This window comes from Paractinoplanes pyxinae (assembly GCF_026626335.1).
Lineage (GTDB): Bacteria > Actinomycetota > Actinomycetes > Mycobacteriales > Micromonosporaceae > Actinoplanes > Actinoplanes pyxinae.
Genome location: NZ_JAPNTZ010000004.1, coordinates 401,588 through 515,705 on the forward strand (window position 1 = coordinate 401,588; position 114,118 = coordinate 515,705).

The following is a 114,118-nucleotide window of genomic DNA, read 5'->3' on the forward strand; positions in this document are numbered from 1 at the left end:
GAGGCGGCGGGTAGCCAGAACCGCTCAAGCGTGTGCCGACCGGGAGGTTCTTGTGCAAGCCATGGTTTATCGCGGCCCGTACCGGGTGCGCGTCGAGGAGAAGGACCGGCCCTCGATCGAACACCCCAACGACGCGATCGTACGAGTGACCCGCGCGGCCATCTGCGGCTCCGACCTGCACCTCTACCACGGGATGATGCCGGACACCCGGGTCGGCTCGACCTTCGGCCACGAGTTCGTCGGCGTGGTCGACGAGGTGGGTTCGTCGGTTCAGAATTTGAAGGTCGGCGACCGGGTCATGGTGCCGTTCAACATCTTCTGCGGCACGTGTTTCTTCTGTGCCCGCGGCCTGTACTCGAACTGCCACAACGTCAACCCGAACGCCACGGCGGTCGGCGGCATCTACGGCTACTCGCACACCACCGGCGGGTACGACGGCGGTCAGGCCGAGTACGTCCGGGTGCCGTTCGCCGACGTGGGCCCCACCCTCCTCCCCGACTGGATGGACGAGGAGGACGCGGTGCTGCTCACCGACGCCGTGGCTACCGGCTACTTCGGCGCTCAGCTGGGCGACATCAAGGAGGGCGACGTGGTCGTCGTCTTCGGGGCCGGCCCGGTCGGCCAGTACGCCGCCGCGTCGTCCTGGCTGATGGGCGCGGGCCGGGTGATCGTGATCGACCACCTCGACTACCGCCTCGAGAAGGCCCGCACCTTCGCCCACGCCGAGACGATCAACTTCACCGAGCACGACGACATCGTCGTGCACATGAAGAAGCTGACCGACCACCTGGGCGCCGACGTGGCCATCGACGCGGTCGGGGCCGAGGCCGACGGCAACCTGCTGCAGCACGTCACCGCGGCCAAGCTGAAGCTGCAGGGCGGCTCGCCGATCGCGCTCAACTGGGCGATCGACTCGGTGCGCAAGGGCGGCACGGTGTCGGTGATGGGCGCGTACGGCCCGATGTTCAGCGCCGTCAAGTTCGGCGACGCCATGAACAAGGGCCTGACGCTGCGCATGAACCAGACCCCGGTCAAGCGCCAGTGGCCGCGGCTGTTCGAGCACGTGCGCAACGGCTACCTCAAGCCGAACGAGATCGTGACCCACCGGATCCCGCTCGAGCACATCGCCGAGGGCTACCACATGTTCTCGGCCAAGCTCGACGGCTGCATCAAGCCGCTCATCGTCCCGTCCGCCTGAGTTCGCCGGCCTGAAGGAGAAACCATGGCCTATACGCCCGACAAGCCCAAGCTGGCCGAGACCAGCGAGCAGTTGCGCGCCCGCATCCCCGGGTGGGGCGCCGACCTGGACCCCAAGGACCGCCCGTCGGTGCCGCGGGAGGTGTTCGACCCGTCGTTCAGCGGCGCGCACTGGGAGTTCCCGGAGCGTCAGCCCGAGAACACGCCGCGGGAGCGGTCGATCGAGCATGCCTTCCTGACCCCCGTGTTCGGCACGTCCTGCCCGCCCAAGGGCCTCTCCGGTGTGATCCGCCGTTACTCGTACGCCAAATACAGCGAGGGCCGGGCGGCGCACTGGCTGTTGCTGCTCGCCGCCGACCGGGTCGACACGGTCGAGGGCACGCTGCGCTCGTTCGTGTCGCGCCGCCCGGACAACCCGGTCACCGAGACCGGCATCCTGGCCGAAGGGCCCAGGCACGGCCGGCGCGCCGACCGGGGGCATCACCTGCTCGACCCGATCATCGTGGCCGCGCCGTGGGTGCTGGGGGCCGCTCTCGGGGTCGCCGTGGTCCGCCGGGTGGCCGGCCGGTCTCGCGGCTGACGGTCGGAAGAGACTGTGCGCCGGTGCCTCGAGGGGCGGGCATCGGCGCACGCTTTCCGCCAGGGTGGTAGCACCCCCAAAAAGACGGGGGTCAGCCCCGTGTCGCCGGTGACCTGCCAATTCGTACGTTTGGGTCCTCATTCCGATGTGGAACTGGAGGACCCGTGAAAGCGAATTCTGTGCTGCGGGCGGGCGCTGTCGTCACCGCCGCCGTGCTGGCCGTCTCGGCGGTCGGCGCCGTCCCGGCGGCCGCGGCCGCATCGCCCCGCTCCGACCTGCAGACCGCCCTGGACGACCTGCGTGACCTGGGCATGGTCGGTGCGCAGGGCGAGATCTCGGCCGGCCGCCGCGACGTCGTGGCGCGCAGCGGAGTGGCCGACCGGCGTACCGGCCGGCCGATGCCGTTCGACGGCCGCTTCCGGATCGGCAGCAACACGAAGACGTTCGTCTCGGTCGTGGTGCTGCAGCTCGTTGGTGAAGGCAAGCTGTCGCTCGACGACAAGGTCGAGCACCTGCTGCCCGGCGTGGTGTCCGGCAACGGCAACGACGGGCGCCGGATCACCGTACGCCAGCTGCTGCAGCACACCACCGGCCTGCACAACTACACCGAGGACCTGGCCGCACTCGGCTCGGCCGAGGCGTACCAGGCGCACCGGTTCGACCACTACGAGCCGGAAGACCTGGTCGCCCTCGCGATGAAGCACGAACCCGACTTCGCCCCCGGGACGAAGTGGGCGTACTCGAACACCAACTACATCCTGGCCGGCATGATCATCGAGCGCGTCACCGGGCACTCGTGGGCGACCGAGGTGCGCGCCCGCATCGTGCGCCCGCTCGGCCTGCACGACACGTCGTACCCCGGCGACGAACCAACCCTTCCCCGCCCGTACGCGCGGACGTACCAGCAGTTCGGGCCGGGCGCGCCGCTGATCGACGTCACCGAGTGGAACCCGAGCGCGGCGGACGCGGCCGGCGGCATGGTGAGCACCACCGCCGACCTCACCCGGTTCTGGCGCGCCCTGCAGCGCGGCGAGCTGCTGCGACCGGCGCAGGCCGCCCAGATGCACAAGACGGTCCTCGCCGAGGGCATGCAGGACATCGCGCCCGGCATCCGCTACGGGCTCGGCATCTTCCACGTGCCGAACGAGTGCGGCGGATTCTGGGGACACCCCGGCGACGTGATCGGCACCAGCACGTTCAACGGCGTGACAGGCGCCGGTGACCGGGCCGTCGTGCTCTACCGCACCACCGGGCTGGCGTCCTCATCGACGGCCGTGGACGACCGCATCGTGCGGTTCGTGACCGACGCCTTGTGCCTCAGGAGGTAAAGACCGCCATCAGCTCGTCGGTGGACGAAGTGGCCGTCGGACCCGCCTTGCTGAGGGCGATGGTGGCGGCGTGCAGATACGCGCGGTCCCCGCTGGCGACGTATTGCGCGCGCAGGAGCGCGGCGATCTCGTTCGCGGTGGCGAGGCGGGCTTCGGCGTCGGCGGTCTTGAACATGGGCACACTTTCTTGATCCAGGAACGAACATGATGCGCCGCCGGATACCGGCGGCGCATCAACCGAACCGGTGATGCTTTTTCACTCGAAGAACTTAAGCCCGAAGCCCGTGTTCGACGTGGCGCCGGGAACGTTCGCCCGGGTGTAGGTGCTGTTGCCCCACCAAACGAAAGTGCCGGTGTACCAGTAGCGGTTCGCCCAGGCGTACGGCGTTCCCTTGGGTACGGCGTGGTACATCATCGGGAAGCGGGGCCCAGCCGGCGGGCTCGTCGCGATGTCGCCGTTGAGCAGCACAAATGTGTGGTGGCCGGGCCCGTTGGCATAGAGCGTGGGATCCCAGCCGGCCATCATGGTGGCCCGGTTCGAGCCGAACTGGCAGCCGTTCGACTTGTACCAGTCCCACACGTACGTGGGATCGCCGCCCGCCCGCAGTCGCAGATCAGCCAGGCAGTACTGGTCGCTCCAGCTGCCGTTCGCGGAGTAGACGATGTGGAGCTGCCCGTTGGGGTCGCGGATCGGCTCCGGCCCCTCGTTGATGAACGGGTTGCCGACCACCCGCTCCCAGCTCTCCCGCGGCTGCGAGATGACGTAGCGGGCGCCGGTGGTCGTGGTGGGGCTGCTCATCCGGGCGATGTAGAGGTTCTGCTCGACGTTGGTGGTGCCGGCCCAGCCCGACCAGACGAACCAGCGCTGCCCGTTGAAGACGAACATGGCGCCGTCGATGGCCCACCGGTCGTCCGGCAGGGCCATCCGCGTCTCGGCGGTGTAGCCGCTGTCGGCCGAACCCGAGCTGATCACGTACATCCGGTGCGCAGCCCCGCGGCCGGCCGAGAAGTAGATGTAGAACCGCCCGGCGTCGGTGGCGATCTCGGGCGCCCACACCTCGCCGAGGTTGCGGGTGTCGCTCCATACCTGACGCGAGGGCGCCGAGGCCAGCCCGTCGGTCGACGAGGCCTGCCGCACGGCGATGCCGCCGCCGGTCGACTGCACAGAGATGTAGGTGCCGCCGACGCGCAGCACGCTGGGGTCGGCCGCCCGCAGAGAGGTCTGCCCGGCGGCGGCGGGCGAGGCGAGCCCAAGGACTCCGGCTATCAGCAGCGCGGAGCCGAGGGCGAGGGATCGGAACTTCTTCATGGGGACTCCCGGGGGATGGGGTTCCCCCGAGAATCCGACCCGATTTACAGCGTTGTCAATGCGCTTAGGGGCAGGAACCGCCGCAAACGGGCACCCCGGTGATCAGCACCCGTACGCGGTGACCACATCGGCGTTGCTCGATGTCGACCGATTGCCGGCCGCGTCCACCGCCCGCGCCGTGACCGTCTGCGGCCCCGGCCGGCGGAAATGCAGGGTGCCCCAGACGGCCGCGTTGGCCCCGTTGTCACGCAGAGACCCGAGGCGCACGCCATCCGCGAACACCTCATAGACCAGCGACAACTGCGGCGTGACGTTGTCGGTGGTCCGCTGGATGCCGATAGTGAGCGGCAGGCAGCCGCCGAGCCACTTGAGCCCAGACGCATAAACGATGACAGGCGCCACCGGAGGCGTCCGATCAACCGCCGCAGCCCCCGCCGACGCAGGCGCCACCAACGCGGCGACGACGACGGCGGCCAACACGGAAGCCGCGCGGAAGAGCCGTCGGCCAGCCAAGCCGGTGGCCGCCCGAGCGAGAGGGCCGGCCGCGGCGGCCCGGTCATCGGGCACGGTGGCCTCGACGAGGCGGCGGCCGGTCGAGGCGTTGGTGGGCCAGTCGCCCGAAACGGCGGCACCAACAGCTGCGCAAGCGCCGGCGCGGCCTCTTGGAACAACGGCGGGGATGTCGGTCACGACAGTGGCGGCGTGGTCGGCCCGGACGATGTTGCGGCCGGGTGGGTTGGTGGCGGCGCGCTCGGCTAGATCGGCGGCGCGGCCGGGTGGGCCGGTTGCGGCGTGGTCGACCGGAATGGCGGCGTGACGGGGTGAGATAAGGGTGGCGCGGTCGGCCGGAACGGCTGCGTGACCGGTTGAGACGGTGATGGCGCGGTTGCTGCTCTTCGCCGAGCCGACGCCGCCGACACCGTGGGCTGGAATTGCGGCGACGCGATCGTGGTGGTGGTCGGTCGGGGCGGCGGCGGCCTGGATGGCCGGAGCCGTGGCGACGTGGTTGTGGTGGTGGTTGGCCGGGGCGGTGACTGCGTCGGCCGGGACGGTGGTGATGCGGGCGGGATGGCGGGTGGGTGGGGTCGCGGCGGTGGGCGAGTGGGTGTGGGCGGTCATCGGGAGGGCTCGGCGGTGGCTAGGCGGGCCAGGGCCAGCGCTCCGATGAGGAGGCCGAAGTCGCGTAGGGCTACGTCGTAGTAGCCGCTCAGGGTGAGCAGGTTGAGGATGATGCCGGCCAGCCAGGCGGCGACGACCAGGGCGCCCCAGCGTGGGCGCAGGGCGACCAGCAGGCCGGCCAGGATCTCGACGACGCCGACGGCATACATCGCTTGTTGGGCGGGGCCGGGGACGATTCGGTCGATCCAGGGGGCCAGGTAGCCGGGCCAGTCGGTGAGCAGGTTGAAGAACTTGTCGAGCCCGAACGCGATGGGCGCGATCGTGAACACAGTGCGGAGCAGCAGGAACGCCTGGTGGGCGGGGTCGCCTCGGACGAGCGTGGCTGCCTTCGACGTTGAGGTGGTCATCGCGGTGCCTCCTTCTAAAGTACGTCTTCACGCTTTTTAGAGACGGTAGGCGTCGTCGATTTCTAAAGTCAATGCTTGCGTCCTTTAGAGTCGAGGGATGGCATACCAGAGCCGGGCCGACCGCATCGCCTCCGTGGCCGCCCTGGACGATCCGACCAGCCGCGCCGTGTTCGACTACGTCGCGGGCCGGCCCGACGCCGTCACCCGGGACGCGGCCGCCGAAGCCCTGGGCGTGAGCCGGCGCATCGCCGCCGCCCACTTGGACAAGCTCGCCGCCCAGGGGCTGCTGACCATCGAGTTCCGCCGCCTGCACGACCGCCGGGGTCCCGGAGCCGGCCGCCCGGCCAAGCTGTACGCCCGCACGCCCGACGAGCTGCTGGTTTCCGTGCCCGATCGCCGCTACGAACTGGCCGCCACCCTGCTGGCCGCCGCCGTCACCGAGGCCATGACGACCGGCGCCGAGATCGGCGACGTCGCTCCCCGGATCGCCTACGAGACGGGCCACCAACTCGCCCGGCGGGAGCTGATCGACCATCGACCGTCCGATCGGGACGCCGCCGGCCATGGCTCTGCTGGGAGAGAAGCGGCGGAACCTGAGGGGCCGGAGGCGTCAGGGCCGGTGGGCGATGACGCCTCGGCGGTGACGCTCGAACTGCTGACCAGGGCCGGCTATGAGCCGCGCAGGACGGAAGTGGGGCTGGTTCTATCCAACTGCCCGTTCCACCGGCTCGCGCGCAGCTACACGGAACTCGTGTGCGGACTCAACCTGCACCTGCTGCACGGCCTGACCGATGCCGCCGAGGCCCCCTACCGCGCAGTGCTCGACCCCGCGCCCGAACGCTGCTGCGTGCGTCTCGAAAACGCCGAACGGGGCGGTGACGGGCGTCAGGTCAGTTCGCGCGGCTTCTCGGTTGAGGGCTCGTCGCGCAGGTAGAGGTACCAGTACGAGGTGGCTACGAAAACGAAGGCGCCGACGAGGTTGCCCAGGAAGGCGAACGCCCAGTTGCGCAGTGTGTCGTCCCAGCCCAGGCCGGGGACGCCGGCGAAGATGGCGGCCGGCAGGAAGAACATGTTGGCCACGACGTGGTCGAAGCCCATGGCCACGAAGGCCATGATCGGGAAGAAGATGACCAGGACCTTGCCCGAGAGGGTGTCGGCGGCCAGGGACATCCAGACGGCCAGGCAGACCAGCCAGTTGCAGCCGACCGCGCGCAGGAAGATCTGCCAGTTGTTCTCGTGCGTGGCCTTGGCCTGGGCTATCGCGGCCAGGCGGTCGTAGGTCATGGCGCCCGAGGTGCCGGCGTCGCTGCCGACGTGGCCGATCACTCCGGTCTGCACGGCCAGGAAGTAGGCGACGAAGAGCGCGCCGAGCACATTGCCGATCAGTACGAGTGTCAGGTTGCGGGCCACGTCGGCCTTGGTGAGCCGGCGTTGCAGGGCGCTGATCGGCACCAGCAGCATGTTGCCGGTCAGCAGGTGCGAGCCGGCCACCAGCACGAGCACCAGGCCCAGGGTGAATGCCGTGCCGGTGAACAGGGTGGGCAGGCTGCCCCAGGTGCGCGGATCGAGGCCGGACGACACCGCGATGGCGACGAGCCCGCCGAATGCGATGTACGCGCCGGCCAGGAACGAGCCGATGAGTACCTTGTCCCAGCGCAGCTCGGCCTTCTTGACGCCGGTGGCGACGGCGGCGTGCGCGATCTCGGACGGTTCCTTGGCAGGCATGAACCGCGCATACCCCGGCCCTCGACGATCAGGCCGACGAAAAAGCGCGAATCCGGCCGGCGAAGAAAAGGCAGAAGAGCGGCGAATCCGGCCAGCGAGGAAGGGCGGGAAGCGGCGGACCGGGCCCACCAAGGAGGGCGACAAGCGGCGGACCAGGCCCGCGAGGAAAGGCGGGAAAGCGGCGGATCAGGCCAGCCAGCCGGGGCGGATCAGGCCGGCCTCGTACGCGTAGACGACCAGCTGGGCGCGGTCGCGGGCGCCCAGCTTGATCATCGTGCGGCTGACGTGGGTCTTGGCGGTGGCCGGGCTGATCACCAGGCGGGCCGCGATCTCGTCGTTGGACAGGCCCTCGGCCACCAGCACCAGGACCTCACGCTCGCGGTCGGTCAGCTGGTCGAGGGTGGCCGGCGGGGTGGCTGCCGAGCGGGCGTGGGCGCCGCCGGCGAACTCGCCGATCACACGCCGGGTGACGCCGGGGGAGAGCAGGCCGTCGCCCGCCGCGACCGCGCGCACGCCGCGGATCAGTTCGACCGGCTCGGTGTCTTTGACCAGGAAGCCGGACGCGCCCAGCCGCAGCGCCTCGAACACGTACTCGTCGAGTTCGAAGGTCGTCAGGATGACCACCCGGGTGCCGGACAGTGACGGGTCGGCCGCGATGCGCCGGGTCGCCTCCAGGCCGTCGACGCCGGGCATGCGGATGTCCATCAGGACGACGTCCGGCTTGGTCTTCTGCGCCTGCGCGACCGCCTCGAGCCCGTCGCCCGCCTCGCCCACCACCTCGATGTCGGGTTCGGCGTTGAGCAGCGCCCGGAACCCGGCCCGCACGAGAAGCTGGTCGTCCGCCAGCACCACCGAGATCATTCCGCCACTCCTTCGCCGGCCGCCCGGCCGCCGTTGAGAACCGCGCCGCCGCCGGTCGAGACCCCGCCGCCGCCGGTCGAGACCGCTCCGCCGGCGGCCGGGGCGGCGCCGTCGCCGGTCGCGGGAAGCAGCACTGACACGAGAAAGCCGTCGGTCACCGGCCCCGCCTCGAGCGTGCCGCCCAAGCTTTGCGCGCGAGCTCGCATGCCGGCTATGCCGGTGCCGGGTGGGCCGCCCTCGGCCGGAGCGGGCGCGTTGACCGTGTCGTTGCGGACCGCCAGGTGCAGCGCCGTCGGCAGGTAGTCGACCGAGACCGCGGCCGTCGCGCCCTGACCGGCGTGGCGGCGGACGTTGGTCAGGGCCTCTTGGACGATGCGGTAGGCGGCCCGGTCGACCTCGGCCGGCAGCGGGCGCACCTCGCCGCTCACCTTGGTCTCGACCGGCAGGCCGGCGTTGGCGGTCAGCTCGTCGAGCCGGCTCAGGCCGAGCGCGGGCTGGCGGGGGGCCGCCTCGTCTTCCGTGCGCAGCGCGCCCAGCACCGAGCGCACCTCGCGCAGCGCCTCGGAGCTGGCCGTCTTGATCGCCGACAGCGCCTCGCGGGCCTGTTCGGGCCGGCTGTCCATCAGGTGCAGGCCCACGCCGGCCTGCACGTTGATCAGCGACAGGTGGTGGCCGATCACGTCGTGCAGCTCGCGGGCTATGCGCAGCCTCTCCTCCGAGGCCTGCCGGCGCTGCTGTTCCTGCTCGGCCCGCTCGCGTTCGGCGCGTACCTTGACCATCTGGGCCATCTGCTCGCCCTTGATCTTCGCGATGCCGCCGAGCAGGATCGCCGCGACCAGCGCGATGCCGAGCAGCAGCCCCTCGCGCAGCCCGGGGCGCACCTCGGGCCGCAGCCTGATGGGATCGGCGAAGACCCAGAAGACCGCGAGATAGGCCGCGTACGCCACCCCGGCGCAGATGAAGGCGACGGTGCGCCGTCCGCACGCGCCGAGCTGGAACAGCGCGACGATCGGCGCGACAGTCCAGAACCAGTGCGGTTCGGCCACCGTGGCGAAGCCGAACGAAGCGGCGGCCGCGATCGCGAACACGGCCACCGGATAGCGCCGCCGCAGGAGCAGGGCGACGGGCCCGACCAGCAGCAACAGGTAGAGCAGGGGACGCATGGCGACCAGGACGTGCCCGTCGCCGGCCTGCTGCTTGGCTCCCAGCGCCTGGAACAACCCGGCCCCGATGGCAGCGCCGGCGCCCGGCCCACGGAACTGAGCCGGGACGGGTGGCCGGCCGTGGAAGCGGCCCGTCCGGTTCTCGCGCGCCCATGGCGGCGTCGGCGGCCCGTGCATGTGCCAGTTGCCTCTGCTCACGCCTGCGCCCCCCTCTCTGGTCGCATCAGCCGGTCCCTCAGCGCGTCTGTGCACTGCCGAAGTTACGGCACCGGCGGAGGCGTGGGCATCGGAGCACGGATGGGTTTCCGGTACTCCCCGCGTCGTACTCCGGGTCGACCGAGTGAGACGTGGGTCGTACGAGAAAGGACCGTGACCCACCCCGAGGCCGCCCGGAAGATGCTTCGCCGGGCCGACGCGACGCGCCGGCGAAAGGCCGACTCTGGGAAGCACGACGCCGACCGAGGAGATCCCGATGCAACCCAACACCGCGAGCTGGACCAATGACAAGCGCCTCCGCACCTCGGACAAGGAGCGCGAGCAGGTGGCCGAGATCCTGCGGGCCGCCATGGCCGAGGGCCGGCTCGACCTCACCGAGGGCGAGGAGCGCCTGGCCAAGGCGTACGCCGCCAAGTTCCGCGACGAGCTCGGCCCGCTCACCGCCGACCTGCCCAACGGCGGCCTGACCGCCCTCGCCAACACCCCCGAGGCCAAGATCGCGACACGCCGCAGCCTGCGCCGGCACGCCTGGATCATCGCCTCGATCGCCATGATCCTGACCGGGCTGTGGATCATCTCGGGGGCGCAGTTCTTCTGGCCCGCCATCCCGCTGACCTTCCTGCTCATCGGCCTGTTCAAGCACGCCCGGTACCGCCGCTGGCAGATGGAGTACAGCCTCGGGCACGGCGTGGCCCCGTGGAACGGCCCGGGCTGGGGCGGCCCGCAGCGATTCCACAGTGGACATCGAGGTTGTTGATCAACCGGAGCTGACCTGAAACCCTCCTCGAACAGACGTACGGGGAGGGTTTCACACCGATGATGGGTCCGTCGCACGCTCTTTCGGGGGCAACCGCCTGGCTGGCCGGCACCTGGGCGCTGGACCACTTCGCCGGGTACGAGCAGTCGCCGCTCGCCGTGGCCGTCGGCACGCTGGTCTGCGCGGGCGGCGCGCTGCTGCCCGACCTGGACCTGTCGGGCAAGGTCACCCGCAATCAGGGCGGCGCCACCGTGGCCCGGACGTTCGGGGTGTTCTCGCTCTTCGTGGCCGAGGTGATCGAGAAGGTGTCGCTCGGCATCTACACGGCGACCCGGCTCAGCCGCGACCCGCGACGGACCAACGGCCACCGTACGTTCACCCACACCCTGCCCTTCGCGGCGCTCATCGGCTGGGGCACCACCTGGCTGGGCGGCCACTACGGCAAGTGGGCCATGCTCGGCATCGTCTTCTTCATGGCCGGTCTGGCGCTGCGCGGGCTGTTCGACAAGTGGGCCGAGCGGGCCGGCTGGGTCATCGTGACCGTCTGCTCGGCCGTGATCGCCTGGTTCACCGCGGCCAACCTGCCCGGCGACCGGGGCTACCCGATGCTGGGGTTCGCGGTGGCCGTGGGGTGCGTGGTGCACCTGTTCGGCGACATGATCACCTCGGCCGGCGTGCCCATCCTGTGGCCGGTGCCGACCGGTCGCCGGCTGTGGCGGATGGTCGGCGTGCCCAACGGCATGGCCATCCGGGTCGGCGGCAAGGTCGAGACGATCGTGCTGCGCACGGCCTTCGTGGTGATCTCCCTGCTCGCGATCGCCGGCATCTTCGCGCCCGGCCTGTTGCAGAAATTCGAGCTGGACACCTTTTCCTGAGCACTCCGCATGCCTCAAGTGCGGCCCGGCCGGACCGATTACAGGCATCGTGCTGACTTCAACGGTTACGTCGCGGCGGGATGCCGGGCGCCTTCGTGCGCTGCGGGCCACCGGCCTGCTCGAGGCCGACCGGGTCGGCGCGCTCGACCGCCTGACCAAGCTCGCCGCCCGCACCCTGGCCGCGCCGACCGCGCTCGTCTCCCTGGTCGACGAGGACCGGCAGCGCTTCGCCAGCGCGTACGGCCTCTCCGGCGAGCTCGAGGAGACCCGCCAGACCCCGCTGTCGCACTCGTACTGCAAGCACGTCGTCGAGGACCAGGCCCCGCTGGTCGTGGCCGACGCGCGGCTCGACGCCCGCCTGCACGACAGCCCGGCGATCGGCGACTACGACGCCATCGCCTACGCCGGCATTCCGCTGCGCTCGCCCGACGGCCATGTGCTGGGTTCGTTCTGCGTGGTCGACTCGGTGCCCCGCGAGTGGAGCCACGACGACATCGCCATGCTGCGCGACCTGGCCGAGGCGGCCGAGTCCGAGGTGGCGCTGCGCCTGGCCCGGGCCGAGCAGGCCATCGCGGCGGCCCGGCTGGACGCCGTCCTCAACGCAACCCACGACGCTTACATCTCGACCGACCTCGACGGCGATGTGCTGAGCTGGAACGCCGCCGCCGAGCGCATGTTCGGCTACCGCGCCGACGAGGCCGTGGGCCGCAACGTGTCCGACCTGATCATCCCGGAGCGCTTCCGCGCCGACCACGTGGCCGGCCTGCGCCGCGTCCGGCTCGGCGGCGACTCCCAGCTGAACGGCCAGCACCTGCGCATCGCCGCCCTCACCAGCACCGGCCGCGAGTTCCCGGCCGAGATGACGCTGCAGGTGGTGACCGAGCCCGGCGGCACGGTCTGCCACGCCTTCGTGCACGACATCACCGGCCGCCTGGTCGCCACCGCGGAGATGGAGCAGCAGCGCAAGAAGCTCGACGAGGAGCACGCCTTCCTCGAGGCCGTGCTGGACAGCGTCGACGTCGGCATCGCGGCCTGCGACAGCGAGGGCCGGCTGACCCTGCTCAACCGGGCCGCCCGCGAGGTGACCGGCCACGACCTGGCGCCCGACACCCCGATCGAGGAGTGGCTGAGCAACTACCAGGTCTTCCAGCCGGACGGCCGGGCCCTGGTCACCAGCATGCCGCTGACCCGCGCCTTCGCCGGCGAGATCGTCGAGGGTCAGCAGATGCTGGCCAAGACCGAGGACGCGTGGCGCCGGTTCGTCACCAACGGCCGGCCGATCGACACCGCCGACCACCGCCGGCTGGGCGCCGTCATCGCCTTCCACGACATCACCGAGGCCCACCGGGCCGAGGAGCTGCGCCGCGCCCGGCACGCCGTGGCCCAGGTGCTCTCCGACGCCACCAACGCCAAGGACGCCGGTATCGAGGCGGTGGCCGCCCTGACGAAGTCGCTGGGCTGGCTGTGCGGCGAGTACTGGCAGGTCACCGAGGATCGCAAGACCATCGTGCGGCACAGCTCGCACACCACCGGCGACCGTGACCTGTCCGCCTTCACCGGCTCCTCCGGCGACGAGGCGCTGACCTTCGTGCTCGGCGAGGGCCTGCCCGGCCTGGTCTGGGCCCGCAACCGCGAGGTGTGGTGGGACACCAGCGCCATGCCGACCGACATGGTCGACGAGGGCCGCGCGACGCTGCACGAAGTCGGCATCCGCCGGGCCGTCGGCGTACCGGTGCGCTCCGGCCGCCGTACGTTGGGCGTTCTCGCCTTCTACACCGACCAGGACCTGCCCTTCGACACCGACACCGTGCAGATGCTGGACGCGGTGGCCGCGCACCTGGGCCGCTTCGTCGAGCGCCGCTGGGCCGAGGACATGTCGCTCGCCCTGGCCGACGCCCGCCGCAACTTCGACCGCATCGTCGCGCAGGTCAACGACTACGTCTGGACCGTCGAGGCGGTGGCCGGCGACGAGGCCCGGCTCGTCTACAGCAGCCCCAACGGCCGCGAGGTGTTCGGCCGCGAGGTGACCGTCGAGGCGCCGGCCATGCTGGAGGAGCGCGCCCACCCCGGCGACATCGCGATCATCGAGGAGTTCAAGCGCAAGCTCACCGCGGGCGAGCACGCGGAGATGGAGTGCCGGGTCGTCGGGTTCGACGGGGTGGTTCGCTGGATCTGGACGCGGGCCGCCGCGCGTACGGAGGGAAACCGGTTCTTCGTCGACGGCCTCTCGACCGACGTCACCGACCGGCACGCGCTCTCCGAGCAGCGCGAGCGCCTGCTCGAGCAGGAGCGCGAGCAGGTCGAGAAGCTGCGGCAGCTCGACCGGATGAAGGACGAGCTGTCGGCCGTGGTCATCCATGAGCTCCGCAACCCGGTCGGGGTCATCAAGGCGTACACGGAAGTGCTTCTCGACAGCCCGGCCCTGGACGGCGCCGAGCGCAAGCACGCCACCGTCGTCGACCGCACCACCCGGCACCTGCAGGGGCTGGTCGACGACCTGCTCGACCTGGCCCGGCTGGACGCCGGCCACATCAGCATCGACCCGTGCCCGATGGCCGCCGACGGCCTGCTGCGCGACGTGGTGGACGGCCAGCGGCCCAGCGCGGCGGCCAAGGAGCTGACGATCCACGCCTCGATCAAGCCGGACCTGGACGTGCACGCCGACGCCCAGCGCCTGCGCCAGGCCCTGGACAACCTGGTGTCGAACGCGGTCAAGTACACCCCCGCGGGCGGCTCGGTATCGGTGACCGCCGAGCGTGTGGCCGACGCCGTGGTCATCACGGTCAGCGACACCGGCATCGGCATCCCCGCCGAGCAGTACCCGCACCTGTTCAGCCGCTTCTTCCGGGCCAGCAACGCCCAGAAGGCCGGCATCAAGGGCACGGGCCTGGGCCTGGCCGTCACCAAGGCGATCGCCGACGCCCACGGCGGCACGCTGACGGCGAAGCCCGCGGCCGGCGGCGGCACGGAGTTCTCGCTGACCCTGCCGGCCCCCGATCTCCACTCCCTGTAGCCATCAGCTGACCTGCTGTTCTCGTGCACAATCAAGGGCATGGCGGAGCGCTTACGGCTGGCGCAGGCCGACTCGGGCGAGCAGCCGTGGCGGGCCTGGGGTCCCTACCTGGCCGAGCGGGCGTGGGGCACGGTCCGTGAGGACTACAGCGAGCACGGAACCGCCTGGGACTACTTCCCGCACGACCATGCGCGCTCCCGGGCGTACCGCTGGAACGACGACGGCATGGCGGGGGTCTGCGACGAACGGCAGACGTTCTGCTTCGGGCTGGCTCTGTGGAACGGGCAGGACCCGATTCTCAAGGAGCGCATGTTCGGCCTGGGCGGCGACGGCGGCAACCACGGCGAGGACGCGAAAGAGTACTGGTGGTACACCGATTCCACGCCCACCCACTCGTGGATGAGCTGGCGTTATCACTATCCTCAGGCCCCTTTCCCGTACGACGAACTGGTGCGCGTCAACGGCCAGCGCTCACGGTCCGAGGCCGAGTACGAGCTGGTCGACACCGGGGTCTTCGACGACGACCGGTTCTGGGCGGTGACCGTCGACTACGCCAAGGCCTCGCCGCACGACATGTGCATCGCCGTCACCGTCTCGAACCGCGGGCCGGACGAGGCGACCCTGCACGTGCTCCCGACCCTCTGGTTCCGCAACACCTGGTCGTGGGGCCTGCCCAACCGTCCCGTGCCCTCGCTCACGGGCAGCCCCGGGCGTCTCGCCGGCACTCACCGCACGCTGGGCCACCTGCTGCTCGAAGGGGAGGGCGAGGCCACCCCGCTGCTGTGCGACAACGAGACCAACGCGCAGCGGCTGTGGGGCCAGCCCGGCAAGAGCCTGTACCCCAAGGACGGCATCAACGACCACCTCGTCACGGGCGCCCCCACGGTCAACCCGGCCAACGAGGGCACCAAGGGCTCGCTGCACTACAAGCTCACGCTCGGCCCGGGGGAGAGCCGCACGATCCGGCTGCGCCTGGCCCAGGGCGACGAGCCGATCGACCGCCTCGACCTGCGCGACGACTGGGCGTACGTGATGCGCGGGCGCCGGGCCGAGGCCGACGACTACTTCGCCGAGCTCATCCCGGCCGCCGCCTCGCCCGAGGAGGCGGCCGTGGCCCGGCAGGGCATCGCCGGGCTCATGTGGGGCAAGCAGTTCTACCACTTCGACGTGAAGCAGTGGCTCACCGGCGATCCGGGTTCGGCCCCGCCGCCGCCGGGCCGGCGCTACGGGCGCAACAACGCCTGGTGGCACATGAACAGCTTCGACGTCATCTCGATGCCCGACCCCTGGGAGTACCCCTGGTACGCCGCGTGGGATCTGGCGTTCCACTGTGTCTCGATCGCGCGCGTCGACCCGGGTTTCGCGAAGGCTCAGCTCGTGTTGCTCCTCCGGGAGTGGTACATGCATCCCAACGGCCAGATTCCCGCGTACGAGTGGGCCTTCGGGGACGTGAATCCGCCGGTGCACGCCTGGGCGGCGCTGCGCGTGTTCGAGATCGACGGCGGGCGCGACTTCGACTTCCTGGCCCGGGTCATGCACAAGCTGCTGCTCAACTTCACGTGGTGGGTCAACCGCAAGGACGTCGGCGGCAACAACGTCTTCGAGGGCGGCTTCCTCGGGCTCGACAACGTGGGCCCGTTCGACCGCTCGGCCGCGCTGCCGGTGGCCGGGGTGCTGGAACAGTCCGACGGCACGGGCTGGATGGCGATGTACGCGCTGAACCTGCTCGACATGGCGATCCGGCTGGCCCTGCACGACCGCACCTACGAGGACATGGCCACCAAGTTCTTCGAGCACTTCGCGTACATCGCGGAGGCCGCCTACAGGCAGGGCCTGTGGGACGAGGAGGACTGCTTCTTCTACGACCAGTTGCGGCTGCCCGACGGCCACAAGCTGCCGCTGAAGGTGCGCTCGGTGGTCGGCCTGCTGCCGCTGGCCGCCACCACCCGGCTGACCAAGCCCACCCTCGACCGGCTGCCCGAGCTGAACGCGCGGCTGCGCTGGCTGCAGGCGTCGCAGGGCGAGTACGCGGACATCATCAGCGCCCGCCGGCTGTCCGGGCAGGGGGTGCAGCAGCGCCTGCTGTCCATGGTGGGCCAGGACCAGCTGCTGCGGATCCTGGCCCGGATGCTCGACCCGGAGGAGTTCCTGTCGGCGTACGGGATCAGGACCTTGTCGAGAAGTCACCTCGAGAAGCCGTTCACCGTCTCGCTGGGCGGCTCCGACTTCACCGTCGGCTACGAGCCTGCCGAAAGCACCAGCGGCCTGTTCGGCGGCAACTCGAACTGGCGCGGCCCGGTCTGGATGCCGGTGAACTACCTGCTCATCGAGGCCCTGCGCGAGTACGCCGACTTCTTCGGCGACGACATGAAGGCGGAGTACCCGACCGGCTCGCAACAGAAGATGCCGCTGGCCGCCGTGGCCGACGACATCTCGCGCCGGCTGATCTCGCTGTTCCTGCCGGACGAGAACGGCCACCGCCCGATCTACGGCGCCAACCCCGTGCTGCAGGACCACCCCGACTGGAAAGACCTGATCGCCTTCCCCGAGTACTTCCACGGCGACAACGGGGCCGGCCTGGGCGCCTGGCACCAGACCGGCTGGACCGCCCTGGTCGTCGACCTCATCCTGACCCTGCGCCGATAACAGTTTCTGCGGAAGTGTGCCCGTAGGGCTCGACGTTCTTAGTGGCTGGTTAAGTGGCTTCTTCCGAGGGCGGCCACGCCGTTAGCGTCGGCGGCATGTCAGCACGCAAGCGTCTCGCCGTTGTCGTCTCCAGTGTGGTTGTCGCCGGGCTGGGGGTTCTCGGCATCAGTAACGCCTTCGCGGCCACGGCCGGGCCGATCAACGGGCCCGGCGGCCGCTGCGTCGATGTGGCCGGGGCCAACTCGGCCAACGGCACGGCCGTGCAGCTGTACGCCTGCAACGGCACGGGTGCGCAGAGCTGGACGATCGACGGGGCGAGCGTCAAGGCGCTGGGAAAGTGCCTCGACGTGGCGGCGGCCTCGCGGGCCGACGGGGCGCGGGTGCAGATCTACGACTGCAACGGGACCGGCGCGCAGCAGTGGACGTCGTCGGGCGGGCGTCTGGTCAACACCGGCTCGGGCAAGTGCCTCGACGCCGACGGCACCCGGCTGCAGCTCTGGACGTGCACCGGCCACGCGAACCAGACCTTCGGGGTGACTGACACGCCGCCGGCCACCGTGCCCCCGGCTCCGGCCGCGGCCAAGAAGGGCGTGAGCACCTGGCAGTTCCCGGGGCTGACGGGCGCGGTCAAGGATGTCGGGGCCAACTGGTACTACAACTGGGGCACCAACAACGACAGCATGCCGGCCGACGCCGAATTCGTCCCGATGATCTGGGACGAGAACGTGGTCACCGCGGCCAACCTGGCCAAGGTGAAGGCCGAGGGCAGCACGCTGCTCGGCTTCAACGAGCCCGACCTGGCCGGCCAGGCCGAGATGACCGTCGAGCAGGCCCTCGACCTGTGGCCCCAGCTGCAGGCGACCGGCATGCGGCTCGGCAGCCCGGCCGTGGCCTTCGGCGGCAACACCCCGGGCGGCTGGCTCGACCGGTTCATGACCGGCGCCAGGCAGCGCGGCCTGCGGGTCGACTTCATCACCCTGCACTGGTACGGCTCGGACTTCAGCTCGGCCGCGGCCGGGCAGTTCATGGGCTACGTCAAGGCGGTGCACGACCGCTACGGCCTGCCGATCTGGGTCACCGAGTACGGCCTGATGAACTTCACCGGCACCCCCAAGTTCCCGAACACGGCCCAGATCACCGCCTTCATCACCGAGTCGACCCGGCAGCTGCAGGCCGCCCCGTACGTCGAGCGGTACGCCTGGTTCTCCCTGCCCGCCGTGGGCGACTCGGTCGACTACGGCCTCTACCGCGACGCCACCACGCCCACCGCGGCCGGCCAGGCCTACCGGGCCGCGGGTCGCTGACCGGACCGTCGCGCTCAAGGCGGGCCGCGGGCGGCCGATGTTGAAGGATGTGCCGCCTGCCCTGCTCACGTACGTCGTCGTGGCTCTTGTGGCAGTAGCGGCGTTCCCGCTGGCGCCGGACGGGGTGCGGCCGCTGCTGTACTTCCTGATCGGGTCGTCCTCGCTGCTGCCGGCCGCCTTCGCGCTGCGCCGGCGGGAGGGGCCGGTGCGGCTGATCTTCGCGGGGCTGGCCGTGATCAACGCCGGCGGGCTGTGGGCGGCGGCGCAGCTGGCCTTCACCGGGAACCGGAACCAGGCGTCGCTGGCCTTCATCGTCGCCGGGCACCTGTTGCTGCTGGTCGCGGCGCTCTGGATCGTGCTCCGGCGCGGCCGCGGCGACGTGGGCGGCATCCTCGACGCGGTGGTGATGGCCGTCGGCTTGGCCTCGCTGCTCTGGGCCGTGCTGCTGCCGCCCCGGCCGGACACGGTTTCCGCGGGCACCCGGGCCGGGATGCTCGTGCTGGTGTTGTGCCTGGCCGGGATGCTGGGCGCGCTGTTCCGGGTCGAACGGGCCGCGCGGGAATCGCTGCTGGCCCTGCGCGCCTTTCTCGTCGTGCTGCCGCTCGCGCTGGTCGGCATCGTCAGCCTGACCTTCGCGGCGACTGACGACCCGCTGCTGCGGCCGGGCTGGATCGACGCGTTGTTCCTGGCCGGCTACGTGGTGGCCGGGGCCGGGGTGGCCGACCCCTCGATGGTGCGGTTGCTGCGACCCGGTCCGGCGCCGGTCGACCGGCTCGGCCCGCGGCGGCTGGCCTTCCTGGGTGGCGCGCTGGCGCTCAACCCGGTGGTGGCCGGGGTGCAGCAGCTGGCCGGGCGGCCGGTCGACGCGGTGCTGCTCGCGCTGGGCACGGCCGTGGTGGTGCCGCTGGTGATGGTGCGGATCGGGCGGCTGGCGGCGCAACGGTCCCGGGCCGAGGCGGCGCTGGCCCACGAGGCCACCCACGATCCGCTGACCGGGCTGGCCAATCGCAAGCGGTTCCTGGCCGTGCTCGACGCGGAACTGGCCGCCGGTTCGGCGCCGCTCATCTTCTTCTGCGACCTCAACGGCTTCAAGGCGGTCAACGACAAGCTCGGCCATCTGGCCGGGGACGAGCTGCTGCGACTGGTGGCCGATCGGCTTTCGGCCTGCGTGCGTACGAGCGACACGCTCGCCCGGTACGGCGGGGACGAGTTCGTCGTGTTGTGTCCCGCGACCGACGGCGAAGGCCTGGTGCCGCGGATCGAGGCGGCGTTCGAGACGCCGTTCGTGGTGGCCGGCGAGACCGCCGACGTCGGGCTCAGCATCGGGGCGGTGCGGGCCGAGCCGGGCGCGGACGCCGTCACGGTGCTGCGCCGGGCCGACGCCGCCATGTACGCGGCCAAGGCAGCCGATCGCGGGCAGCGGGTCAGGACGTACGCGGCCTGAGGATTAGCTTTCCGCCGTCGCGGGTACACAAAGGACACCAGCGAACGACCATCCGACGGGGAAAGGAAACTTCCGATGACTCAGGTGACGACCCGGCGCAGTGGCAGTGTTACCGGTGCCCGCGTGTGCACGATTCTCGCGTTCGTCTTCGCCGCCGTGGCCATCCTCTTCGCGCCGATCATCTTCGGCCCGGCCGCCATCGTGCTCGGTCTGGTCGGCGGTTACCTGGGTGACCGGCCGCTCGGCTGGTACGCGGCCGCGGCCGGTGTTCTCGGCGGCGCGCTCGGCTTCGTCCTCGGCGCCATCGTGCTGAACGCCGCCAGCTGACCGCTGACGCGAGACGCCGCTAGCTGATCGCGGCCCTCATCAACTCCCCGCGCCGGTCCCCACCACCGGCGCGGGGAGTTTCGCTGCATACCGGGCATTCCCGGGTGATGCCGCAGCGGCCGCAGAACTCGTTGGTCTTCTTGAAGCACACGAAGCCGGCCAGGAAACCGGCCACCAGGGCCGATCCGACGGCGATGACGAGGATCATGGGACACTCCTCCCGCGCTTTTCTGTCACACGGGCTTCGGAGCCGATCGGTTCATAGAGTGGGGACATGGACTTCGGTGTCGGATACTTTCCCACCCATGACGGCGTGAAGCCCGGCGAGATCGCGCGGCGGGCCGAGGAGCGCGGGCACAGCGCGCTGTACTTCGCCGAGCACACACACATCCCGGCGAGCCGGGAGACGCCCTGGCCGGGCGGCCCGCAGCTGCCGCAGAAGTATTGGCACACGTACGACCTGTTCGTGGCCCTGACCGCGGCGGCCGAGGCGACCAGCCGGCTGCGCATCGGCAGCGGGGTGTGCCTGGTGCCCGAGCGCGACCCGATCACCACGGCCAAAGAGGTGGCCAGCGTCGACCACCTCAGCGGCGGGCGGTTCGAGTTCGGGGTGGGCCTGGGCTGGAACCGGGAAGAGATGCGCAACCACGGCACCGACCCGCGCAAGCGGGTGCCGATCATGACCGAGCGCATCAAGGCCATGCGCGAGATCTGGCTGAACGACGAGGCCAGCTTCCACGGCGAGCACGTGAACTTCGACCGGATCTGGTCGTGGCCCAAGCCGGCCCAGCGCCCCCACCCGCCCATCCTGATCGGTGGCGGCGGGCCCACGGTGCTCGACCGGGTGCTCGACCACGGCGACGGCTGGTTCCCGCAGTGGCGCGACGAGAACGTGTTCGAGCGGATCGCCGAGCTGCGCGCCCGGGCCGACCGCTACGTGCAGGTGCAGATGCTGAGCGTGCCGCCCGACCCCAAGGCCCTCGAGCAGTGCGAGCAGGCGGGCGTCGACCGGGTCTCGGTGTGGCTGCCCTCCGGCCCGTGGAGCGTCGTCGAGCCGGCCCTCGAGAAGTGGGAAGCGGCCATCGGTGAGCTGACCGGCCGGTGACCCCGGCCCAGCGCCTGGCAAGCGTGCCGGTGGCCCGGCTGGCGACGGTCGGGCCGGACGGCGCGCCGCACGTCGTGCCGATGGTCTTCGCCCTGGTGGGCGAGGACGAGATCGTGAGCGCAGTGGATCACAAACCCAAGCGGACGCGGGCGTTGCGCCGGTTGGCCAACATCGAGCACGAGCCGCGGGTCAGCGTGCTGGCCGACCACTACGAGCCGGACTGGTCGCAGCTGTGGTGGGTGCGCGCCGACGGCGTGGCGCGCCTCCTTCCGGCGTACGCGGAAGGCCTGCAGGCCTTGGCCGGGCGCTACCCGCAATATCGCGAGAAGCCCCCGGCCGGCCCGTTCGTCGTGATCACCGTCGAGCGCTGGGCGACCTGGACGGCCTAGAGGGCGGCCAAGGTTTCGTAAAGGTCGTCCAGGCCCTGTGAGCCCTGGGCGAGCGCCGCCATGTGCCAGGCCTTCAGGTCGAAGGCGGAGCCGCGGGCCGCCTGGGCCGCCGCCCGTCCCCGCAGCCAGGCCCGTTCGCCCAGCTTGTAGCCGATCGCCTGGCCGGGCACGCCCAGGTAACGCACCACTTCGCCGTCGAGGAAGGCGTCGTCGAGCCCGCTGTACCGGCCCAGGAACTCGCGGGTGGCCTCCGGCGTGACCGGCCGGCCCGGCTGGTACGGCGAATCGGCCGGGAAGTCGAGGCCGAGGTGCATGCCGATGTCGACGATGACCCGCTGCAGCCGCAGCATCTGGGCGGCCAGGTAGCCCAGCCGGGTGGCGGGCGTGCTGTGATAGCCGAGCTCGTCCATCAGCCGCTCGGCGTACAGCGCCCAGCCCTCGACATTGGACGAGATCATCCCCAGCGTGGCCTGGTACTTCGACAGGTCGTCGGCGACGTAGAGCCACTGGGCCAGCTGCAGGTGGTGTCCGGGCACGCCCTCGTGGTACCAGGCCGAGGTGATGAACCAGAGCGGGTAGCGGTCGTCCTCGGTGGCGGGCAGCCAGGTGCGGCCGGGCCGGGTGAAGTCGAGCGAGGGCGGCGTGTAGTAGGGCGCCGGGGCGCTGCCGGTCGGGGCGATCATCGCCTCGACCCGCCGGATCGGCTCGGGCAGGTCGAAGTGCGAGCCCTGCAGGTCGTTGATCGTCCGGTCCATCATCCGCTGCAGGTGTTCCCGGGCCTGCTCGGCGCCCTCGACGGCCGGGCCCTTGGTCTTGAGGTAGTCGGTCGCCTCGACCGGCGTGGCCCCGCTGATGAGCCGGTCGGCCTCCGCCCGCATCTCGGCCTCCACCTTGTGGAACTCGTCCCAGGCCCAGGCGTACGCCTCGTCGAGATCGAAGTCGGCGCCGTTCCACAGCCGGGCCCACGTCCGATACCGGTCACGGCCCACCGCGTCGGGAGTGCCCGCCGCGGCCGGGGCGTACGTCTCCCGCAGCCAGTCGCGGAAGTCGGCGAGGGCGGCGGTGGCCGACGCGGCCGCCGCTTCCAGCCGCGGGCGCACCGATTCCGGCCCGCGCGCGGCCAGGCCGGCGAACCAGCTGCTCCCGGCGTCCGGGCCCAGCCACGTCTCCAGCTGGTCGAGCACCGTGGTGACCTGGCGCGGGCCGGAGAGCAGCCCGCGTTCCAGGCCCAGGGTCAGGGTGGCCCGGTAGCCGTCCAGCCCCTCGCCGAAGCGCCCCAGACGCCCGGCGATGACCGCCCAGTTCTCGTCGGTCGCGGCCGGCATCTGCAGCAGGACGTCCCGCAGGGAGTGCACCGGGGAGGCCAGGCTGCGCACCGCCCGTAGATCCTCGCCGGCGTCGTGCAGCGCCAGGCCGACGGTCAGCCTCTCCCGCAGCAGGCGGGCACAGCGCGCCTCGGCCGGGACCGGGTCGGGCTCGGCCGCCTCGACGGCGTCGAGCCGGGCCAGCGTGCGGCGGGACAGGTCGGCCGCGGCCTCGAGCCCGGTCGGTGACATGTCGGGCAGGTCGTCGCGATCGAGGTGCAGACCCAGCTGAACGGCGGTGATCGGGTTGAGGTCGGCCACCTCGCCGACGTACGTGTCGGCCAGGCGCCGGGGCGTCAGATTCTCGGCGGAGGTTTCAGGCATACCCCATGAGACGCAGGGCGGGCCACGGCGTGCAACTTGTCGGGGTTGGCGATGTTGTAGATGCCCAGGATGCGGCCCTGATCGTCGAAGTCGAAGGACAGCGTGCTGATCACCCGGCCGGCGCCGGTGAAGACCAGGCCGGGGCTTCCGTTGAGGTCGACCAGATCGGCCCGCATGTCGGCCGGGGCGACCCCCTCGTACGGGACCCGGCTGACACCGGCCATCCAGGCCGCCACCCGCTCGGCCCCGACGACAGGGCGCCGGGCGTGGCGGACCTTGCCGCCGCCGTCGGTCCAGAGTGTGACGTCGGGAGCGAGCAGTTCCAGCAGCCCGTTGATGTCGCCGCCCGACGCCGCGGCCAGGAACCGTTCGGTGGCGTCGCGCTGGTGGCGACGGTCGGCCGGGAAGCGGGGACGCCGGGACCGGACGTGCTCGCGGGCCCGGTGGGCGGCCTGGCGCACGGCCGGCTCGGCCCGGTCGACGGCGGCCGCGATCTCGGCGTACGGGAAATCGAAGATCTCTTTCAGGACGAACACGGCCCGTTCGAGCGGGCTGAGCGTCTCGAGGACGACCAGCATGGCCAGCGAGACGTCGTCGGTGAGGTCATCGCCCGCGGTGACGACCGGCTCGGGCAGCCACGGGCCGATGTAGGTCTCGCGCCGGCGCCGGGCCGATCGCAGCTGATCCATCGCCTGGTGGGTGACCATGCGGGCCAGGTACGCCTTGGGGTCGGCCACCTCGCCGCGGTCGGCTGCCGACCAGCGCAGCCACGTCTCCTGAACCGCGTCCTCGGCGTCGCCGGCCGAGCCCAGGATGCGGTAGGCGATGGCGAACAGCAGCCGGCGGTGCTCGTCGAAGACCGTCATCGCGTGTACCGGCCACCGTGCGGCCACCACGAGGCCAGGGCCGGCATCGTGAGCATGCGGGCGTAGGTCGGCCACGGGGAGGCGGTCACGGTTTCCTTGTACCAGACGGCGGCGCGGCCGGTCAGGTACGCGCGGCGGGGGCTGTCGTCGGGCCGGGTGAACTGGACGACGGCGTCCCCCCGGCCCAGGCTGACCGGGCGGTGGTAGTAGCCGAACCGGAACGGCTGAGGCTGCTTGCCGTCGAGCTCGCGGGCGAGGTTCGCGGCGGCGTGCACCCCGGTCGGCATGCCGCTCTGGCACGTGCCGTGCAGCACGCCGAAGCCCTGGCGCACGGCGGCCGCGTCGCCGACCGCATATACGTGCGGATGCGACACCGACCGCAGGCAGCGGTCGGTGACGATGCGGCCGTGCTCGTCATTGGTCAGAGCCGGGGCCAGCGGGGAGATCCGGGTGCCGGCCGTCCACACGACCACGTCGGCCGGCACGATCTCGCCGCTCAGGTCGACGCCGTCCGGCAGCACTTTGGTGATCTCGCCGATCCGCACTTCGACGCCCAGCCGGTCCAGGGCGGCGGTCACGTACGCCTGAGCCTTCGCGGTCATCCCGGTGCCGGGCCGGTCGCGGCTCAGGAGTCGCACGGTGAAGCCGCGCTCGGCGATCTCGGCCGCGGTCTCGACGCCGGTCAGGCCGCCTCCGCACACGACAACTGTGCTGTTCGGCGTGAGGCGGGCGGCCAGGGCTTCGGCGCCCCGGAAGTCGTCGAACGTGTAGGCGTGCTCGGCCGCGCCCGGCACCGAGGCGGTGTCGACCACGCTGCCCAGGGCGTAGACCAGCTTGTCGAACCGCAGGTCGCGCTCGTCGTCCAGGCGTACGGTGCGGGCGTCGGCGTCGACCGCGGTCACCCATCCGTACTCGAGCCGGACGCCGGTGCCGGCCAGCAGATCGGGCAGACGCAGGTCGGCGGTGGGGCGTCCGGCGGCGGTCGAGTGCAGGCGCAGCCGCTCGGTGAACCGTTCCCCGGCGTTGACCAGGGTCACGCGTACGTCGTCACGGCCCCGGACGCGGCCGGCCAGATTGGTCGCGGCGGCCAGACCCGCGTAGCCCGCTCCGAGAATGAGGATGTCAGTCATGCCCGCGGGACGGACCTCGCACGGCCGCCTGTGACCCGCGGTGACTCAGGTCACTAGTCGGTGAGGTCCCGCCGGATGAACCAGCCCGCCACGGCCAGTGAGACCACGGCGTACCCGGCGAAGAACAGCAGCCCCTTCGGGTTGCCACCGGCCGCGCTCATGAAGGTCGTGAACGGCAGCGGCTGCTTGAACCGGAAGGCCAGGCCCTCGGCGAAGACGAACCAGGTTCCGTACGCGATGAAAAGCGCAACCGGCCTCCGGATGACCGTGGCGCTGGCCACCCCGAACACGGCCAGCAGCGGCGTTGCCGCCATCGTGCCCGCGAACTGCTCGTACTCACCGGAGACGATCGTGGTCACCCCGCTCACCACCGCCACCACGAGCCCCAGCACGATCGCGCACAGGCACTGCGCGGCCAGCGCCTGCCACCGCCGCGGCTGACCCAGGAAGAGCAGGACGGCCGTGCGGTGCGTGTAGTGCTGGGAGGTGACCACGACGGCGATGCCGAACACCCCGAGCGCCACGAACAGCGACCAGAAGTCGACGCTGAACAGTGCGAACGACATGCCCAGGACGACCGCGAGCCCCATCGACAGCCAGCTCGACGGGATGGTCAGCGTGCGGTGCAGCTCGCTGCGCAGGACGGCGATCATTCGGCCGCCCCCGCCAGCTCCAGAAACGTTCGCTCGAGGCTGGGTTGCTCGGCGGTCAGCTCGTGGATCGCGATGCCCGCGTGCAGGGCGATCTCGCCGGCGTCCTCGGCGGCCAGCCCCTCGACGAACAGCACGTGCCCGTCCGTGCTGACCCGGGCCCCGGCCTGCTCGAAGACCTGCCACAGCGCGTGCGGATCCCGGCCGCGCACCCGCAGGCGGCCGGCCTCATCGCCCGCGACGGCGGCCAGCGGGGCCACGAGGCGCACCTGGCCGCCCGCGATGATCACCACGTCGTCGATGAGCAGTTCCAGCTCGGAGAGCAGGTGGCTCGAGATGAGCACCGTGCCCCCGGCGTCGGCATGAGCCCGCAGCAGCCCGCGCAGCCAGGCCATGCCGGACGGGTCGAGCCCGTTGGCCGGCTCGTCGAGGACCAGGATCGACGGCTCGCCGAGCAGCGCGGTGGCCACCGCCAGGCGCTGCCGCATGCCCAGCGAGTAGTCGCCGGTGCGCTGGCCCGCGGCGTCGGCCAGTCCGACGTACTCGAGAAGCTCTTCGCCCCTCTGCCGGCCGACGCCGCACAACAGCGACTGGGTGCGCAGGTGACCGCGCCCGGTCTGGCCGGGGTGCATGAGGCCCTGCTCGAGCACCGCCCCGACCTGCCGCAAGGGGTGCTTGAGCTCGCGGTAGGGCTTCCCGTTGATCAGCGCCTGACCGGCGGTGGGGCGGCTGAGCCCGAGCAGCATGCGCAGCGTGGTGGTCTTGCCCGAGCCGTTCAGCCCGAGGAAGCCGGTGACCCGGCCCGGGGCGGCGGTGAACGTCACGTCGCGCGCGGCGTCGGTGCGGCCGTACCGTTTCGTCAATCCCTTGGCTTCGATCATTGCCGGGAAGTATGGCGGCTCGCGTCAAGATGCTCAGCCCCCTTTGAGTACGTGTGCTCACCCGCTCGCCCGGGCCGGGGCACAAGGATCAGGGGCATGACGTATCCCTGCCCGGCCTGCGGAGCTGCCGCCTCGCCGGAGAGCGGCTGCCCGTCCTGCGGGCGCGGCCCCGACCCCGACGCGATCGAGGTGGTCACGGCCGACGCCGAGATCGCCGAGCTGAACAAGCAGCTGTTCACGGCCCGGCAGCAGGTGGGGCAGCTGGAGGCGCGGCTGGCCCAGGTCTGGAACCGCCGGCAGGCCGCCGCGGCCCGGGTGCGGGGTGCGCTGGGCGCTCCCGCGCCATCGCGGGACAAGGTCACGCAGAACGTCCTCTTCCTGCTGGGCGGGCTGCTGCTGGGCGTGGCCGCGATCGTCTTCGCCGCGGTGGCCTGGGCCCAGTTCGGGCTGGGCGGGCGCGCGGTGGTGCTGCTGACCTTCACGGGCGTGGCGCTCGGCGTGCCCTTCTTCGCGCTTCGGCGCGGGCTGCGGGCCACGGCCGAGACCTTCGCCGCGGTGGGCCTTCTGCTGACGCTTCTTGACGGGTACGCGGCCTGGCACGTGAATTTGTTCGGGGTAGCCGGGACGAACGGCTGGGGGTACGCGAGCGCGGTGTTCGCCGTGACCGCCGCCCTGGCCACCGGGTACGAGCACGTCACCGGGCTGACCGGGCCCCGCTATGCCGCGCTGGCCATCGCCCATCCGGTGATTCCGCTGCTGGTTGCTGCGGCTGAGCCTGGCCCGACCGGGTGGGCTCTGACCTTCGCGGCGGTGGCCGCCCTCGATGTAGTCGTGCTCGTGCGGCTGCGGGGTGGTCTGCGGCTGGCCGGAAGCGTGGCCGGGGGCCTGGCCGCGCTGGTGGCCGGTGGGTTCGCGGTGATCGGGCTGTTCTCTACCGAAGACCCGGGCGATGCCACCGCGGCTGGTGGCGCACTCTTGGTCACGGCCGGGGTCGTCTGGGCTGGCCTCCGGTTGTTCCCGGCCCGTCCGGCCGGTTTCCGGCAGTTCCTGGCCCCTCCGACCGGACTTGCGGGCCGGGAGATCGCGGACGGGCTGATGGTCGTGGCCGTCGGGGTTGCCGCGAGCCGGGTCGCCCACTTGATCGTGCACGGCGACGCCTTGCTGACGGTGGCCGTTGTCGCCTTTGTTCTGGCGGCGGTCGGCCACTTCTACGGCCGCTTCGGCGCTCTGGCGTTCGCCGCCGCGCCCGGCCTGGTCGCCTTTGCGCTGGCCGTCGGGGAGGGCGTGCGGGCGGTCGAGACCGATCGGACCGGCGCCTCGGGCTGGGAGCTGCCGGCCGCGGTCGTGCTGCTCGGTGCGGCCCTGGTGCTGCTCGCGCCGGCCGGGTGGCGCCGGGTGGGCGCGCTCGCCGCGGCGGCCGTGCTGGCCCTGACCGTGCCGGCCGGCTTCGGCCTGCCGTGGTGGACCGCCCTGATCATCGACGTCGCCCTGCTCGCCGCTGGTCTCGTACTCGGGAAGGGTCGTTCGAGCTGGGTCGTCTACAGCCCGGCCCTGGCCGTCGGACTGCTGCCGCATCTCTTCGTGATCCTCACTGAGGACGACCAATACCTGCGCCGCCTGCTGCTGGGCGGGGTCTGTGTGGCCATCGTGACCGCCGGGGTCTTCGCGAAGCTGCGGGCGCCGGTGATTCTCGGTGGCGGGGTGCTCGCCGTGCTGGCGCTGCACGAGCTGGCCGAGGTGTGGGACCTGGTGCCGCGCTGGATCCCGCTCGCGGTGGCCGGCCTGGTGCTGGTGGTGCTGGCGACGACGTTGGAGCGCCGTCGCCGCGACCTGGACCGGGTGCGGGCCGCGTTGCATCGAATGAGCTGACCCAGGACTTCTTCAGGGAACGCATCCGGGTGCCGATACGAGGGGCCACAACCTCCCCTGGAACGGATCGGAGCACGGATGTCGGCCACACGCATGCAGGCGTGCTTCGGCGCGTGGATCGCCGCCCTGACCGTCGTCTTCTACGCCCTGCCGCAGTACAGCATGTACTCGTGGGCGACGATCGGTCTGTCGGCCGCGGCCGCCGTGCTGGTCGGTGTGCGAGTGCACCGCCCGGCCCGGCGCCTGCCCTGGTACCTGCTGTCGGCGGTGCTGGTCAGCTTCACGCTCGGCGACACGGCGTACAACGTGCTCACCGACTTCCTGCACATCGCGAACCCGTTCCCCTCCCTGGCCGACGGCTTCTACCTGCTGGTCTACCCGATGCTGGCCGGGGCCCTGCTGATCTTCATCCGGTCCCGCTCCGGGGCCGGCAACCGGGCGGCGCTGCTCGACGCTCTGGTGCCCACCGCCGGTCTCGGCCTGCTCTCGTGGGTGTTCCTCATTTCCCCGTACGTGCGGGACACCGACCTCGGATTCGTCGAGAAGGCCGTCTCGTCCGGTTACCCGCTGGGCGACGTGCTGGCCCTCGCCATGCTGGCCCGCCTGCTCACGGCAGGCGGCCGCAAGCCGGTCGCGCTGCACGTGCTGGTGGCCGGCGTCGGCAGCCTGCTGATCACCGACGTCATCTACGGCCTGCGCCAGCTCGACGGCACCTGGCAGGTGGGCGGCCCGGTCGACGCCGGCTGGGTGCTCTTCTACACCGCCACCGCCCTGTCGGCCCTGCACCCGTCGATGCGCCAGCTGACGATGAGCGAGCAGATCCCGCAGAGCATCGCCGGCGGGCGCCGCCTGGCCCTGATGTCGGTGGCCGCGCTGATCGCCCCGGCCGTTCTGCTGATCGAGGACCTGAACCAGGGCGTCACCGACGCGCCGATGATCGCGACCGCCTCCGGTGTGATGTTCCTGCTGGTCATGGCCCGCGTGGCCGGGCTCATGCAGCTGCAGCGCGAGACCGCGGCCCGCGAGCGGACGCTGCGCATCACCGGCGCCGACCTGGTCGCCGCGAGCAGCGTCGACCAGGCGGGCGCCGCCCTGACCCAGGCTGTCACGTCGCTCGTCCCGACCGGCGAGGAGCACCGCTGGCACATGCGGGGCGCCGACGCCGAGCCGGGCGCGGTCACCGGGATCATGTCCGTCTCCCGGGTGCGGATCGCCGACCTGCCGGCCGACGTCGCGGCCGAGCTGGCCGGGTTCGAGTGGGCGCTGTCGGCCGAGGCGGTCTCGGCCGGGCGCACCGCGAACGGCCCGCTGCGCCACAACCAGGTGTTCCTGGCCGCCGGCGAGCAGGTGCTGACCGCGATCGAGCCTTCCTTCGAAGCGCTCATGGCCCAGACCACCATGGCCGTCGAGCGCATCACGCTGAACGACGAGGTGAACCGGCGCAGCAGCGAGGACTACTTCCGCGCGCTGATCCAGAGCGCCTCCGACGTGATCCTGATCGTCGGCGACGACGAGACCATCCGGTACGCCAGCCCGTCGGCGCTGCCCGTCTTCGGCCGCACCGATCTGATCGGCATGCCGCTGTCCCGCCTGATCGCCGGCACCGACCACGCCGAGCTGCGCTCCCTGCTCGACCAGGTGCGCGACGGCCGCGGCCCGCGCGACGGCGTCGACCTGACCGCCGTCTCGGGCGACGACCTGCTGCTGCAGGTCGAGTGCACCTGCCGCGACCTGCGCGACGACCCGGCCGTGAACGGGCTGGTGGTCACCATCCGCGACGTCACCGAGCGCCGCCGCCTCGAGACCGACCTGGCCCACCAGGCCTACCACGACGCCCTGACCGGGCTGACCAACCGGGCCTTCTTCCAGAGCCGGCTCGAGAGCGCGGCGCACCATGCGCCCGACCGCCGGCAGGAGGTGGGTGTCCTCTTCGTCGACCTCGACGACTTCAAGGAGGTCAACGACAGCCTCGGCCACGCCGCGGGCGACCAGTTGCTGACCACCGTCGGCCGCCGCATCATCGACGTGGCCGGCCCGCTGGCCACCGTGGCCCGCACCGGCGGGGACGAGTTCGCGGTGCTGATCGAGCACGTGAACGAGCCGGCCGACGCCGAGCGGGTGGCGATGCGGATCGTGGCCGCCCTGGCCGACCCGATCCAGGTCCTCGACGCCACCGGCGCCGCCCACCTGATCCGGGGTGCGGCCAGCGTGGGCGTGGCCACCAGCAGCGAGGCGGCCGGCATCAGCGAGCTGCTGCGCCGGGCCGACGTGGCGATGTACGGCGCCAAGACCGGGGGCAAGAACACCTGGCAGCGCTACCGGGACGAGATGCACGACGCGATGCTGCGCCGGCTCGAGATGCGCTCGGCGCTCAACGAGGCGGTGGCCGGCGGCCAGATGCGGCTGCGGTTCCAGCCGATCATCGACCTGCCGACCGGGCAGGTGGCCGGGCTCGAGGCCCTGGTGCGCTGGCAGCACCCCGTCCGCGGGCTGCTCGGGCCGAACGAGTTCATCGAGCTCTCCGAGGAGACCGGCTCGGTCGTCGAGATCGGCGGCTGGGTGCTGCGCGAGGCGCTGCGCACCTTCGCCCACTGGCGCACGACCGAGGCCGGCAGCTTCATGCGGTACGTCAGCGTCAACGTCTCGGCCCGCCAGTTCCGGACGCCCGGCTTCGTCGACGAGGTCCGCGAGGTGCTGGCCGACACCGGCGCCGACCCGCGCTGGCTGCTCCTCGAGGTCACCGAGAGCCTGGTGCTGCACGACGCCGACCAGGTGTGGCGCGACCTGGGCGAGCTGCGCGCGATGGGCGTGCGCATCGCCATCGACGACTTCGGCACCGGCTACTCGTCGCTCAGCTACCTGAGCAACATGCCGGTGGACGTTCTCAAGATCGACAAATCGTTCATCGACGACATCCTGCACAACCCGCAGCAGATGGCGCTGGTGGAAACCATCGTCAGCCTCGCCCGCACCCTCGAGCTGGCCGTCGTGGCCGAAGGCATCGAGCTCGACGGGCACCGCACCGCACTGGCCGACATGGGCTGCTCGTACGGCCAGGGCTACCTGTTCTCCAAGCCCGTCACCTCCGACGAATTCCTGGAGTACCTGCACACGCAGGGCTCCGCAGTCTCCCCCCTCTGAAAGGATCCCCACCCCCATGAACGACGCTCCCCTCGCCGGTTCCGGACTCGAGTTCGTCAAGCGCGACGGACGCTGGGCCGACCTGGAGCGGTTGCGCAGCGGCAACCCGATGTACGACGCCACGATCGAGGAGATCAAGGGCCGGCGCATCCGGGTCGGCGACCACTGGCTGGCCGACTTCGCCTCGTGCAACTACCTCGGCTTCGACCTCGAGCCCGAGATCATGGACGCCATCGCGCCCGAGGTCTCGCGCTGGGGCACCCACCCGAGCTGGTCCCGCCTGCTCGGCAACCCGGCCCTCTACCCGCAGATCGAGGAGAAGCTGACGGCGCTGCTGGACGCGCCCGACACCCTCGTGATGCCGACGATCACCCACATCCACATGTCGGTGCTGCCGATCCTGGCCGGCAAGGGCATGATCTTCCTGGACTCGCAGGCGCACAAGACGATCTACGACGGTTCCATGTACGCCCGTGGCCTCGGCGCCACCGTGCAGCGCTTCCGCGCCAACGACCACGAGCACCTGCGCGAGCTGCTGGCGGCGGCCCCGGCCGGCGTCTCGAAGATCGTGGCCATGGACGGCGTGAACAGCATGACCGGCAACGCGCCCGACCTGAAGGCGTTCGCCGCGGTCGCCCGCGAGTACGGCGCGCTGCTGTACGTGGACGAGGCGCACGGCTTCGGCGTGATCGGCGAGCGCGGCGCCAACGAGAAGTCCCCGTACGGCCTCAAGGGCAACGCCATCGTCAAGTACAGCGGCGAGACCTACGACAACATCGTGCTCGTCGGCGGCTTCTCGAAGTCGTACTCGTCGCTGATGGCCTTCCTGGCCCTGCCGACCTGGCTCAAGAACCACCTCAAGGTCTCGGCCCCGCCGTACCTGTACTCCGGCCCGGCCCCGACCGCGTCGCTGGCCACGGTCAACGCCGGCCTCGACCTCAACGAGAAGCGCGGCGACGACATCCGCGCCGACCTGTACCGCAAGTCGATGAAGGTGCTCGACCACGTGCGCGCCCTGGGCGTGTACACCCCGAACACCGGCAACACCCCGGTCATCGAGCTGCCGCTGGCTCCCGGCGAGGACATCGACGCCGTCGGCAAGCTGCTGTGGGACCGCGGCATCTACGTCACGCTGGCCGCGTACCCGCTGGTCCCGAAGGACCAGGTCGGCTTCCGGGCCCAGGTGACGGCCGCGAACTCCGACGAGGAGATCGACGAGCTGAACGCCGTGATCAGCGAGCTGGCCGCGGCCGGCAAGCTGCGCCCCGCGGCGCAATGACGCTCGCCGGTCCGCTGGCGCCGCTGCGGCACCGCCAGTTCCGGCTCCTGTGGACCGGGATGAGCGCCTCGCTGGTGGGCGACGGGGTCCTCCTCGTCGCCCTGGCGTGGCAGGTCTACGACCTGTACGGGGCGCCCGCCGCCATGTCGGCGGTGGGCGTCGCCCTCTCCCTGCCCCAGGTGGCCACCCTGCTGTTCGGCGGGGTGGTGAGCGACCGGTTCGACCCGCGCAAGGTCATGCTGGCCTCGGACCTGGTGCGGCTGGGCACCATGAGCACGCTGGCCGTGCTGGCCCTGACCGGGTCGCTGACCTCGCTGTGGCCGATCCTGATAATCGCGGCGGTGCACGGGGCGGCGGCCGGGTTCTTCGGCCCGGCCTTCGACGCGACGGTGCCCCGGGTGGTGCCGGCGGACGACCTGATCGCGGCCAACTCGCTCGACCAGTTCGTCCGGCCGGCCGGCATGCAGATCTTCGGCCCGATGCTGGCCGGCGCGGTCATCGCGGCCGGCGGGGCGGGCTGGGCGTTTGCGGTCAACGCGGCCACGTTCGCCTTGTCCGTGGCCTGCCTGCTGGCGATGAGCCGGATGCCGCTGGCCGCTCCCGCGGACGAGGAAGAGCCGGCGGAGTCGATCTGGCAGGAGATGCGGGCCGGGCTTTCGTACGTGCGGAAGCACGTGTGGCTGTGGGGCACGTTCCTGTCGGCCACGTTCACGTACCTGCTGTTCGTGGGACCGACCGAGGTGCTGCTGCCCTACGTGGTGAAGCACGAGCTGGGGCTGAGCGCGTCGGCGCTGGCCCTGATCCTCACCTCGGGCGGGCTGGGCGCCATCGCCGCGGCGCTGACCGTCGGCTGGCTCGGCATCCCGCGGCGGTTCATGACTTACACGTACGGCGTCTGGGCTGTCGCCACGCTTGCGGTGGCCGGCTACGGCGCGGCGACGCACACCTGGCAGCTGGCCGTGGCGTGCGTGCTGGTCAACGGCCTGGAGGCGGCCGGGACGGTGGCCTGGGCGACCACGAAGCAGCGGTTCGTCCCCGAGGGCATGCTGGGCCGGGTGTCGAGCGTGGACTGGTTCGTCTCGACGGCGCTCCTGCCGCTCTCGTACGCGCTGGCCGCGCCGGTCGCGGGCTGGATCGGCGTGCGCGAGACGCTGATCGGGGCCGGCCTGCTGGGCGCGGTGGTCACGTTCGGCTTCCTGTTCCTGCCCGGCATGCGGCGGGTCGAGAAGCTCGAGTACATCGAGCGTCCCGGTGTTCCTGTCGCGGCTTCGACCCCGGCTCCGGCCGCCGAGAAAGCCGAGGTTCCGGCATGAGCTTGACTCCCGCGCAGGCGGTGCGCGATCTCAGCGAGGCGTTCGCGGCCCGCGACCTGAACGCGGCGCTGGCCTGCTTCGCGCCCGGCGACGATGTCGGCTACGCCGGCTCCGAGAAGGCCGAGACGGCGGTGGGCCGGGCCGAACTGACGGCTCTGCTCGGCGAAGTCTTCTTGCGGACCGAGGCGTACGCGTGGGAAGCGCACGACGTCACGGTGCACACCTTCGGCGACCGGGCGTACGTCTTCGCCGAGGCCGAAGGCGCCGCGCGCCCCGACGACGGCGCCGACGAGAACTTCCCCTACCGGGTGTCGGGCCTGGTGGAGCAGGTGGAGGGACGGTGGCTCTGGCGTCACTGCCAGGGCAGCGAACCCTCCTCCTGAGTCCCGCCCCGGAAGGGTGGGGGATGGGGAAACGGCCGGCCGGTGGGGCTCTCACCGGCCGGCCGTCGCCGTATTGCAACACTCGCGCTTTGGTGCGTGGGGCGCTGACACCCGGGAGCCGGCCGTCATCGTTGGGCAGTAGTGCGGATCACCCTTGCCTTCAAGCGCTTGAGGGCGCGAACACTCGGGTGTCATGACCAACGATTCCGCCACCACCGTTCTTGTCACCGGCGCCACCGGGCACGTGGGCAGCCACTCGGTCGAGCGCCTGCTCGCCGAGGGCTACCGGGTCCGCGTCGTCGTCCGGCACGACGCCCAGGAGCAGGACGTCCGCGCCTTCGCCGGCCCGAGCGACCGCCTGGAGTTCGTGACGGCCGAACTCACCGCCGACGACAACTGGGACAAGGCGGTCGCCGGCGTCCGCTACGTCTGGCATCACGCATCGCCGTTCCCGTCCACTCCGCCGCAGAACGACGACGAGGTGATCGTCCCGGCCCGCGACGGCGCCCTCCGCGTGCTCGCCGCCGCCGGCGCCGCGAACGTGCGACGCGTCGTCCTGACCTCCTCGTACGCCGCCGTCGGCTACTCGCCCAAGCCGGGCGATCACTACGACGAGTCCGACTGGACGAATCCGGACGACGACCTGCCCGCCTACATCCGCTCGAAGGTCATCGCCGAGCGGGCGGCCTGGCAGTACGCGCGGGAGCACGCGGGCGCCGAGCTGACCGTCATCAACCCCACCGGCATCTTCGGGCCGCTGCTCACCGACCGTCTGTCGGCCTCGACCGGACTGGTCAAGGCCCTCCTCGAAGGGGTGGCGCTGCCGCCGCAGGTCTTCGGCGTGGTCGACGTCCGCGACGTGGCCGACCTGCACCTGCGGGCGATGCTGAGCCCGGCCGCCGCCGGTGAGCGGTTCATCGGCGTGGCCGGACCCCCGATCAGCTTCGCCGAGATGGGGCAGATCCTGGCCCGGCATCTTCGGGACCTCGCCGGCCGGGTGCCTGCGGCCGAGCCGACCGGCGACCGGGGATCCAGGCCGGTGATCAGCAACGCCAAGGCCCGTGAGGTGCTCGGCTGGCGGCCGCGCGAGGTGGCCACGACGATCGCCGACACCGCCGACAGCCTGCTGCGGCTGGGCCTGGTCAGAAGCGTTTGAGGACCTCTTCGACCCGCTCGACGATGGCCGCGTCGTCCTCGCCCCGGCCCCGGGCCGCCCACAGCTCCGCCTTGAGCGTGAGGTATTCGTGGCGCACGCGGAGCCGTTCGATCTCGGCGGCGAGCTGGCCGGCCTGGGCGGCGAACAGCCCGTTCAGCTCGCCGGCCTTCTCGGTGCCGTGCGCGAGAAGACGTACGTAATCGCGAAGTCCGTCGACGCTCACCCCGGACGACCGCAGGCAGGCGAGCGCCTCGACCCGCTCGGCGGTGGCCGCGTCGTAGCGGCGGTGGCCCGTCTCGGGATCGCGGCCGACCGTGCCCAGCAGGCCGGTCTTCTCGTAGTAGCGCAGGGTCGGCTCGCTGAACCCGCTGCGGCGGGACATCTCGAGGATGGTCAGAGGTCTGGTCACCCCACCATCTTCTCGATCAGGTCGGCCGCGCGAGTGACGCCGCCCTCGGCGCGTACGTCGTGCTTCAAGCGCTCGCTGCGGGCGGCCACCTCAGGGTCGGCGGTCAGGGCCAGCAGGTGCTCGCGCAGCTCGCCGGCGGTGACCGTGGCCGACTCGACCACCCGGGCCACGCCCAGGGCGGCCAGCTGCTCGGCGTTGGCGAACTGGTCGGCCGCCTGCGGGGCCGCGATCATCGGGGTGCCGCAGTACAGGCCCTCGCTGCTGCCGCCCATGCCGGCGTGGGTGAGGAAGGCGTCGGCCTGCTCGAGGACGGAGAGCTGCGGCACCCACGGGTGCAGCTCGACCGACTCCGGGACGTCGCCGAGCTCGGCCGGGTCGACCGCGCGTCCGATCTGCAGCACGGTGTGCCAGCCCGGCAGCGACCCGAAGGCGGCCACGCAGCGGCGATAGAACTCGGGGTGGTTGGTGAAGGCCGAGCCGAGCGACACCAGCAGCACCTTCCCGGCGCCGGCGGGCCGCGTCCAAGTGCCCTGCGACGACCGGTCGCCGAGGACCGGCCCGACGAAGTCGTAGACGGCCGGATTCACGCGATCGGCGTTCGGCTGCAGGGCGCGCGGAATCAGCACCAGCGCGTGGTCGGGGCGGCCCTGGAAGGCCATGCTGTCCGTGGTGGACGAGCCCTCGGCGGTCAGCCATTCAGTGAAGCGGTCGTAGTAGGCGGCGCCGCGGGGGTCGGCGCGCATCGCCTCGACCATCGGCGCCATCTCGTCCTCGTAGCCGTCCCAGGCCACGTAGGTGGGGGAGAGCTGCACCGACGGGATGCCCCACTGCTCGGCCAGCAGCCGGGCCGGGGCGCCCGCGATGTCGTACAGGAAAAGATCGGGCCTGTCCTCGGCGTACGCCGCCCGCAGCTGGGGCAGCATCGCGATCGCGTCGTCGAGGAACATCGTGAGCTGGGCGATCGGGTCGAGGTCGTCGTGCGTCTCGGCCGGGGGCAGGGTCGACGCGTACGGCTTGAGCTCGGCGCCGAGGCTGGTGACGGCCTCGGCGAAGGAAGGGTCGTTGGCGTAGGTCACGCGATGACCCCGTCGAACCAGCTCGCGTACGACCTCCGCGCTCGGGTTGACGTGACCGTGGAACGGAATGCTGACCATGGCGATGTGCGGCACGGAAAGCTCCTCGCTGTCGTCGATGGCGAGACGATACGTCTCGTCTCGCGACGCCGTCAAGACGAGACGTCTCGTCTCGCCAAGCGGTCCGGGCGCCGGTAGGGTGAGCGCGTGCCCGATGTGAACCGTCGTAGTGAGCAGTCGCGCCGCGCGATCATGTGGGCGACGATGTCGATGGTGGGCGACACCGGGTACGCCCGGATGACGGTCGAGGCGATCGCCTCCCGGGCCGGGGTTGGCAAGCAGACGATCTACCGGTGGTGGCCGCGGGGCAAGGCCGCCCTGGTGCTCGACGCGCTGGCCGAGAACGTCGCGACCGGCCCGGCCGCGCTGCCCGACTCGGGCGACCTCGAGGCCGACCTGCGGACGGTCGTGCGGGCCACCGTGGCCGAGTTCGCCGACCCGAAGCTGTCCGCGACCACCCGGGCGCTGACCGTCGAGACGCTGGCCGACGACGACCTCGCGGCTCAGGTGCGCGACCGGCTGCTGCGGCCGCAGCTCGACGCCGTGCGCGACCGCCTGGAAGCCGCTCGCGACGCCGGCCACGTCCGGGCCGGGGCCGACCTCGACCACGCCGTGGAGTCGATCTTCGGCCCGATCTTCCATCGCTGGCTGCTGCGCACCGGGCCGCTCACCGACGAGTACGCCGAAGGACTGCTGCAACACGTGATGGCCGCGCTCCGGTGAGGAACGCGGCCATCCGAGCGGGGGTCAGGCAGTCGTGAGGGTCGGGGCCTGCACCTCGGTCACCAGGCCGGTGGCCAGGCTGTACTGGGCGGGCACGGCCGTGACGGCGCCGCGGCGCAGGGCGGCGTCGACCATGGAGGAGCGTTCGCGCAGCAGCTCGAGGGTGTGCAACGAGTGCTGGGCGCCGATCTCGGCCGCGGTGGTGGCGCCGGCGCGGCGGGCGCGGGCCACGTTCGGGGCGATGCGCTCGGCAATGTCGCGGATGTAGCCGGGCGGCACCAGGCCCTCGTCGACCACCCGGGTGGCCGCCGCGACGGCGCCGCAGCCCTCGTGGCCGAGGACGACGATCAGCGAGACGCCCAGCACCTCGACGGCGTACTCGACCGAGCCGAGCGCAGCCGCGTCGACGACGTGACCCGCCGTGCGCACGACGAACAGGTCGCCCAGGCCCTGATCGAACAGGATCTCGGCCGGCACCCGGGAGTCGGAGCAGCCCAGCACCAGTGCGAACGGGTTCTGCGACTCGTTGAGCTGGGCCCGGCGGGCGGCGCCACGGTCGGCGGCGGCCGTGCTGCGGTCCTGGGTGAAGCGCAGGTTGCCCTCGAGCAGGCGGTTCCAGGGGGATGCGTTGCTTGCCATGTGGGGGGACTCCGGTCAGTTGAGGATGGCGCCGGTGACGGCGACCTGTTCGGTGAGGACGCCGCCGATCAACCGCTGGGTCTGGTTGATCTCTTCGACGGCGGTGTGGATCTCGGCCAGCGACGCGGTGACGGCGTCCACGCGGGACTGGATGGCGCTGACCTTGGTGCCGACCTCGGCGGTGGCCCGCTCGGTCTCGTCGGACAAGGCCTTGACCTCGCCGGCCACGACGGCGAAGCCCTTGCCGGCCTCGCCCGCCCGGGCCGACTCGATGGTGGCGTTGAGGGCGAGCAGCTTGGTCTGGGCGGCGATGGACTGGATGGTCTGCGCCACCTGGCTGATCTCGGCGCTGGCCCGGCCGAGGGCGGCGACCTGCTGGTTGGCCTCGACGGTGAGCCGTTCGCCCTGCTCGGCCACGGTGGCGGCCGAGGTGACGTTGCGCTCGACCTCGGCGATCGAGTCGAGCAGCGTACGGCCGGCGGTGTGCAGGTGCTCGGTCGAGACGAACCGCTCGAGCGCCTGCCCGACCAGGTAGGCCGTGTTGCGCAGGGCGGCCTCGCGGCCCGGGTACATGATCAGCGTCCGGGTCGCGAAGAAGTCCATGGTGCCGATGAACTGGCCGCCGACCTTGATCGGCAGGCACACGCCGGACTTGACCCCGGCCGCCTGTGCGGCCGGACGGCGTACGCAATCGGTCAGTTCGCCCAGATCTTCGACGAAGACCAGATCGTCGCGGGCCCAGGCCCGGCCCGACAGCCCGACGCCTTTGGCGAAGGAGGCCGACATCGTGACCCGGCGGAACTCGGCCCCGGCGTCGCCCGACTCGAGCGAGAAGCGCAGCTCGGAGCCGGTCTCGTCGAGCAGCCAGAACGAGCCGTACTGCCAGTCGAAGTCCTGGCGGATGGTCTCCAGCGCCGACCGCAGGGCCTGGTCGCGGCTGGTGGCCTGGGTCAGCTCGCGGATCACGGTGGAGACGGCGTGCACGTCCTGGGCCGCCTTCTCCTGGCGGACCGCCTCGTGCAGGCGGGCCAGCGCGCCCGAGACCAGCTGGCCGACCGCCCGCAGCACGGCGAGCCGGCCCTCGGACGGGTGCAGCTCCTCGGTGGCGAAGAAGTCCATCGTGCCGACGACCTTGTCGTCCTCGACGAGCGGGAAGCAGACGCCGCTGCGGACACCGGCGCGGGCCGCGACCGGCGCCCGCACGCAGTCGGTGACGTCGGCTATGTTGCCGACGAAGACCAGGTCGCGGCTGCGCCAGGTGCGCCCGGACAGGCCCACGCCCGGGGCGAACGAGGCCTCCAGGGTGACCCGCCGGAACTCCTCGTTGACCGTGCCGCTCTCCTGGGCGAAGCGGAGCACCTTGCCGGCCGGGTCGAGCTGCCAGTACGAGCCGTAGGCCCAGCCGAACAGACTTCGCACCTGGTCAAGCGCGCTGCCGATGGCCTGCTCGGGCGACGTGGCGCTCTCCATCGACCGCATGATCGCGGTGATGGCGGCCACGTCGGCCTTGGACTCGGACAGCTCGGCGCTGATCCGCTCGGACTCGGCGCGTCTACCGCTACGGAACAACGCTGCTCCCCTCGGACGACCGGCACGGTGCCGTCGTTCAGGGATCCTTCGGTTGCCGGCGGGCCCGCTTGAAAGATCGCGAGCGTGCGGTTGAGTGCAAATCGGTAGCAGCTCGGGCAGGGTGAGGTCATGCGACTTTCGATCTGGCCCGGCGCCGGGCAGAGCTTTGCCGACGTGCTCGAGGTGTCCCGGCACGCCGAGCGGACGGGATGGGACGGCGTCTGGTTCGCCGACCACTTCATGCCGAACTCGGCGCCGGGGGAGGACGACACGTGGCCCGTGCTCGAGTGCGGCTCGGTGGTGGCGGCGCTGGCGGCGGCGGTGCCGCGGGTGCGGATCGGCACGCTCGTCTACGGCATGACCTATCGGCACCCGGCCGTGCTGGCCAACATGGCGGCCACCGTCGACCAGATCAGCGGCGGGCGGTTCGTGCTCGGTGTCGGGGCCGGCTGGCAGGTCAACGAGCATGAGCAATACGGGATCGAGCTGCCCCCGATCAAGCCGCGCATCGACCGGTTCGTCGAGGGGCTGCAAGTGCTGCGCGGGCTGCTGAACGAGCCGCGCACCACCGTGGACGGAACGTACTACCAGGTCACCGACGCGGTCTGCGAGCCCAAGCCGGTGCGGCAGCCGATGCCACTGCTGATCGGGGCCAAGGGCGAGAAGCGGATGCTGCGGGTGGTGGCCGAGCACGCCGACGAATGGAACTGCTGGGGGCGGCCCGACCTGGTGGCGCACAAGTCAGCCGTACTGGACGAGCACTGCGCAGCCGTAGGGCGGGACCCGGCGGCGATCGCGCGCACGGCACAGGCGCTCGTGGTGGTGGACGGTCCGCTGCCCGAGGGCACCACGCCGGTCATCGGCGGATCACCGGAAAAGCTCGCCGAGGACGTCACCGCGTACGCGGAAATCGGTCTCGACGAGCTGATCGTCCCGGACGGCCTGCTCGGCACGGGCGCCGAGCGTCTGAAGGCGATGGATGTGATCCGCGGGCTCGTCGCTCAGTGACCGGCGACGACCGCCTCGGCCACGCGACGTAGCTGCTCGTGGTCGGGCTGGAAGCCGGCGGCGATGTCCGCGTGCAGACCCGCCTTGGCGCCCTCGAACAGCTGCCGGGTGACCTCTTCGACGCTTTCCCCGGCGTACGCGTGCCGGACCTTTTCCGTCGCGGCCTGAAGCGCCGAGGTCAACTGCTCCTCGAGCGGGCCCCGCAGCTTCTCCTCGACCGGATTGAGAGTGCGCGGATCCAATGTGACCTGCGGCTCGGCGGTCATCGTCTCCCCCTGTGGTGATCGGCGTGACGCGGATACCCAGCCGCGTCACGCCGCTAAACGACCGCGCGGCCGCGGATCACAAGAATGCATTTCTGGTTTGTTACTTCACCGTGTGGGGCAGGACAACCACTGGCCGTCAAGTGATCAAGATCACTGACGTGTTACCGGCCGGATGGAGGGTCAATGGCGATCACGGACCAGCATCCGCAACGGCGCACCCGGCGTGCTCGGGCACTCGCGGCGGGGGCCGCGCTAGCCCTGACGGCGCCGATGGCAGCCTGCGGATCCGACGACGGGGGAGTGCCCGTCCTCAACTTCTACAACTCACCCGTCGAGAACATGCAGAGCGTCGTCGACCGGTGCAACCAGGAGGCGGCGGGTAAGTACAAGATCTCGTACCAGGTGCTGCCGCGGCAGGCCGACGACCAGCGGGTGCAGATGGTCCGCCGGCTCGCCGCCAAGGACGACAGCATGGACATCCTCGGCATGGACGTGACCTGGACCCAGGAGTTCGCCAGCGCGAACTGGATCCGGGAGATCACCGGGGACCTCAAGAACGAGGTGGAGAGCGAGACGCTCGAACCGGCGGTCGCCTCCGCGCAGTACAACGACAAGCTGTACGCGGCGCCCAACAACACCAACGTGCAGCTGCTCTGGTACCGCAAGGACCTGGTGCCGACGCCGCCGAAGACCTGGGACGAAATGATCAAGATGTCCCAGCAGCTCAAGGCCGAGGGCAAGACCTACCAGGTGATGACCATGGGGGCCCAGTACGAGGGCCTGGTCGTGCTCTACAACAGCCTGGTCGCGAGCGCGGACGGGCACGTGGTCGACGAGAGCGGCCAGAAGGCCGTGATGGACGAGGGTGCGCTGAAGGGCCTGGAGACCCTGAAGACCTTCGCCACTGCGGGCGTGACCAGCCCGTCCTTCTCGAACGCGGTCGAGGACGACGTCCGCCGCGCGTTCCAGGCCGGCGGCGGCGCGTTCCAGCTCAACTGGCCGTTCGTGTGGGCCTCGATGGTGCAGGAGGCGCCCGACCTGGCCAAGAACGTCGGCTGGGCCCGCTACCCGGCGATCGACGCCAACACGCCCAGCAAGACGACCATCGGCGGCTCCGAGCAGGCCGTCAGCGCGTACAGCAAGCACCCCGACCTGGCCTTCGAGGCGATCCGGTGCCTGCGCGGCCCGGAGAGCCAGCTGTTCCTGGCCACCAAGTCGGGGCAGGCGCCCTCGATCGAGTCGGTCTACAACGACCCGTCGATGACCGAGGCCTACCCGATGAAGGACGTGCTGCTCGAGGAGCTGAAGACCTCGGCGCCACGGCCGCGGACCCCGGCGTACCAGAACCTCTCGACCGTGGTGTCGGCCGAGCTGTCCCCACCGGCGTCGATCGAACCGCAGCAGACGGCTGACTCGCTCCGCGACTCGATCCAGGCCGCCATCGACTCGAAGGGAGTGCTGCCGTGACCGTCGTTTCCCGGCAGAAGGCCGCTTCCCCGGAGGCCGCGGTCCCGTCGCGTCGCGCCGGGCTGAGCGAGGGCAAGAAGCAGGAACGCCGGCTCGGCTGGCTGCTCTGCGCGCCCGCCGCGCTCGTCATGGTGGCGGTGACGGCGTACCCGATCCTCTACTCGATCTGGCTGTCGCTGCAGCGCTACGACCTCAAGTTCCCCGAGAACCGCGAGTTCATCGGGCTGGCCAACTACGCCACGGTGCTGACCAACAACTACTGGTGGACGGCGTTCGGCGTCACCATGCTGATCACTGTCATCTCGGTCGCCGTGGAGCTTGTGCTCGGCATGGGGCTGGCGCTGATCATGCACCGGACCATCATCGGGCGCGGGCTGGTGCGGACCAGCGCCCTCATCCCGTACGGCATCGTGACCGTGGTCGCCGCCTTCAGCTGGCGGTACGCGTGGACGCCGGGCACGGGCTATCTGGCCAACCTGTTCTCACCGGAGGGCGCGCCCCTCACCGAACGGGCCAGCGCGCTCGCGATCATCATCTTCGCCGAGATCTGGAAGACCACGCCGTTCATGGCCCTGCTGCTGATGGCGGGCCTCGCCCTCGTGCCGGACGACCTGCTCAAGGCGGCCTCGATGGACGGCGCCTCGTGGTGGCAGCGGTTCACCAAGGTGATGCTGCCGGTGATGAAGCCGGCCATCCTCGTCGCGCTGCTGTTCCGCACGCTCGACGCCTTCCGGATCTTCGACAACATCTACGTGCTCTCGGCCGGCGCCAACGAGACGTCCTCGGTCTCGATGATCGCCTACAACAACCTGATGAAGGGCCTCAACCTCGGCATCGGCTCGACCATGTCGGTGCTCATCTTCCTCACCGTGGCGATCATCGCATTCATCTTCGTGAAGCTGTTCGGCACGGCGGCCCCCGGTAGCGACGACGTCGATGGGAGGCGCTGATGGCCGTCGAGACCACCTCCGCCAAGGTCAAATGGGGTCTGCTGGACGCGCTCGTCGTCGTGTTCGCGCTGATCCCCGTGCTGTGGATCGTCTCGCTGTCGTTCAAGACGGCGGCGACGCTCACCGACGGCAACTTCATCCCGCGCGAATGGACCTGGGACAACTACAAACTGATCTTCCAGACCGACCAGTTCGTACGGGCCCTGGTCAACTCGATCGGCATCGCGCTCATCTCGACCGTGATCGCCGTCGTCCTGGGCACCATGGCCGCGTACGCGATCAGCCGGCTCGACTTCCCGGGCAAGAAGGCGCTCGTCGGCGTCTCCCTGCTGATCGCCATGTTCCCGCAGGTGTCGCTGGTGTCGCCGCTGTTCAACATCGAGCGCAACCTGGGGATCTTCGACACCTGGCTCGGGCTGATCCTGCCGTACATCACGTTCGCGCTGCCGCTGGCGATCTACACCTTGTCGGCCTTCTTCAAGCAGATTCCGTGGGACCTGGAGAAGGCCGCCAAGATGGACGGCGCCACCCAGGGCGAGGCCTTCCGCAAGGTGATCGCGCCGCTGGCCGCGCCCGGCGTGTTCACCACGGCGATCCTGGTCTTCATCTTCTGCTGGAACGACTTCCTGTTCGCCATCTCGCTGACCTCGACCGAGCAGTCCCGCACGGTCCCGGTGGCGTTGTCGTTCTTCACCGGTGCCTCGCAGTTCGAGGACCCCACCGGCGCGATCTCCGCGGCCGCCGTGGTGATCACGATCCCGATCATCCTGTTCGTGCTGTTCTTCCAGCGGCGCATCGTCGCCGGTCTCACCTCCGGCGCCGTGAAGGGTTAGGTAGCGATGGCTGACATTGTTCTGGACAAGGTGACCAAGAAGTACCCGGACGGGACCACCGCGGTGCACGAGATCGACCTGGAGATCGCCGACGGCGAGTTCATCATCCTGGTCGGGCCGTCCGGCTGCGGGAAGTCGACGACGCTCAACATGATCGCCGGGCTCGAGGACATCTCGTCGGGCGAGCTGCGGATCGCCGGGGAGCGGGTCAACGACAAAGCCCCCAAGGACAGGGACATCGCGATGGTGTTCCAGTCGTACGCGCTCTACCCGAACATGACGGTGGGCGAGAACATGGCCTTCCCGCTGAAGCTGGCCAAGATGCCCAAGGCCGAGATCGACAAGAAGGTGGCCGAGGCGGCGAAGGTGCTGGAGCTGACCGAGTACCTGAACCGCAAGCCGGCCAACCTGTCCGGCGGGCAGCGGCAGCGGGTGGCGATGGGCCGGGCGATCGTCCGCTCGCCGAAGGCGTTCCTGATGGACGAGCCGCTCTCCAACCTGGACGCCAAACTGCGGGTCCAGATGCGTACGCAGGTGTCGCGCCTGCAGAAGCAGCTGAACACGACGACGGTCTACGTGACACACGACCAGACCGAGGCGATGACGCTGGGCGACCGGGTCGTGGTGATGCGGGGCGGCTACATCCAGCAGGTGGGCGACCCGCAGACCCTGTACGACAACCCGCACAACCTGTTCGTGGCCGGGTTCATCGGCTCGCCGTCGATGAACTTCCTGCCGGCCACGGTCGAGGAGTCGAAGCTGCGGACGCCGCTGGGCGACCTGCCGCTGGGCGACCGGGTGCGGCGGGCGCTCAGCGGGGCGGACGCTCCCCGGCAGGTCATCCTGGGCATCCGGCCCGAGCACTTCGAGGACGCCCGGCTGATCGAGGAGCACCAGCGGGCCAAGGGCTTCGAGTTCACGGCCCCGGTCGACCTGGTCGAGTCGATGGGCTCGGACAAGTACGTCTACCTGACGGTCGAGGGCGAGCACGCCGTGGCCGCCGACCTCGAAGACCTGGCCGCCGACGCCGGCGGAGCCGACCTGCCACCCCAGGACAACCTGGTCACGCGCCTGTCAGCCGAGTCCCGCGTCCGCGACGGCGCCGACGCCCGGGTCTGGATGAACCTCGACAAAATCCACCTCTTCGACCCCCGCGACGGCCACAACCTCACCCTCCACGAGGGCCAGGCCGCGGGAGTCAACGCCGCCTGACCCGCTCCCACCCAGGGCGCCCGGCCTCCCCGCCGGGCGCCCTGTTCTTGCCCGGCCATCCTCGCCGCGCGCTCTGTTCTCCCCGGCCTCCTCGCTGGGCGCACTGCTGTCGCCCGGCCTTGCTTGCCGGGTGTTCTGTTCTTGCTCGGCCTCCTAGCCGGGGCGCGCCCTGTTCGTGGCCGTTCACACCAGGCCGGCGTCGTGCACCAACACGGCGGCCTGCGAGCGGTTGTTCATGCCGAGCTTGCCCAGCACCCGCGACACGTGCCCCTTCACCGTCGAGACGCCCATGCCCAGCGCGTCCCCGATCTCGGCGTTGGACCAGCCGTGCCCCAGCCCGATCGCGACCTCCCGCTCGCGGTCCGTCAGCTTGCCGAGCTGCTCGTGGGCCTGAGCCCGCCGCGACCCGGCCCCCGTGGCGGCGACGAAGCTCACGACGGCCCCGATCACCCGGGGCGAGAGGATGCTCTGCCCGTCCGCCACCTTCCGGACGGCCGCGATCAGCTCCTCAGGCGGCGTGTCCTTGAGCAGAAAGCCGGTGGCCCCGTTCCGGATCGCCTGCAGCACGTACTCGTCCGCATGGAACGTCGTCAGGATCAGCACCTGAGGAGCCCGGGGCCGGGCCCGGATCCGCCGCGTGGCCTCCACCCCGTCCATCCGCGGCATCCGCACGTCCATCAACATCACATCCGGCCAGTGCGCGTCAGCAGCCGCGATCGCCTCGGCCCCGTCCGCCGCCTCACCCACCACCTCGATGCCGACCGACCCGCCGAGCATGAACCGCAGCCCCGTGCGCACCATCGGATCGTCATCCACGATCACCACCCGAACCGGCCGCCCCGCCTCCGATCCCGTAGCCTCGGCCCGCGCAGCCACTCGATCTTCCGGCGCTAGATCTGCCGTCGCGCCGCCCGTTGCAGCGCTGGTCGGATCGTCCGGTGCTACTCCTGCCATGGCAGCCACGCCTCGAGGCGGAAGCGGTCGCCCGCGGCGCCGTACTCCACTCGGCCGCCGACCAGCGCCACCCGCTCACCCACGCCGACCAGGCCGCTGCCGGAGCCGGGCAGGGTCTCGCCGGCCGCGTCGCCGGGCCGGGCGCCCAGCGCGTTGTCGACCAGGATCCGCAGGTCGCGGTCGCCCCCGCCGTCGAGCATCACCCGCACGTCGGCCCCCGGGGCGTGCTTGCGCGCGTTGGTCAGCGCCTCTTGCACCACCCGGTAGGCCGTGCGGCCCAGCTCTTGCGAAGGCGAGGCCCGCGGCACCACCCAGGCGAAGTCGATGTTCATGCCGGCCGTGCGCGCCCCGTCCAGCAGCTCGGGCAGATCGGAGAAGAGCGGTTGCGGCGGCTCGATGAGGAAACGCTCCAAGTGCTCCTGGATGCCCTCGACCTCCGGCTCGTAGTCCTCATCATCGCCCGCTCCAACAGCCCCACCCGAGGGACGTGCGACACCGTTCGTGGCGGCGTTGCCGCCCGCGATGGCGTGGCCGCTCGCGGTGGCGTTGCCGTTCGCGGTGGCGTTGCCGTTCGCAGTGGCGTGGCCGTTCGTGGAAGCGTTGCCGTTCGCGGTGGCGTTGCCGTTTGCGGTGGCGTGGGCGTTTGTGGCGCTGGCGGCGCGGCCGCTTGTGTGCGGCGGGCCGGGGGTGTCGGCGTCGGGCTGGCGGAGGATGCCGATGACCGAGCGCAGCTCTTCGAGGGCTTCATGGGCGCTGATGCGGATCGTGCGGGCGGCGGTGGCGATCTCATCGGGTGTGGCGTCGGCGCGGACCTCGAGGGCGCCGGCGTGCAGGCTCACCATCGACATGCGGTGGGCGAGCACGTCGTGCATTTCGCGGGCGATGCGGGCGCGTTCGGTGAGCCGGGCCTGTTCCATGCGGAGCTGTTGCTGCGCGCGTTCGTTCGCCGCCTCGCCGCGCAGCGAGGATGTGAGGTGCCGATAGGCCTGCAGAAACAGGCCCCAGCCGACGGCCGCAAGCGCCGTCACCGACCGCAGCAGCAGGTCGACCCAGAGGTCGAACGGCGGATCGTGCTGCAGCGCGTAGTAGACGACGCCGGTGCCGATGTGGACGGCGGCCAGGCCCATCACGAGAAGGGCCCGCCGGCGGACGGCGACCGTGAACAGAGCCATCAGGATCGGGCCCGTCGCCATCACCGAGATCGCGCCGAGGGGTAGCAGCGCTGCGCAGACACCGAGCGGCCACCGCCGGCGCAGGAGCATGGCCGGCGTGGCGGCCAGGCCGATCGCCACGTCAACCGGCCAGGGCACCGCCGCGTGGGGCGAGGTCGCATCGCCCAGCGGCACCATGATCGCGCCGTAGGCCAGCGCGATCAGCACCGCGATGGCGTCGGCCGTACGGTCGCGCAGCACCGCGTGCCGGCTGCCCGGCGGACCGGGAACCAGCAACGCGAATCCGAGCGACGACATGAACGAAGCCTACGAGCCACCGAGTCGCTTGAGGACCTACCAAAGTACTGGGTCGACCCCCGACCGATGGCGGCTGTGCTTTCCGGCCCGGGCGTCGATTCTCATCGCCATGACTTTGCTTCCCGCTCTTCTCTGGGGTCTGGCCGCCGCTTCCTGGGGTGCCGTCGCGGGGTGGCTCACCCCGCGCGGCCCGCTCACCATCACTCAGGCGCTCGTCTCGGTCGCGGTCAGCGCGGCCCTCGGCTGGGCCGCCGGCCGCTCCGGCCGCTCCCGTCTGGTCTGGCTGGTCGTTCCGCTCTTCTTCGTCGTGGCGCTCGAGATCGCGCGCACCGGCACGGCCGGCCCCTCCACCGGCCCGCCCCACGCCAGCCCGTTCGGCGTGATCGCGCTGGTCACCGGCCGGGGCCTGCAGGCGGTGCTCACCCTGCTGCCGCTTCTGATCGGTCTCGCGGTGGGCCGGGGCGTCAACCGCCGCCTGAGCCGGGTGCTCGTTGCCTTGCCCGCGGCCGGGTTGCTGCTCCTCACCGCCGCCATCGCCGTTCCGGCCCGCACCGCACCGATCGCGGGCGGGGTCGCCGAGCTGGCGCGGGTGGGCCGCCTCGGCGTCATGATCCGCGCCGAGCGGGCCGATCGGCCGGTGCTGCTCTTCGTTCCGGGCGCCCCCGGCGGCTCCGAGCTGGGTAACGTCCGCACCCACCTGGCCGCCGTCGAGCAGCGCTTCGTCATGGCCACGCTCGACCGGCGCGGCGGCGGGTCGTCCTATCCGGCGCTCGATCCGGCCTCGCGCGTCACGGTCGACCGGATGGTCGAGGACATCCTCGACGTGGCCGACTATCTGCGCGAGCGCTTCCGGCAAGACAAGATCTATTTGCTCGGCCACTCCGGCGGCTCGATCCTGTCGGTGCTGGCGCTGCGGCGGCATCCGGAGAAGTTCGCCGCCTACATCGGTTCGGGCCAGGGCGTCGACCTGCCCGAGAGCGACCGCATCTTCTACGACGACATCCTGACTTGGGCGCGGTCTACCGGTCGTGACGAGGTCGTCCGGCAGCTGACCGAGCAGGGCCCGCCGCCCTATCCCGACGTCTGGGGCTACGAGCCGATCATGACGTACGAGATTGAGGCGTACGGCCAGCAGCCGTTGAGCTTCGGGTTGGGCGTCCGGGAGTACACGTTGCTCCAGAAGGTCCACGTGCTGAACGCGATCCTCGACACCTGGAGCGTCCTCTACCCCCGCATGCAGGGAATCGACCTCCGCCGTGACGCGCCGAGCCTGCCGGTGCCAGCTTGGTTCCTCATGGGGGGCAACGAAATGCGCGGTCTTCGGGTCGTCTTCGACGATTGGTACGCGCAACTGCGGGCACCCAGCAAGAAGCTGGTCGTCGTGCCCGGCGCCGGCCATGCCGCGCTCTTCGAACAGCCGGATCGACTCGTCGAGGTGCTGGACGATGCGCTGGCCGGCTGACCGCCCGCGAGGCGGGCGGGGCCGGTGGCCCAAGCGGAGGCTCTCGATCCCCTTGAACCACCGGCAACCCTCTTCGCTACCCGTTCGTGGCCGGGCTAACCACGTCGGCCATCAATTTCGGCAGAAGGCCGGCGAGCACGGCCACACCGTCCCGGCTGAGCACCGATTCCGGGTGGAACTGCACGCCGGCGAAGCCGGGTCCGCGCAGCGCGTGCACGGCGGAGTCGGCCGGATCGCGGGCGATCTCGACCCGGCCGTAGGCGGTGTCGAGCCCGCCGCCGGCCGCGAGATCGGCCGGTGCGATCGCGGTGAAGCTCGAATAGAAGCCAACCCGCCGCCGCTCGCCGAAGAGGTCGACCTCTCGCGCCAGGCCCTGGTACGGCGAGTCCCGCCGGTGCAGGGCCAGGCCGAGCAGCCCGCTCAGAATCTGATGGCCCAGGCACACGGCGAGCAGGGGCCGGCGGGCCGCGAGGCGAGCGGCGATCAGCCCGCGCATCGCCACCATCTTGGGGTCCTCCGCGTCCTCGGGATCGCCGGGCCCCGGCCCGGCGACTACGAGGTCGGCTCCGGTCAGGTCGACGTCGGCCGCCCGCAGCCGGGCGAGGGCCGCCTCGACCGGATCGGCGACCGGTCCGGCCACGGCGCCGGGTTCCGTCCGCGCCGCGGCCGGGAGCAGGACAGTCCACGGGACGACGGTGACGGTGAGGCCGAGCGCCCGCAGCTGGTGAGCGAGCATCGCGGTGAAGGTGTCCTCGGCGTCGACGATCACGGCGCTGCGGCCGGCCAGCTGGGGAACGGTCAGCGCGCCCGGTGCCCGCGAGTCGAGCCAGAAGCGGGCCAGCCCGTCGTTGCGCGCGGCCAGGGCCGCCTGCACCTCGGGCGATTCGGCCTCGGTGCGTGCAGGCGCGGGCTTCGAAGGCACCGCCCCGAGCGCCGTGAGGATGCCGGCCGCCTTGGTGTGCGTCTCCGCGACCTCGCCCGCCGCGGTCGAGTGGCGTACCAGCGTCGCGCCCACCGGCACGCGCAGCTCACCCTCGGGCGAGATCTCGGCCGTCCGGATCAGGATCGGGGCGTCCAGCGTCTGCCGGCCCTCGTCGTCGTGGTCCAGCAGGGCCAGCACGCCCGCGTAGTAGCCGCGGCCGCGGCGCTCGTGCCGGGCGATCACCCGGCAGGCGTTCTCGATCGGGCTGCCGGTCACGGTGGGGGCGAACATGGTCTCGCGCAGCACGTCGCGCACGTCGAGCGAGCCGCGCCCGGCCAGCAGATACTCGGTGTGCGTGAGGTGGGTCATCTGCTTCAGGTACGGCCCGGCGACCTGGCCGCCGTGCTCGGCCACCGTCGCCATCATCTTGAGCTCCTCGTCGAGCACCATGTAGAGCTCCTCGACCTCCTTCGGGTCGCGCAGGAAGTCGAGCAGGCGGCCCGAGCCGTTGCGGAAGGTGCCGCTGATCGGGTTCATCATGGTGATCCCGTCGGCCACGCTGACGTGCCGTTCCGGCGTGGCGCCGACCAGCGTGCGGGCGCCCGTGTGCACGAGGAACGTCCAGTAGGTGCCCTGTTCCGCCGCGAGCAGCCGGCCGAAGGCGGCCCGGGCGGCGGCGATCGGATTGCCGTCGACCTGGGCGGTGAAGACGCGGTGGATGACAAAGTTGGCCCCCTCGCCGTGGCCGATCTCGTCGCGCAGCACGTCCTCGACGATCGCGCCGTACTCGTCGTCGGAGAGGTCGAAGCCGCCGCCGGCGAGGGTGAGGGGCCCGGGTGGGAAAACGTCGAGCGGTTCCTGGCGCGACGAGCGGACGACCAGACATTCGAGCGGAGCTCGGTCGTCGACGCAGTCGAAGCCGCGCTCGGTGATCTGCCGGTACGGGATCACGGCCAGCGTGGGGCGGCCCCGGTGCAGCGGGATGTCGTCGAGCGAGGCGACGGTCACGACATCGCCGGTGAGTACTTCGACGTGGTCGGCGCCGTCGCGGTGGAGCAGGGCGAAAGGCTGCATGGTGGGTCCTCTTCCAGGTCTCGGCGGCGCCGACCGAGGCCTGACCATGCAAAACGGCCGCCTCGGGGAGGCGGCCGCGTGGGTTGTCTACGCGCGGGGGGAGTGGCCGCCGGTCAGGCGGGCCACCAGTTCCTTCGCGCGTGCAGCATGGCGCCGAGCGTACGGCTCGCCCGCCACCCCGCACCACCCCTGTCCCACATTTCCCCCGACCGGGCCGGTCAGCGGGCCGACCCCGGCCAGGAGGCGGGGTGAGTGTCCGCCGGCTGGGCCGTTCAGCAGCCGGCGGCGGCCGGGGAGACGGGTGAGTGTCCGTCGGCTGGGTCGTTCAGTGGCCGCCGCGCGACCCACGAACGGGCCGGCGCGCGCGGCGGCGGGCCGGCCGAGGGTCGCGTCAGGCGAAGGCGGAGCGGACCGCGGTCTTGGCCCAGCGCATGCGGCCCAGGGCGCAGTCGGGGTGTTCGCCGAACTCCTGGGCCACCAGTTCCGCGCAGCGGGCCTCGCCGAGGCGGTCGACCATGGCGGTCACGGCCTCGCGGATCACCTCGGGGGTGGGCCTCTGGGAACTCTGCAAGGTCGAGACGAAGAGAGCTTCGGAGCGAAGGGAGTCGAGGACGGTGTTCATCGGATTCCTCCTGCCGGGCGGCGCAAGTGGGGCCTGCACTCCAGGACACCCGAGCGTGGATGCAGGTCTGCTGCGTGGCGGGTGCGCGTCGGTTGCCACGCGTGCGCGCGCCCCGGCATTCGCGGAGCGGCCTCACAACCCGGACTAACCGGATATTGTCCCGATAAGTAGCGACTGCGCAGACAACCGAGGGAGAGTGCCGTGACGGTGGTCCTGGTCGCCGATGACGACGCCGACATCCGCGACCTCGTGGCGTTCAAACTGGAGCAGGCGGGCTTCGAGGTGATCGCCGTCGAGGACGGCCAGACCGCGGTCGAGCAGGCCCGCAGCCGGCAGCCCACGCTGGCCGTGCTCGACGTCTCGATGCCGGGGCTGTCCGGCATCGACGTGTGCCGGATGCTGCGGGCCGAACCGGCCACCGCCGGCATCCTGATCATCATGCTGACCGCCCGGGTGCAGGAACAGGACGTCGAGGGCGGGTTCAGCGCCGGCGCCGACGACTACGTGACCAAACCGTTCAGCCCCCGGGAGCTGGTCTCGCGCATCCAGGCCCTGCTGAGCCGGGCTCGGGCGTGAGGGCCGGGCGGCCGGGCGCGCGCCGCGACGATGCGACGTGAGGGATCCGTCGGGAGGCTGCTGAGCAGGGCCTTCGCGGTGGTCGTGGCGCTCATCGTCGGCTCCGGCGCGGCCGAGCTGGCCGCCGTGGTGATCGAGCACCGGGTCGTCCGGCAGCTCACCGACGAGGTGCAACCGTTGCAGCTGGCGAACGCCGGACTGCGTGCGGTGCTCACCGACGCCCAGCGCGGGTTGCGCGGCTACCTGCTGACCGGCGACGAGCGGATGCTCGACACGTACTACCTGGCGCGCAGCGACTACTCGGTCGCGCAGGACGACCTGCGCCGGCTGAGCCGCGGCCAGCACGCCGACTCGGCCGCGACGCAGATCGCCCGGGCCGACGGCTGGTGGGTCAACGCGGAGGAACAGCGGCGCGCCGCGCCCCGCAGCGAGGCCGCGATCGACTTCGCCGAGCGGGGCGGCGCCCTGTTCCAGGCGTTCGTCACCGTCAACGACGAGCTGCGGCTGGCGCTCGAGGCCCGCTCGGCCGACCTCCGCGGCCAGGTCGACGCGCTCCAAGTCGTCGCGATGGCGCTCGTCGCGGTGCTGACCGTAGCGGCCGCGGCGGCTGCCGCGGTGACGGCCGTGCGCACCACCCGGCGCCTCACCCGGCCCCTCGGCGCGGTCGTCGAAACCCTGGGCCGCGTACGCGAGGGCGAGCTCAACGCCCGGGCCGACGTCACCAGCGGGCCGGCCGAGATCCGCGCGCTCGCCGAGGCGGTCAACGCGGCCGCCGAGCAGAGCGAGCAGATCCGCCGCCACGAGGAAGAGGTCACCAACCGGCTGCAGGCGCTCGACACCGTCAAGACGGACTTCATGTCGACCGTGTCGCACGAGTTGCGTACGCCGCTGACCAGCATCTCCGGCTATCTGGAGCTTTTGCGCGACGGCGATCCGGGCGACCTGAAGGAACCGCAGCGGCGCATGCTCGACGTCATCTCGCGCAACACCCGGCGCCTGCGCGACCTGGTCGAGGACATCCTGACGCTCTCGAAGATCGAGTCGGGCGGCTACGGCAGCGACCGCATCCCGCTCGACTTCGCCAAGGTCATCGACCGTGCGCTGATCACCGCCGGGCCGGTGGCCGCCAAAAGCGGGATAGCGCTGCACCTGGACGTTCGAGGACCCCTTCCCGTACGGGGGGACAGCGCGCAACTCGACCGGGTGCTCGACAACCTGCTGACCAACGCCGTGAAATTCACCCCCGCCGACGGGACGGTGACCGTGCACGCCGAGCGCCGCGGCGACCAGGCCGTGCTGGTGGTGGCCGACACGGGCATGGGCATCCCGGTCGAGGAGCAGCAGGCGCTGTTCGGCCGCTTCTTCCGGGCCACCAACGCGATCAAGCAGGCGATCCCCGGCACGGGGCTGGGCCTGTCCATCGTCCGCACCATCATCGAGAACCACAGCGGCACCATCGAGATCGACTCGGCCGAGGGCGCCGGCACCACCATCACCATCGAGCTCCCGGCCGACCTGACCGCCCGCGAGACCCCACCCGTGGACGACGACGAGCCCGACCCCGAGGACCAGGACTGGGAGGACGAGACCGCCGACCCCGCCCACCCCTGGCACGCGGAACGCAACGCCCACTCCGACGCCACCAACGCCGACGAGACCGAGCAGGCGCACCCCGCCGACCACACAAAGGGCCCCGGCCGCCCGGAGTAAAGGAGTGCACTGCCTACTCGCTCGCGTGGAGGGGCAAGCGGCGAAGCGGCGGCTCCGGGTGGAGCAAAACGGATATATTGCTCACGTTGTCGGTGGTGGAGGAGGTGGGCGGTGTTCGCGGTTTTCGGGGTCGCCATCCTCGTTCTGCTGGGGGTTCTGGTGGGCACCGCGGCCGGCATCATCGTGGTGCGGGTGGGGCGTCGGGTTCGCGGGAAGCGGCGGGCCGCGCTGGCGGCCGGGCCGCGGCGGGCGTTGCTGGCCTTCGTGGCCGAGAACGGTGAGGAAGGCAGCGAGGACCTGATCGCCATTCCGGACGACGCCTGGCGGGCCGCTCTGCCGGCGGCTCTCGGGCTGCTCGGGAAGTTGCGCGGGGACGCGCACTCCGCGCTCGTCTCCGTCTTCCTGCATCGGGGGGCGGCTCGGGCCGCGCTGGCCGACCTGCATGCTCGCAGTGCTGTGCGGCGGGCTCGGGCGGCTCAGCTGCTCGGAGACCTCGAGCTGCGCGAGGCGGTGCCGCAGATCTGTGAGCTGCTCACCGACCGCGACCACGAGGTGCGGGTCGTGGCCGTGCGGGCCCTGGGGCGGATCGGGGACGCCAAGGCGGCCTGGCGGATGATCGCCAGCCTCGACCTGCGCGACCCGGTGCCGTCCCTGCTCGCCACCCAGGCGCTCGTGCAGATGGGCCGGGGGGCCGAGGTCACGCTGTCCGCGGCGCTCGATCATCCGCAGGCTCGCGTCCGCGCGGTCTGCCTCGACGCGCTCGGCCTGCTCGGGGCGACGGGCGCGGTCAGCCGGATGGCGCGGGTGCTCGCCGATGACGACATTCTTGACGTACGCGTCGCAGCCGCCACTAACCTCGGCCGGCTCGGTGCGCGGGGCGCCCTGCAGCCGTTGATCGACTCGCTCGACCCGCCGCATCCCGACGCGCTGCGCGCCGCGGCCGCCCGCGCGCTCGGCGATCTGGGCGCGCCGGCCGCGGTGCCGCCGCTCGCCGCGCACCTCGACGACGGCGAGTTCCAGATCGCCCACGAGGCCGCCCACAGCCTGCGCCGCCTCGGCCCGCCCGGCATAGCCGCCCTCAAGGAGCGCGACAACGACCACTGCCGCGAGGCCCTGGCCCTCCTCCAGCCGGACCTGGTCGGCGCCCAATGACGCGAGGCGGGTCGGGACGAAGGGGGCGGGGCGGTGCGTGAAGTCGTGCTGGGGGTGTTGCGGGGCGCGGACTATGCCGTGTTCGGGTACTTCGTGGCGCTCAACAGCAGTTACCTGATCATGATCGTGCTGGCCTCGGTGGAGTTCGCCAAGCATTTGCGGCGGGCTGCCTTTGCGGGGGCCGACGACATGTTCCGCAGCCCGGTCACCCTGCCCGTCACTGTCATCGTTCCGGCATACAACGAAGGGGCCGGCATCGTCGCGGCCGTGCAGGCCATGACGGCTCTGCGCTACCCGCGGTTCGAGATCGTGGTGGTGGACGACGGGTCCTCGGACGACACGTTCGAGAAGTTGCGGGAGCACTTCGACCTGGTCGAGGTGCCGCGGGTGGTGCCGGCCGAGGTTCCCTATCAATCGCACGTGCTTTCCGTTCATGTGCCGCGGGGTGAGAAGGGGGCGCTCACCGTCGTTCGCAAGACCAACGGGGGCAAGGCCGACGCCCTGAACGTGGGCATCAACCTGGCCCGGCATCCGCTGGTCTGCATGGTCGACGCCGACTCCGTGCTCGACCCGGACGCCCTTCTCTCCGTGGCCAAGCCGTTCGGTGACGACCCGCTGCGGGTGGCCGCGTGCGGCGGTGTCGTGCGGATCGCCAACGGCTGCAAGGTGGTCGCGGGGCGTGTGGTCGACGTGCGGATGCCGCGCAGCTGGCTCGTACGGGTCCAGGTGGTCGAATATCTGCGGGCGTTCCTGATGAGCCGCACCGGCTGGTCCCGGCTGGGTGGCGTGGTCGTGATCAGCGGCGCGTTCGGCGTGTTCCGGCGTGACCTGCTGGTGCAGATCGGCGGCATGGCCCACGACACGATCGGCGAGGACGCCGAACTGGTCGTGCGCCTGCACCACTACCTGCGTGACCGGGGCGACGACTACCGCGTGATCTTCGTGGCCGAGCCGGTCAGCTGGAGCGAGGCCCCCTCGACGTGGAAGGTGCTCGGCTCGCAGCGCCGCCGCTGGCACCGGGGCATCGCCGAGATCCTGACCAAGCACCGCCACATGGTCTTCAACCCGCGCTACGGCCGGATCGGGCTGGTCGCGCTGCCGTACTACCTGATCTTCGAATTGCTCGCGCCGTTCGTGGAGCTGGCCGCCCTCATCCTGCTGCCGCTCGGCTTGTGGGCCGACGCGATCGATCTAGCCTTCGCCTGGCGCTTCGCCTTGGTCGCGTACGGCTATGGGCTTTTGGTCAGCCTGGTGGCCCTGTTCATCGAGGAAGTTTCGTTCCACCGGTACCCGCGGTGGAGCGACATGATGCGGGGCGTGGTGGCGGCGGTGATCGAGAACTTCGGGTACCGGCAGGTGCTCGCCGCGTGGCAGGTGTGGGGCGCGGTCGCGGCCTGGCACGGCCGGCCGGCGGTGTGGGGCACGATGCACCGCACCGGTTTCGACACGCACGAGCCGACCGAGGTGGAGACGGTCGGCATCAAAGGTGGTTGATGTGATCACTGACCGTGTCGGGGTCGCGGCCCTGCGTACGAGGGTTTGAGTCTTCGCGATCGAGACGGCACTATGCTTCGGTGCGGCGATCCCGAAACCTCATCATTGCTGTGGCGGCGGCCGTGATCCTGGGCGGTGGCGGACTCATCGTTCTCGGCGCGACCGACGACGACAAAGGTGTCCTGCCGGCGGCGCTCAGCGGCGGCAACGCGAAACCGGCCGGCCCGAGCGCCGAAGAACTGGCCCGCATCGAGCGCGCGAAGCGGGCCAAGGCCCTCGACGCGGCGCTCAAGCAGGTCGCGGCCGAGACCCCCGACTTCTCGGTGGCGGTGCTCGACAAGAAGACCGGTCAGTCGTACGCGTACCAGGGAACCGAGAAGTTCGACACCGCCAGCATCGTCAAGGCGCAGATCCTCGCGTGTGAGCTGCTGACCGCGCAGGACAAGGACCGCGAGCCCACCGAGGGCGAGATGGCCCTGGCCACCCCGATGATCCAGGCCAGCGACAACGACGCCACCACCGAGCTGTTCCAGCACCTCGGCGGCAAGAACGCGATCACGAAGTGCAACAAGCGCCTCGGCCTGAGCCAGACGACGGTGAACCGGGCCTGGGGCCTCACCAAGACCACCGCCACCGACCAGGTGCGGCTGCTCAACAAGCTGGTCGACAGCAAGGGCCCGCTCGACGAGGGCTCCCGCCAGACCGCCTTCTCGTTGATGAACACCGTCAACGAGGACCAGGACTGGGGAGTGCCGGCGGTGGCCAAGCCGGGCGAGAACGCCACGGTGAAGAACGGCTGGGACACGCGATCGGCCGACGGCGGGCTGTGGGCGATCAACACGATCGGCCGGGTGACCTCGCCCGACGGCAAGGTCAACGTCTCGCTGGCCGTGCTGTCGCACAACAACCAGACGATGGACGACGGTGTGGCCCTGGTCGAGAAGATCGCCAAACTGACCCGGCAGCACCTCAAATACTGACCTTAAGCACATGAAGGATCGTTAAGGAATACTCGCCGGTAAGTTCAGCCGCCGGGCGGGGGATTTCATCGATCGGCATGGATTAGTTCACCGGGTGACCGGAATCTACGGGCATGACCCGACGCATCCTCGTCGTTCTGCTCCTCGCCGTCGCCGTCCTCTTCCCGGCCAGTTCCGCGTACGCCGCGGACTCCAAGGCCACCGTCCTCGCCCGGTGGACGCAGCCGACCGCTGCCAGCACCGCCGCCTGGAACGACGCCCGCGCCAACCGTTCCCCGTGGGCGTCGTACAACTTCGACTGGTCGACCGACTACTGCTCGTCGAGCCCGGACAACCCGCTCGGCTTCAATTTCGACCTGTCGTGCTGGCACCACGACTTCGGCTACCGCAACTACAAGGCGATCGGGACCTTCTCGGCCAACAAGGCCCGGATCGACAACACGTTCTACGCCGATCTGCAGCGGGTCTGTGCCACCTACGGAACCGTCTCGCGGGCCGCCTGCAACAGCCTGGCCTGGGTGTACTACCAGGCCGTGAAGAACTTCGGGTCGCTGGCCGCGGTGAAGCAGTCGGACATCGACCGGGCCGCCGCCCTCATGAAGAACTAGCCCGGTATTCACTTGCCCGTCACCGGCCGTTGGAACGTGAAGGCGGCCGGTGACGGCATTCTGCAACGATGCTCGGATTCCTGGCCGGTGGCCTCGCGGTGGTCTGGGGTGTGCTGGTGGCCGCGCTCGACCAGGCGCCGCCGAGCCCCCGCATGCAGAAGGTCTGCACCGCCTTGCTGGTCGCCCTCGGCGCGGTGATCGTGGTCGGCGGCGTCACGACCGTGGCTACCGCCTGACCTCATTATTTCGTACGGAGGGTGCGCGCGGGCAGTGCGTCGGTGCTGACCGCGTCGATCTTCCGGGCCGCCCGCCTGCTCGCCGCCGGCTGAATTGGCGCCGCTTGCGCCCGCCGGGCAGCATGGCGGAGTGCCGGAGTCATCAACGTTCGCCCATGCCCGCCAGCAGGCCCAGCAGCTCGTCGAAGCCGGCGATCCGGCCGGGGCGCAGAAACTGCTCGAAGGCGTTGTCGCGAACGGCCGGGTGGCGCTGGCCGAGGGCGATCCCGAGCTGCTGGAAACGATGCGGCAGCTGGCCGGGCGGCACGCCGCAGCCGGCGACCCGCAGTCCGCGCGCCGGGTGCTCGAAGAGGCCGCCGGCCGCCTGACCGGTAGCGACCCGCTGGCCGTGATGCTCGCCTACGACCTGGCGGTGGTGGCCGAGGAACTGGCCAACCGCCACGTGGCCCGCACCAACTTCGCCAAGGTGGCCGAGTTCGGCCCGGCCGCCTTGGGCGAGGATCACTGGACGGTGGAACGAGCCCGCACCTACCTGGCCTCGGTCACAACGGAGGCGCCGCAGCCGCCGACCTCCGATGCGCCGCCGGTCTCGCCCGCACCCCAGGTGTCCGGCCCGCCGGCGTCTGCAGCCTCGGCATCGCCGGCGCCTCTGAACTTTGGATCACCGGTGTACGAACCGGGACCGCGCGTTGCGCCCACCCCGCCTTCGCGGCGGCGTGGGGTCTGGCTGCCGGCTGTGCTCGGTGCGGTGGCCGGGGGCGTGGTCGTGGCGGTCGTGGTAGCCGTCGTGCTGACGCGCCCCGACGACCCCGTTCAGCCCGCTACCGCCGTACAGGAAATAGTGCCGACCACCTCGGCCGCGGCGATCGCCCCGCCCGTCTCGCGGGCGCCCAGCCCCTCGTCCGCGTCGCCGCCGTCGCTGCCTGCGGCCACGACCGCCGCAACCACCACGGCCGCGGCCGAACCCACGGCGGCCAAGCCCACGAAGGCCAAGCCGACCACCAAAGCCCCGGTCGTTCGCACGCGGATCGTTGCTCCGGCCAACAACAGCCGCGTGCCTTATCCGTTCGATGCCCGCTTCTCAGTCGCCGCGGCCGATGTGAGCGCGAAGGACACTGTCGTGGCGCTGCTGATCTGCGTGGCCGGGCGGTGCTATTTGGACGGCAAGCTCGACATCATCGAGGACTCCGCCGCGCCGTACACCGTCTTCCTCGGCTCCACCCGCCCCGAGGGCACGAACGTCGCCTGGAAACTCCGCCTCGACCGTCTGCCCGCCCAGACGTACACCACACTTGTCGCCGCCCGGGACAAGGCGATCGCCGACGGGTCCTGGGGCGACAAGGGCACCCCGATGAGCGCCCTCAACGCCACCCCGCTGAGCACCCTGACCGTAACCAAAGCCCCGTGATCGGAGGCCTGCCCATGGCGATTGTGCGTCCCTATCAACCGTCCGATCGCGACACTGTCCTGGGGCTGGCTCATCGCCTGACCATCGGTGTCGCACCGTGGCGCGACAAGGAAGCGGTCGAGGAGGCGGTGACCGGCTGGATCCGTGATGCGATCGGCGGCGACGGCGGCGGGGTGCTGGTCGCCGTGGTGGACGACCGTGTCGTCGGGCTCGTGACGGTGGGGGAGCGGCGCCACTTCGCCGGTGAGGTGGATGCCTATGTGGGGGAGCTGGTGGTGGACGGCGGCTCCGAGGGGCGGGGGATCGGGACGCTGCTGATGGCGGCGGCCGAGCAGTGGGGCCGCGAGCGCGGCCTGCGCCATCTCACCCTGGAGACCGGCGCGGCGAACCGGCACGCCCGGGAGTTCTACGCCGCCCGCGGCTATCAGGAGGAGGACGTACGGCTCACGAAGGCTCTGTAGGCCGGCGGCGGACGACGGCCAGGACCACGTCGTCCTCGGCGTTCGGGGCCAGTGCGGCGGTCAGGTGGTCGCACATGTCCTCGGCCGACCGGTCGGACAGGCCGGTCAGGGTGTCCAGCAGGACGGCCAGTCCCTCGTCGATCGGGCGGTCGCGGCGTTCGAGCAGGCCGTCGGTGTAGAAGACGACAGTGGTGCCGGGGTCGAGGTGGGTCTCGTGGCTGGTGCGGGTGGCCTCGATGCGTGTTCCCAGCAGCGGTTCGGGCCGGGCCCGCAGGAAGGCAGCCCGGCCGTCGGGGGTGAGCAGGGCCGGTGGCGGGTGGCCGGCGTTGGACCAGCGCATGGTGTGAGTGCCGAGGTCGATGCGGGCCAGCACCACCGTGGCCAGCACGTCGACCGATAGCCCGGTCATGGCGTCGTTCAGCGCGGTGAGCGCCTGGTCGGGCGGCACCGGGAGGGCGTACGAGATGCCGCGCAGCAGATTGCGGATCTGGCTCATCGCCGCGGCGGCGTCGCGGTCGTGGCCGGTGACGTCGCCGACCGCCACGGCCAGGCTGCCGTCGGGCAGGGTGAAGGCGTCGTACCAGTCGCCGCCGACCCACGCGCCCTCGGCCGCCGGGTGGTAGCGCACCGCCACCTCGAGGTGGTCGGGCTGGGCGGGGTGGCTGAGCAGGCTGCGCTGCAGCGCCTCGGCCAGCTGGCGTTCGGTGGCGGCGGCCCGGCGTACGGCGACGCGGTTGAGACCCAGCACCAGAGCGGCCCCGACGAGGCGCAGAAAGCCGCGGTAGTCCTCGTCGTCGGGCAGGTGCGGGCTGAGCCCGGTGACCAGTTCGAGCCCTTCGGGCAGGGGCAGGCGCACCCGGCCGTCGTCCACAGTGGCCCGGCCGAGCCGCAATTCGACTCCCGGCAGGTCGTCGGGGACGCTGCTGAGCACCGGCAGCGCCTGATCCACCAGCTCGTCCACCGTCTCGACGTCGGCCACCCGGTCGGTGAGCCGGCGTAACAGGTCGAGCCGGCGCCGGCCGACGACCAGGCCGGTGGTCTCGGACGCGATGTCGATGACACCCTCGATCGTGCCGTCCGGGCCGCGCACCGCCGAGTACGAGAAGGTGAAGTACGTTTCCTCGCTGTAGCCGTGCCGCTCCATCAGCAGCTTCATGTCCTCGGTCCAGGTGGCGTTGCCGCCGGCCCGCACCGTCTCGAGCATCGGCCCGATCTCGTCCCAGATCTCGGCGAAGACCTCACGGGCGGGCGCGCCGAGCGCCGCCGGGTGCTTGTCGCCGATCATGGGCACGTACGCCGGGTTGTAGAGCAGCACGAACTCGGGCCCCCAGAACAGGGTGACCGCGCTGCGCGTGTGCAGCAGCAGGTCGACCGCGCCCAGCAGCGCCGGGCTCCACCCGTCGACCGGGCCCAGCGGGCCGGCCGCCCAGTCGACGCCGAGGTAGGCCGTCCGCAGCGGACCGGCGGCGTCGAACGCGGTGATCACCTCCCGACCCTACCCGTGGGCAGGCGGCGTGATCAGGCGTACGGACATCGACTTGTTATAGTAGAATGCAAACATGTTGTTCCGGGTGGACGTGGCGGCGGCCGAGCCGCTGGCCGATCAGATCGCCGCGCAGGTGCGCGGGGGCATCCTGCGGGGCGATCTGGCGCCGGGCGATCGGCTGCCGGCCGCGCGGGAGCTGGCCGACGTGCTCGACGTCAACCTGCACACGGTGCTGCGGGCCTACGCCAAGGTGCGCGACGAAGAGCTGATCGAGCTGCGGCGCGGCCGGGGCGCGGTGGTCCGCGGGGACGCCGACGCCGCCCGGCTGCGGCTGGTCGAGCTGGCCCGCCAGTTCGTCGGCGAGGCGCGGCGGCAGGGCCTGGGCGATGCGGAAATGCTCGCGATGGTGAAGGAGGCACAGCCATGAATCGACCGAGGACTCTGGCGGCGATCGTCCTGATCTGGGCGCCCCTGCTGGTGACCGTGGTGACCTGGATGATGTGGTCCGACCGGTTGCCGGCGCGGATGGCCACGCACTGGAGCGGCACCGGCCCCGCCGACGGCTACAGCTCCGCGCGGGTGTTCTGGGGCGCCATGCTTGCCCTCGGGATCGTGGCCGGGCTGGCCGCCATCGGGTCCGCGCTGCGCCGCGGGGGCGCGGTCGGGCTGCGCTATCTGCTCGGCGTGACCGGGGCGCTGGCCGGTGGAGTGGCCGGCATCTGGGTGGCCACCGCCACCGCCACGCTGGCCGACCCGGCCGACGCCCGGCTGGGCTGGCGTCTGCTGTGGTTCGTGGCCGGCGTGGCCTGGGGCGCCGTGGTCGTGCTGGTGGCCGGCCCGGCCCCGGCCACGACGCCGCCGCCGGTTCCGGCCGTCACCCCGCTCGACCTGGGCCCGACCGAGCGGGCCGCCTACAGCACCACGCTGCGGGCCCCGCTGATCATCGCCGTCACGTTCGTGGCCGCCGTGGCGATCGCGGTCGTGGCCGCGGCCGGGCCGACCGCTTTGTGGCCGGTGGTCGCCGTGCCCGTGGTCGCACTTCTGCTCTTCGGCCAGGTGCGGGTCACGGCCGACCGGCGCGGCCTGCGGCTGGTGGCGGGCCTGCTCGGCATCCCGTTCAAGACGATCCCGCTGCACCACATCGCCGCCGTCGAGGTGGCCGAGATCGACCCGCTGGAGTGGGGCGGCTGGGGCTACCGGGTGACCCCGGGCCGCTCCGCCCTGGTGCTGCGCCGCGGCCCGGGCCTGGTGCTCCACCAGACCGACGGCCGGCGCTTCGCCGTCACCCTGAACGACCCGCAGACCCCGGCCGGGCTGCTCACGGCACTTCTGTCCCGGGCCGGGTAGCTTGAGGCGGTGCTGATCGAACCGTTCACGATCGCCGTCGACGAGGCGGTGCTGGCCGATCTGCGGGAGCGGATCGCGCGGACGCGGTGGCCCGACTCGGTCGGGGCCGGATGGGCGTACGGGACGGACCCGGCCTATCTGCGCGAGCTGGTCACCGCCTGGGGCACGGCGTTCGACTGGCGGGCCCGGGAATCGGAGCTCAACCGCCTCGCGCAGTTCCGGGCCGACGTCGACGGTCTCGGCGTCCACTTCGTGCACGAGCGCGGCCGCGGGACCCGGCCGATCCCGCTGATCCTCACGCACGGGTGGCCGAGCAGCTTCCTCGAACACCTCGACGTGTTGCCGCTGCTGACCGATCCGGCGGCGCACGGCGGGAACGCGGAGGACGCGTTCGACGTGGTGGTCGCGTCGCTGCCCGGCTACGGCTTCTCCGACCGGCCGCGCGAGCCCGGCATGACCAAGGCCGCCATCGCCGACGTGTGGGCCCGGCTGATGGACGGCCTGGGCTACGGCAAGTTCGGCGCGCACGGCTCGGACATCGGGGCCGGGGTGACCGTCGCGCTCGGCCGGCAGCACCCGGAGCGGCTGCTCGGCCTGCACCTCAGCGCCTACACGTTCCCGCTGCCGTCCGACCTGCGGACGCCGGCCGAGCGGGCCTTCGCCGAGGCGCAGCAGCACTGGCACCACACCGAGGGCGCCTACCACGCGCAGCAGGCCACGAAGCCGCAGACGCTCGCGCCCGGCCTGAACGACTCGCCGGCCGGCCTGGCCGCCTGGATCGTCGAGAAGTTCCGCGCCTGGAGCGACTGCGGCGGCGACGTCGAGTCCCGCTTCCCGCGCGACCAGCTGCTGACCAACCTGACCGTCTACTGGGCCACCCAGACGATCAACTCCGCGAACCGCGTCTACTACGAGGAGAGGCTGAACCCGTCGACTTCGTTCGACCCGGTGCCGGTGCCGGCCGGGTTCGCCGTCTTCCCCAACGAGTTCGTCCCCGAAGGCCGGCCCCCGCGCGAGCTGGCGGAAAGAACTTTCGACGTACGGCGGTGGACCGAGCATGCGAGCGGTGGTCACTTCGCCGCCCTGGAAGAGCCCGCGGTGCTGGCCGAAGAGATACGAGCCTTCTTCCGCCCGCTCCGAGCATCTTGACCGGGTGGCCAGTCCCCGAGCCCGCCCGCGGTCGGTGCGAGCGCTGGCCACGGCTCGTCCCGCGCACGAACCCGGGGCCGCACCGGCCTATCACACCCTCAGCTACGGCTTCCTGCTCGGCGAGGTGATCCAGCGGGCCACCGGCCGGCCGCTGCGGGACGTGCTGCGCCGCGAACTGCTGGAACCGCTCGGCCTCGGCCGCACGCACCTCGGCACCCCGCCTGATCAGTGGCGGCGCCGGGTTCCGCTGCGAGGTGTGCCGGGCCCGCGTCAGTTCCTGTTCAACCGGCGTGGCCTGCGCGAGGCCGTCATCCCGGCCGCCTCGGTGTCGGCCCCGGCCCGCGATCTGGGCCGGTTCTATCAGGCCCTGCTCGACGGCGCCGCCCTCGACGACCTGGCCCCCGCCGTCGCCCCCTCCAGCGAGGGCGAGATCGATCGCATCTTCGGCCGCACCGTCCGCTGGGCGGCGGGCTTCCACCTGGGCGGCGTCGACGACCCGGCCCGCGTCTCCCCGTTCGGCCGGCTGAGCAGCCGCCGCACGTTCGGCCACAACGGCTCGAACGTCTGCCTGGGCTGGGCCGACCCGGACCGGAATCTGGTCGTGGCCTACGTGACCAACCGCCTGTCCCGCGGCACCGGCGCGTCCCCGCACCTGGCCGCGCTCAGCGACGCCCTGATCACCGCGGCCGACGCCGTCCGCCCCTGATCCGCTTCCTTGGTCAGTGGCGGTGGCGCAGCATCGGGACGAGCATGGCCGGGAACATCAGGATGTGGCCGGCCGTCATGAGGGCGTCGCCGCTGATCAGATTCATCCAGTACGGGATGAGGAGCAGCACGAAGGGGGCGGACATCCAGGCGCACATCTCGCCGATGTGCAGCCAGGAGTGTTTGCGGATGCGCATCCAGGCCGCCATGCCGATCGACATGTTCGTGGCCATCACCAGGGCCGCGGCGTCGGGGTGGTCGTGCAGGCCGGGCAGGGCCATCGACCACAGTGGGGCGAGGGCGAACATTCCCACGAACATGGCGACGACCATCTCGAGGTAATGGCCGGCGAAGCGGAGAGTTCTCATGCCCTGAATCGTCGCGGCGGGCCGGTCATGGTCGCAGGTGCCGGAAGTCACGGCCGGGGTCACGACTGCAGCAGGCCCAGCTCCCGGGCGCGCAGGGCGGCCTGGGTGCGGTCGCGCACGCCGAGCTTGCCCAGGATCGTGGTGACGTGGTTCTTGACCGTGCCCTCGGCCAGGAACATCGCGGCGGCGATCTCGCGGTTGCTGCGCCCGCCGGCGAGCAGCCTCAGCACTTCCCGCTCCCGCTCCGAGAGCGGTACGGCCGGCGCCTCCGCCGCGGGCAGCTGGGCCACGCGCGCCACCACCTTGGCCGCCACCGACGGCTGCAGCACGGACTCGCCGCGGGCGGCCGCGCGCACCGCCTCGACCAGGCGCTCCGACGACACGTCCTTGAGCAGGTAGCCGACGGCGCCCGCGCGCAGCGCCGCGAACACGTCGGCGTCGTCGTCGAAGGTGGTCAGCGCGATGACCCGGGTGGCCGGGTGCTCGTCGCGGATGCGGCGGGTGGCGGCCACGCCGTCGAGCACGGGCATCCGCAGGTCCATCAGCACCACGTCCGGGGTGTGCTCGGCGACCCGGCGCACGGCCTGCTCGCCGTCGCCCGCCTCGCCGACCACCTCCAGGTCGGTGCTGGCCGAGAGGAGCACACCCAAGGCCTCCCGGAACAGGGCCTGGTCGTCGACGAGCAGCACGCGTACGGGGGTCATCCCGGCACCTCCATGCGCAGGGTCGCCCCGGCGCCGGGCGCCGAGTCGAGCGTCAGCCGGCCACCCAGCTGGGCGGCGCGTTCCCGCAGGCCGAGCAGGCCGAACCCGCCTGGGCCGTCCGCTGTGGTCACTCCGGCGCCGTTGTCGCGCACTTCCAGCCGTACGCGGGAAGGGTCGGAGAAGTCGAGGACGAGCTCGGCCCTGGTGGCGCGCGCGTGCTTGCGGACGTTGGTCAGGCCCTCCTGAGCGGCGCGGACCAGCGACTCCTCGGCCTCGGCGGGCAGTGGACGGCGGTCGCCCCGGACGTCCAGCGCGGCCGGCAACCCGGCCGATTCGGTCAGCGCCCGCAACGCCTCGGGGAGCGGGACCGGTGGACGCTCGGCCCGCAGCGCGCCCACCGAACGCCGTACCTCGCGAAGGGCCTCCTCGGCCTGCTCCTGAGCCTTGCCCAGCATGTCGTCGGCCCGTGCCGGTTCGGCCGCCAGCACGGCCCGGGCCGCCTTGATCTGCATCTGCACGACGGTCAGGGCGTGCCCGAGCCCGTCGTGGATGTCGCGCGCGACCCGGTTGCGCTCCTCCAGGGTGGCCAGCGCCTCCACCTTGAGCTGGGCCTGCGCCAATGCCGTACGCGCGTCGCGCTCCCGCATCAGCAGCTTGGTGACGACGGCCGCGAACGCGCCGACCGCGAACAGCCCGATCCCTTCGCGCAGACCCTCGGCCAGCGCCATGCCGGTGTGGAAGAACGGCAGCAGCACCACGACGACGGCGACCGCGGCCACCGGCAGCAGCAGGGTGGCCTGGATGACCAGCACGACAAGCATGAGCGTGGCGCCGACCGAGGCGGCCGACAGCACGAAGACCGCGAACCCCAGCCCGAACAGCGTGGCTACATACGCGTACCGGAAACCCCGGCGCTCGACCCACGCGAACCCGAGCGTGGCGGCCACCGCGAACAGAAAGCCCGGCAGCAGCGCGACGCCGTCACGGTGACCGCCGCCGACGTCGACGAGCAACGTCAGAAACGCCGCGACGGTCAGCGCGGCCATGGCCGGTTTCACGCCCCCCACTGTCGCGGGCGGACGCCCCCGGGTCAAAGCGGTTGCCCGCTACAGCGGCATCGGGTCGACGTCGCAGTTGGCGCGCTCCCCGGCCAGGGCGGCCGCGATTGCCGGGTGCTCCCGCCCCAGCACGCGCCGGTAGGCGTCCACCACGGCGTTGAATCGCTGGTTGCCCTCCTCCGCGCGGCCGACCCCGATCAGGTCGAAGGCGTAGTTGAGGGAGCAGGCCAACGTGGACGGGTGCTCCGGGCCAAGCATCCGCTCGGACCGGGTCATGGTGTCTGCGTCGAGATCGAGCGCGGCCGCGTGGTCGCCCGCCGCGGCCAGGTCGCTGGCCAGGTTGGTGGCGCACGTCAGCGTCAGCACGTGATCCGGGCCCAGACTTTCGCGCAACCCGGCGTAGGCCGCTGAGTCGTGATCGCGGGCCGCGTCGGCCTCACCCAGCAGCCGGAGCACGATCCCCAGGTTGGTGCGGGCGTACAACGTGTACGGGTGGTCGGGCCGCAGCTTGTCGCGGTACTCGTGCCAGGTCTGCTCGGCCAGTTCCTTCGCGTCGTCCAGTTGATCGTTCTCACGCAGGTCGACCGCGTAGTCCAGAGCGCAGGCAATGGCTTCCGGGCTCAGCTCACCGGACATCGTGCGAAGCACGTCCATCGTCTCCTTGGCCAGCTTGCGCGCTGCGGTCTGGTCACCGGCCCGGCGGCGGGCGACGGCGAGGTTGCGCGCGGCCAAAAGGGTGATCGGATGGCTCGGACCGAGCGCGCGGTGGGTGCGTTCGTACAGGAGCTCTTGTTGCTTGTGCGCTTCTATGTACTCGCCGTACTCACGCAGATCGAGTGTCAGGCCGTTCTGGGTGAGCAGACTGAGCGGGTGATCGGGACCGAGCACGGCGACCCGCCGCCGGACGGTGTCCATGTCCTGCTGCAGTGCCGTCCGGAAGTCGCCGGCCGCACGCAGGCTGGCCCCGAGCGAGTGCGCCGTGGTGAGAGTGTGTGGGTAGTCAGGCCCGAAGACCCGGTTCGAGATCTCGTAGGCCTCAGATCCCAGGCGTACCGCGCCGGCGAAGTCTCCGGCGGCCCGCCTGTCGTCCGCAACCAGGATCATCGCGTCCAGGGTTTCCTCGTCGTCGTGGCCGACCGACGCCCGCAGCTTCTCCAGGCAGTCGGCGTTGATTGCGGCGGCCGCTGCGAAGTTGCCTAGCTGCCGCTCGACGAAGGCCAGCCACCGGGCGGCCTTGAGGATCTGCGGATCCTCCGGCGCCAGCATGGTCCGCCAGCGGTCGACCACCTTGAGGGCGTACTCACGGCATCCGCGCTGATCACCTAGGAAGAACAGGAAACCGACGATGTCGATGGCGAGCTGGCGGGCCCACTCGTCCTCGCAGTCGATGATGTTCGATGCGAACACGTGCGGCAGGAGGGCGTGGAACCGGGGCCACTGCGCGGCGCCGCCCGCGTTGCCGGGATTGCCGCCGGCCAGCAGCAGGTGAGCGGCGTGCCGCATCTCTTCCTGGTCGTCGGCCGAAAGCTGGTCGATCACCACGTTCCGCACCAACCGGTGCAGCTGGATGGTCTGTTCGCGATAGTCGGTGCGGGCCAGGCCGTACCGCTCGATCTGACGGAACGCGAGATTCAGCCTGCTCGGGTTCTGCAGGGTCGCGTCCATCTCGGGCGAGATGTTGAAGTTGCGCGGGGTGAGGAAGAGCTCGAGCGAGATCGGCTCCGGAGCCATGAACGAACAGGCCTGCAGCAGTTGCAGGGCGACCGGATTCTCCTGGTCGAGCCGCTCGAGCGCGACTGTCCAGGCCGCTGCCACGGCGACCTCGTAGTCCTCGCGGTGGGCCAGCTCGCCGAGTTCCCGGCGCTTGCGGGTAAGCAGGTTCATGTACTGGGCGACCGGCATCTCTGTGGTGGCCAGCCAGGACGCCGCCTGACCGATCGCCAGCGGCAGGTCGTCGAGGACCTCGGCCAGACGGCCCGCATCCTCGACGCTCATCTCCGGGTTCCGCTTGAGCAGGAGAGCGATGCTCTCCGCGCGTTCGAAAACGCCGATCTTGATGGGGGTGGGCGACGTCGGTCCAGTCCTCGTTGCGGGACGTGATGAGGACCTTGCCCGTGCCGTCGTGCGGAAGATAGGGCCGGACGGTGTCGATCGTCTCGGCGTTGTCGAAGATCAGCAACCAGTTCGGATAGGGCGATCCGGCCTTGAGCGCTGCCTTGACCGCGCGCACTGCGGCGCCGCTGTCCGCTCCCAGATCCAGACCGAGCTTGCCACCGAGATCGGACAGAGCCCGCAAGATCTGGCTGGGCTGCTCGGACGGCACGAACCACACCACGGAGAAGTCGGATCGGTGGCGGTACGCGTATTCGGTAGCGATCTGTGACTTGCCGACGCCGCCCATTCCGTGGAGCGCCTGAGGCAGCACGGCGGCGACGCTGCCGCGGCGAAGCTGCAGGTCCAGCGCATCCAGCATGCTTTCCCGGCCCGTGAAATCTCCATTGCGGGGCGGCACGTTCCCCCAGATGACCGCGTCCGTCTCGGGCCGGAGCAGTGAGTTGATCGAGGTGGCGATGGCGGTCGGCCCCGGCCGCGCGGCCGGGGACTCCCAGAGACCCGATTCGCGCGGGCCAGGTGTGGACGGCACGACACTCACCTCCGGTGCCTGTGCGGCAGGATACTGATCGATCACCCGCTTGAGGCGGTTCGCGCGGGCGGCGTACGGACCGGAGAGAGCCCGTAGCACCGCGAGCTCGACCTGGGCGTACGGCAGGGTCTCGGCGTTGACCTCAGTCTCCGGCCGTTCGCCGGGTTCCGCCAGTACGTGCAGCAGCCGGCTCGCGGCTGGTTGCCGGTCACCGTAGAACCCGGCCACGATCTCGACCACGTGCACGGTCTCGTCCCGGCCGGCGAAGGCCAGAAGAGCCTCCCGCACGCCGGGCCGGAAGGCCAGCTCGTTGCCGGCCCCCGACTGCACCAGCAGCGGGCTGGTGACCACCTCGGCCAGGTGCACCGGATGCGAGGCCGGCAGCAGCACGCCCTGCACCACCCGCAACGCCTCGAGGTCGAGGGGCGCGGAGGCGATGAAGGTGGCCAAGCGGAACGCTTGCGACGAGGACTCGGTGCGGAACCGGCTGACCAGTTCCTCAGGGTCGGCGCTCGGCGGCGGCTCGGTCGGGGTCGCGTGGTGAGCCGGCCCAGGGGAGCGTTCCGGGTCGGCCACATACGCGACGGCGTCGAACCAGCGCTCGGGCGCGCCGGCGATGAGCGTGGCCCACCAGTCGAGCCAGCGAGGGCTGAGTTCGAGCAGGGGCACAGCGATCGCCGACTGGTGCAACGGCTGGTCGAAGAGATTCATCCACTCGAGCGGCTCGCGGATGCTCAGCTCGGCATTCGTGGCCATGGCGCGGGTCGCGGACAGCCGGAGCAGACGCGGCGCCAGATTGGTGCGGTGCCAGCGCTCCTGGGGATACGGATTGACTATGGCCACCGGGGCGGCCCGGCCCCACGATTGGAGCAGCACTCCGGCTTCACGCTGGGCCCAGAACCCGTTCAACCCGTCGGTCAGCACGATGATGAGCTGCCCTTCGGGAAGGGCGAACTGCTCCGGGTCTCGGAAACCGGTGAGGTGGTGGGCGTTCACGTCGGTGAAAACGGTCGCGGCCAGTTCCTGGAACGCGTCGACCGTGGGCCGCCACACCCGCATCGACGGGCTGTCGTCCACCACCAGCGCGAGGCTGGGCGCGTGCGCGACGAATCGCCGCAGGCCGGCCGCCAGGTCGTCGCTGTTCGGCAGCGCCCTCACCGGGTGACCGTCGAAACTATGTAAGTCCGTCACGGCCTTCCTCCGCCCCCGTCGTCGACCAGTCTGGTCGGGTCGTCCCAGAGCAGAGCCACCGAGCGGCCGTAGTGATGTGGCTCGGCCACCTCGCGTCGTGCGGCCTCGACTCGCGCCACCTTCAGGTGTGCCGGCAGAGAGCTGGGATTCTCGGTGAGATCTTCCAGATTGCCTTTGGTGTCGGCCGGCGCTTGGCGCGGACGCTGATCCCACAGGATTATCGGCACGCCGGCCTTGAGCGCAGCGCGCAGTTCCCGGGCGCCCAGTTCGTCGTCCGGCGGCGCGCTCAACACGACGACTACGCGTCGATCGTTACCGCTCAATTCGTGTGACCACGACTCCACACTGGCTTGCGGAAAGCTGTAACGCGTTCCCCATTGGACCTGGCCAGTGAACGGCTGCTGTTCGAGACGTTCCCAGCGGTTGATCCAGTCTCGCCGGACGCTGTGCGCCCGCATGCGTTCGCCGCTGCGAACGGCCACCTCGTAGAGGACGCAGATCGGCTCAGGATCATCCATGCGCAATGTCCGATACCATTGGACCGGCAAGTTGATCATGCTGGTCGGGAGCACGAACTCGATGCCCGCTTGCCCCTTCGTCCGCAGCTCGGCCCACGTGCGCTCGGCACCGTCGATGTGCCGGCTGACCGCCTCCTCGATCTGCTGCTCGGTGATGTCATCCACGGTCAGCCGGCGGGGACGCCACGGTCCGGCGTGCTCCTGGATGAAGGAGGTGACGCGAAATCGCCTCCGGTTGATGCCGTCCACGGCCAGCTCGATGACCAGTGCGGGTCCGGCGCCGGGAGCGACCGGCCGTGCGCCGGACCCGGATCGCAGGCGTGCGCGCAGAGCCTCGTCCACACCCGCGTCCCGGGTGTAGTCGGCGATCCAGGCGTCGAGCCGATCGGCTAGGCCTGTGTCGGTGGGCCGAATGACTTCGGCGAGGTAGGCGAGGAACACGATCGCCGGGCTCAACCCGGACGCTCCGGCGTTGCGGCTGGCCAGGCTGTGAAATGCTTCGGCCGGAACGTGCGGGGGCTCGTTCGGCACCTGTTGTGGGCCAGGATTAGCGTGGGACTGGAGAGTTTCCTGCCAGACGGGCTCGATGTCGAGGTCGGCCGGAACTTTGCGCAGGATCGCGTCGAGGGCTTGCTGACCCGTGTCGTCGACGAGCGGCAACGGGGACGCCTTCTGCGGGGCCGGGCTGACCCTCACCGGCTTCGCTACCCCAAGAAGCGCGCGGACGTAAGCGGCCGCTACGTAGGACGCGTACGGATGCCAACTGTCGTTCTTGCCTGTGCGCTCGCAATAGTCCGCGACACTGCGGACCATGAACCAGCTCTTGCCGATGAGGCTCGTCCCGGCCGCGACGCCGACGCCCTCCATCTCGACCGCGTACATGCTGGGGAACTCGCTCGCCAGTTCGTCGCGAAGATCTTCGTCGGCCATCAGGGTGTCGGACGAGCCGATGACTCCGTAGTGGACGCGGGGCATGTTCGCAGGAGTGTCGCTCTCGGGTCGGGGCGGATGCGCGGTCGGATAGCCGCGCGCGTAAAGGATGTCGGTCTCTTCGGAAGGGCGAGGGAACTCGGCGGCCCGGGGCGACCGGACGGGATCAAGCCAGTGTTCCCACCGCCGGTCGCCGCGACCGGCGGCCATCCGCAGCTCGTTCATCGCCTGCACGAGCTGGAGCGAGATCGAACCGGCGCCCTGCGGGCCGCGCAGACTGGTCGTGCCGTCCTCGCGCCGTACGCTGCCGTAGTTGACGATGCCCTCGTGCGCCACCACGATGTCGCCCAGCCGCACGTGCTTGTGGGGCTGGCGTGGGCGAGGAATGCCGCCGGCGATGCCGGTCATGATCACCGTTCGGATGTTCGGGAACGTACGGAGCATGTGGGCGCAGCAGGTCGCGGCCAGTTGAGTGCCGTCGCGTGGCGGGATCAAAAGGACGACCGAATGGAACTGGCCGGCCGTGCCACTGGGAATCCGACCCAGACGGTAGTCGTTGGGGTCGTCGTCGTCCTTGTATGTCCGGACATCGTCCACGACTTCGATCAGCGCACCGAGCTCGACCGGCAGGGCGGCCATGATGCCGAACGTGACCTCATGGGGCTGGATCGTCGTCGAGCCGACGTCTTCCGTGTTCGACACGCCCCGCTCCGTCCCGCCACAAGTGATCGAAGGCGACTGACATCACGAGTGCGGAAATCCGCCTCGGAAAATCAGTATCACCGACACCACTGACGGCGTACAGATACGTGGTCACACGTGAATCGGGTTCACGCTCCTAGTGATCTTCATGGATGGCCTGCGCCTCAAGCGGAGACCGCGCCGCCACCCAGGCGGCCACCGCGACCGGGGAATGCGCCGCGTCACTCGCGCGGTGGACGGCCATCACCAGTTCGGGTCGCCGCAGCAGAGCGGATGCCGCGGCCGGCTGCTGCGACCCGCGGGCGAGTGCCAGGCCCAGGCCGGTCCACGCGTCGACCGACTCCGGATCCAACGCGATTTCTTCGCTGAAGGCGGCGGCCGCCTTGTCGTGCTCGCCGGCGAAGAGCGTGATGTCGGCGGCGGTCAGCGCGGCACCCCAGTCCTCGTCACGCGCCTCCGCCAGGCGTTGCGGGGCGAGCAGTTGCCGGCGGGCCAGGCCGAGCCGGGCGGCCGACCAATGCTTCATACCGAGGTCGGGTAGCACTTCGGACTCGCCGGCGGCGACCGGATCGGCGTTGCCGGTCAGCAGCGACTCGGTCAGGGCGGCGACGTCCTCCGCGCGCGGACGGCAATGCCTGATCCGCCAGCCGGCCCGGTGAGCGTCGGCGACGAGGCGGGCCATGGCGCGCGCCCGCGGGTCGACGTCGTCGGGCCACTGCCGCATCGTGGCGCCGAGGCCTTCGGCGAAGTCGCGCCCGCGTTCGGTGAGGTTGCCGTCCCGCAGGGCGATGCCCAGCGCCTCGGTGGTTTGCAGGTGCGCGTAGGCGTACTCGAAGTCGGTGGCGACATCGGCCGCCCTCGACGGCCGGACACGCCAGAAGTCCGCGATCGCCATGAAGGCGTAGATGCCCTGCAACAGTCCGCCGGCCGGGCGTGGGTCGTCCCGCCACGGCGCGTACAGGCAGGGCCGGCCTGAACCCTCGGTGAGGGTGTGCAGATGCATCAGCCCGCCGAGCTTGATGTGCGTGAACTCGTGGGCCAGCGAGACGGCCAGCTCGACCGCGTCCGGGGGCGGCGAGCACATGATGGCGCCGAAGGCGTCACCGGTCGACGCGCTGCGGGTGCCCCAGCCGTCGCCCACCGGCAACGGCACCAGAGACGTGACCCCGGCCGCGATCGCCTCGGCCATGGGGCGGTGATCGCTGACCAGAATGGCCCAGGCGTCGCGCAGCAGGTTGGCCCACCACTGGAACTCGGGCGGGGAGAGGCGCCGCGGGGGCACCGGGTCGGCCAGGTCGCGCATCGGGTCGAGGTCGTCGAGCCAGACCGTGAGGCGCACGTCCTGACCGACCGTCAGGCGGCGCAGCGGCCACCAGCCGTTCCCGTCGCCCGCGCTGGGCGGGACGTCGATGAGCTGGTCGCCGTGGCGCAGCCGGATGCGGCCGTCCTCGGTCTCGGCCTCGGCCCCGGACCAGCGCGGGCAGCCGTCGAAGAAGGCCAAGCCGAACTGGGGGATCAGGGCGCGGCCGTCGGTCAGCGGGACTGTTGCGCGGTAGGCCTGACCGGTCGCGGCCGAGGCGGCGATGGCCACCGCGTGCAGCTGGGCGAAGTCGTGGCCGGCGGGCGCGGTGCTCGTCGTGCCGCCGTGGTGGCGTCGCAACGCGTACGAGAGCCAGGCGCCCACCTGCGGGTGCATGAGGACGGAGGCCACCGCATACGGGTCGTGCTTCTCGGCCCGCTCCAGGGCCACCCATGCCTCGTCGATCGGGGCGACACCGCGGGACGCGTCGAGCAGGGCGCGCAGCATGACCAGGCGGCGGCTGTGCTCGGCCTGGCGCAGCTTACCGATCACCTCAGGCGAGCCGCCGCCGGACGCGAGGGCCTGGAAGTCCGCCGCGGGCAGAGTGATGTGGTGCGGGGATTCTTCGATCTGCGCGGGGGACACAGTGATCGGACGCTCCTCGGGCTTCGTCGGTCGAGGTCGGTGCGGACGGGTCAGTCGGCCCGGCCGGGCGGCCCCGCGCCGCCCAGGTTCGCCCGCGGGCGCGCCACCTGGCGCAACACCACTTGCACGGCCTCGGCCAGCTCCTGGCTGCGGTCGGCCCGCACATCACCGAGGCTGTATCCCTCCAGGGAGATCATCTCGGTGTGCGAATCGGCAGCGCTGGTGCGCTTGATCATGAGGCGGCCTCGATCGTCCGGGACTAGTCGTGTGCAACCTATTGCACGGAAGCGTCTCTACCTACGGTCTGTAGAAGAATCCAGCCTTAGTGCAACGCGATCATTCCGCCCATGGGGCGTTTTCTCGCATATCGGGTGCGTTCGGTGGGAACCACGCGTATAATGCCGTGAAACGCGCGCCCTGAGAAGTACCGCCACGCCCAGACTTTGCAGACTTCCGGTTCGTGGCCGGCTCCTCCGTCCGTTCCGCGGCCGAGCGGGTTCCCACGGGGTGACGCGCCGGTGCGATCCGGCTCCTTCCGGTTGGTTCGATCGTCCGTTCGTCTCTCGCTTCGCCCGGGTGGGCGGTTTACCCTGTGGCGCGGGCAGCACCGCGATCTTCTCAACCGCGGCGGTGACGAGCCGATGGGATCGATGTGGAGAGGACCCGGGGCATGGCGGCGGCGACGGTACCGCCGTTCCGCCTGACGCGCGCGATCGTCGTCGCCGCGGTCGTCCTCGTGGTGTCCTGCCTCTGGTTCGCCGGTGGGTTGCTGCGGCAGACCCCGACGCTGCTGGGCTGGCTTCCGTTGCTGGTCAGTGTGCCGCTGGCCGCGGCCACCTCGTGGCGCGCCTCGCACGACGGGCGTAGCTACTGGCGGTACGCCTCGGCGGGAATTGTGCTCATCGGCCTCGGCGCGGCTTCCAACGCGTACGACTATCTGACCGGCGCCCAGCAAGGGCAGCACATCAGTGGGGTCACCGCCACCGTGTACGTGAGCGGGCTGGCCGTGTTCCTGCTGGGGCTGCTGCGCATCCCGGGGGCGCGGCGCTCGCGCATCGAGTGGATCCGGTTCGGGCTCGACATCGCCACCGTGCTGGCCACCGTCCTCACCTTCGCCTGGCATCTGGCCTATCCGCGCTGGGAGAAGTGGATGGGCGGGGGCCTGGCCGACTCCGCCTCGGTGTCGATCGTCCTGGCCGCCGGTGTCATCTGCGTCTTCGCCTTCGTCAAGGTGGCCTTCACCGGCACCGGGCCGATCGACCGGCGGGCGCTGCACCTGCTGGCGGCGACGGGCGCGATCGGGGCGGGCGGCGGGTCGCTGGCGCCGCTGCTGGCCGACAAGCCGTACCTGAACACCGCGCACGTGCTGTTGCCGGCCTGCTGCCTCTTCCTCTGCCTGGCCGCCGACCGGCAGATCCGGGCGACCCGGGTCGGCCATCCGCTGCCGCGACCGCCCATGCGGCGGCTCAGCCACATGCCGTACGCGGCCGTGCTGGCCACCGGCGGGCTGCTGCTCACGAGCGCGGTCGAGCACTCGGCCGACCAGCTGGCCATCGCCATCGGCTCGGTCACCGTCACGCTGCTGGTCGCCACTCGGCAGCTGGTGGCCCTGCGCGACAACGCCCGGCTGCTCGACGACCTCGACGCCCGGCAGCGCGAGCTGGTGCACCAGGCCGGCCACGACGCGCTCACCGGGCTGGCCAACCGCACCGTGCTGACCCGCGAGATCACCGCCGCCCTGGACGACGACCCGGGCGACGTCACCGTGGCCCTGATCGACCTGGACGACTTCAAGGCCATCAACGACGACCTGGGCCATGCGGTGGGCGACGAGCTGCTGACCGCGGTGGCCGCGACCGTCGAGAACGAGCTGCCGGCCGGCGGCGTGGCGGCCCGGCTCGGCGGCGACGAGTACGCGCTGCTGCTGCGCGGGGACGCGGCCCGCACGCTGGCCGCGATCGCCTGCCGCCTGCGCCGCCCGCTGCACGCCGGCGGGCACGAGCTGGTCGTCGAGGCGAGCATCGGCCTGGCCCCGGCCCGCGACGGCGACACCGCCGACGAGCTGCTGCGCCGGGCCGACGTGGCCATGTACGAGGCCAAGGGGCAGGGCAAGGGCCGCCAGGTCACGTACGCCACGGCGATGGACCAGCGCACCGCCGAGCAGTCCCGCCTGGCCGCCGACCTGCGGATCGCCCTCGACACCGACCAGCTGACCCTGCTCTACCAGCCGATCGTCACGATGCCGGGCGGCGAGCTGTACGGCGTCGAGGCCCTGCTGCGCTGGCAGCACCCCGAGCGCGGCCCGATCGGCCCCGACGTGTTCATCCCGGCCGCCGAGCGCACCGGCCTGATCGTGCCGCTGGGCGCCTGGGTGCTCGAGGAGGCGTGCCGCCAGGCGGTGCGCTGGCGGGCCGAGCTGGGCCCGGCCGCCCCGGCCACGGTCACCGTGAACGTGTCGGCCCGCCAGCTGCGCGAGGCCGGCTTCGCGGACGAGGTGGCGGCCGTCCTGTGCCGCACGGGCCTGCCCCCCGAGGTGCTGACGGTCGAGGTCACCGAGACGGCCGTGTTCGACGGCGGCACCGCGCTGACCGAGGTCCGGGCGATCGCGGCGCTGGGCGTGAAGATCGCCCTGGACGACTTCGGCACCGGCCACTCGTCGCTGGGCCTGCTGCGCACCTGCCCGGCCGACGTGCTCAAGGTCGACAAGTCGTTCGTCGATGACGTGACCGGCGGCGGCCCGCAGGCCGTGGTGGTGGCCGCGCTGATCGGCATCTGCGAAGGCCTGGGCCTGCGCGCGGTGGCCGAGGGCGTCGAGACGGCCGAGCAGGCGGCCGAGTTGCAGCGCCTCGGCTACCGCTACGCCCAGGGCTTCCACTACGGCCGCCCCATGCCGGCGTCGGCGGTGGCCGGTTACCGCCCGGCCACCGCGCAACGCCGGATCGCCGCCTAGATCTGGCTCAACGGCCGGACCTGCAGTTCGTTGACGACGACGTGGGCCGGGCGGCTCACGACGTGCAGGATCGAGGCGGCCACGTCCTCGCTGTCGAGGTTGCGCTGGCCCGCCATGACCCCCTCGACGCCGTCGCGGATGGCCGGGTCGCCGATGCTCGCCGGAAGCTCGGTGGCGGTGTAGCCGGGCTCGACGACGCTCACGCGGATGCCCCGGTCGCTGATCTCCTTGCGAAAGGCGTCGGAGAACGCGCATACGCCGAACTTGGTCGCGTTGTAGGCGGCCGCACCGGCAAAGGTCTCCCGGCCGCCGACCGACGAGATGGTGACGACGTCGCCTCCGCCCGCCTCGGCCAGATGCGGGAGCGCGGCGTGGGTGACGAGCATCAGGCCGAGCAGGTTGGTGTCCAGCGCATGGCGCCAGGTGGTCACGTCGGCGCCCAGCACGGGCCCCAGCGGCATGATGCCGGCCGCGTTCACAACCAGGTCGAGGCCGCCGAACTCCTTCGCGGCGGCGGCGACGGCGGTCCGGATCGAGGCCTCGTCGGTGACGTCGAGGGCCAGGTTCAGGTCGCCGTCGAGCCGGCCGGTGCGGCGGGCGCCGGCGGCCACCCGGGCTCCCGCGTCGCGCAGGGCCCGCACGGTGGCGGCGCCGATTCCGGAGGAGGCGCCCGTGACCAGGGCGCGTCGGTTCTTCAGATCCATGCCCTCCAGCCTGGGCGCGGCGGCGGCGTTTCCCCAGGCCCGCTCATTCCTGGGGGTCGCGGGGCCAGTTTTCCGGCCGCCGCCCGGCCTACCGTGGGGAGGTGGGTGGAGATCTGGCCGAGTTCCTACGGGCACGCCGGGCGCTGGTCGGGCCGGCGGCCGTGGGGCTGGTCGCCGGTGGTCGGCGGCACGTGCGCGGGCTGCGGCGCGAGGAACTGGCCCTGGTGGCCGGCATCAGCGTCGATTACTACGTACGCCTCGAGCAGGGCCGCGACCGTCATCCGTCGCCCGAGGTGGTGACGGCCCTGGCCCGGGCCCTGCGGCTGGACGCCGATGCCGCCGCGCACCTGCATCGGCTGGCCTCGGTGTCCGTGCCCGCGACCGCGCGCACGGGTCAGGTTCGCCCGTCGGTGGCCCGGCTCGTCGACACGTCGCCGTGGCCGGTGGTGCTGCTCGACCACACCCTGACCGTGCTGCGGGCCAATGAGCTCGCGCCGCTGGTTCACCCGGGCTGGCGAGAGGGCCGCAACCTGGTCCGCGACGCCTTCCTCGATCCCGTGGTGACCGGGCGGCACGTGGAGGCCGCCGACGTGCGCGCCGAGTGCGTGGCCGCGCTGCGGTCGGCGGCCGGCGTCTTCCCGGACGACGAGGCACTGCAGCGCCTGGTGGGTGAGCTGTCGGTGCGCAGCGCCGAGTTCCGTGAGCTCTGGGCGCGGGCCGGCGTCACCTATTGCCGTACGGGCCGGAAGCTCTTCGACCACCCGGATGTGGGCCGCCTGTGCCTCGACTACGAGACGCTCGACGTCGGGGAGGCCGGCGGTCAGCGGCTGCTGATCCACTCGGCCGAACCGGGCACCCCCGACGGCGACAAGCTCGCCCTGATCAGGCCAGGCCACCCATTCCCGGGTCGCTGATGCTCTCGTGGCCGTCCTCCAGGTGGCCGGCGTAGCGGCGTTCCAGGCCCTCGGCGGTCACGGTCACGTCGTACCAGCCGTGGGTCTTGGTGGTGTGCCGCCTCTCGGTGTGCTTGTCGCCGGGGCGGACGGCCACGGTGGTGACCCGGCGGGTGTAGCGGTCGGCCACCTTGACCAGGGCACGGGCCGGGCCGGCGTTGCTGATCTCGAGCACGTCGTCGTGGGCGCGCACCTCGACCGTGGGCTTGCCGGCCCTGCCCTGGTAGTGGCGGTAGAAGCCGTTGGGGCCGCGAACTTCCAGGTCGTACGCCGCGGTGGTGGGCCACATGCCGGTGAGCCGCTTGCGGGGCTCGACCGTGTACGTGCGGGGCTCGTGGGCCGGGTCGGCCGAGTGCACCTGGAAGACCGCGGCGGCCCGGCCGGTGTTGCGGAACTCGATCGTGAAGCCGGTGGCCGAGGCCTTGCCGTCGGCATGCAGCTCGTACGGCAGGGCGCGGGCCGGGCGGACGCCGCGCTCTTGCTCGGGCAGGCTCGGGTCGGCCGGGGGCACCGGCACGTCGTCGGGCCGGCGGGTCAGCTCGGCCGGCTTGAACGAGTCCGTGCCGGGCAGGTCGGCTCGGCGGCGGTTCGGGTGCTTGAAATCGAACACGCTGGTCAGGTCGCCTGCCACCGCCCGGCGCCACGGCGTGATGTTCGGCTCGCGGGTGCCGAAGCGCCGCTCCAGGAACCGGATCAGCGAGGTGTGGTCGAACAGTTCCGAGTTGACCCAGCCGCCCCGCGTCCACGGCGACACCACGATGGTGGGGACGCGGATGCCGAAGCCGTACGGGCCGGTGGGGTGGTTCGCGCTGCCCGGGAAGATCTCGTTGGTGGTGGCGACGGTCGAGCGGCCCGGGTCGGGGGTCGGCGGCACCAGGTGGTCGAAGAAGCCACCCTCCTCGTCGTACGTGATGACGAGGGCCATCTTGCTCCAGACCTCAGGGTTCGCGGCGAGGATGTCGATGACCCGCGAGACGTACCACTCGCCGTAGTGCGGGCCCCAGTTCGGGTGCTCGGTGTAGGCCTCGGGCGCCACGATCCAGCTGACCGCCGGCAGCCGGCCGTTCTCGACGTCCGTACGGAAATCGGTCAGCAGTTTTTCCGGATCGCGGCCCAGCTGCGAGATCTCGGTGCCCACCTTGGCCCGGTCGAACAGCGGGTTGCCGGGCTGCGCGTTCTGGTACTGGTGGAAGTAGAGCAGCGAGTTGTCGCCGTAGTTGCCGATGAACGGGTCGCTGGTCCAGCCCCACGAGCCGGCCGCGGTCAGGCCGATGCCGGTGTCCTGATAGATCTTCCACGGCACCCCGGCCCGCTCGAGCCTTTCCGGGTACGTCGTCCAGTCGTAGCCGGCCTCGGCGTTGTCCACGACCGGGCCGCCGCCCTGGCCGTCGTTGCCGACCCAGCCCGTCCACATGTGATAGCGGTTGGGGTCGGTCGAGCCCAGCAGCGAGCAGAAGTAGTTGTCGCACACGGTGAACGCGTCGGCCAGGGCGAAGTGGTACGGCAGGTCGGCCCGGGTGTGGTGGGTCATCGTCTGCACGCCCTTGTTGGGCACCCAGCGGTCGTACCGGCCGCCGTTGAACGCGTCGTGCGTGTCGTTCCAGCCGTGCGGCGGATCGGGCAGGAAGGTGTCGCCCATGTCCGGCACCTCGGGCCGGAACGGCAGCAGCTCGCCGTCGCCGTGAGGCTGATGCCAGACGCTCTTGCCGGAATTGAGGCGTACGGGATGGGGGTCGGCGAAGCCGCGGACCCCGCGCATCGTCCCGAAGTAGTGGTCGAACGACCGGTTCTCCTGCATCAGGAAGATGACGTGCTCGACGTCCTCGATGCTGCCCTTGCGGTTGTTGGCCGGGATGGCCAGAGCCTTGTCGAGGCTGCCGGGCACGGCCGAGGCCACCGCCGGCATGCCGAGCATCTGCAGGAAAGTCCGGCGATCCAGTTCGGCCATCGGAGATCAACCCCTCGCGTTCGCAAGTCGGAGACGCGCGAACGCTAACGGCGCCAGGTGGCCCGGACATATACAGAAGTCGATTATCTATCGACGGGCGGCTGACGACGCCGACTTGCGCCGCCGGGAGCAGAACTTCGGTCTGGCGAATAAAAAGATCTCGATGGCTTGACTAAAGCTTCCGTTCTCCGAGGATGGGGCGATGGGACGTATCCGCCGAGTTGTCCTGGCGTGCGCCGCCGCCGTCGCCGTCGCGTTTGCTTTGCCCGCGCCGGCCTCCGCGCACGGCACGCTGGCCATGTCGAACCCGGTCAGCGGGTCGACGGTGAGCGCGCCGCCGGCGAGTGTGGAGCTGTTCTTCACCGAGAAGGTGCCGGACTACGCGTACTTCACGATCACCGCGCCGGGCGGCGAACGGGTCGACAACGGGTGGGAGCACGCCAGTCCGCGCCCGCTGGACAAGCCGGTCACCGAGTACTTCATGGAGGGTGGCAAGTTCGAGCCGCGGCAGTACACGACCGGGTTCCCGGCCCGGGTGCGGATCGCTCACCTGCCGGCGACGGGGGAGTACAAGGTCGACTACCAGTCGCGGGCGTCGGACGGGGACAACGTCCACGGGACGGTGACCTTCAAGTACACCGGGCCGGCCACGCCCGCCCCGGCCGGCTGGACGCCGCCGACCAACCAGGCCGACCCGGCCCTCACCGGAGGCGCCCCGGCCGCTCCCAGCGCGGCGGCTGCGGCCCCGCTCGCAAGCGCGCCGCCGGCCGACGGCGGCACCAATTGGCTCGGCTGGCTGGGCGGCGTGGCAGCCGTACTAGCGGCGGTGGCCGGGTTCGTCCTCTGGCGGCGACGTACGCCCCAGGACCCGGCGCCTAAAGCCGGCGCGACGAAGGCGGATGCGGCGACGGCGCGCGGACCGGTTCCGGTGGTGCCGATCGCGGTCGGCGCGGTAGTCGTCGCGCTCATCGGCGGCTACGCGCTGGGCCGGGCAACCGCCGAGCCGCAGCAGACCGCGGCCGCCGCGCCGAGGCCGGTGGCGCCCGCAGCGCAGTCCATGACCGGGCATCAGCACGGAGGCGGCGACGGCGGAACCGCTACGGTCGAGGCGATGGGCACGACGGTCAGCTCCGGCGGGTACACCCTGCAGCCCGTACGCCGTTCGCAGCCGGCCGGCCAGACCCTCGACTACGCCTTCCGTATCGTCGGCGCCGACCGCCGGCCGGCCACCCGCTTCGCCGTCGTGCACGACAAGCCCCTGCACCTGGTGGTGGCCGGCCGTGACCTCGGCGGCTTCCAGCACCTGCACCCCACCATGTCGCCCGACGGCCTGTGGTCGGTGCCGCTGGCCCTGCCCGAGCCGGGCGCCTACCGCGTCTTCGCCGACTTCACCGTGGCCACCGCCGGCGGCGCCACCACCCCGCTCGTGCTCGGCGTCGACCACACCGTGCCCGGCGCCGCCACCGGGACCGCCCTGCCGGCCGCCGCCGCCCAGGCCACGGCCGGACCGCACGCGGTCACGATGGAGGGCTTGCCCAAGGCGGGAGCCACCGTCCCCGTCTCGTTCCGGGTGGCCCGCGCCGGCGCCCCCGGCCCGGCGACGCTCGAACGCTACTTGGGCTCCTACGGCCACCTGGTCGTTCTGCGGGAGGGCGACCTCGGCTACGTCCACGTGCACCCCGACCCGGAGCTGGCCGACGGCGCGATCCGCTTCAACGTCTCGGTGCCCGGGGCCGGCCGCTACCGCGCTTTCCTCGAGTTCCAGGTCGAGGGCAAGGTCAACCGGGCCGAGTTCACACTGGATCTGACCTGACGGCGGCGGCCAGTCGCGGGTCGGCCAGCAGCGTGACGTGGTTGGCCGGCACCCGCTCGCTGGTCAGGCGGGGCGCCACCTCGGCCGCCCGGGCCAGGGCGTTCGCGCTCAGGAAGGCCGCCGCCCCGTCGTGCGCCCCATGGGTTGCGGCCAGGACGTGCAGTGGCGCCTTCATATCCCGTACGGCGGGAAGGGTTGACCGGCCCGTCAGGCTGTCCACCGCGTCGGTGACGAGGCGGCGCCGATCGAGCCGGGCCCGCCCGTTGCCGTCGAGCAGATAGACCGCCCAGTCCCGCACCATGGGCCGCAGATCAGGCTGCCGCACCACGGCCTTGCCCTCGATGGCCTGCACGAACGCGTCCGGGCTGCGCCACCGCCACCCGAGCAGCCACCCCTGCACGGTGAAGATCGCCCGCACCACCGGCCGCCGCATCAGCAACGAGGGATCGGGCGCCACGCCCCCGTCGGCCAGCACAATCTTGCGCACGCGGTCGCCCAGCGACGCCGCCACCAGGGGCGCCAGGAAGGCTCCCATCGAGTGCCCGACCAGGATGACGTCGTCCAGCCGCAACTCGTCGGCCAGCGCCACCACCGCCTCGGCGTGCCCGGCCAGCCCCGGCCCGGCCGCGACCCGCACCGACCCGCCGCGACCGGGCAGATCGGGCGCCACCACACGAAACTCCGGCAGCGCCTCGGCCAGCCCCGCCCACACCTGCGAGGTGCTGGTCAGCCCGTGCAACGCCAGCACCACCGGCGCCGCGTTAGGCCCCCACTCGGCGCAGCTGAGCCCCGCCACCACCCGCCGCGCCGCCTGCTCCGTCATGCAGTGATCATCCCATCACGTTCGGTGAATTCTTCGTGCGATACCCCTTCGTCCGACGGGAGAAACGGTCCGCCGGTGCGGCCGGACGAACCGCACGGACGGCCATGGCGATCACGCCGGCGCCCGGCCCATCGTCAGGCGGAACCGTCGAGAGAGGATTGACATGGCCGACGACACCACCAAGGCGCCCCGGAGAGCCTGACCGTCCGGCCCGAGGTAGTACGGTCCACGGCCGCCGCGACGCTGTTCGGCTCCGGCCTGATCGCCGCGGTGGGCGCCGCCCCCAAGGTCGTGGGTGCGGTGGCCGACGTGGTCGGCATGTTCCGCACCGAGTACGCGATGGCCGGGCGCTCGATGTCGCCGCAGGGCACGCCGGTCGTCGCCGAGATGTCGCGCCTGCTGCGATCCCGCGACGTGCCGAGCGTGGTCGACGGGTTCGGGCTCACCCGGGGGTCGAAGTTGCTGGCCGGCATTCAGGATCTTCGTGAGGCCCGGATGCGGGTCGAGGAGAAGCTGAGCACGCACCGGGCAGCAGTCCGGCCCACGAAGGCTGATGCCGTTGCGGACGCCGATCGGCCCGAGGAGGAGGTCGACATCGCGAGGGCGGCGCTGGTCGGCTACGCGGACAAGGTTCTGACCGCGGTGGACGCTTTTCTGCTGGCGATCAGCACGGCGCCCAAGGACGGAGGCGACCCGCCTTTGCTCGGGGCGCTTCTCCGCGAAGCGCTGTATGCCGCCCAGCCGGACGTGTCCCACGTTCTGTTCGTGTCGCTCGACTCGATCGGGGTCGACATTGTGGATGCGGCCAAGCGGTTCGGACGGGATCGGTGGTACAGCTACTTCGGCGGACTGCAGGTCTCCTATCTCCTCCTGGACGCCAGTTCCGGGACGACGGTCAGCGCCGGGACGGTTCGGCGGCTCGGTCACGCCCGGTTCGACCTGGAGACGGGGGACCTGTCGGAGCACTGGACCAAGCCGGTCGGTGGGCCGGGCCGGGCGGAGTACGAGGTCAAGGACGGCTCCTGAGGGTCACGTGACGCGGTCGACGGCGGCGGTGGCCAGGTCGGTTAGGGCGGATCGGACGAAGGTGGGGAGCGGGGCGGTGTCCAACGCGGCCAGGCCGGCGTCGGCTCGTACGCGGATCATCTGTTCGATCTGGTCCAGGGCACCCGTCTCGACGATGATGGCGCGCAGCTCCGCGGCGCCCTCTGCGTCCAGGTCGGGGTTGCCGAAGAGGACGGCCAGCCGCGCCGCCTGTTCGCGGGTGGCGGCGTCGCGGGCCAGCGCCATCATCACCGTCGGCTTGCCCTCGCGCAGGTCGTCCAGGGTGGACTTGCCGGTGACGGTGGGGTCGCCGAAGACGCCCAGCACGTCGTCGCGCAGCTGGAAGGCGTCGCCCAGGGGGTCGCCGAAGTCGGTGAACGACTGGTACAACGCCCGCGGCGCGCCGGCCAGCCAGGCTCCGATCTGCAGGGGGCGGGTCACCGTGTAGCGGGCCGCCTTCATCCGGATCACCGTCAGTGCGCTGGCCACCGAGCCGTCGCCCACCCCGGACACCAGATCGAGGTACTGGCCGGCGATCACCTCGGTGCGCATGAGGGCGAACGCCGCGTAGCCCTGGTGGATCTGCCTCGGCGGCAGCCCGCACTCGTGGAACATCTGCTCGGCCCAGGCCGCGCACAGGTCGCCGCAGAGCAGCGCCGTGTTGCGGCCGAAGGCCAGCGAGTCGCCCCGCCACGAGTGCCGGTCGTGCACGGTGGCGAAGAAGCGGTGCATCGAGGGCTGGCCGCGGCGCCGGTCGCTGCCGTCGATGATGTCGTCGTGGATGAGCGCGAACGCGTGGAACAGTTCCAGCGCGGCCGCCGCGTTGATGACCTCGTCGCAGTCCTCGCCCCCGCCGCCGCGCCAGCCCCAGTAGCAGAACGTCGGCCGCAGCCGCTTGCCGCCGGCCAGCACGAACCGGCGCAGGCTGTCCAGGGCGCCGCGGGGCGCGCCGTCGGGCCAGGCCGGGTCCTGCCGGTCGATGAACGCGGCCAGCGCGGTGTCGAAGCGCTGCCGCAGCTCAGGGGCGGCCGGTGGGCGGGTCGCCTCGAGCGTCATGACAGCCCCGCCAGGCCGAGCAGCAGGCCCTTCACCTCGGTGGCCTCGACCCTTTCCCGTACGGCGGAAGGGTCGGAACACAACAGCACCGGGGCGTCAGCCGCGTCGTCCGGCAGCCGCCCGTGCGACCCGCGGATGGCCCGCGCCCCGGCGTCGAGCCCGACCGGATTCATGATGTAGCGCAGCCCCAGCTTCTTGCGGGCCACCGCGGTGACCGCCCGGCGCTTGGCCGCTCCCGGGCCGGCCGGGTCGAACAGCAGCTCGGCCGGGTCGTACCCCGGTTTGCGATGAATCTCGACGGCCCGCGCGAAGTCGGGCGCCTTCGCGTCGTCCAGCCAGTAGTAGTAGGTGAACCAGGCGTCCGGGTCGGCCACCAGCACGAGCTCCCCGGCCCGGTCGTGGTTGAGCCCGTACTCGGTCTTGCCCGTCTCGTCGAGCACTTCGGCCACGCCCGGCAGGCCCGCGCACAATTTCGTCACGGCCGCCAGGTCGCTGGGGTCGCGGACGTAGACGTGGGCCACCTGGTGGTCGGCCACGGCGAAGGCGCGCGACGTCCACGGGTCGAGGTATTCCATGCCGTCCTGCGTGTAGACCTCGAGCAGGCCTTCCGCGCGCAGCACCCGGTTGATGTCGACCGGCTGGCTGACGTCGGTTATCCCGTACTCGGAAAGAGCCACCACAGTCGTGTCGGGCAACGACAGCAGGGGCGCCAGCACTTCGTCGAGCGCCGCCGCGGCCGCCGCCGCCTGAGACGAGGACGGGCCGAAGCGCTGCAGGTCGTAATCGAGGTGCGGGATGTAGACGAGAGTGAGGTCGGGATCGCGGGTCTTGCGAAGGTGCAGCGCCGCGTTGACGATCCACTGCGACGACGGCATGCCCGCGGCCGGCCCCCAGTACGTGAACAGCGGGAACGGCGGCAACTCGTCGTGCAGCTCGGGCGGGTACGTGTAGCAGTCCGGCTCCTTGCGTCCGTCCGCGTAATAGATCGGCCGCGGCGTGATGGTCCAGTCGACCTGCGCGCCCATCGCGTACCACCAGCAGACGTTGGCCACCGTGTAGCCCGGTGACAGCTTGCGCGCCGCGTCCCAGATCTTCTCGCCGCCGACCAGCGCGTTGTGCTGCCGCCAGAGGAACACCTCGCCCAGCTCGCGGAAGTACCAGCCGTTGCCGACGACCCCGTGCCCGGACGGCAGCTCACCGGTCAGGAAGGTCGACTGCACCGAGCAGGTCACGGCCGGCAGCACCGTGCCCAGCGGCGCCTGAAAACCCTTGGCGCCCAGCGCTTTCAGGCGGGGCATGTGCTCGAGCAGGCGCGGGGTCAGCCCCACGACGTCCAGCACGATCAGCTTCGTCATCGCGCGCTCACCTCGGTGGTCAGAAGTTCCTGGGCGAAGGCCAGCTCGGCCGCGATCCCGTCGGCCAGCCCGGCAGCGTCGGCCGGCCGCTGCGATTCCGGAAGGACGCCCCAGGTGTACGTCTCGACGTCGTAGTGCTCGCAGTCGGTGCGCGCGAGGAGTTCCCGTACCGCCTGCCGCAGCACCGGAACGGTCGAGCTCAGCGGCGGCGAGGGCAAAGCGTGCAGCGGTACGTGGTAGTGGATCCGCCACGGCCCGGGCAGCTGCTGCTGGAGCGCCTCGTCCAGGTTGTCGGTCGCCCCGCCGATCGAGGAGCGCGTCTGATGCAGGAAACGCGGTTCCACGTACGCCTGCAGCACGTCGCCCTCGGCTGCCGGGTCGTCAGCCTGCAGGGCCGCCGACACCTGCACCTTCACCACCGGGACGCCGGCCGCCGCCAGCCGGTCGAGCGCCTGTGCCGGCTGCTCCCACGCGACGGCCAGGTGGGCCAGGTCGAGGCAGACTCCCAGCCAGCGTGTGTCCACGCTGCCCAGCAGGGCCGCCGCCTGCGTGGTGTTCTCGATGACGCAGCCCGGCTCGGGCTCGAACCCGACCTTGATGGTCCGCCCGGTCTCGCCGGCCGACTTCTCGAGCACTGCCGCGAGCTCGTCCAGGTTCCGCCGGGCGGCCGACTCGTGCGAGGAGTCCCAGGGTGTGCGCCAGGCCAGCGGCAAGGTCGAGATCGACCCGTACGTCGCCGACTCGGGCATCAGGTCGGCGAGCACCCGCACCAGGTCGAGCGTGTAGTCCAGCCGGTCCCGCGAGGTCCAGTCCGGGTGGTAGACCGCGTGCTTGACCACCGGCGCCTGGAACGCCTCGTACGGGAAGCCGTTGAGGGTCACCACCTCCAGCCCGCGCGCGTCGAGCTCGGCCCGCAGCCGCCTCCGCAACGCCGGATCGTCGGCCAGCGCGGCCGCGGCTGGTGCGGCCAGCCACAACCCGAGCCCCAGAACATCGGAGCCCAGCCGCTGCCGGATCGGTTCCGCGTACGTGTCAAGCTGCTCGATCACGCCGGCCAGGTCCTCGGCCGGGTGCACGTTGGTGCAGTAGCTCAGATGCATCAGCTGCCTCCCCGCAGGATCGAGTTGCCGGCGAACGTGGCCTCCGCCTCGGCCGGATCCGACAGGTCGAGCCGCCCCGACTGCCCGTAGAACTCGACCGGGTTGCGCCACAGCACCCGGTCGACATCGTCCTTGTCGAAGCCGCCGGCCAGCATGGCCTCGGCCGTGCGCACGGTCAGCAGCGGATCCGACTTGCCCCAGTCGGCGGCCGAGTTGACCAGGACGCGGTCCAGGCCGTACTCGCGAAGGATCGCCACCATCCGATCCGGCGACATCTTCGTGTCGGGATAGATGGAGAACCCGGCCCACAGCCCGGCCTCCAGCGCGGCGGCCACGGTCACCTCGTTCAGGTGGTCGAGCAGCACCCTTTCCGGGGCGATGCCGGACTCCTTGACGACGTCGATGCTGCGCTGGGTGCCGCGGGCCTTGTCGCGGTGCGGCGTGTGCACCAGAGCGGGCAGCTCGTGGTCGAGGGCCAGGGCCAGCTGGGCCGCGAACACCTCGTCCTCGGCCGGCGTCATCGAGTCGTACCCGATCTCGCCCACCGCCACCACGCCGTCCTTGGCGAGATAGCGCGGCAGCAGGTCGAGCACCGGCCGGCAGCGCGGATCGTTGGCCTCCTTGGGGTTGAGCGCGATGGTGGCGTGGTGCTTGATGCCGAACTGCGAGGCCCGGAACGGCTCCCACCCGATGATCGAGTCGAAGTAGTCGGTGAACGAGCCCGGATTGGTGCGCGGCTGACCGAGCCAGAAGGCGGGCTCCACCACCGCCTGCACGCCGGCCTCGGCCATCCGCTGGTAGTCGTCGGTGGTGCGCGACGTCATGTGGATGTGCGGATCGAAGATGCGCATCAGTCCTCCTGGAGCCGGTCGAGCAGGGCGGTCGCGTCGGCCGGCATGTCACGGCCCGCGGCTTGACGTTCGTGGGCGAAGGCGCGCAGCATCGCGCCCAGGTCGGAGTCGGCGCGCTCGTGCAGCCGGTGCACGTTGTTGAGCGGTACGCCCATGAAGACACACTTCAAAACGGCTTGCCGCCAGGCTTCCGGCCCGAGCCGGTCCGCGTACGGGCCGCCGAGCGCCGCCGCCACCAGCCGGGTGTCGTTGGTGCGCAGCGCGTCCTCCAGCAACGGCACGCCCTCGTCGCCGATCGTCAGGAGCGGCAACGCTTTGAGCACCGCCAGCTTCTCGGCCGTATCGCCGTACCGGTAAATCTCTTGAACCTCGGCCGGAGGGACTGCGGCCAGCATCAACGCGCGGGCCGCCTCGTCGGTCGTCCAGCCCTCGGTCAGCGGCGCCCGCCCGTAACGCCGGCCCGCTGCCGGGAACAGGGCCGGGACGTCGGCCGGCTTGAAATCGGTCGGTAAGAAGGTGCGTAGCTCGTCCAATGTGGTCACGGTCGGTCTCCTGCCTCTTTGGCGGCATTGCGCAGGAAGTCCAGCGATTGCGCGGCGATCGTGGGCGCCGCGTGCGGGTGGCGCGGCAACTCGACGGAGACGAGGCCGCTGTAATTGGCTTCGAGCGCGGCGAGTACGGGCGGGAAGTCGATCTCGCCGGTGCCGAACTCAAGATGCTCGTGCACCCCGCGCCGCATGTCGTCGATCTGCACGTTGACCAGGTGATCGGCCACCGCCGTCACACAGTCGGCCACGGGCAACTCCTCCAGGCACCGGCAGTGTCCGATGTCGAGAGTGATGCCGAAGTTGGTCGGCCGCCCCAGGTCTTCGTGCAGCCGCCGCCAGTCCGCGATGTCGTTGACGAGCATGCCCGGCTCCGGCTCAAACCCCAGCGTGACGTTGCTGCGGGCGGCGAACTCGACGATCTGCGCGGTGCCATCGACCAGCCGATGCCATCTATCCGCCGGCCCGATGCCGGCCCAGAACGAGACAGCCTCGGCACCCAGATCAGCCCCGACTTGGACGGCGCGCTTGAGATATTCGAGGCGCTTCTCCCGGTTGTCGTCCATCAACGTGGGGGAGTGCTTGCGCCACGGGTCGAGCAGGAAGCGGGCGCCCGTCTCGATGACCACGGCCAGGTTCCGGCGCTGCAGCTCTTTCGCGACTTCACCGGTACGCCGGGCCAGATCATCCTCGAACGGGTCGAGGTGGTTGGTGTCGAGCGTGAGAGCGACCCCGTCATAGCCGAGGTCGGCAATGACGGCGAACGCCTCCGACAGCCGATGATTGGTGAAGCCGTTCGTCCCGTAACCAAATCTCATGTCGGCGACACCTTCCTGGCCAGGATCCGAGCGATCGGGGCGGCGAGAGCAACCCCTATGCCGTACGCGGGGGAGCCGGCACTGGCCGTCAGGGCACCCTGAAGTGACGGCAGCTCGGTGATGCCCGCGCCGACCGCCGCGCGGATGCGGCCGGCCGTGGGATCGGCGGCCGCTCGGAGCTGAGCTCGCCCGTAGCCGGCCAGATACCAGGCAGCTAGCACACCGGTCGCAACGACTCGAGCGTTGTCCACAAAGCCGCGTTGTCCACAGGTCGCCGTCCCGATGCCCCAAATCCGGCCGCTCCCCTGCGAAAATGACCGAGGGGGAGCCCCCTTGGGAGGGCGGGCTTTGTGGGGGAAACGGGGATGATCGACTTCGGTCTGACCAGCGAGGACCTGATCCGATCCAGCTCGACCGGCCCGCGACGTCGCCGCAACCACTGCCGCCAGCCCCGCCGTTCCGGCCAGCGTGCTCAACGGCAGCGCCGGCGTAGCCCCCGACACCTCATGCCGCGACAATGCCGTCACCGTGTACGTGTGAGCCGCCACGGTCAGCGCCGGCCCCACAGCCCGCCGCATCCGGCCGCCGCTTGCCCCCAGCAGCACGTCCAGCCCCCGGCACAGCGCCATCATCGGCGGCCCCGCGGCCGTGTTCTTGGCCCACAGGTCGTACACCCAGACGGCCCCGGCCAGCGGCACAGCCACCGCCGCCGCCCGTTTCCCCCCGGCCAGTGCCGCCACGCCCACACCAGCCGCGGTCAACCCGGCCGCAGCGGCCAGGGCCTGCCCCGGCCGCACCCGTCCCGACGGGATCGGCCGGCCCGGTCGCTCCACGGCGTCGAGCTCCCGGTCGGCCCAGTCGTTGGCGGCCATCCCGCCCCAGTACAGGCACACCGACGCCGCCGCTAAGCCTGGCGTTGATGGTCGCAGCCCGCCCGACGCGGCCGCCCCGGCCACCGTGTCGCCGGGGACGGACAGGGCGGCCGGCGCCCGTACCAGCTCGGCCAGGTCACGCAGGCGCATGGAGCCCCCGCACGAAGCCGGCCAGCCGAGCCCACTGCTCGGCCAGCGCGTGCGGCACCTCGCCGATCGGGTCCTTGAAGAAGAACGCCAGGTCGGTCAGCGGGCCGCTGCGCCCGGCGGCGTGGGCAGCCGCGGTGATCCGGGCCAGGTCGAGCACGAGCGGCGCGGCCAGGGCGGAGTCGCAGCCGTGCCACGAGAACTCCATGCGCATCTGGGTGCCGAGGAAGCCGCTGAATGTGATCAGGTCCCAGGCCGTCTTGAAGTCGCCGATGTCGTCGACGTATTCGATGTGGCTGGTTCCTTGGGGCTGGTAGCCGAGGGTTTCGGCCAGCACCCGCTGCTTGCTGGTGGCCTTGGCGGCGTTGGCGGCCGGGTCGGCCAGGTTGGCGCCGTCGCCGCCGCCCAGCAGATTCGTGCCGCTCCAGGTCCGTACGCGCAAATGCCTCATGGCGAACATGGGCGCCAAAACCGATTTGACCAGTGTCTCGCCTGTTTTTCCGTCATGTCCGGCGTAGGGCAGGCCTTCCCGGTCGGCCAGCTCGCGCAGAGCCGGCAGCCGGGCGCCGGTCGACGGCGTGAAGTCCACGAAGGCGCAGCCGGCCGTGAAGGCGGCGTACGCGTAGAGCGAGCTCGGCGGAAGTGGCGAGCCGGCAGCCATCGCCTCCTCCAGCGCGGCCAGGCTGGAGAAAGACGGCTGAAACACAACAATCGGTTCGGTCGACGAAACGTTGACGACCACCACGTGAGAAAGCCCCCGCCGCCGCCGGAAGTCGTCGATGTCCTGGGCGACCAACCGCGCCACCTCGGCCTGCGTCGAAGCCTGCGGCACGGGCCGCAGCTCGCGCTGCAGCCCGTCCAGCTGGTCGGCCACGGCCGCCGCCGGGCGCGCCGGAAGCACCCCCGCGGCGACCAGGTTCTCGACCTTCTTCTCCAGGGTGATGTCGCTGATGTCGTGCCCGCCGAAGACCAGCTCGGCCAGGCCCGGGAGGGCCGGGCCGGCCAGTTCCGGCAGCTCGGTGACGCAGCCGAGCGGCTCGGCGAGCCCGGCGCGTAGTGCGGTGGCCCCGACCATGCTGGTCACCGCCACAGATCCTCGTGCTCCGATCAACCACACGCCGGTCGTCATCCGAACTCCTTTTCGTTGGTGCTAGTTGCCGTAGACCTCAAAAGTGAAGAGGGAGTAACCCCATTGCGTGGCTCGGGTGGTGCCGAGCACCCGCACGTACCGGGCCTGTGCGTTGAGCCCGGTGAGGTCGTCCTCGCCGCCGTTGCCCCCGGTCACCGACCGTGCGGTGGTCCAGGTGCTGCCGTTGGTCGAGGTCTGGATCTGGTAGGCCGACCCGTACGCGGCCTCCCAGAGAAGCCGTACGCGGGAGATGTTGTAGGTCTGGCCCAGGTCGACCTGGACCCACTGCGGGTCGCTGAACGCGCTCGACCAGCGGGTGCTCGTCGACGCGTCCACCGCGTTGGAGGCCGGGTACGAGGCGTTCTCGACGCTGGAGGCCGTGGCCGCCTTGCCCTGGGCGAGGTTGGTCACCGGCGGCTGGCCGGTCAGTTCCTTGACGCGGATGTTGCGGAACGCGGCCTGGTCGCCGGCCCCGTGGTTCTGGATGCCGATATAACCATCGAGGTTGCGGGCCGGGTCGGTGTTGGTGAAGTCGTTGATCAGACGCCCGTTCAGGTAGACCCGGATGCGCTGGCCCTCGACGAGCAGTTCGTACGAGTTCCACTCGCCGGCCGGGTTCAGCGCGGCGTCGCGGGCGGCGATGTCGGCCGACTTGAACGTGTAGATGGCGCCGGTGGTGCGGTCGGCCGCGTCGGTGGCGTCGATCTGCACCTCGTAGCCCTGGTTGACGGCCACCCACGGGTCGTTGTTCGGGTTGGGGAAGCCGACGAAGATGCCCGAGTTGCTGTCGCCGGTGAGCCGCCAGTCGGCCTTGAGCGAGTACGACGTGAACTGCTTGGCCGAGTACCAGTAGAGACCCATGCCGCCGGTCGAGCTCAGCGTGGCGTCGGTGTTGGTGAAGCTGCCCGGCCCGGCCTGCGTCCAGCCGGTGGTGCTGCCGTTGTAGATCGCGGTGTAGCCGGTCTCGGGGCGGCAGTCGGCCTTGGCCCGGTTGGCCGCGTAGCGAATGCCGCCCAGCAGGTGGCTGCGGAAATTCGCTTCGGCGTACGAAGCCTGGGTGTGGCCGAAGCCGGTGTACCACGATCGTCCGCTGTCGATCGTCTTGCACCACGAGATCGGATGGTCGGCGCCCATGTTGCCGCCCGAGTACGTCGACTCGTCCAGCGTCGCCAGCACGGCGGCGCTGCTGCGGGGGTTGGTCCGGTAGTTGTAGAGCTCGTCGTTGCGGGTCCAGTTCTGCGGCAGGTGCGCGCTGCTCGGGTGGGCCCGGTTCTGGACGCGCGCGGTGACCGTCTGGATGGCGGGGTGCGAGTCGAAGTAGGCGCCGACGAGGTTGCCGTAGAAGGGCCAGTCGTATTCGGTGTCGGCCGCGGCGTGCACCCCGGCGTACCCGCCGCCTCCCCGCACGTACGACTCGAAAGCCGTTTGCTGCGTCGCGTTGAGCACGTCGCCGGTGGTGTTGAGGAAGACGACCGTCTCGTACTGGGCGAGGTTGGCCGTGGTGAACGCGTTGGCGTCCTCGGTGGCGGTGACCGTGAAGTTGTTGGCCGCTCCGAGGTCGCGGATGGTCTGGATGCCGACCGGGATCGCGTCGTGGCGGAAGCCGGCCGTCTTGCTGAAGACGAGTACGTCGTACGGGGCGTCGGCTGCTGACGCGGGTGAAGCCGTGAACGTGCAGGCGGCGAGGGCGACCAGGGCCGCCGTGCCGGCTATCAGCTTGCGCATGAAACCTCCTGTGCTGGGGGAGAGTGGGCGCCCGCTTGGGGGAACGGGCGCCCACCCCTGAGGGGAAGGATCAGCTGCCGTACACCTCGAAGTTGAAGAGCGAGTAGCCCCACGCCGTGGCCCGGGTGGTGCCGTTGATGCGCACGTATCTGGCCTGCGCGCTCAGGCCCGTGTTGTCGTCCTCGGCGCCGTTGCCGCCGGTGACCGACCGGGCCGTGGTCCACGTGGTGCCGTTGGTGGAGGTCTGGATCTGGTAGGCCGACGCATAAGCGGCCTCCCACTGCAGGCGTACGCGGGAAACGGTTCTGGTCGTCCCCAGGTCGACCTGGATCCATTGCGGATCACTGAACGCGCTCGACCAGCGGGTGGTCGCGCTCGCGTCGACCGCCGCCGATGCCGGATAGGTGGCGCTCTCGCTGCTCGACGCCGTGGCCGGCTTGTTCAGCGAGAGCAGGCTCTGCGTGGCGCCGGTGGTGAACGAGAAGCTGTCCACGTCGAACAACGCGCCCGTTCCGGTGCCGGCGAAGGTCAGGTAGAGCGACGTCGTGCCGGCCGGCGCCCCGCTGATCGTCCCGGTGACGTTGACGAATGTGTCCCACGAGCCGGTCGGAGCCACCGTGGCCGAGCCGATCACGGTTCCGGTGGCCGATCCCGTACGCACCTGGACCGTGCCGCCGCTGCCGGCCGACGACACCCGGGCCGTGAACGACGTGGCGTTGTTCAGCTTGTACGGATCGAACTGGATCCAGTCGCCGTTGTTGATGTCGCCGACCGTCTGCCCGCCCTCAGCCGTCGTCTTGCTGAACTTGTTGACCCCGGACGAGGTCTTGTAGTGCTCGGCCTGGCGCTTACGTGGGGCGAGGATGTTCTGCGCGTTGCCGACCAGCCCGCCCTTGTCGGTGTAGGAGGCGTCGAAGATCGGGAAGATGTTCGCCGCGTCGTCGTGCTCGCCGTCGGTCGGGATGGTGATCGTGCCCGAGCAGCCGGTCTGCGACGTGATCTGGTGCCCGTGCTGGTCGTGGCCGAGCACGTACGCCATGGTCACCTTGGAGCAGTCGATCGTCCCGTCCTCGGGGTCGGTGACGGTCACGCTCCACGGGATGCTGTCGCCGAACGAGGCGAGCTGCCCCGCGGCCGGCGCGTTGATGGTGACCTTGGGCGCGGTGTTGCCGACCGTGACGGTCACGCTGGCCGTTCCGGTCGCGCCCTGCGGGTCGCGGACGGTCAAGGTCGCCGTGTACGTGCCATTGCTGCTGTACGTCTTGGCCGGGTTGGCCGCCGTCGACGTGGTGCCGTCGCCGAACGCCCACGAGTAGGTGAGCGCCCCGCCCTCGGGATCGCTGCTGCCGGCCGACGAGAACGTCACCGACAGCGGGGCCGAGCCCGACGTCGGGTTCGCACTGGCCTGGGCCGTCGGCGCCCGGTTGCCACCGGCCACGTAGTCGTAGCGGTACAGCGCCGAGTTGGCGTCCCCGTTGAAGTAGCCGGTGCCGTAGTCGAGGACGTAGAGCGCGCCGTCGGGGCCGAACGCCAGGTCCATGACCTGCTTGCCGTTCCACGGGAACGTGTCGATCGCGCCGTACGTGCCGTTGGCGTTGACCACGGTCGGCTTGATCCAGCCGCGGCCGAACTCGCCGGCGAAGAACTGCCCGTCGAACACCTGCGGGAACTTGGTCGTCGAGGGGTTGCTCGCGCTGTAGCGGTAGACCGGGCCGCCCATCGGCGACTCGGAGCCGCCGCCGAACTCCGGCGGGGAGCCGGCGTCGCCCGCGTACCGAATCCAGGCCGGCTGGGCCGGGGGCAGCGTGGTCAGGCCGGTGTTGCGGAACGAGTTGTTGGTCGGCCCGCCGGTGCAGTTGTACTTGGGGCCGGTCGCATTAGTGGCGAAGTTCCATTCGTTGTACGTCTCGGTGCTCGTGTTCGTGCCGGTGCAGTAGGGCCAGCCGAAGTTGCCGGGCGCGGTGACCCGGTTGAACTCGACCTGCCCGGACGGGCCGCGCGTGGCCGAGGTCGTGCCCGCGTCCGGCCCGTAGTCGCCCACGTAGACCACGCCGGTGGCCTTGTCGACGCTGATCCGGTACGGGTTGCGGAAGCCCATCGCGTAGATCTCGGGCCGCGTGTTGGCCGTGCCCGGCGCGAACAGGTTGCCGGCCGGGATCGAGTACGTCCCGTTGGCGTTCACCTTGATCCGCAGGAGCTTGCCCCGCAGGTCGTTGGTGTTGGCCGCGCTGCGCTGGGCGTCGTAGACCGGGTTGCGGTCGGTGCGCTCGTCGATCGGGGAGTACCCGGCCGAGTCGAACGGGTTCGAGTCGTCGCCGGTGGACAGGAACAGGTTGCCGGCCGCGTCGAAGTCCATGTCGCCGCCGACGTGGCAGCACTGGCCGCGGTCGGTGGCCACATCCAGAACGTTGACCTGGCTGCCCAGGTTGACCGAGAAGTCGGCGTTGAGGGTGAACCGCGACAGCCGGTTGACCCCGGCCCAGGTGGCCCAGGTGGCCGCCGTGCCGGTGGCCGGGGCGTCACCGGCCGGGGTGTTCAGCGGGGGAGCGTAGAACAGGAAGATCTGCCGGTTGGTGGCGAAGCCGGGGTCGACCGCCACGCCCTGCAGGCCCTCCTCGTCGTGGGTGTAGACGGGGATGTTGGCGATGACCGTGGTGTTGCCGGCCGCGTCGGTGCGCCGCAGGGTGCCGTTGCGGGCGGTGTGCAGCACCGACCGGTCGGGCAGCACGGCCAGGCTCATCGGCTCGCCGGTCTCGGCGACGCCCTTGGCCAGCGTGACCTGCTGGAAGTCGGCCGGGTTGATCACCGCGGCGGCCGGGGTGGCGGGAGCGAGCGCCACCGTGAGGACGGAGGAGAGCAGAAGAGCAGCGGTACCCATCGCTGTTCTTCGATGGATTTGGGTCTTTTGGTTCACGTGGTCCCTTCCTGACTCTGATGCCAGGCAAGGCGCGTGCCGCCGCGCCGCAGCCGGGGATTGCTGTGGCTCACGGGCGTGCTTCGACCACGTGCCGGTGGGGGCCGTCACGCGCCGGAAACAATCCCGTAGTGGGCTTCACGTTATGAAGTAAGGAACTGTCCTGTCCAGACTTTTGGATCGACGAACAAAACTTTTGCGGCATCAGCCGAAAGCAGCGTCACGCGAGCGGTAGACGCACCGTGAAGGTCGTGCCCAGGTGGGGACGACTGGCCACCTCGATGCGGCCGCCGTGGTCGGTGACTATGCGTTGCGCGATGGTCAGGCCCAGGCCGCTGCCGCCGGTGGCGCGCTGCCGGGCCGGGTCGGCCCGCCAGAATCGCTCGAAGACGTGCGGCAGGTCGTTGGCGGCGATGCCCACGCCGGTGTCCTCGACGGACAGCACCGCGGAGCCCTCCTCGGTCCGGGTACGTACGACCACCCGGCCGCCCCGGTCGGTGTACCGGATCGCGTTGGTCAGCAGGTTGCCCAGCACCTGACGCATCCGGTCCTGATCGGCCGAGATCCAGATCGGAGTGTCCGCCTCGACCTCGAGCGTCACCCCGGCCGCGGCCGCCACCGCCAGCTGCGCGGTCACCCCGGCCGCGGCCAGCTCGGCCAGGTCGGTCGGGGTGCGGGTGTAGCCCAGGTCGCCCGCCTCGGCCAGGGCCAGCACCTGCAGGTCGTCCAGGATGCGGCGCTGCAGCAGGGTCTCCTCGTGCAGCGAGGCGAACAGCTCCCGGCTCGGCTCGATCACGCCGTCGGCCAGGCCCTCGAGATAGCCGCGCAGGTTCGACAACGGCGTACGCATCTCGTGCGCGACATCGGCCACGAGCCGGCGCTGTCTCTCCTCGCTCTCCTGCACCGCCTTGGCCATGGCGTTGAACGACCGGGACAGCTGGGCCAGCTCGCCGTGGCCCTCGTCGCGCACCCGCACGTCGTGCTGGCCGGCCGCGAGCAGGATGGAGGCCCCGGTGAGCCGCCGCACCGGGCGGCTGACCTGCCGGGCGATCAGGAAGGTGCCGGCCAGCGCCACGATCAGCAGCCCGGCCGCGCCGGCCAGCGCCGGGCGCCCGAAGTCGGCCACCTCGACCGTGCTGCGCCCGCCCAGGTACAGCAGCAGCGGCACGGCCGAGCTGGTGACCACCGTGTCGTTGAAGGCGCCGCGCAGGCAGGCCGTGGTGGTCAGGTCGGCGTCCATGCCCTCGCCGGGCTTCAGCCGCTCGCACCGCACCAGGTAGTCCCAATAGCCCTGGAACCAGTACGTGTCGCCGAGCACCCGGTCGGTCGCCTTGCGCAGACACTCGGGCGACTTGGTGAGCTGAGCCTGGGTCACGTAGGGCGCCGTCTCGCGGGCCAGCGCCGGATCGGCGCCGGTGGCGTCGCCCAGGCAGCGCACCAGCACCAGGCCGGCCCGGTACTGCGCGGCCTGTTTCAGGGTGATCTCGGCCGGGCCGTTGCGCACCGGGTCGGTGGGCCCGAACAGATCCCGGGGGATGTAGTTGATCTTTGCCAGGGAGGCCGCCGGCCGCACGGGCGCGGTCGCCGCCACCGGTGCGAACCGGGGCGCCGGGAGCGGGTCGATGTCGTACGCGACGGGTTGCACCGGCCCCGACGGGCGGTTGGCCTGGATGTCCGAGTCGACCAGCACCTCGCCCTCGGCCGTCTGCAGCTGGATGTGCAGGCCGGTGCGCTCGGACAGGTTGCCGACGACCTGGTCGACCCCCGGCCACCGGCCGTGCCGCAGCCCGTACTGCCGGATCTCCGAGATGATCTCGGACCGGTGCCGGCTCTGCAGCTCCAGCGCCTGGGACACCTCGCGCGAGCTCAGCTTGAGCGTGAGCCAGGCCGTGGCGCCGATCGCGGTCGACGCCACCAGCAGCACCAGCACGAAGATCCGCAGGCGGAAACTCACTTCTCGGCCATCCGGTAACCCCGGCCGTAGACCGTCTGCACGTAGCGGGGCTCGGCCGGATTGTCCTCGATCTTGCGGCGCAGGTTGACCACGTGCGCGTCGACCGTACGGGCCGAGACGTCGTGCTCGAAGCCGAACGTCTTGTCGATGATCTGGCCCCGGGTGAAGACCCGGCCCGGCTCGCGGGCCAGCAGCTCGAGGATGCCGAACTCCTTCGCCGTCAGCGTCACCGCCTCGCCGCGCACCCGCACCTCGAACCGGCCCGCGTCGACCTCGAGGTCGCCCACCCGCAGGATCGACGACGGGCCGTCGGCCGCGCCCGTGCGGCGCAGCAGCGCCCGCACCCGGGCCGTCAGTTCGCGCGGGCTCACCGGCTTGGGCATGTAGTCGTCGGCGCCGATGTCCAGCCCGAGCAGCATGTCGTTCTCCGACGAGCGGGCGGTGACCATCAGGATGGCCACCGGCGACTCGGCCCGCAGGATCCGGCACACGTCCAGCCCGTCGACCAGCGGCATCATCACGTCCAGCACAACCAGGTCGGGCTTGCGGGCGCGGGCCACGTCGAGCGCCGACCGGCCGTCACCCACAGTGATCACCTGGTGCCCCTCCTTCTCGAGGTAGAGGCGGATGAGCTGGGCGTGCTTCGGGTCGTCGTCGGCCACCAGGATGCGTGCGGTCACGAAGGCGATTGTGACCTCGCCGCGCCACCCCCATCAAAGAATGTGAGATTCCGATGAAGAACTGAACCGATAGCGATGGGCCCACAAGTTCTTCACAGATTCCGGCCTAACTTCCCGGTCAACCGACAGGGGAGGACCGACCATGTGTGGGCTGAACGTCTTCGTGAGCAGCCGCCCGGCCGCGGGAACACCGGACCAGGCGACCGCCGACGCGTTCTCCGCCGCGCTCGAGACCATGCACCACCGCGGCCCGGACGACACCCGCGTGGAGTTCACCGACGGCGCGGCGTTCGGCTTCAAGCGGCTCGCGATCATCGATCGTGAGGAGGCCGCCCAGCCGGTGCACTACCGCGACCGGTGGACCGTCGTCTTCAACGGTGAGATCTACAACTACCGCGAGCTGCGGGCCGAGCTGATCAGCGAGCACGGCGCCACCTTCGCTACCGAGGGTGACAGCGAGGTGCTGGCCGCGGCCTTTTACTTCTGGGGCCCCGCGGCGTTGCCCCGGCTCCGCGGCATGTTCGCCTTCGTCGCGTACGACCAGTGGACCGGGACGCTGCATGCGGCGCGCGACCCCTTCGGCATCAAGCCGCTCTACCTGCTCGAGACGGTCGACGGGCTGTTCCTGGCCAGCGAGCGCAAGGCCCTGCTCGCCTTCGCGGCCGGCTCCGGCCCCTCGATCGACACCGACGCGCTCGCGCACTACTTCACCTTCCAGTACGTGCCCGACCCGCTCACCCTGCACAAGCACATCCGCCGCCTGCCGCCCGGCCACCGCCTGACCTGGACCCCCGGCGGCGGCGTGCGCACCGAGCGCTACTTCCGCCCCCAGCTGCGCCCCCTGCACAAGACCCCCGAGGACGCCCAGGCCGCCATCCGCGACGCGCTGCGCGACAGCGTGCACAAGCACCTGCACGCCGACGTGCCGGTCGGGGCGTTCCTGTCCAGCGGCGTCGACTCGTCGGCCGTCGTCGCGCTGGCCCGCGAGGTCAAGCCCGACCTGCACGTGTTCACGGCCGGGTTCGCGGCCGACGGCTACTCCGAGATCGAGATCGCGCAGGACACGGCGGCCCAATTGGGCGTACGCATCACCCCCACCGTGGTCACCGAGGACGACGTAATCCGCGAGCTCCCGCGGATCGTCCACCTGCTCGACGACCCGGTGGCCGACCCGTCGCTGGTGCCGCTGTACTTCCTGGCCCAGACGGCGTCGCGCTACGTCACGGTGACGCTGTCGGGTGAGGGTTCCGACGAGCTGTTCGGCGGCTACACCATCTACCGCGAGCCGGCCTCCCTGTCGTCCATCGAGCGCCTGCCCAACGGCATGAAGCGCGGCCTGCGCGGCCTGGCCCACGCCATCCCCGAGGGGGTGCGCGGCCGCAGCTTCCTCGAACGCGGCACCACCCCGATCGAGGAGCGCTACTACGGCAACGCCCGCATCTTCTCGCCGGAAGAGAAGGCGCAGCTGCTGCGCTTCACGGCCGACCCGCACACTGCCGTCACCAGCCACCTGTACGCGGAAACGGCCGACGTCGACGACGTGGCCTCCATGCAGTACGTCGACCTGCACACCTGGCTGCCCGGCGACATCCTGTGCAAGGCCGACCGCATGTCGATGGCGCACTCGCTCGAACTGCGCGTGCCCTTCCTCGACCCGGTCGTCTACGCCGCCGCGGCCGGCCTGCCGACCGAGCAGAAACTGCCCCCGCACAGCACCACCACCAAGCACGCGCTGCGCGAGGCCATGCGCGGCATCGTCCCCGAATCGGTGCGCGAGCGCCGCAAGCTCGGCTTCCCGACCCCGACCCGCCTGTGGCTGAAGGGCAGCATCGGCGACTGGATCGGCGGCCTCATCGCCGGCTCCGGCCCCCGCCACCTGATCGACGTCGACTACGCGCTGCGCCTGCTCACCGAGCACCGGGCCGGCCACGCCGACAACTCGCGCAAGGTGTGGACGGTCGCCATGTTCTGCCTGTGGTGGGCCATCTTCGTCGACCGCACGATCCGCCCGGCCCCGCTCACCATGAACCTGACCCCGCCCGCTTACGCGAACGACCGAATCACGACAGTCCTGACTGGCCGGTAACAACCGGGACTACCATCGGTCGCGCCGAACTCGACCGAGGGGGTACCCCGAGCCATGGCGATCTCCGCCGACTCACCGCTGGCCCGTCCGGAGCAGATCCAGGGCAACATCCTGCGTCCCTTCGGCGGTGAACGCCAGGCGTTCCTGGCCTTGTCGTTCGCGAACAACCAGGAGGGCGCGCGCCGCTGGCTGGCCGGGGTCGCCGCCCGCGTCGCCGGCACGACCGACGTGCCGGCCCGCGTGCCCCGGGGCGAGACGCGCCTCGCCCCCGGCCGCACCCTGCTGAATGTCGGCCTCACCGCGTCCGGCCTGGTCGTGCTGCATCCCGAGACGGCCGGCCGGCTGGCCGCCTTCGAGGCGTTCTGGGCCGGCCCGCTCGGCCCGCGGCTCGACGACGCCAACCGGCTCACCACCACGCCGGCCCTGGTCGGCGACACCGGCCGCAACGACCCGCAGCACTGGGTGGTCGGCGGCCCCGGCCCGTCGGTCGACGCGCTGCTGACCATCGCCGCCGGCGACGAGCAGACGATCGTCGAGGCCGTGCGCCGCGAGCTCGACGCGGCCTCCGCCGAGGGCCTGAAAGAGCTGTACACCCAGTTCGGTGTGGTGCACCGCGACCGGACGGACGGGCACCGCATCGAACATTTCGGCTTCGCCGACGGCATCTCCCAGCCGGCCGTCCAGGGCTTCCCCGACGGCCAGACGGTCTTCGGCTCCCCGGTCATCGCGGCCGGCGAGTTCATCCTCGGCAGCCCCGGGGAGCGCCGCCCGCCGTCGTGGAAGGCCCGCCCGGCTCCCGCGCGTTGGATGCACGGCGGCTCCTTCCAGGTCTTCCGCCGCCTGGAGCAGGACGTGCCCGGCTGGTGGAAGCGAATGGCCGAGTTCGCCCGGCCCGGCGAGACCCCGCAGGACGCGGCCGCCCGCGCCCTGGGCCGCCGCCTCGACGGCAAGCCCTTGGCCAAGCCCGACGCCGCCCCCGGACAGGAGAACGACTTCGACTTCGCCGACGACCCCAAGGGCGAGAAGACCCCGTTCTACGCCCACATCCGCAAGGTCAACCCCCGCGAGGACGTGGTCTTCCGCGACCGCAACCACAAGATGCTCCGCCGCGGCCTGCCCTTCGGCCCCCGCTACGACAGCAACCACCCCGACGAGGAACAACGGGGCATCATCTTCAACTCGTACCTGACCAGCATCGAAGACCAGTTCGAGTTCGTGCAGCGCCGCTGGGCCAACGACCCGGGTTTCCCGTCGAGCTCCCTGGCCCAGTACGGCCGCATCCCGGCCCAGCCCCCCGTGGTCGACGGCCTGGACCCCGTCCTGGGCGACAGCCGCCAGGACGCCGAGAAGCGCCTGCCGAAGGACGAGGTCAACAAGATCCCCAAACCCGCCTACGGCGGCTTCGTCACCACAACGGGCGCCGTCTACGCCTTCGCCCCCTCGCTCCCGGCCCTGCAGCGGCTCGCCGGTGCCGAGGAGTTAGGTGACTAAGGAGTCGATTCGCTGAAGCAAAGTTTCGAGGTCAGGTCCGGTGCTGGCGACGATCCACTGCGGCAGCGCGGGTAGAGGGGGTCCAGGCGGAAGGCGAACGCCGGTAAGTCGTTCATAGGCGTTGCGGTATTCGAGACTGGGAGCACGTTCGTAGAGCTGTTCGTAGATCTCGGCGGCTCGTCCCCGCGCGTCGTCGTTGGCCGGGTCGGCCTGCCAGGCGGCGTCAAGCAAGGCCGCGACTTCATGCGGCTCGGTCCATCGCTCCGCCGCCTTACGGAGTGATCGCGCCGCGAAGGCTGGTTCGAGCTCACCTGTGCCGATCCGGAGCTGAACTGCAAGGATGTAGGCGGTGACCTGGGTGTCTCGTTCGTCGTGCTCCTCAGCGACGCGTAACGCCTCGGAGTTCAGCCGTTCCGCTATCGCAGGGCGCCCTGCGGTGAGCTGAAGCCGGGCCAGCCTGTGCAGGGATTCGCACAGGTAGTAGGGCGCATGAAGCGCTCGAGACATTGAGATCGCGCGTTCCAGAAGTCGCTGCGCCTCGTCCAGGTGGCCCTCCGCGGCCGCGATTGCGCCGAGCCCGGTTACTTGGTCAACAACGGGTATCCAGTCACGAAGCTCGACAGTGACCCGTAGCGAATACACAGCGCATGTGCGGGCTCGCGCGAAGTCTCCCTCTTCCCTGTAGATCTCTCCCATGTTCCCGACCGTGATGCCGGCGGTGGGGCGAGCGCCGATGTCTCGCGCGACGTCCAACGCTCGCCGGAAGGAGGCGATTGCTTGTGCCTGGTTGGCGTTGCGATGAAACGCCCAGCCCAGATTGTTCGCGCCATGCAGCATCCAATGCCGGTCCCCGGCCTGCTCGGCCGTGCTGAATGCGCGGCTCAAATGATCGAGCGCTTCCTCGGGCCGACCTGTGTTCAGCAAGCACAGACCAAGGTGGTTCAAGGCCGCGCACATCGCGGGAAGGTCGCCCGCCTCAGTGGCCATAGCCAGATGCCGGTGGGCCATGGCGATCGCTTCGCTGTACTCGCCTTGGCGGTAGAGCACGAAGGTCATCCGGTCCATGGTCCGCGACAGGCCAGTTGCGTCCCCGAGACGCTCGAACCCGTCAAGGGCTCGTTCCAACCAGCTCACCGACTCGGCGTGCGAGTTCGTGTACATCAGGAGGTCACCGAGTTGCCGTTGGCCTGCTGCGACGATGTCGCGACGGCCGGTGGCTTCGGCGGCCCGCATTGCCAGTCGGTAATGCTTCTCCGCTTCAGCCCATTGCCCGGTGAGGTGGTGCACGGTGCCGATCTCGATATGCAGCGCCGCCTGCTCCGCTTCGGGCAGGAGGGGCAGCAGCCGACCGTAGAAGTGGGTTGCGGCCTCGTTGGCGAAAATCGCCTTGGCACGGTCGCCGGCGGCCTGGAACCAGATACGTTGTTTGTCCAACCGATCGGTGCGCGCGTAGTGGTGCGCGAGTACGTCAACGTATTGGGCGATGCGGTCGGCGTACCGCTCTTCGATCATCAGCCCGGCTCGCTCATGCAACGTCGCCCGGGTGTCGTAGGTGATGCTCTGGTACGCCGTCTCCTGGGTGATCGGGTGCTTGAACTCGTACTCCGGCTCGGGATCGAAAGCTACGCGAGGGGTCAGATCGAGAGTGTGGAGCCGACCGAGATGGGTTGCGATCTGCGCCGGCGATCCGGCAGCCGGATAGACCGAGGCTATCCAAGGTGGTTGAAAGCGACGGCCGATGACACTGGCTACCTTGATAGCAGCTTTCTCGTCCTCGGACAGCTGGTCAATGCGGGCCATCACCAGTCGCTGCAGGCTGTCAGGGAGCTGCAACGCGCTCAGTCCGGCCGGATCGGCGGGGTTGACGGCGGTGCCGTGCAGGTAGGCAACAAGTTCCTCGATGTAGAACGCATTGCCTCGGGCCTGCTCGTCGATCTGCGTGACCAGCATGTCGGAAATTTCGGCATCACGACCATACTGCTCACGGAGCCGCAGTGTCGCCAGACGCTGAGCGTCCGCGCTTGTCATCTGCTTGAGCCCCACGTCGATCGTGTGCGCGGCCCGTGTCAGGCCGGCGGGTGCCGGTTCTCGTGAGGTGGCTACCAGCAAGACTGGTAGTTCGGCGAGACGGCCGGCGAGAAGATCGAGAAGGCTCAAGGAAGCCGGATCGATCCAATGACAGTCCTCGAGCAGCAGCACAAGAGGCCCACGAGCAGCCCGCTCTCGTAGGCAAGCCAGCAGCGTCGAACGCAGCAGCACATCGCGACCGGCTTGATCCAGTTGGACGGTGAGGTCGTTGTCCGGCATCGGCAGGTCGATTACAGCGGCCACCAGCGGCGCGCGCTGCCCGGTGCCGTCATACCGAGCGATCCGCTCCGTCAGCGCGGCTCGCTGGTCGTCAAGGCTCAGCATGGGGTCGATCTCGAGCAATTCTCGCCAGATCGAACGCCACACCAGATAGCTGGAGCTGGTGCCGTGGGAGCGGCAGCTGCCGCCGTGGCCGGTAAACCCGAGCATCCCCGCCATCCGGCACGCCTCGGCCGCGAGACGGGACTTACCGATGCCGGCCTCGCCATGAATCCAGGCGATGTGACCTCGACCTGCGACCGCCTCATTGACCAGCCTACGGATCCGGGCCATCTCGGCCGCCCGTCCGACCAGTGCGCCGGAGTCGGGAACAGCCAGCGGGCTGCTGGGGGCTGTTTCGTGCACGGCCTGGACCGCCCAGGCTTGAACCGGCGCCGTCTTGCCTTTGGCGGTCACCTCGATCGGTGCTTCAACCGTGACCAGATCACGGACGCGGTCGAAGGTGGACCGGTCGATGAGAAGATGGCCCGACGGGGCGGCTTGCATGAGCCGCGCAGCAAGGTTGACAGCGTCACCGACAACGGCGTACTCGCGCCGCACGTCGGAACCCACCTCGCCACAGAAGACAGGGCCGGTGGTGACACCGCCGCTCCGTGCTCCTCCGGGTAGCGCCAGCAACTCCAGACAGCAGCGCAGAGCGCGTTCCTCGTCGTCCTCGTGACTGACGGGTGTGCCGAAGACGGCCACCAGCACAGTGCCTTTGTCATCAGCCATCAGATGGCGAAGGTGACCGCCGTATCTGTCGATGACCTTGACTCCATCAGCCAGGTAGTTCTGCAGCGCCTCAACTGTGGAGGGTTCGCCGATCAACAGGTCCGGCAACAACACGAAGGCGGTGGTGACCTTGCGATGCTCGTTGACCAGTTCGTGTCTCCCGTAGCGCAATCGGGTGCGGATCGCCGGATGCAGGAATGGTTCAATCAGCCGTTCCAGCTCGGCGGTATGCGGTGCGGGTGGGGCGTAGGGGGCATCCGGCATCATCAGCGGGCCAGCGACCTGCAAAAGCGCGGGCTCCACCACGATTTCGCCTCTGTCGGCTCGATGCAGCGCGTCGATCGCATTCGCGAGCGCTGGGCCGGCGATCAGATGTTGCAGCCGGGTTTCCGGATCGCCGAGCAGCATCAGAAGCAGAGGACCGCCGGCCAACCCGACGCGGATCGTCAGCGAGCGGGCTCCATCCGGTGTGGGCACTGGCGGAACTTCGGCCGTGGCCTCGCGGATGAGCCGAGCGCAGCGAATCGCCCGGCGGGCAACAGCAGCTGCCGTTTCGGGGGTGTAGTCGAACATGCCGACCAGGGCATCGCCGGCGAAATCGACCACGCTGCCCCCGGACGCGGCGATGGCATCTGCGGTAACCGCGAACCAGCTGTTGATGATGCGGGTGAGCTGCTCAGTGCCATAGCTGCCAGAGCCGGCGAAGCTCTCAGCGAGAGCGGTGAACCCCACGACGTCGGCGTACAGTACGACCGCTTCAACGCGCTGTGTGACTGGCGGATTGCTGACACTCTCGGCAGTAAGGAGAAGGCGCAACGTATGTTCGGGCAGGTAGGAACGCCAGGTCGCGGCCAATTCAGTCACGATCTGTGACGATGAGGTCCCCGGCGGCTCTTGCGTCACGCCTTGTGTGGCCACCCTTCTGATTCTACCGTCGAGGATCAATCATCACTCTCGGCACGTCTGTCGCCAATGGGGGATCAAGTCATGGGTGTGGGCACCAGCGACGCTGTTTTCGCGCTGTCGGGCGCGTGCGTTCACCGCTTGCGGTTCGCCTTCGGCGCTCCACTCGGTTATCCCTACGCCCGTCCTCTCGCGGACGAGAACGCCGAACCGGAGGCGCTGTTCCGAAGGATCCAAGTGGTGTCGCCACCACCGACTCGCGGTGGTGAGCCGTGGCAGACCGGTATGAAGCTGGCGGGGCAACCGTTCGACCCCGAGACCGGCGCCGGCAAGCTCGCTGACGTCACGTTCGATGAGGGCATTCCCTCGCTTGACGCGGCCGCCCCGGACACGGTGGTGCTCGACGAGTGGTTCCGGGTTCCGCGGCAGGAGGGCCACGTCGACTTCCCGGGGGACGACCACGGCCGGTACGCACTGTCGATCAAGTACTGGAGCCCGATCCCCGAGGGTCAGACGTCGACCCGGAAGACAGTCTCGTACTACAACGACGACCTGACGATGAAGTGGGGCCGCACGCCGGCGGTGGGGGACTGGGTCGCGGTCAGTTTCGACGCGTTCTTTCCGCCTGAGCGGGACAGCGCCGACCTCATCCTGCAGATCGGCGAGTGCGACGGCCGCTGCGGCGCCGGCCCGGCCGCGTGACGCCCGACACGCCGCTGAGCTGCTGAAGTGAGGGCGGCGCGGGGCGCATCCGGCCAAATCGGGAATCAACGGGCGTCGACAGGTGGGTTCACCACTGTCACCAGGTAAGACGACAGTAAAATGGCGGATGCACGGCTGCGCTCGGGTCGGCAGGCTCTAACCAAGAAACTTGGGGGGAGCAGAGAAGATGATGACCGAGCGAAATCCCGCACTGCTGGAACCAACCGTTCAGAGCGACGCGGCCCTGCGCCGCAGCCGCCTGCTGTTGCACGCCAGCGAGGCGCTGGCCGCCACCTCCACCACGTCCGACGTCCTGGCGACCGTGCCGGCGCTGCTGCGGGACGCGCTGTCCGCGACGCACGCCGCGGTGGTGCTGGCCGGCATCACGCCGAGTCCGCGCGGCCCGGGGGTGGCCGTCTCGGACGCGTTGACCGGCACGGCGATCCGCGACCGGCACTCCCAGTACTACGAGAGCCCGATGGACCTCATGATCGTCCACCCGGGACTGGCCGAGGCGCTCGACGACCTGGGCTGGCAGGCCGCCGTCTGCGCGCCGCTGCCCGACCAGGCCGGCGCCGTGCTCATCGCGTGGGACGAGCCGCAGACCTTCTACGTGTTCGACCGGGCCGTCATCGCCACGCTCGCCCTCTACATCGGGCAGGCGCTCGACCGGGCGGTCAAGCACGACGCCCGCGCCGCCATCACCGACACGCTGCAGCAGGCCATGCTGTCGCAGCTGCCCGACGTCGACGACTACGACCTGGCCGCCTACTACCGGGCCGCCACCGCCCAGCGGGTCGGCGGCGACTGGTACGACGTGATTCCCGGCCCGAACGACCGGCTGGCCCTGGTCATCGGCGACGTGGTCGGCCACGACACGGCCGCCGCGGCGAAGATGGGCCAGCTGCGCAACATGCTGCGGGCCTACCTGGTCGACCGCCGCGAGCCGCCGTCGGCCCTGCTGCGCCGGCTCGACGCGGCCAACCACGCGCTGGGCGAGCCGACGATGGCCACCGCCGTGGTCGCGTTCATCGACCGGGCTCCCAACGGCGGCTACCGTCTGCGCTGGTCGAACGCCGGTCACCCGCCGCCGGTGATCATTCAGCCCGACGGCGAGGTGCGCCCGCTGACCGGCAACGACATGCTGCTGGGGGCCCGCCGCGGCAGTCCCCGCCACACGTACACGGCTCCGCTGCCGGCCGGTTCGACGGTCCTGCTGCACACCGACGGCCTGGTCGAGAAGCGCGGCCAGACCATCGACGACAGCTTCGACCGCCTCTACCGGCGGCTGCGCGTCCGCAACTTCGGCATGCCGCGCGACCTGCTCACCCGCCTGGCCGGCGAGATGCCGGCCGATCGCGACGACGACATCGCCATGCTGGCCGTCCGCATCCCCGGCCGCCTCTGACCAGCCGGTCGAGACGGCCGCCTCTGCCCCGCCGGTCGAGACGGCCACCACTGAAGCAGCGACGAAAGGGTCAGTCCTCGTCCTCGCAGTTGCGGCCGCGGGCGATCAGATCCTCGAAGTCGGCCATCTTGTTCCGCATCACCCGCAGGTCGTCGTCGAGCTCGGCCCGCTGCCGGTGCAGGCGCTGCTCCTGATCCTGCAGGATGCGCAGGCGCTGCCGGGAGTGCTCGGGCGTGCCCGGCCCCAGCGCCACGAATTGCCGCACCTCGGCCACCGGCATGCCGGTCCGCCGCAACGCCTGAACGAGCCGGACGAATCGGACTGCGCCCGGACCGTACCGGCGGCGCCCGTCGGAGGTGCGCCCGACCAGCGGTATCAACCCTTCCCGCTCGTACCAGCGAAGGGTGTCGGGGGTCAGGCCGGTCAGCTCGGACACCTCACGGATGCCGAGCGCGGAAGTCACCGAGGTCGTCACCCGGCAACGGTACGTCGCGGCGGCCTCAGTCCAGGTCGGCCAGGTCGAGAACGAACCGCCAGCGGACGTCGTTGCGGGCCAGCCGGTCGAGCGCCGGGCCGACGTCGCGGGCCGGAACCTTCTCGACGTCCGCGACGATGTGATGGCGGGCGGCGAAGTCCAGCATTTCCCGCGTACGGGACCGGCCCGCACTGCCGGAAGCGGCCAGCCGCTTGAACCCGTACAGCAATGCCATCGCCTCCGGTTCGTAGCGATCCGGGATGCCGAGCATGCACAGGGTGCCGTCCATCCGAAGCGCCCGCAGGTACGGCGACGGGTCGTGCTTGGCCGACGCGGTGTCCAGCATGAAGTCGAACCGGTCGCCCTGGGCGGCCATCGCCTCGCCGTCACCCGAGATGATCACCTCGTCGGCGCCCAGATCGCGCGCGGCCGCCTCCTTGCCGGGCGAGGTGGTGAAGACGGCCACCCGGGCGCCCAGCGCCTTGGCGAACTTCACTGCCAGGTGGCCGAGACCGCCCAGCCCGACCACGCCCACCAGCTGCCCCGGGCCCACGTCCCAGCGGCGCAGCGGCTCGAACACGGTCGCCCCGGCGCACATCAGCGGCGCCACACCGGCCGGGTCGAGGCCCGGCGGCAGCGGGTACGCGAACGACTCGCGCACGACATAGTCCCTGGAGTACGCGCCGAGCGTCACACTGCCGTCGACGCGATCCTTCCCGCCGTACGTAGTAGTGGGAAATTCACGGCAGAACTGCTCGGCCCCGGAGCGGCAGGCCGGGCACACGCCGCACGAGTCGACGATGTTGCCGACCGCCACCGGATCGCCCACCCGGAAGCCGGTCACCTCGCTGCCCACGGCCGTGACCTCGCCGGTGAACTCGTGCCCCGGAACCAGCGGTCCGGCCCCGGCGGTCAGCGCCTCGGCCGCGTGCAGGTCGCTGTGGCACAGGCCGCACCAAGTGACGCGGACCGCGAGGTCGTCCGGGCGCAGCGTGCGGCGCTCGAACGCGTACGGCTCCCAGCGGCCACCCGGAACCGTCAGTGCCATGCCTTTCGTCTTCATGGCGGCGACGCTAGGCGCTGGAGCGCACTCCAGCGCAAGCCGTCAGTGCCGGTCCAGCTGGGGGAGTTCCTGGTCGGCGCCCGGGCCCGCGGTCAGCCGGGTGGTGAGCGTGCGGACCAGCGGCAGCGCGGCCACCTTGGTGCCCCAGCGCAACGCCTGGACGCCGGCGCGGCTCTCGGGGGCGGCGATGCGGGGGACGCCCGGCGGCAGGTTCTGCGCGTCCTCGACGAGCGGGCGCATCCATTCCTCGTAGCGCGCGAACGCCTCGGCCGGCTCGCCCTGGGAGAGGAAGGCGGCCAGCACGTACGCGCCGGTCAGCGCGAGCGACGTGCCGCCGCCGGCGATCGGGGTGACGCACCAGGCGGCGTCGCCGAGCAGGCACACCCGGCCCTTGTGCCAGGTCGGGCTGACGATCTGGCGCAGCCATTCGACGTACAGGTCGTCGGCCACCTCGAACCCGTCCAGGATGCGCGGCACCTCCCAGCCCAGGTCGGCGAACTTCTTGCACAGCTCCCGCCGGACCGTGTAGCCGCTCAAGCCCTCGAGCACGGGGGTGTCGGCCCGGAAGTTGAGCATGGCCCGCATGGTGCCCTCGTCGTCCGGCCGCAGCGAGATCTGCCGGGCCTCGGGCGCCACCAGCACCCGCCACCAGTTGTCGTCCTGCGGCTCGCGCTCGATGGTGCCGTAGGTGACGTACATGCCAAGTTCGCGTTCCTCGGGCTCGTCGCCGAAGACCAATTGGCGCGTACGCGATCCGGCGCCCTCGGCGACGACGACCAGATCGAAGCGTTCGCGCTCGCCGCTGCCGAAGGTGACGTCGGCGCCCTTTTCGTCCTGCTCGATGGCGGTGATCTCGTCGCCGAACCGCCACTTCACGCTGCTCGGGCAGGCGTCCACCAGCAGGTGCGACAGCGCGCCGCGCAGGATCTCGAGTTCCGCCGTCGGCCCGTCCGACCCGCCCTCGCTGACCGGGAACTCCGAGATGACCGTGCCCGCCTCGTTGACGAACCGGGTGCCCACCTCGCCCGTGTTGCGTCCGCGCACAGCCTCCTCAAGACCCATACGCCGGATGACTTCGCGACCCGTCGCCCGTACGTCGATGTTCTGCCCGCCTTCGCGCAGGACCGCCGCCCGCTCGAGCACGGTGACCTCGAAACCGGCCTCAGCCAGCCAATACGCCACCGCCGGACCGGCGATGCTCGCCCCCGTGACCAATACCCGTGTGCTCACCACGCCCCCTAGAAACTTTCACGGTCAAACTATCAAGCGCTGATACGGTTTGGCCATGGAAAGTTCCGCGGCCGACGCCCAGCGCGATCTGAT

General features: G+C 70.9%; 97 protein-coding genes and 2 pseudogenes (1 of these 99 only partly in view). 48 read left to right on the forward strand and 51 right to left on the reverse strand.

Annotated features, from left to right (window positions below; translation table 11 throughout):
- Nucleotides 1–61 precede the first annotated feature (61 nt).
- The 3 genes from OWR29_RS13035 (at nt 62) to OWR29_RS13045 (ending at nt 3,105) form a co-directional block, all read left to right on the forward strand.
- Complete coding sequence (locus OWR29_RS13035; protein WP_267562972.1) at nt 62–1,198, forward strand: zinc-dependent alcohol dehydrogenase; 1,137 nt, start codon at nt 62–64, stop codon at nt 1,196–1,198.
- Between the two features lie 24 nt (nt 1,199–1,222).
- Complete coding sequence (locus OWR29_RS13040; RefSeq protein ID WP_267562974.1) at nt 1,223–1,777, forward strand: hypothetical protein; 555 nt, start codon at nt 1,223–1,225, stop codon at nt 1,775–1,777.
- Nucleotides 1,778–1,941: 164 nt separating this feature from the next.
- Nucleotides 1,942–3,105 (forward strand): serine hydrolase domain-containing protein, encoded by a 1,164-nt coding sequence (locus OWR29_RS13045; protein WP_267562975.1) that lies wholly within the window; start codon nt 1,942–1,944, stop codon nt 3,103–3,105.
- On the opposite strand, the gene OWR29_RS13050 is transcribed toward OWR29_RS13045, so the two are convergent.
- The 4 genes from OWR29_RS13050 to OWR29_RS13065 all read right to left on the reverse strand — a co-directional run bounded on the left by OWR29_RS13050 (nt 3,095) and on the right by OWR29_RS13065 (nt 5,940).
- Nucleotides 3,095–3,280: a hypothetical protein gene (locus OWR29_RS13050; RefSeq protein ID WP_267562977.1), complete on the reverse strand. Its 186-nt coding sequence runs from the start codon at nt 3,278–3,280 to the stop codon at nt 3,095–3,097. The two genes, OWR29_RS13045 and OWR29_RS13050, sit on opposite strands and share 11 nt — an antisense overlap.
- 81 nt (nt 3,281–3,361) lie before the next feature.
- Complete coding sequence (locus OWR29_RS13055; RefSeq protein WP_267562978.1) at nt 3,362–4,414, reverse strand: glycoside hydrolase family 43 protein; 1,053 nt, start codon at nt 4,412–4,414, stop codon at nt 3,362–3,364.
- A gap of 102 nt (nt 4,415–4,516) precedes the next feature.
- Nucleotides 4,517–5,533 (reverse strand): hypothetical protein, encoded by a 1,017-nt coding sequence (locus OWR29_RS13060; protein ID WP_267562979.1) that lies wholly within the window; start codon nt 5,531–5,533, stop codon nt 4,517–4,519.
- Complete coding sequence (locus OWR29_RS13065; RefSeq protein WP_267562980.1) at nt 5,530–5,940, reverse strand: DoxX family membrane protein; 411 nt, start codon at nt 5,938–5,940, stop codon at nt 5,530–5,532. Before OWR29_RS13065 ends, OWR29_RS13060 begins: the two co-directional genes overlap by 4 nt.
- Before the next feature lie 97 nt (nt 5,941–6,037).
- Here OWR29_RS13065 and OWR29_RS13070 point away from each other — a divergent pair, with 97 nt between their 5' ends.
- Nucleotides 6,038–6,874: a helix-turn-helix domain-containing protein gene (locus OWR29_RS13070; protein WP_267562982.1), complete on the forward strand. Its 837-nt coding sequence runs from the start codon at nt 6,038–6,040 to the stop codon at nt 6,872–6,874.
- Here OWR29_RS13070 and OWR29_RS13075 read toward each other — a convergent pair.
- The 3 genes from OWR29_RS13075 to OWR29_RS13085 form a co-directional block, all read right to left on the reverse strand.
- Nucleotides 6,826–7,665 carry a formate/nitrite transporter family protein gene (locus tag OWR29_RS13075; protein WP_267562983.1) on the reverse strand — a complete coding sequence of 280 codons (840 nt, stop codon included), beginning with the start codon at nt 7,663–7,665 and terminating at the stop codon, nt 6,826–6,828. The two genes, OWR29_RS13070 and OWR29_RS13075, sit on opposite strands and share 49 nt — an antisense overlap.
- A 186-nt stretch (nt 7,666–7,851) precedes the next feature.
- The gene (locus OWR29_RS13080; protein ID WP_267562984.1) at nt 7,852–8,526 is read right to left on the reverse strand and encodes a response regulator transcription factor; all 675 of its coding nucleotides are present in this window, start codon (nt 8,524–8,526) and stop codon (nt 7,852–7,854) included.
- Nucleotides 8,523–9,887, reverse strand: a complete 1,365-nt coding sequence (locus OWR29_RS13085) for a sensor histidine kinase (protein ID WP_267562986.1) — start codon at nt 9,885–9,887, stop codon at nt 8,523–8,525. The genes OWR29_RS13080 and OWR29_RS13085 overlap by 4 nt, the downstream gene beginning before the upstream one ends.
- Nucleotides 9,888–10,161: 274 nt before the next feature.
- On the opposite strand from OWR29_RS13085, the gene OWR29_RS13090 reads away from it, so the two are divergent.
- From OWR29_RS13090 to OWR29_RS13120, 7 genes are all read left to right on the forward strand, one after another.
- Complete coding sequence (locus OWR29_RS13090) at nt 10,162–10,662, forward strand: DUF1707 SHOCT-like domain-containing protein (RefSeq protein WP_267562988.1); 501 nt, start codon at nt 10,162–10,164, stop codon at nt 10,660–10,662.
- A 59-nt stretch (nt 10,663–10,721) separates the two neighbouring features.
- A complete protein-coding gene (locus OWR29_RS13095) occupies nt 10,722–11,537 on the forward strand; it encodes a metal-dependent hydrolase (RefSeq protein ID WP_267562989.1) in 816 nt (271 codons plus the stop codon).
- A 49-nt stretch (nt 11,538–11,586) separates the two neighbouring features.
- Nucleotides 11,587–14,550 (forward strand): sensor histidine kinase, encoded by a 2,964-nt coding sequence (locus OWR29_RS13100; RefSeq protein WP_267562990.1) that lies wholly within the window; start codon nt 11,587–11,589, stop codon nt 14,548–14,550.
- Nucleotides 14,551–14,589: 39 nt separating this feature from the next.
- A complete protein-coding gene (locus tag OWR29_RS13105; RefSeq protein WP_267562992.1) occupies nt 14,590–17,196 on the forward strand; it encodes an MGH1-like glycoside hydrolase domain-containing protein in 2,607 nt (868 codons plus the stop codon).
- Nucleotides 17,197–17,291: 95 nt separating this feature from the next.
- On the forward strand, nt 17,292–18,500 hold the full coding sequence (locus OWR29_RS13110; RefSeq protein ID WP_267562993.1) for a glycoside hydrolase family protein: 1,209 nt from the start codon (nt 17,292–17,294) through the stop codon (nt 18,498–18,500).
- 37 nt (nt 18,501–18,537) lie between these two features.
- Nucleotides 18,538–19,944, forward strand: a complete 1,407-nt coding sequence (locus OWR29_RS13115; RefSeq protein ID WP_267562994.1) for a GGDEF domain-containing protein — start codon at nt 18,538–18,540, stop codon at nt 19,942–19,944.
- Nucleotides 19,945–20,067: 123 nt separating this feature from the next.
- Nucleotides 20,068–20,271: a hypothetical protein gene (locus tag OWR29_RS13120; RefSeq protein ID WP_267562995.1), complete on the forward strand. Its 204-nt coding sequence runs from the start codon at nt 20,068–20,070 to the stop codon at nt 20,269–20,271.
- Between the two features lie 19 nt (nt 20,272–20,290).
- On the opposite strand, the gene OWR29_RS13125 is transcribed toward OWR29_RS13120, so the two are convergent.
- Nucleotides 20,291–20,479: a hypothetical protein gene (locus tag OWR29_RS13125; RefSeq protein ID WP_267562996.1), complete on the reverse strand. Its 189-nt coding sequence runs from the start codon at nt 20,477–20,479 to the stop codon at nt 20,291–20,293.
- A 66-nt stretch (nt 20,480–20,545) separates the two neighbouring features.
- Between OWR29_RS13125 and OWR29_RS13130 the strand changes: the two genes are divergently transcribed.
- Complete coding sequence (locus tag OWR29_RS13130; protein WP_267562997.1) at nt 20,546–21,376, forward strand: LLM class F420-dependent oxidoreductase; 831 nt, start codon at nt 20,546–20,548, stop codon at nt 21,374–21,376.
- Nucleotides 21,373–21,765 (forward strand): TIGR03668 family PPOX class F420-dependent oxidoreductase, encoded by a 393-nt coding sequence (locus OWR29_RS13135; RefSeq protein ID WP_267562998.1) that lies wholly within the window; start codon nt 21,373–21,375, stop codon nt 21,763–21,765. The genes OWR29_RS13130 and OWR29_RS13135 overlap by 4 nt, the downstream gene beginning before the upstream one ends.
- Here the strand turns inward: OWR29_RS13135 and OWR29_RS13140 are convergent.
- The 5 genes from OWR29_RS13140 to OWR29_RS13160 are packed head-to-tail and all read right to left on the reverse strand — an operon-like array spanning nt 21,762 to nt 26,980.
- Nucleotides 21,762–23,453, reverse strand: coding sequence for a DUF885 domain-containing protein (locus tag OWR29_RS13140; RefSeq protein ID WP_267562999.1), 1,692 nt, complete (start codon nt 23,451–23,453; stop codon nt 21,762–21,764). The two genes, OWR29_RS13135 and OWR29_RS13140, sit on opposite strands and share 4 nt — an antisense overlap.
- The gene (locus tag OWR29_RS13145; RefSeq protein WP_267563000.1) at nt 23,426–24,319 is read right to left on the reverse strand and encodes an RNA polymerase sigma-70 factor; all 894 of its coding nucleotides are present in this window, start codon (nt 24,317–24,319) and stop codon (nt 23,426–23,428) included. The genes OWR29_RS13140 and OWR29_RS13145 overlap by 28 nt, the downstream gene beginning before the upstream one ends.
- Nucleotides 24,316–25,449, reverse strand: coding sequence for an NAD(P)/FAD-dependent oxidoreductase (locus OWR29_RS13150; protein ID WP_267563002.1), 1,134 nt, complete (start codon nt 25,447–25,449; stop codon nt 24,316–24,318). Before OWR29_RS13150 ends, OWR29_RS13145 begins: the two co-directional genes overlap by 4 nt.
- 53 nt (nt 25,450–25,502) lie before the next feature.
- Nucleotides 25,503–26,102 (reverse strand): hypothetical protein, encoded by a 600-nt coding sequence (locus tag OWR29_RS13155; RefSeq protein ID WP_267563004.1) that lies wholly within the window; start codon nt 26,100–26,102, stop codon nt 25,503–25,505.
- Nucleotides 26,099–26,980, reverse strand: coding sequence for an ATP-binding cassette domain-containing protein (locus OWR29_RS13160; protein WP_267563005.1), 882 nt, complete (start codon nt 26,978–26,980; stop codon nt 26,099–26,101). Before OWR29_RS13160 ends, OWR29_RS13155 begins: the two co-directional genes overlap by 4 nt.
- A gap of 96 nt (nt 26,981–27,076) precedes the next feature.
- On the opposite strand from OWR29_RS13160, the gene OWR29_RS13165 reads away from it, so the two are divergent.
- The 6 genes from OWR29_RS13165 (at nt 27,077) to OWR29_RS13190 (ending at nt 36,121) form a co-directional block, all read left to right on the forward strand.
- Complete coding sequence (locus OWR29_RS13165) at nt 27,077–28,849, forward strand: SCO7613 C-terminal domain-containing membrane protein (protein WP_267563007.1); 1,773 nt, start codon at nt 27,077–27,079, stop codon at nt 28,847–28,849.
- Between the two features lie 78 nt (nt 28,850–28,927).
- Complete coding sequence (locus OWR29_RS13170; RefSeq protein ID WP_267563009.1) at nt 28,928–31,990, forward strand: putative bifunctional diguanylate cyclase/phosphodiesterase; 3,063 nt, start codon at nt 28,928–28,930, stop codon at nt 31,988–31,990.
- Nucleotides 31,991–32,006: 16 nt separating this feature from the next.
- On the forward strand, nt 32,007–33,269 hold the full coding sequence (locus tag OWR29_RS13175) for an aminotransferase class I/II-fold pyridoxal phosphate-dependent enzyme (RefSeq protein WP_267563011.1): 1,263 nt from the start codon (nt 32,007–32,009) through the stop codon (nt 33,267–33,269).
- Nucleotides 33,266–34,582 (forward strand): MFS transporter, encoded by a 1,317-nt coding sequence (locus OWR29_RS13180; RefSeq protein ID WP_267563012.1) that lies wholly within the window; start codon nt 33,266–33,268, stop codon nt 34,580–34,582. The genes OWR29_RS13175 and OWR29_RS13180 overlap by 4 nt, the downstream gene beginning before the upstream one ends.
- On the forward strand, nt 34,579–34,965 hold the full coding sequence (locus OWR29_RS13185) for a YybH family protein (protein ID WP_267563013.1): 387 nt from the start codon (nt 34,579–34,581) through the stop codon (nt 34,963–34,965). The genes OWR29_RS13180 and OWR29_RS13185 overlap by 4 nt, the downstream gene beginning before the upstream one ends.
- Nucleotides 34,966–35,158: 193 nt before the next feature.
- Nucleotides 35,159–36,121: an SDR family oxidoreductase gene (locus OWR29_RS13190; RefSeq protein ID WP_267563014.1), complete on the forward strand. Its 963-nt coding sequence runs from the start codon at nt 35,159–35,161 to the stop codon at nt 36,119–36,121.
- Here OWR29_RS13190 and OWR29_RS13195 read toward each other — a convergent pair.
- Both OWR29_RS13195 and OWR29_RS13200 read right to left on the reverse strand, forming a co-directional pair.
- Nucleotides 36,108–36,530 carry a MerR family transcriptional regulator gene (locus tag OWR29_RS13195; RefSeq protein ID WP_267563016.1) on the reverse strand — a complete coding sequence of 141 codons (423 nt, stop codon included), beginning with the start codon at nt 36,528–36,530 and terminating at the stop codon, nt 36,108–36,110. The two genes, OWR29_RS13190 and OWR29_RS13195, sit on opposite strands and share 14 nt — an antisense overlap.
- A complete protein-coding gene (locus tag OWR29_RS13200) occupies nt 36,527–37,684 on the reverse strand; it encodes a macrolide family glycosyltransferase (protein ID WP_438872591.1) in 1,158 nt (385 codons plus the stop codon). Before OWR29_RS13200 ends, OWR29_RS13195 begins: the two co-directional genes overlap by 4 nt.
- 126 nt (nt 37,685–37,810) lie before the next feature.
- On the opposite strand from OWR29_RS13200, the gene OWR29_RS13205 reads away from it, so the two are divergent.
- Nucleotides 37,811–38,386: a TetR/AcrR family transcriptional regulator gene (locus OWR29_RS13205; protein WP_438872584.1), complete on the forward strand. Its 576-nt coding sequence runs from the start codon at nt 37,811–37,813 to the stop codon at nt 38,384–38,386.
- A gap of 24 nt (nt 38,387–38,410) precedes the next feature.
- Here the strand turns inward: OWR29_RS13205 and OWR29_RS13210 are convergent, their stop codons facing one another.
- The 3 genes and pseudogenes from OWR29_RS13210 to OWR29_RS48275 all read right to left on the reverse strand — a co-directional run.
- The gene (locus OWR29_RS13210; protein WP_267563018.1) at nt 38,411–39,025 is read right to left on the reverse strand and encodes a carbonic anhydrase; all 615 of its coding nucleotides are present in this window, start codon (nt 39,023–39,025) and stop codon (nt 38,411–38,413) included.
- Nucleotides 39,026–39,040: 15 nt separating this feature from the next.
- Nucleotides 39,041–39,442 carry a methyl-accepting chemotaxis protein gene (locus tag OWR29_RS48270; RefSeq protein ID WP_438872592.1) on the reverse strand — a complete coding sequence of 134 codons (402 nt, stop codon included), beginning with the start codon at nt 39,440–39,442 and terminating at the stop codon, nt 39,041–39,043.
- A 105-nt stretch (nt 39,443–39,547) separates the two neighbouring features.
- Nucleotides 39,548–40,504, reverse strand: a pseudogene (locus OWR29_RS48275) (GAF domain-containing protein); the annotation flags it as partial.
- Nucleotides 40,505–40,723: 219 nt separating this feature from the next.
- Between OWR29_RS48275 and OWR29_RS13220 the strand changes: the two are divergent.
- Nucleotides 40,724–41,602 (forward strand): TIGR03560 family F420-dependent LLM class oxidoreductase, encoded by an 879-nt coding sequence (locus OWR29_RS13220; protein ID WP_267563019.1) that lies wholly within the window; start codon nt 40,724–40,726, stop codon nt 41,600–41,602.
- Here OWR29_RS13220 and OWR29_RS13225 read toward each other — a convergent pair.
- Nucleotides 41,596–41,868: a hypothetical protein gene (locus OWR29_RS13225; protein WP_267563020.1), complete on the reverse strand. Its 273-nt coding sequence runs from the start codon at nt 41,866–41,868 to the stop codon at nt 41,596–41,598. The genes OWR29_RS13220 and OWR29_RS13225 overlap by 7 nt on opposite strands.
- A gap of 183 nt (nt 41,869–42,051) precedes the next feature.
- On the opposite strand from OWR29_RS13225, the gene OWR29_RS13230 reads away from it, so the two are divergent.
- Genes OWR29_RS13230 through OWR29_RS13245 form a run of 4 tightly spaced genes read left to right on the forward strand, consistent with a single transcriptional unit; the run spans nt 42,052 to nt 46,330 of the window.
- Nucleotides 42,052–43,335, forward strand: coding sequence for an ABC transporter substrate-binding protein (locus tag OWR29_RS13230; protein ID WP_267563021.1), 1,284 nt, complete (start codon nt 42,052–42,054; stop codon nt 43,333–43,335).
- Nucleotides 43,332–44,285 (forward strand): carbohydrate ABC transporter permease, encoded by a 954-nt coding sequence (locus tag OWR29_RS13235; RefSeq protein ID WP_438872585.1) that lies wholly within the window; start codon nt 43,332–43,334, stop codon nt 44,283–44,285. The genes OWR29_RS13230 and OWR29_RS13235 overlap by 4 nt, the downstream gene beginning before the upstream one ends.
- Nucleotides 44,285–45,118, forward strand: coding sequence for a carbohydrate ABC transporter permease (locus OWR29_RS13240; protein WP_267563022.1), 834 nt, complete (start codon nt 44,285–44,287; stop codon nt 45,116–45,118). The genes OWR29_RS13235 and OWR29_RS13240 overlap by 1 nt, the downstream gene beginning before the upstream one ends.
- Before the next feature lie 6 nt (nt 45,119–45,124).
- Nucleotides 45,125–46,330, forward strand: coding sequence for an ABC transporter ATP-binding protein (locus OWR29_RS13245; protein WP_267563024.1), 1,206 nt, complete (start codon nt 45,125–45,127; stop codon nt 46,328–46,330).
- A 183-nt stretch (nt 46,331–46,513) separates the two neighbouring features.
- On the opposite strand, the gene OWR29_RS13250 is transcribed toward OWR29_RS13245, so the two are convergent.
- Together OWR29_RS13250 and OWR29_RS13255 are read right to left on the reverse strand one after the other, a co-directional pair.
- Nucleotides 46,514–47,284 carry a response regulator gene (locus OWR29_RS13250; RefSeq protein ID WP_438872586.1) on the reverse strand — a complete coding sequence of 257 codons (771 nt, stop codon included), beginning with the start codon at nt 47,282–47,284 and terminating at the stop codon, nt 46,514–46,516.
- Nucleotides 47,272–48,753 (reverse strand): sensor histidine kinase, encoded by a 1,482-nt coding sequence (locus OWR29_RS13255; RefSeq protein WP_267563027.1) that lies wholly within the window; start codon nt 48,751–48,753, stop codon nt 47,272–47,274. Before OWR29_RS13255 ends, OWR29_RS13250 begins: the two co-directional genes overlap by 13 nt.
- Nucleotides 48,754–48,862: 109 nt before the next feature.
- Between OWR29_RS13255 and OWR29_RS13260 the strand changes: the two genes are divergently transcribed.
- Nucleotides 48,863–50,215, forward strand: a complete 1,353-nt coding sequence (locus OWR29_RS13260) for an alpha/beta fold hydrolase (protein WP_267563028.1) — start codon at nt 48,863–48,865, stop codon at nt 50,213–50,215.
- A gap of 76 nt (nt 50,216–50,291) precedes the next feature.
- Here OWR29_RS13260 and OWR29_RS13265 read toward each other — a convergent pair whose 3' ends face one another.
- Entirely contained in the window at nt 50,292–52,259 is a 1,968-nt protein-coding gene (locus tag OWR29_RS13265; RefSeq protein WP_438872587.1) for an anthranilate synthase family protein, read from the reverse strand.
- A gap of 343 nt (nt 52,260–52,602) precedes the next feature.
- Complete coding sequence (locus tag OWR29_RS13270) at nt 52,603–52,833, reverse strand: hypothetical protein (protein ID WP_267563030.1); 231 nt, start codon at nt 52,831–52,833, stop codon at nt 52,603–52,605.
- Between the two features lie 201 nt (nt 52,834–53,034).
- Between OWR29_RS13270 and OWR29_RS13275 the strand changes: the two genes are divergently transcribed.
- From OWR29_RS13275 to OWR29_RS13315, 9 genes are all read left to right on the forward strand, one after another.
- Nucleotides 53,035–53,409 (forward strand): response regulator transcription factor, encoded by a 375-nt coding sequence (locus OWR29_RS13275; protein ID WP_267563031.1) that lies wholly within the window; start codon nt 53,035–53,037, stop codon nt 53,407–53,409.
- A gap of 84 nt (nt 53,410–53,493) precedes the next feature.
- Nucleotides 53,494–55,119, forward strand: a complete 1,626-nt coding sequence (locus tag OWR29_RS13280) for an ATP-binding protein (RefSeq protein ID WP_267563032.1) — start codon at nt 53,494–53,496, stop codon at nt 55,117–55,119.
- A gap of 111 nt (nt 55,120–55,230) precedes the next feature.
- Nucleotides 55,231–56,271, forward strand: coding sequence for a HEAT repeat domain-containing protein (locus tag OWR29_RS13285; RefSeq protein ID WP_267563033.1), 1,041 nt, complete (start codon nt 55,231–55,233; stop codon nt 56,269–56,271).
- Between the two features lie 33 nt (nt 56,272–56,304).
- A complete protein-coding gene (locus OWR29_RS13290) occupies nt 56,305–57,765 on the forward strand; it encodes a glycosyltransferase family 2 protein (protein WP_267563034.1) in 1,461 nt (486 codons plus the stop codon).
- 80 nt (nt 57,766–57,845) lie between these two features.
- Nucleotides 57,846–58,745 carry a serine hydrolase gene (locus OWR29_RS13295; protein ID WP_267563035.1) on the forward strand — a complete coding sequence of 300 codons (900 nt, stop codon included), beginning with the start codon at nt 57,846–57,848 and terminating at the stop codon, nt 58,743–58,745.
- Between the two features lie 113 nt (nt 58,746–58,858).
- Nucleotides 58,859–59,353, forward strand: coding sequence for a phospholipase (locus OWR29_RS13300; protein ID WP_267563036.1), 495 nt, complete (start codon nt 58,859–58,861; stop codon nt 59,351–59,353).
- A 68-nt stretch (nt 59,354–59,421) separates the two neighbouring features.
- Nucleotides 59,422–59,589 (forward strand): hypothetical protein, encoded by a 168-nt coding sequence (locus OWR29_RS13305; protein ID WP_267563037.1) that lies wholly within the window; start codon nt 59,422–59,424, stop codon nt 59,587–59,589.
- A 130-nt stretch (nt 59,590–59,719) separates the two neighbouring features.
- Nucleotides 59,720–60,997: a tetratricopeptide repeat protein gene (locus OWR29_RS13310; RefSeq protein WP_267563038.1), complete on the forward strand. Its 1,278-nt coding sequence runs from the start codon at nt 59,720–59,722 to the stop codon at nt 60,995–60,997.
- A gap of 14 nt (nt 60,998–61,011) precedes the next feature.
- Nucleotides 61,012–61,458 (forward strand): GNAT family N-acetyltransferase, encoded by a 447-nt coding sequence (locus OWR29_RS13315; protein ID WP_267563040.1) that lies wholly within the window; start codon nt 61,012–61,014, stop codon nt 61,456–61,458.
- Here OWR29_RS13315 and OWR29_RS13320 read toward each other — a convergent pair.
- Nucleotides 61,442–62,944 carry a PP2C family protein-serine/threonine phosphatase gene (locus OWR29_RS13320; protein WP_267563042.1) on the reverse strand — a complete coding sequence of 501 codons (1,503 nt, stop codon included), beginning with the start codon at nt 62,942–62,944 and terminating at the stop codon, nt 61,442–61,444. The genes OWR29_RS13315 and OWR29_RS13320 overlap by 17 nt on opposite strands.
- A gap of 73 nt (nt 62,945–63,017) precedes the next feature.
- Between OWR29_RS13320 and OWR29_RS13325 the strand changes: the two genes are divergently transcribed.
- From OWR29_RS13325 to OWR29_RS13340, 4 genes are read left to right on the forward strand one after another with little or no spacing between them, the layout of a single operon-like run.
- Nucleotides 63,018–63,371: a GntR family transcriptional regulator gene (locus tag OWR29_RS13325; protein ID WP_267563043.1), complete on the forward strand. Its 354-nt coding sequence runs from the start codon at nt 63,018–63,020 to the stop codon at nt 63,369–63,371.
- On the forward strand, nt 63,368–64,291 hold the full coding sequence (locus tag OWR29_RS13330; protein ID WP_267563045.1) for a DUF1648 domain-containing protein: 924 nt from the start codon (nt 63,368–63,370) through the stop codon (nt 64,289–64,291). Before OWR29_RS13325 ends, OWR29_RS13330 begins: the two co-directional genes overlap by 4 nt.
- A 9-nt stretch (nt 64,292–64,300) precedes the next feature.
- The gene (locus tag OWR29_RS13335; RefSeq protein WP_267563046.1) at nt 64,301–65,440 is read left to right on the forward strand and encodes an epoxide hydrolase family protein; all 1,140 of its coding nucleotides are present in this window, start codon (nt 64,301–64,303) and stop codon (nt 65,438–65,440) included.
- 4 nt (nt 65,441–65,444) lie between these two features.
- Complete coding sequence (locus OWR29_RS13340; protein ID WP_267563047.1) at nt 65,445–66,146, forward strand: serine hydrolase domain-containing protein; 702 nt, start codon at nt 65,445–65,447, stop codon at nt 66,144–66,146.
- Nucleotides 66,147–66,159: 13 nt separating this feature from the next.
- On the opposite strand, the gene OWR29_RS13345 is transcribed toward OWR29_RS13340, so the two are convergent.
- From OWR29_RS13345 to OWR29_RS13380, 8 genes and pseudogenes are all read right to left on the reverse strand, one after another.
- Nucleotides 66,160–66,513 (reverse strand): hypothetical protein, encoded by a 354-nt coding sequence (locus OWR29_RS13345; RefSeq protein WP_267563049.1) that lies wholly within the window; start codon nt 66,511–66,513, stop codon nt 66,160–66,162.
- A 59-nt stretch (nt 66,514–66,572) separates the two neighbouring features.
- A complete protein-coding gene (locus OWR29_RS13350) occupies nt 66,573–67,217 on the reverse strand; it encodes a response regulator (protein ID WP_267563050.1) in 645 nt (214 codons plus the stop codon).
- Complete coding sequence (locus OWR29_RS13355; protein ID WP_267563052.1) at nt 67,214–68,275, reverse strand: sensor histidine kinase; 1,062 nt, start codon at nt 68,273–68,275, stop codon at nt 67,214–67,216. The genes OWR29_RS13350 and OWR29_RS13355 overlap by 4 nt, the downstream gene beginning before the upstream one ends.
- A 48-nt stretch (nt 68,276–68,323) precedes the next feature.
- The gene (gene fxsT, locus OWR29_RS13360; protein ID WP_324291245.1) at nt 68,324–70,408 is read right to left on the reverse strand and encodes an FxSxx-COOH system tetratricopeptide repeat protein; all 2,085 of its coding nucleotides are present in this window, start codon (nt 70,406–70,408) and stop codon (nt 68,324–68,326) included.
- A pseudogene (locus OWR29_RS48385) lies at nt 70,347–71,978 on the reverse strand (SAV_2336 N-terminal domain-related protein); the annotation flags it as partial. The pseudogene OWR29_RS48385 and the gene fxsT, both read right to left, overlap by 62 nt.
- A gap of 128 nt (nt 71,979–72,106) precedes the next feature.
- On the reverse strand, nt 72,107–74,197 hold the full coding sequence (locus OWR29_RS13370) for a VMAP-C domain-containing protein (protein ID WP_267563055.1): 2,091 nt from the start codon (nt 74,195–74,197) through the stop codon (nt 72,107–72,109).
- Between the two features lie 199 nt (nt 74,198–74,396).
- Nucleotides 74,397–76,205, reverse strand: coding sequence for an aKG-HExxH-type peptide beta-hydroxylase (locus OWR29_RS13375; RefSeq protein ID WP_267563056.1), 1,809 nt, complete (start codon nt 76,203–76,205; stop codon nt 74,397–74,399).
- A 50-nt stretch (nt 76,206–76,255) separates the two neighbouring features.
- Complete coding sequence (locus OWR29_RS13380; RefSeq protein ID WP_267563058.1) at nt 76,256–76,441, reverse strand: hypothetical protein; 186 nt, start codon at nt 76,439–76,441, stop codon at nt 76,256–76,258.
- Nucleotides 76,442–76,875: 434 nt separating this feature from the next.
- Between OWR29_RS13380 and OWR29_RS13385 the strand changes: the two genes are divergently transcribed.
- On the forward strand, nt 76,876–79,155 hold the full coding sequence (locus tag OWR29_RS13385; RefSeq protein WP_267563060.1) for a putative bifunctional diguanylate cyclase/phosphodiesterase: 2,280 nt from the start codon (nt 76,876–76,878) through the stop codon (nt 79,153–79,155).
- On the opposite strand, the gene OWR29_RS13390 is transcribed toward OWR29_RS13385, so the two are convergent.
- On the reverse strand, nt 79,152–79,859 hold the full coding sequence (locus tag OWR29_RS13390) for an SDR family oxidoreductase (protein ID WP_267563062.1): 708 nt from the start codon (nt 79,857–79,859) through the stop codon (nt 79,152–79,154). The two genes, OWR29_RS13385 and OWR29_RS13390, sit on opposite strands and share 4 nt — an antisense overlap.
- Nucleotides 79,860–79,960: 101 nt before the next feature.
- Here OWR29_RS13390 and OWR29_RS13395 point away from each other — a divergent pair, with 101 nt between their 5' ends.
- The gene (locus OWR29_RS13395) at nt 79,961–80,773 is read left to right on the forward strand and encodes a helix-turn-helix domain-containing protein (protein WP_267563064.1); all 813 of its coding nucleotides are present in this window, start codon (nt 79,961–79,963) and stop codon (nt 80,771–80,773) included.
- On the opposite strand, the gene OWR29_RS13400 is transcribed toward OWR29_RS13395, so the two are convergent.
- Entirely contained in the window at nt 80,742–82,760 is a 2,019-nt protein-coding gene (locus OWR29_RS13400) for a phosphocholine-specific phospholipase C (RefSeq protein WP_267563065.1), read from the reverse strand. The two genes, OWR29_RS13395 and OWR29_RS13400, sit on opposite strands and share 32 nt — an antisense overlap.
- A gap of 202 nt (nt 82,761–82,962) precedes the next feature.
- Between OWR29_RS13400 and OWR29_RS13405 the strand changes: the two genes are divergently transcribed.
- The gene (locus OWR29_RS13405) at nt 82,963–84,573 is read left to right on the forward strand and encodes a copper resistance CopC family protein (protein ID WP_267563067.1); all 1,611 of its coding nucleotides are present in this window, start codon (nt 82,963–82,965) and stop codon (nt 84,571–84,573) included.
- Here OWR29_RS13405 and OWR29_RS13410 read toward each other — a convergent pair.
- The gene (locus OWR29_RS13410) at nt 84,554–85,396 is read right to left on the reverse strand and encodes an alpha/beta fold hydrolase (protein ID WP_267563081.1); all 843 of its coding nucleotides are present in this window, start codon (nt 85,394–85,396) and stop codon (nt 84,554–84,556) included. The two genes, OWR29_RS13405 and OWR29_RS13410, sit on opposite strands and share 20 nt — an antisense overlap.
- Nucleotides 85,397–85,666: 270 nt before the next feature.
- On the opposite strand from OWR29_RS13410, the gene OWR29_RS13415 reads away from it, so the two are divergent.
- The gene (locus OWR29_RS13415) at nt 85,667–86,422 is read left to right on the forward strand and encodes a hypothetical protein (protein WP_267563082.1); all 756 of its coding nucleotides are present in this window, start codon (nt 85,667–85,669) and stop codon (nt 86,420–86,422) included.
- A 3-nt stretch (nt 86,423–86,425) separates the two neighbouring features.
- Here the strand turns inward: OWR29_RS13415 and OWR29_RS13420 are convergent, their stop codons facing one another.
- The 12 genes from OWR29_RS13420 to OWR29_RS13475 all read right to left on the reverse strand — a co-directional run bounded on the left by OWR29_RS13420 (nt 86,426) and on the right by OWR29_RS13475 (nt 101,595).
- Entirely contained in the window at nt 86,426–87,496 is a 1,071-nt protein-coding gene (locus OWR29_RS13420; protein WP_267563083.1) for a polyprenyl synthetase family protein, read from the reverse strand.
- Complete coding sequence (locus tag OWR29_RS13425; protein WP_267563084.1) at nt 87,493–88,851, reverse strand: alkaline phosphatase family protein; 1,359 nt, start codon at nt 88,849–88,851, stop codon at nt 87,493–87,495. The genes OWR29_RS13420 and OWR29_RS13425 overlap by 4 nt, the downstream gene beginning before the upstream one ends.
- Nucleotides 88,848–89,951, reverse strand: a complete 1,104-nt coding sequence (gene eboE / locus OWR29_RS13430; protein ID WP_267563085.1) for a metabolite traffic protein EboE — start codon at nt 89,949–89,951, stop codon at nt 88,848–88,850. The genes OWR29_RS13425 and eboE overlap by 4 nt, the downstream gene beginning before the upstream one ends.
- Nucleotides 89,951–90,802 (reverse strand): TatD family hydrolase, encoded by an 852-nt coding sequence (locus tag OWR29_RS13435; protein WP_267563086.1) that lies wholly within the window; start codon nt 90,800–90,802, stop codon nt 89,951–89,953. The genes eboE and OWR29_RS13435 overlap by 1 nt, the downstream gene beginning before the upstream one ends.
- Nucleotides 90,802–91,335 carry an EboA domain-containing protein gene (locus tag OWR29_RS13440; RefSeq protein ID WP_438872593.1) on the reverse strand — a complete coding sequence of 178 codons (534 nt, stop codon included), beginning with the start codon at nt 91,333–91,335 and terminating at the stop codon, nt 90,802–90,804. Before OWR29_RS13440 ends, OWR29_RS13435 begins: the two co-directional genes overlap by 1 nt.
- A gap of 5 nt (nt 91,336–91,340) precedes the next feature.
- Entirely contained in the window at nt 91,341–92,165 is an 825-nt protein-coding gene (locus tag OWR29_RS13445) for a sugar phosphate isomerase/epimerase family protein (protein WP_267563088.1), read from the reverse strand.
- Entirely contained in the window at nt 92,162–93,187 is a 1,026-nt protein-coding gene (locus tag OWR29_RS13450; RefSeq protein ID WP_267563089.1) for an SCO3242 family prenyltransferase, read from the reverse strand. The genes OWR29_RS13445 and OWR29_RS13450 overlap by 4 nt, the downstream gene beginning before the upstream one ends.
- The gene (locus OWR29_RS13455; protein WP_267563090.1) at nt 93,174–94,313 is read right to left on the reverse strand and encodes an inositol-3-phosphate synthase; all 1,140 of its coding nucleotides are present in this window, start codon (nt 94,311–94,313) and stop codon (nt 93,174–93,176) included. Before OWR29_RS13455 ends, OWR29_RS13450 begins: the two co-directional genes overlap by 14 nt.
- Before the next feature lie 21 nt (nt 94,314–94,334).
- Nucleotides 94,335–96,038, reverse strand: a complete 1,704-nt coding sequence (locus OWR29_RS13460) for a ThuA domain-containing protein (protein ID WP_267563091.1) — start codon at nt 96,036–96,038, stop codon at nt 94,335–94,337.
- A gap of 70 nt (nt 96,039–96,108) precedes the next feature.
- Nucleotides 96,109–98,916, reverse strand: a complete 2,808-nt coding sequence (locus tag OWR29_RS13465; protein ID WP_267563092.1) for a PQQ-dependent sugar dehydrogenase — start codon at nt 98,914–98,916, stop codon at nt 96,109–96,111.
- A 256-nt stretch (nt 98,917–99,172) separates the two neighbouring features.
- Nucleotides 99,173–100,906 (reverse strand): sensor histidine kinase, encoded by a 1,734-nt coding sequence (locus tag OWR29_RS13470; RefSeq protein WP_267563093.1) that lies wholly within the window; start codon nt 100,904–100,906, stop codon nt 99,173–99,175.
- Complete coding sequence (locus OWR29_RS13475) at nt 100,903–101,595, reverse strand: response regulator transcription factor (protein ID WP_324291246.1); 693 nt, start codon at nt 101,593–101,595, stop codon at nt 100,903–100,905. Before OWR29_RS13475 ends, OWR29_RS13470 begins: the two co-directional genes overlap by 4 nt.
- Nucleotides 101,596–101,728: 133 nt before the next feature.
- Here OWR29_RS13475 and asnB point away from each other — a divergent pair, with 133 nt between their 5' ends.
- Together asnB and OWR29_RS13485 are read left to right on the forward strand one after the other, a co-directional pair.
- Nucleotides 101,729–103,672 carry an asparagine synthase (glutamine-hydrolyzing) gene (asnB, locus tag OWR29_RS13480; protein WP_267563094.1) on the forward strand — a complete coding sequence of 648 codons (1,944 nt, stop codon included), beginning with the start codon at nt 101,729–101,731 and terminating at the stop codon, nt 103,670–103,672.
- Between the two features lie 54 nt (nt 103,673–103,726).
- Complete coding sequence (locus OWR29_RS13485; protein ID WP_267563095.1) at nt 103,727–105,163, forward strand: Dyp-type peroxidase; 1,437 nt, start codon at nt 103,727–103,729, stop codon at nt 105,161–105,163.
- On the opposite strand, the gene OWR29_RS13490 is transcribed toward OWR29_RS13485, so the two are convergent.
- Nucleotides 105,152–109,108, reverse strand: a complete 3,957-nt coding sequence (locus tag OWR29_RS13490; protein WP_267563096.1) for a tetratricopeptide repeat protein — start codon at nt 109,106–109,108, stop codon at nt 105,152–105,154. The two genes, OWR29_RS13485 and OWR29_RS13490, sit on opposite strands and share 12 nt — an antisense overlap.
- A 324-nt stretch (nt 109,109–109,432) precedes the next feature.
- On the opposite strand from OWR29_RS13490, the gene OWR29_RS13495 reads away from it, so the two are divergent.
- Together OWR29_RS13495 and OWR29_RS13500 are read left to right on the forward strand one after the other, a co-directional pair.
- Nucleotides 109,433–109,849 carry a hypothetical protein gene (locus OWR29_RS13495; protein WP_267563097.1) on the forward strand — a complete coding sequence of 139 codons (417 nt, stop codon included), beginning with the start codon at nt 109,433–109,435 and terminating at the stop codon, nt 109,847–109,849.
- Nucleotides 109,850–110,036: 187 nt separating this feature from the next.
- Nucleotides 110,037–111,257: a PP2C family protein-serine/threonine phosphatase gene (locus tag OWR29_RS13500; RefSeq protein ID WP_267563098.1), complete on the forward strand. Its 1,221-nt coding sequence runs from the start codon at nt 110,037–110,039 to the stop codon at nt 111,255–111,257.
- A gap of 70 nt (nt 111,258–111,327) precedes the next feature.
- Here OWR29_RS13500 and OWR29_RS13505 read toward each other — a convergent pair whose 3' ends face one another.
- Genes OWR29_RS13505 through OWR29_RS13515 form a run of 3 tightly spaced genes read right to left on the reverse strand, consistent with a single transcriptional unit; the run spans nt 111,328 to nt 114,025 of the window.
- Nucleotides 111,328–111,732 (reverse strand): MerR family transcriptional regulator, encoded by a 405-nt coding sequence (locus tag OWR29_RS13505; RefSeq protein WP_267563099.1) that lies wholly within the window; start codon nt 111,730–111,732, stop codon nt 111,328–111,330.
- Between the two features lie 25 nt (nt 111,733–111,757).
- Nucleotides 111,758–112,795: an NAD(P)-dependent alcohol dehydrogenase gene (locus OWR29_RS13510; RefSeq protein WP_267563100.1), complete on the reverse strand. Its 1,038-nt coding sequence runs from the start codon at nt 112,793–112,795 to the stop codon at nt 111,758–111,760.
- 42 nt (nt 112,796–112,837) lie between these two features.
- On the reverse strand, nt 112,838–114,025 hold the full coding sequence (locus tag OWR29_RS13515) for an FAD-dependent monooxygenase (protein ID WP_267563101.1): 1,188 nt from the start codon (nt 114,023–114,025) through the stop codon (nt 112,838–112,840).
- Between the two features lie 55 nt (nt 114,026–114,080).
- Here OWR29_RS13515 and OWR29_RS13520 point away from each other — a divergent pair, with 55 nt between their 5' ends.
- A protein-coding gene (locus OWR29_RS13520) for a MarR family winged helix-turn-helix transcriptional regulator (RefSeq protein WP_267563102.1) crosses the window boundary here: on the forward strand, nt 114,081–114,118 show its beginning. It continues 451 nt past the right edge of the window; the window shows 38 of its 489 coding nt (coding positions 1–38); it begins with the start codon at nt 114,081–114,083; its stop codon lies off the right edge, out of view.

Excerpts from the sequence above, each read along its gene's own strand:
- OWR29_RS13035 (WP_267562972.1), top strand. The coding sequence starts at position 62 with ATGGTTTATCGCGGCCCGTACCGGGTGCGCGTCGAGGAGAAGGACCGG.
- OWR29_RS13040 (WP_267562974.1), top strand. The coding sequence starts at position 1,223 with ATGGCCTATACGCCCGACAAGCCCAAGCTGGCCGAGACCAGCGAGCAG.
- OWR29_RS13050 (WP_267562977.1), bottom strand. The coding sequence starts at position 3,280 with ATGTTCAAGACCGCCGACGCCGAAGCCCGCCTCGCCACCGCGAACGAG.
- OWR29_RS13055 (WP_267562978.1), bottom strand. The coding sequence starts at position 4,414 with ATGAAGAAGTTCCGATCCCTCGCCCTCGGCTCCGCGCTGCTGATAGCC.
- OWR29_RS13060 (WP_267562979.1), bottom strand. The coding sequence starts at position 5,533 with ATGACCGCCCACACCCACTCGCCCACCGCCGCGACCCCACCCACCCGC.
- OWR29_RS13065 (WP_267562980.1), bottom strand. The coding sequence starts at position 5,940 with ATGACCACCTCAACGTCGAAGGCAGCCACGCTCGTCCGAGGCGACCCC.
- OWR29_RS13070 (WP_267562982.1), top strand. The coding sequence starts at position 6,038 with ATGGCATACCAGAGCCGGGCCGACCGCATCGCCTCCGTGGCCGCCCTG.
- OWR29_RS13075 (WP_267562983.1), bottom strand. The coding sequence starts at position 7,665 with ATGCCTGCCAAGGAACCGTCCGAGATCGCGCACGCCGCCGTCGCCACC.
- OWR29_RS13080 (WP_267562984.1), bottom strand. The coding sequence starts at position 8,526 with ATGATCTCGGTGGTGCTGGCGGACGACCAGCTTCTCGTGCGGGCCGGG.
- OWR29_RS13090 (WP_267562988.1), top strand. The coding sequence starts at position 10,162 with ATGCAACCCAACACCGCGAGCTGGACCAATGACAAGCGCCTCCGCACC.
- OWR29_RS13095 (WP_267562989.1), top strand. The coding sequence starts at position 10,722 with ATGATGGGTCCGTCGCACGCTCTTTCGGGGGCAACCGCCTGGCTGGCC.
- OWR29_RS13105 (WP_267562992.1), top strand. The coding sequence starts at position 14,590 with ATGGCGGAGCGCTTACGGCTGGCGCAGGCCGACTCGGGCGAGCAGCCG.
- OWR29_RS13110 (WP_267562993.1), top strand. The coding sequence starts at position 17,292 with ATGTCAGCACGCAAGCGTCTCGCCGTTGTCGTCTCCAGTGTGGTTGTC.
- OWR29_RS13115 (WP_267562994.1), top strand. The coding sequence starts at position 18,538 with ATGTTGAAGGATGTGCCGCCTGCCCTGCTCACGTACGTCGTCGTGGCT.
- OWR29_RS13125 (WP_267562996.1), bottom strand. The coding sequence starts at position 20,479 with ATGATCCTCGTCATCGCCGTCGGATCGGCCCTGGTGGCCGGTTTCCTG.
- OWR29_RS13130 (WP_267562997.1), top strand. The coding sequence starts at position 20,546 with ATGGACTTCGGTGTCGGATACTTTCCCACCCATGACGGCGTGAAGCCC.
- OWR29_RS13140 (WP_267562999.1), bottom strand. The coding sequence starts at position 23,453 with ATGCCTGAAACCTCCGCCGAGAATCTGACGCCCCGGCGCCTGGCCGAC.
- OWR29_RS13145 (WP_267563000.1), bottom strand. The coding sequence starts at position 24,319 with ATGACGGTCTTCGACGAGCACCGCCGGCTGCTGTTCGCCATCGCCTAC.
- OWR29_RS13150 (WP_267563002.1), bottom strand. The coding sequence starts at position 25,449 with ATGACTGACATCCTCATTCTCGGAGCGGGCTACGCGGGTCTGGCCGCC.
- OWR29_RS13155 (WP_267563004.1), bottom strand. The coding sequence starts at position 26,102 with ATGATCGCCGTCCTGCGCAGCGAGCTGCACCGCACGCTGACCATCCCG.
- OWR29_RS13160 (WP_267563005.1), bottom strand. The coding sequence starts at position 26,980 with ATGATCGAAGCCAAGGGATTGACGAAACGGTACGGCCGCACCGACGCC.
- OWR29_RS13165 (WP_267563007.1), top strand. The coding sequence starts at position 27,077 with ATGACGTATCCCTGCCCGGCCTGCGGAGCTGCCGCCTCGCCGGAGAGC.
- OWR29_RS13170 (WP_267563009.1), top strand. The coding sequence starts at position 28,928 with ATGTCGGCCACACGCATGCAGGCGTGCTTCGGCGCGTGGATCGCCGCC.
- OWR29_RS13175 (WP_267563011.1), top strand. The coding sequence starts at position 32,007 with ATGAACGACGCTCCCCTCGCCGGTTCCGGACTCGAGTTCGTCAAGCGC.
- OWR29_RS13180 (WP_267563012.1), top strand. The coding sequence starts at position 33,266 with ATGACGCTCGCCGGTCCGCTGGCGCCGCTGCGGCACCGCCAGTTCCGG.
- OWR29_RS13185 (WP_267563013.1), top strand. The coding sequence starts at position 34,579 with ATGAGCTTGACTCCCGCGCAGGCGGTGCGCGATCTCAGCGAGGCGTTC.
- OWR29_RS13190 (WP_267563014.1), top strand. The coding sequence starts at position 35,159 with ATGACCAACGATTCCGCCACCACCGTTCTTGTCACCGGCGCCACCGGG.
- OWR29_RS13200 (WP_438872591.1), bottom strand. The coding sequence starts at position 37,684 with ATGGTCAGCATTCCGTTCCACGGTCACGTCAACCCGAGCGCGGAGGTC.
- OWR29_RS13210 (WP_267563018.1), bottom strand. The coding sequence starts at position 39,025 with ATGGCAAGCAACGCATCCCCCTGGAACCGCCTGCTCGAGGGCAACCTG.
- OWR29_RS13220 (WP_267563019.1), top strand. The coding sequence starts at position 40,724 with ATGCGACTTTCGATCTGGCCCGGCGCCGGGCAGAGCTTTGCCGACGTG.
- OWR29_RS13225 (WP_267563020.1), bottom strand. The coding sequence starts at position 41,868 with ATGACCGCCGAGCCGCAGGTCACATTGGATCCGCGCACTCTCAATCCG.
- OWR29_RS13230 (WP_267563021.1), top strand. The coding sequence starts at position 42,052 with ATGGCGATCACGGACCAGCATCCGCAACGGCGCACCCGGCGTGCTCGG.
- OWR29_RS13240 (WP_267563022.1), top strand. The coding sequence starts at position 44,285 with ATGGCCGTCGAGACCACCTCCGCCAAGGTCAAATGGGGTCTGCTGGAC.
- OWR29_RS13245 (WP_267563024.1), top strand. The coding sequence starts at position 45,125 with ATGGCTGACATTGTTCTGGACAAGGTGACCAAGAAGTACCCGGACGGG.
- OWR29_RS13250 (WP_438872586.1), bottom strand. The coding sequence starts at position 47,284 with ATGGCAGGAGTAGCACCGGACGATCCGACCAGCGCTGCAACGGGCGGC.
- OWR29_RS13255 (WP_267563027.1), bottom strand. The coding sequence starts at position 48,753 with ATGTCGTCGCTCGGATTCGCGTTGCTGGTTCCCGGTCCGCCGGGCAGC.
- OWR29_RS13260 (WP_267563028.1), top strand. The coding sequence starts at position 48,863 with ATGACTTTGCTTCCCGCTCTTCTCTGGGGTCTGGCCGCCGCTTCCTGG.
- OWR29_RS13265 (WP_438872587.1), bottom strand. The coding sequence starts at position 52,259 with ATGGTCAGGCCTCGGTCGGCGCCGCCGAGACCTGGAAGAGGACCCACC.
- OWR29_RS13270 (WP_267563030.1), bottom strand. The coding sequence starts at position 52,833 with ATGAACACCGTCCTCGACTCCCTTCGCTCCGAAGCTCTCTTCGTCTCG.
- OWR29_RS13300 (WP_267563036.1), top strand. The coding sequence starts at position 58,859 with ATGACCCGACGCATCCTCGTCGTTCTGCTCCTCGCCGTCGCCGTCCTC.
- OWR29_RS13305 (WP_267563037.1), top strand. The coding sequence starts at position 59,422 with ATGCTCGGATTCCTGGCCGGTGGCCTCGCGGTGGTCTGGGGTGTGCTG.
- OWR29_RS13315 (WP_267563040.1), top strand. The coding sequence starts at position 61,012 with ATGGCGATTGTGCGTCCCTATCAACCGTCCGATCGCGACACTGTCCTG.
- OWR29_RS13325 (WP_267563043.1), top strand. The coding sequence starts at position 63,018 with ATGTTGTTCCGGGTGGACGTGGCGGCGGCCGAGCCGCTGGCCGATCAG.
- OWR29_RS13330 (WP_267563045.1), top strand. The coding sequence starts at position 63,368 with ATGAATCGACCGAGGACTCTGGCGGCGATCGTCCTGATCTGGGCGCCC.
- OWR29_RS13345 (WP_267563049.1), bottom strand. The coding sequence starts at position 66,513 with ATGAGAACTCTCCGCTTCGCCGGCCATTACCTCGAGATGGTCGTCGCC.
- OWR29_RS13350 (WP_267563050.1), bottom strand. The coding sequence starts at position 67,217 with ATGACCCCCGTACGCGTGCTGCTCGTCGACGACCAGGCCCTGTTCCGG.
- OWR29_RS13370 (WP_267563055.1), bottom strand. The coding sequence starts at position 74,197 with ATGGCCGCCCTGCCGGTCGAGCTCGGTGCGCTGATCGAAGTCGTGGAC.
- OWR29_RS13380 (WP_267563058.1), bottom strand. The coding sequence starts at position 76,441 with ATGATCAAGCGCACCAGCGCTGCCGATTCGCACACCGAGATGATCTCC.
- OWR29_RS13385 (WP_267563060.1), top strand. The coding sequence starts at position 76,876 with ATGGCGGCGGCGACGGTACCGCCGTTCCGCCTGACGCGCGCGATCGTC.
- OWR29_RS13390 (WP_267563062.1), bottom strand. The coding sequence starts at position 79,859 with ATGGATCTGAAGAACCGACGCGCCCTGGTCACGGGCGCCTCCTCCGGA.
- OWR29_RS13400 (WP_267563065.1), bottom strand. The coding sequence starts at position 82,760 with ATGGCCGAACTGGATCGCCGGACTTTCCTGCAGATGCTCGGCATGCCG.
- OWR29_RS13405 (WP_267563067.1), top strand. The coding sequence starts at position 82,963 with ATGGGACGTATCCGCCGAGTTGTCCTGGCGTGCGCCGCCGCCGTCGCC.
- OWR29_RS13410 (WP_267563081.1), bottom strand. The coding sequence starts at position 85,396 with ATGACGGAGCAGGCGGCGCGGCGGGTGGTGGCGGGGCTCAGCTGCGCC.
- OWR29_RS13420 (WP_267563083.1), bottom strand. The coding sequence starts at position 87,496 with ATGACGCTCGAGGCGACCCGCCCACCGGCCGCCCCTGAGCTGCGGCAG.
- OWR29_RS13425 (WP_267563084.1), bottom strand. The coding sequence starts at position 88,851 with ATGACGAAGCTGATCGTGCTGGACGTCGTGGGGCTGACCCCGCGCCTG.
- eboE (WP_267563085.1), bottom strand. The coding sequence starts at position 89,951 with ATGCATCTGAGCTACTGCACCAACGTGCACCCGGCCGAGGACCTGGCC.
- OWR29_RS13435 (WP_267563086.1), bottom strand. The coding sequence starts at position 90,802 with ATGCGCATCTTCGATCCGCACATCCACATGACGTCGCGCACCACCGAC.
- OWR29_RS13445 (WP_267563088.1), bottom strand. The coding sequence starts at position 92,165 with ATGAGATTTGGTTACGGGACGAACGGCTTCACCAATCATCGGCTGTCG.
- OWR29_RS13450 (WP_267563089.1), bottom strand. The coding sequence starts at position 93,187 with ATGCGCCTGCGTGACCTGGCCGAGCTGGTACGGGCGCCGGCCGCCCTG.
- OWR29_RS13455 (WP_267563090.1), bottom strand. The coding sequence starts at position 94,313 with ATGACGACCGGCGTGTGGTTGATCGGAGCACGAGGATCTGTGGCGGTG.
- OWR29_RS13460 (WP_267563091.1), bottom strand. The coding sequence starts at position 96,038 with ATGCGCAAGCTGATAGCCGGCACGGCGGCCCTGGTCGCCCTCGCCGCC.
- OWR29_RS13465 (WP_267563092.1), bottom strand. The coding sequence starts at position 98,916 with ATGGGTACCGCTGCTCTTCTGCTCTCCTCCGTCCTCACGGTGGCGCTC.
- asnB (WP_267563094.1), top strand. The coding sequence starts at position 101,729 with ATGTGTGGGCTGAACGTCTTCGTGAGCAGCCGCCCGGCCGCGGGAACA.
- OWR29_RS13485 (WP_267563095.1), top strand. The coding sequence starts at position 103,727 with ATGGCGATCTCCGCCGACTCACCGCTGGCCCGTCCGGAGCAGATCCAG.
- OWR29_RS13495 (WP_267563097.1), top strand. The coding sequence starts at position 109,433 with ATGAAGCTGGCGGGGCAACCGTTCGACCCCGAGACCGGCGCCGGCAAG.
- OWR29_RS13500 (WP_267563098.1), top strand. The coding sequence starts at position 110,037 with ATGATGACCGAGCGAAATCCCGCACTGCTGGAACCAACCGTTCAGAGC.
- OWR29_RS13510 (WP_267563100.1), bottom strand. The coding sequence starts at position 112,795 with ATGAAGACGAAAGGCATGGCACTGACGGTTCCGGGTGGCCGCTGGGAG.